The sequence below is a fragment of the Enterobacter sp. RHBSTW-00901 genome (genome assembly GCF_014103115.1).
GTDB lineage: Bacteria > Pseudomonadota > Gammaproteobacteria > Enterobacterales > Enterobacteriaceae > Enterobacter > Enterobacter cloacae_P.
The window spans coordinates 3,161,361-3,274,905 of record NZ_JABXPB010000001.1 but is presented as its reverse complement, the minus strand read 5'-3'; the positions used below and the strand labels follow the sequence as shown (position 1 = coordinate 3,274,905).

Genomic DNA, 113,545 nt, shown 5'->3' with positions numbered 1-113,545 from the left:
AAGCTGATCGGCCTTCTGGCGATACTGCGCCACTTTCACCCGGTCAGTCGCAGCGGTGAGCACCTGTATCTGTGTGTCGGTAATCAGGAGCCTCAGGTCCGTCCTGCCGGACAGTACAGAGGTGGCTACCGCGTCGCTTATCGACAGTGATTCAATGAAATCATCGCCGCCGGCAAGCAGGCGTGCCGTGTCGTACCAGTCCTCATTTTTCTGAGGGTGACACCCTGCGGCATACGCAATACGCGGCACCGGATCGTTGCCCTGCCAGGCACCGGTGGCCGGCATAAGATAAACACCCTCATCCTTTGCCAGGTGAAGCTGGCCTCCCTGCATACGGGCGGTTAGCAGGACGTTAGTCAGGTCTTTATTGTCGAAAAAAAGCATGGGGCTCTCCTGTAAAAACGGGAGAGCCGCTCCGTCCGGAGTCATCTCTCCCGACGGGGTTAAAGTCAGTACTGTTTAAAACGAGTCAGATTTTTCCGCGACCCGCTTCAGTTCGTACAGATGGAATTCCGCCAGCACGAAGGCATTCCAGTCCTCATTGCTCAGCACCCGCTCACCACCGGAGAGCAGCTGCAGCAGCAGGGAATCAAACGCGCCCTCGCCTACCGGTGTTTTCAGTACCGACTGAGGCGCGGTCAGCGTCGGCTGCTCAGGCAGACCGAGATGTTGTTCAATCCAGCGTAACGGTAACGCCCAGCTGCGACCCTCGTCTGAAGAATGTATCCGGAAGCTGTCCGGACACAGGTTATGCAGCAGGACCATCACAATACGTGCAAAGAAATCGCAGGGCTGATGCTGAAAATCCAGCTCCTGGATACTCAGCGTATTGCGGTTGCGCTCCCGCTCTATAGTCATGTTGACCGGCCAGACACTGCCGCCTGTGTCGCCACGAAACGCCATGACATCAGCAACCGGAAACAGGTCAGCCGCGCGATTAAGCGACGGCAGATACGTATTCCCCGGACGCAGACGCACCGGCAGTTGCCAGAAAGTTTCTGTGACGGCCAGAACGAAAGCATGCCAGTGTCGCAACGGAACCGTGCTGACATGCTCGATGGTGTAGACAACCGACATGGAAGCCGGCGAAGAAAACTGGTTTTTCATCGATAAATCCTCCGCGAATAAAAAAGGGGGGATTTATCCCCCGGACGGGAGTAAATCCCCGTCAGGGTGTGTTCTGTCTGCTGATTACATCCGTTCGAGAGCCGCTATAGCCCGATCACACCGGGCATCCTGGATACCTTCATCCACGGCCTTCTCCCAGAAGGGCCGGTTAATTTCTTTTCCCAGCTCGTCCAGCGTGAAGAGCAGATTTTTAGACGTATCAGGCAAAGGCGGAATATCGCCTTCCCCGAGTAAAAAGACAAACCAGCCATAAGCTGTGCCGGTCCCAATGATGGAATCTTCCAGAAACGTCAGTTCATTCGTTTCATCCCGGTCCGTATGAAGATCGAGACGCTGAAATGCCCTGATGCTCAGGAGTTCACTCTCAAGCAGGCAAAGCCAGCTGAGCGTGTCCAGTGGAGTTTTAAGCGTATAAACGTCTGTGTGCATGGGTATATCCTCAGGTAAATAACGGGATATCCCCGTCAGGGTCCACAACATTTCACGGTCACGGCCTTCATCAGCCGATCAGTGCAGTGCATATGAATCAGATTGCTCCTGATACACATATTCAGGATTAAAGCGGAGGCGTTGCAGCACAGCTAACGACAGTGGATCAGCGAAATTTATGCCAGAAACGGCCACACCATCCAGTATGTCGCCGGCCTTAACCCGGGAAGAATATCCGTAATACTGACACCAGACGCAAAGTTCGGGGTCAGCCGGATCACAATCACCGAGCGGTGCGACAAAAACCTGTTCGCCACAGGAGACGTTATCTCTGAGGATTTCGCCCCTGATGAAAACGCCACTTACGGGGCCATACTGAGCGGGACATACATCCCGTCGCGTCTCAGACATCGACAGAATACGAAAAGTGACGTCGTGCAGTGCTTCAGTCATGAGAATGCCCTCCGGAAAGAAAACGGTAGCGCAGGTGTGCCAGATGCTGTGCCTGGCGGCAGGCATGGCGGTATGCGTTTCGACGACCTGTTATTCCCTCAGGAAAGGAAACCGGCAGGCGGTGAAAAACATACTCGGCGCGGTGGCAGCCTGTACGAACGGTAAGAAAGACGTTAACGCCCTGGTCTTTGACAGAAGAGATATGAGCACGGACGGCATAATTGCCCGAGCCGTTGACATACCAGTTGCTGTTGCGATGCAGATAAATGAAAGATTTCAATTTCCGGACAGCTGCGTCAGCAGACTGCTGAAGCTGAGTAAGGATATGTTCAGGGAAAATCGCAGAAGAGATGACAGACATTGTGTTTCTCCATAAAAAAAGGAAACACCTGCCCGAGCGGGAAGTGTTTCCCGTCGGGGAGTCAGAAAAAACAACATTCTGACTGTCTGGTTAGTACAGAAGGAACCTTTATCGTCGCGTCATAGTGCGCTTAAATTGACGATATCTGCTCTCAAAGGTGTGCAGATTTACCAATTTTTTGCCCCTTTTCAGGTTACAGGAGCTTTTGTTGTAGCCACCCGAAGGCGATTCTCACAGGCTACTGAATCATTGGTGGTTGCAAAAGCAACGTATAAGCCTGTTCATTTTCAAAACAAAACGCAGATCTGTCAAGCCGCAGATAACCTTGTGTACTGAATCATACAACAAGTATTGGATGAGACTTATACTGAACCATCCCCCCAACCATCTCAGGAAGATGATCATGGAACTCATTACCCGCCTTGTTTATATCGATACATCTGCCTATGAACGAAAGCATTTTCAGTTTGGCTTATACATTCTTGAAAAACTGGAGAATTTTGCATCACATGATAAAGTGCGTATCCTTGTTACTGACATCACACGCAGAGAAATTGAATTACATATTCGTAAAAACGCTGAGGAAGCCTTAAAAGAACTTAATAAATTTCAGAAAACGTATGCCCCGATACTGAGAACTACTCCGGCGCATGTACCAACAGAGATATTCGTAAAACCAGGTAATGCTGCCAACTTACTGATTTAGTGTATGATGGTGATTTTAAGGTGCTTGCGTGGCTTCCATTTCCATCAGATGTCCTTCCTGCTCCGTTACTGAAGGCGTGGTGCGTAACGGCAAAAGCACTGCCGGACATCAGCGCTATCTCTGCTCTCATTGCCGTAAAACATGGCAACTACAGTTCACTTACACCGCCTCTCAGCCCGGTACGCACCAGAAAATCATTGATATGGCCATGAATGGCGTCGGATGTCGCGCCAGTGCACGCATTATGGGCGTTGGCCTCAACACGGTTTTACGTCACTTAAAAAACTCAGGCCGCAGTCGGTAACCTCGCGCATACAACCGGGCAGTGATGTGATTGTCTGCGCTGAAATGGACGAACAGTGGGGCTACGTCGGTGCTAAATCACGTCAGCGCTGGCTGTTTTACGCGTATGACAGGATACGGAGGACGGTTGTGGCGCACGTCTTCGGTGAACGCACTCTGGCCACACTGGAGCGTCTTCTGAGCCTGCTGTCGGCCTTTGAGGTCGTGGTATGGATGACGGATGGCTGACGGATGGCTGGCCGCTGTATGAATCCCGCCTGAAGGGAAAGCTGCACGTTATCAGCAAGCGTTACACTCAGCGCATTGAGCGACATAACCTGAATCTGAGACAACATCTGGCAAGGCTGGGACGGAAGTCACTGTCGTTCTCAAAATCGGTGGAGCTGCATGACAAGGTCATCGGGCATTATCTGAACATAAAACACTATCAGTAAGTTGGAGTCATTACCCGATGCACGGTGATGCTGCCAACTTACTGATTTAGTGTATGATGGTGTTTTTGAGGTGCTCCAGTGGCTTCTGTTTCTATCAGCTGTCCCTCCTGTTCAGCTACTGACGGGGTGGTGCGTAACGGCAAAAGCACTGCCGGACATCAGCGCTATCTCTGCTCTCACTGCCGTAAAACATGGCAACTGCAGTTCACTTACACCGCTTCTCAACCCGGTACGCACCAGAAAATCATTGATATGGCCATGAATGGTGTTGGATGCCGGGCAACCGCCCGCATTATGGGCGTTGGCCTCAACACGATTTTACGTCACTTAAAAAACTCAGGCCGCAGTCGGTAACCTCGCGCATACAGCCGGGCAGTGACGTCATCGTCTGCGCGGAAATGGACGAACAGTGGGGCTATGTCGGGGCTAAATCGCGCCAGCGCTGGCTGTTTTACGCGTATGACAGGCTCCGGAAGACGGTTTGCGCACGTATTCGGTGAACGCACTATGGCGACGCTGGGGCGTCTTATGAGCCTGCTGTCACCCTTTGACGTGGTGATATGGATGACGGATGGCTGGCCGCTGTATGAATCCCGCCTGAAGGGAAAGCTGCACGTAATCAGCAAGCGATATACGCAGCGAATTGAGCGGCATAACCTGAATCTGAGGCAGCACCTGGCACGGCTGGGACGGAAGTCGCTGTCGCTCTCAAAATCGGTGGAGCTGCATGACAAAGTCATCGGGCATTATCTGAACATAAAACACTATCAATAAGTTGGAGTCATTACCCTTTTTTCAACTTCTGATGGATGCGAGTGATTGAACTCATACATTAATGTTTTCCCACGAAGTCTTTTTTCAGGTAAGCCTTCGCACATATCGGTAAATAGCTTGCCTGCTTTTATTTTTTCTGTCATCGACATGTTCATTTTTAACATTCCGTCCTGATAAGTTGGTCGGATAAGGCGCTCGCGCCGTATCCGACATTAATTTCTTAAGCGACTTCATTCACCTAGCGACGCAGCAGGGAAAGTGGGCCGGGGCCGCTAAGCGTGAACACGGAAATTAAGGTGAAGCCCAGCGCCACCAGACCCAGCACCAGGTAAGCGCCCTGGAAACCGATGCTTTCATACATATTGCCCGCCAGAATAGACATAAAAATCATCGCCAGTTGCTTAAAGAAGCAGAAACAGACCAGATAAATCGTCGCTGAAAAACGCACTTCAAACTGGCTGGTAATATATTTAAAGCTGCCCACCAGCAGGAACGGTACTTCAAACATATGCAGCGTTTTCAGAATAACCACTTCCAGTGCTGAGGTAGCGAACGATGAGCCAATAATACGTACTGACATAATAGTGCCAGCCAGCAGCAGGGCGTTTTTCCCACCGATGCGATTAATGATCAGTGGCGCAAAAAACATAATCGAGGCGTTAAGTAATTCGCCCATTGTCGTTACGTAGCCAAATACCCGCGTACCCTGTTCACCGGTAGCAAAGAACGAAGTAAAGAAATTAGCAAACTGTTGGTCAAAAACATCGTAGGTGCAGGAAACGCCAATAACATACAGTGACAAAAACCACAGTTTTGGCTGTCTGAACAGTTCCAGCGCCAGCTTAAGGCTAAATGCCGAATGGTTGGCACCTACCGCATTGGCAACCGTGGCAGAAGAGGGCGCATCTGTTTTGGCGAAAAAGAGCAAAACGGCGAGGATGAATGCACAGCCAGAACCCAGCCAGAAAACAAACTGATTATTGATGGTGAACATGATGCCGACAATCGAGGCACACAGCGCCCAGCCAACACAGCCAAACATCCGCGCGCGACCAAATTCGAAATTACTGCGACGGCTGACTTTCTCGATAAATGCCTCTACTGCTGGCGCACCGGCGTTAAAACAAAAGCCTAGATAAATACCACCAACAATCGATCCTACTAAAATGTTGTATTGTAACAGTGGCCCGAAGATAAAAATAAAGAACGGCGCAAACATCACTAACATACCGGTAATAATCCACAGCAGGTATTTGCGCAGCCCGAGTTTGTCAGAAAGCAGACCAAACAGCGGTTGGAATAATAGCGAGAACAGAGAAATAGCGGCAAAAATAATACCCGTATCACTTTTGCTGATATGGTTGATGTCATGTAGCCAAATCGGGAAAAACGGGAAGTAGGCTCCCATGATAAAAAAGTAAAAGAAAAAGAATAAACCGAACATCCAAAAGTTTGTGTTTTTTAAATAGTACATAATGGATTTCCTTACGCGAAATACGGGCAGACATGGCCTGCCCGGTTATTATTATTTTTGACACCAGAGCAACTGGTAATGGTAGCTACCGGCGCTAAGCTGGAATTCCGCCGACACTGACGGGCTCCAGGAGTCGTCGCCACCAATCCCCATATGGAAACCGTCGATATTCAGCCATGTGCCTTCTTCCGCGTGCAGCAGATGGCGATGGCTGGTTTCCATCAGTTGCTGTTGACTGTAGCGGCTGATGTTGAACTGGAAGTCGCCGCGCCACTGGTGTGGGCCATAACTCAATTCGCGCGTCCCGCAGCGCAGACCGTTTTCGCTCGGGAAGACGTACGGGGTATACATGTCTGACAATGGCAGATCCCAGCGGTCAAAACAGGCCGCAGTAAGGCGGTCGGGATAGTTTTCTTGCGGCCCTAATCCGAGCCAGTTTACCCGCTCTGCTACCTGCGCCAGCTGGCAGGTCAGGCCAATCCGCGCCGGATGTGGCGTATTGCTCGCCACTTCAACATCAACGGTAATCACCATTTGACCACTTCCATCAATCCGGTAGGTTTTCCGGCTGATAAATAAGGTTTTCCCCTGATGCTGCCACGCGTGGACCGTGGTAATCAGCACCGCGTCGGCAAGCGTATCTGCCGTGCACTGCAACAACGCTGCTTCGGCCTGGTAATGGCCCGCCGCCTTCCAGCGTTCGACCCAGGCGTTAGGGTCAATGCGGGTCGCTTCACTTACGCCAATGTCGTTATCCAGCGGTGCGCGGGTGAACTGATCGCGCAGCGGCGTCAGCAGTTGTTTTTTATCGCCAATCCACATCTGTGAAAGAAAGCCTGACTGGCGGTTAAATTGCCAACGCTTATTATCCAGCTCGATGCAAAAATCCGTTTCGCTGGTGGTCAGTTGCGGGATGGCGTGGGGCGCGGAGGGGAGTGTCACGCTGAGGTTTTCCGCCAGACGCCACTGCTGCCAGGCGCTGATGTGTCCGGCTGCTGACCATGTGGTCGCGTTCGGTTGCACTACGTGAACCGTTAGCCAGAGTTGTCCGGCGCTCTTCGGCTGCGGTAGTCCAGGCAGTTCAATCAACTGTTTACCTTGTGGAGCGACATCCAGAGGCACTTCACCGCTTGCCAGCGGCTTGCCATCCAGCGCTACCATCCAGTGCAGGAGCTCGTTATCGCTATGACGGAACAGGTATTCGCTGGTCACTTCGATGGTTCGCCCGGATAAACTGAACTGGAAAAACTGCTGCTGGTGTTTTGCTTCCGTCAGCGCCGGATGCGGCGTGCGGTCGGCAAAGACCAGACCGTTCATGCAGAACTGGCGATCATTCGGCGTATCGCCAAAATCACCGCCGTAAGCCGACCACGGATTGCCATTTTCATCATATTTAATCAGCGACTGATCCACCCAGTCCCAGACGAAGCCGCCCTGTAAACGGGGGTACTGACGAAACGCCTGCCAGTATTTAGCGAAGCCGCCAAGACTGTTACCCATCGCGTGGGCGTATTCGCAAAGGATCAGCGGGCGCGTCTCTCCAGGCAACGAAAGCCATTTTTTGATGGACCATTTCGGCACAGCCGGGAAGGGCTGGTCTTCATCCACGCGCGCGTACATCGGGCAAATAATATCGGTTGCGAAGGTGTCGGCTCCGCCGCCTTCATACTGTACCGGGCGGGAAGGATCGACAGATTTGATCCAGCGATAGAGTGCGTCGTGATTAGCGCCGTGGCCTGATTCATTCCCCAGCGACCAGATGATCACACTCGGGTGATTACGATCGCGCTGCACCATTCGCGTTACGCGTTCGCTCATCGCGGGTAGCCAGCGCGGATCATCGGTCAGACGATTCATTGGCACCATGCCGTGGGTTTCAATGTTGGCTTCATCCACCACATACAGGCCGTAGTGGTCGCACAGCGTGTACCACAGCGGATGGTTCGGATAATGCGAACAGCGCACGGCGTTAAAGTTGTTCTGCTTCATCAGCAGGATATCCTGCACCATCGTCTGCTCATCCATGACCTGACCATGCAGAGGATGATGCTCGTGACGGTTAACGCCGCGAATCAGCAACGGCTTGCCGTTCAGCAGCAGCAGACCATTTTCAATCCGCACCTCGCGGAAACCGACATCGCAGGCTTCTGCTTCAATCAGCGTGCCGTCGGCGGTGTGCAGTTCAACCACCGCACGATAGAGATTCGGGATTTCGGCGCTCCACAGTTTCGGGTTTTCGACGTTCAGACGTAGGGTGACGTGATCGGCATAACCACCACGCTCATCGATAATTTCACCGCCGAAAGGCGCGGTGCCGCTGGCGACCTGCGTTTCACCCTGCCACAAAGAAACCGTCACCCGCAGCTCATCGCGCAGCTCGCCGTACATCTGAACGTCTGCCTCCAGTACAGCGCGGCTGAAATCATCATTAAAGTGAGTGGCTACATGGAAATCGCTGATTTGCGTGCTCGGTTTATGCAGCAACGAGACGTCACGGAAAATGCCGCTCATCCGCCACATATCCTGATCTTCCAGATAACTGCCGTCACTCCAGCGCAGCACCATCACCGCGAGGCGGTTTTCTCCGGCGCGTAAAAATGTGCTCAGGTCAAATTCAGACGGCAAACGGCTGTCCTGGCCGTAACCGACCCAGCGCCCGTTGCACCACAGATGAAACGCCGAGTTAACGCCATCAAAAATAATTCGCGTCTGGCCTTCCTGTAGCCAGCTTTCATCAACATTAAATGTGAGCGAGTAACAACCAGTCGGATTCTCCGTGGGAACAAATGGCGGATTGACCGTAATGGGATAGGTCACGTTGGTGTAGATGGGCGCGTCGTAACCGTGCATCTGCCAGTTTGAGGGGACGACGACAGTATCGGCGACAGGAAGATCGCACTCCAGCCAGCTTTCCGGAACCGCTTCTGGTGCCGGAAACCAGACAAATTGCCACTCACCATTCAGGCTGCGCAACTGTTGGGAAGGGAGATTGGTGCGGGCCTCTTCGCTATTACGCCAGCTGGCGAAAGGGGGATGTGCTGCAAGGCGATTAAGTTGGGTAACGCCAGGGTTTTCCCAGTCACGACGTTGTAATACGACGGCCAGTGAATCCGTAATCATAGTCATAGCTGTATCCTGTGTGAAATTGTTATCCGCTAACAATTTCACACAACATACGAGTCGGACGCATAAAGTGTAAAGCCTGGGGTGCCTAATGAGTGAGCTGACTCACATTAATTGCGTTGCGCTCACTGCCCGCTTTCCAGTCGGGAAACTTGTCGTGCCAGCTGCATTAATGAATCGGCCAACGCGCGGGGAGAGGCGGTTTGCGTCTTGGGCGCCAGGGTGGTTTTTCTTTTCACCAGAGAGACGGGCAAAAGCTGATTGCCCTTCACCGCCTGGCCCTGAGAGAGTTGCAGCAAGCGGTCCACGCTGGTTTGCCCCAGCAGGCGAAAATCCTGTTTGATGGTGGTTAACGGCGGGATATAACACGAGCTGTCTTCGGTATCGTCGTATCCCACTACCGAGATATCCGCACCAACGCGCAACCCGGACTCGGTAATGGCGCGCATTGCGCCCAGCGCCATCTGATCGTTGGCAACCAGCATCGCAGTGGGAACGATGCCCTCATTTAGCATTTGCATGGTTTGTTGAAAACCGGACATGGCACTCCAGTCGCCTTCCCGTTCCGCTATCGGCTGAATTTGATTGCGAGTGAGATATTTATGCCAGCCCGCCAGACGCAGACGCGCCGAGACAGAACTTAATGGGCCCGCTAACAGCGCGATTTGCTGGTGACCCAATGCGACCAGATGCTCCACGCCCAGTCGCGTACCGTCTTCATGGGAGAAAATAATACTGTTGATGGGAGTCTGGTCAGAGACATCAAGAAATAACGCCGGAACATTAGCGCAGGCAGCTTCCACAGCAATGGCATCCTGGTCATCCAGCGGATAGTTAATGATCAGCCCACTGACGCGTTGCGCGAGAAGATTGTGCACCGCCGCTTTACAGGCTTCGACGCCGCTTCGTTCTACCATCGACACCACCACGCTGGCACCCAGTTGATCGGCGCGAGATTTAATCGCCGCGACAATTTGCGACGGCGCGTGCAGGGCCAGACTGGAGGTAGCAACGCCAATCAGCAACGACTGTTTGCCCGCCAGTTGTTGTGCCACGCGGTTGGGAATGTAGTTCAGCTGCGCCATCGCCGCTTCCACCTTTTCCCGCGTTTTCGCAGAGACGTGGCTGGCCTGGTTCATCACGCGGGAAACGGTCTGATAAGAGACACCGGCATACTCTGCGACATCGTATAGCGTTACTGGTTTCACATTTACCACCCTGAATTGACTCTCTTCGGGTGCTATCATGCCATACCACGAAATGTTTTGCGCCATTCGGAGGGGGCACGCCGAAGTGAGATTCAAAATGCCGACGTCAGTTCACAGGTGGGTAATGATACCAACGTGTTGATTTCGTATTTTCACTGACACCAGGATCATCCTGATGTTACAAGGATTGAATGACTACAGATTAAAATAGTCATCAACAGGTTGACAGCATTACCCAGAATATCGCAGCCTGGCTTAAGTCATCCATTTAATTATTAATCAAGGGATTATCAATGAAAAATATCATGACGTTATTCCTCTCTATAATCCTGCCTTTTTCAGTCTGTGCTCAAACCGTGACGGCAACAGGCGATACACTGGAGCAGACGGAAGAAAAAATTCGCCAGCAGGCTGACAAGCAGGGTGACAGGTATTATAATATTACCGAAGCCCGCATGGGAAATAAAGTACATATCACAGCAGAAATCCTGCCGAAATAAATAGTTCGGGGTAATACTGCCCCCTGATTTTACAGGTATGGATATTGACGCGGTCAAAGATATTAATATCAATATTACATGCTGAAGGTTTTTATTTTTGATTCATTAATAACTTTATAAACTATCATGGGTGGGGAACTGCGAGTTACCCGTACATGTCGGGTAAAACTCACCCATCATCATGTACAGCAACTCCAGACTCCCCACTGGCAGCAGTACTTGCGGATATCTTGTCAAGAAAAATGCGAATGACTCACACACCCGGAATAAAGAAACGATATTTTTTGCATGTCAAAACAATTATCAGATTAAAAATAAATCCAACAAGTAAAAAAGAGACAATCAATCCTTTCAGAAACGGAAAGTCAATAAATGAAACAGTAAGACTTGCTGGCGCATCAAGCATTAAAGCTATTCGAACATGTAAATTTACTGATTGATAATTTAAAGAAGCCACAGCCCTGCATGAGCTGTGGCTGTACATCCTGAAAATTCAGTAGCGATACAATCTATTCTTTTTCCTTACGAAAATAAACTTGTTTAATATAACGCCCCCGACCATCTCCATGGCCCAGGTCCATTGAAACTAATGCCTCGGATTCATCGCGACTCATTCCATTTTTAATATGGTGATTTACAGCATCGCGGGAGTAAGCGTAACGTAAACTGTGCGGCGCATTTTTACCATTCATTCCGGCCTCTCTTACAATATTACGGTAGCGATCAATAGCGGTATGCAGAGAGGGTTTATCAATCAGTTTTCCGTTATGTTCACTGACATAACTAATTGCCTTGTCAAGAATTGATAAAACTTTTTCGCGATTAAAAACTGTCGTTTCCCTTGGACGTCCGCCTTTAGTCCCGAAAACAACACGGACACGCTCATGATTATTAATCAGTGCCTGCCTCCATGTCTTTAAAGACTTTGCAGACTGAACGGTTTCTTCTGTTCTCAATCCAAGATATCGGGAAAGTTGCACAGCAAGAGCAACGCCCTCGTCTTTTCTTTGGGCAAAACTGACCACAGCATTAAGTTTTTCGTCTGTAATGGGAAGTTTAGTTCCATCCCGGTTAGCACCAGAAATCCCGAGCGCCTGATTACTCAGGTTAATGTGACTGGGATCGGCCAGTTTATTTCTTCCTGCTGATAATAAAACAGAACGGATAGCAGACATCTCATTCTGTAACGTCCTGAGAGATAAACTATCTGCCTTCCTGCTCTCAATATACTTTTCAATATGGGAAGTTTTGATATGTTTTACGTCCCTGATCTGAATATTCAGTTCAGACAGTCGTTCAGAAAAACGTTCTGCGATTCTTGAACGGTCAGCCACCGTTTTATAACTTCCCCGCCCCTGACGGGCAAGCGTGACGAGTTGTTTGCACAGCTGTTTACTGAATCTGGACATTTCACTCTCTCCAAAGGCATACACGTCCCTCTGCTTGTAAAGAAGCAGACGGATCTGTAGACCAGCAATTCATTCCCCGACGACACGGTTGCTGTTGCGCTTCCTGCGTCTCGACTGGTATCTGTGCATCGGGGCGGCGAATTGTTGAGTTCTTGCGAGGCACCCCAGATCTCTGATCTGTTTGCTGCTTATGCAGAGCTGACTTACGTCAAGCTGCCTCCAACACTACTGCTCGTAGTGTCGCCATCGATACCGAGTCGATTTCCTCCTTACTGATAGTTGAACGTTCAGACGGCCTCCCGTCGTGCTTACGTTGATGTGAAAGTGATTTTAAAACCGCACTGACACGGGCTACATGTTGGTCAGATGGTAGTAAAACGTTGAAAACCACGTCTTACGTGGGTTGAGACGTTATGCGCTGCGCGCGTCACTTGGTAGTGTCTTCGCCACTTCACAAGTGACGCCGCGCAGCTTCGTGCTCCTAATGCAACTCCGTAAGCGGCCAAATGTACCAAATGGCCTTATCCGTCGATGCAAAAGTCGTACGAAACTCAGGGCGTATCACTGCAAATGAGAAGACGTTGAACTGATGCCGTTCACAGAACGGAAGTGAATTGAAACTGGCAGATTTGCTACACAGTAAACCTTCATCGCCGCGTCATAGTGCGCCTTCATAGACGATATCTGCTTTCAAAGGTGAGCAGATTTGCCACATTTTTCATGTACTCCCTTTCAGGCTTAGAGAGTTTTATTGTGCAGTCACCCGAAGGCGCTCCTCACAGACTGCCGGAACATTGGTGGTCGCAGCTTAAGTGCGACTGTAGCCACCCAAAGGCGCTCATCACAGGCTACAAGAGCATTGGTGGTCGCCAGTGCGACAGTACAACAGTTTGATAGTACCAACAGGGAAATACGACGTCAAATGGATGTAGACATCGTTTTTTGGGTGAGTAATATGTAGTTTTCTCCGATGAAAGTGGTTGATATGGATATTTTAAAACAACGCCTTATGATTCTGATTTTCGGATTATCTAACTTTTTATTCTTTTATTTATTATTAACCTCTATTGATCTAAATATATTCTTAATGACTAAATAGATGCGCGGAATAGTAGATCACTGAAAGGGAACTCAGCCCGGATTGTGCGATCTGATCAATCGCCAAACCAACCAAAACCACCAACCGGACTGAGCGATGCCGATCATAGCACCAATACCCCGTGGCGAACGACGCCTGATGCAGAAAGCTATTCATAAAACGCGCGATAAAAATCATGCCCGCAGACTCACGGCCATGCTGATGCTTCATCGGGGTGAACGGGTCAGCGATGTTGCCAGAACTCTCTGTTGTGCCCGTTCATCCGTTGGTCGCTGGATTAACTGGTTTACGCACTCAGGTATTGAAGGCCTGAAATCCTTACCCGCAGGGCGCTCCCGACGCTGGCCTTTTGAACATATCTGCACCCTGTTACGTGAGCTGATAAAGCATTCTCCCGGCGATTTTGGTTATCAACGTTCACGCTGGAGCACCGAATTACTGGCATTAAAAATCAATGAGATAACCGGTTGCCAGTTACATGCAGGAACCGTTCGCCGCTGGTTGCCATCTGCGGGGCTTGTATGGCGCAGGGCCGCGCCAACTCTGCGTATCCGTGACCCACATAAAGATGAAAAGATGGCGGTAATCCACAAAGCGCTGGATGAATGCAGCGCAGAGCATCCGGTATTTTATGAAGATGAAGTGGATATCCACCTTAATCCTAAAATCGGTGCGGACTGGCAGTTGCGCGGACAGCAGAAACGGGTAGTGACGCCGGGGCAGAACGAAAAATACTATCTGGCCGGCGCACTGCACAGTGGCACGGGTAAAGTCAGGTAGTTATCATTAACACATAATGATAACTACCTTTTCCCGATAAAATATCACTCACCTATAGCCACGGAATGAATTTCCTTCATCAACTTCTGTACGCCAGATCCCGATAGCCTTTCTGCAGATGCCGATGAATATGTTATATAGAGTTTACTTCCACTCCCGTTTTTTTCAATTTCTACATCTAAATGATCGTTATCATTCCAGTCAGAGCCCATTTTATAATAGCTACCAGGTATTGCCTCCCAAACTGGATGTGCATCATCTTCAGCGGCCGCTTTCCATGCCCCGTCATTAGAGCTATTCCGTAAACTATCCAGCTCCTGACTTGACATAAACTTGTAATGTCTTTTTATTCTGGCAGCAGCAGTATCTACATCAACAGCTACAGTATAATTTTTAGACTTGGATTCTTTTTTTAATGACTGAGGTAAATGCATTGGTGTCGTAACATCAGTTGATGGGTTAGAGTTTCCCCTCAAAGAGTTCATTATACCTGAAGCACCATGACTGATTTTATTATTTGTATCTGCTATTTCCTGCATGCTACAGGCTGTGACAAGAGCAGGAATTATTAAAATGGCGGTAAGACTCCTCACGATCCATATCCTCCAAACATATTTACTAAAAAAGCGGTCAATGAAAAGTACGCTTGACTTATTCACCATGTAACAGACTGTAAACCCTGCCGTATAGAGTTTGTAATGTCAATGGTGCGGTTTTGAGCAAATATAAAAAAGATTACCTTACTCTGACAATATCATCCAATCTGTTTGTAAAAGCGGGCGAAAGTCTTTCTATTCGCATCTTTCAGCCTGTGGCATCACTTTTAATGCCCTGCCCTGCAAACCAGACTGAACCCTTACCAGAGCTGTTAATGCTGTCTATGAGTGTCATTAATTCATCGCTATTACGATGAGGCTGAAGGTCATCGAACAGGGTAAGTTGTAATACTGCCGCGCTGCGAAAATCGGTGAGAATTACACCTGCGCGTTGATAACGATGCCCCGGGATGAATATTGTTTCAAGAGCTCTTACAGCCGCCTTGATGATATCCCGGGAATCACGGGCCGGAACAGCAAGCTCCGTTACAGCCTGATTTTAAAGAACGACTCATTCTCTGCAAAGGGACTGGTACTGATGAACACCGCTACTCGTTTACAAAACTGGCGCTCTGCGCGTAACTTTTCCGCTGCACGTTCGGCATGAGCGCAGACGGCCTGATGGATGCTGAATTCATCTGTAGGTTTTTCTCCAAAGGAGCGGGAGCATATGATTTGCTCCTTTGGAGCTGTAAACTCTTCAAGGCCCAGGCAGGGCATGCCGTTGAGTTCTCTTACTGTTCGTTCAACAACCACTGAAAATTGCTTACGAATAAATGAAGGAGACAGCTCAGACAGCTGGAGTGCATTGTTAATCCCCATCAACTGCAATTTTTTACCGAGCCGACGGCCAATACCCCAGACCTCTTCGACTGGCACCAAGGCCATTAACTTTCGCTGTCGCCCTATATTGCTCAGGTCAACTACTCCTCGCGTAGCTGGCCAGCGTTTACTTGCATATTGGGCCAGTTTAACCAGAGTTTTCGTTGGGCCTATCCCCACTGACCCTGACCCAAAATCCTGTTCCATTCAGAAACAGAATTCCGGCATGATAAACACTCCCCTGAACGGAGGTGGTGCCGATGAAAAAGTCACGATTCACCGAAGAGCAGATTGTTTTTGCCCTGAAGCAGGCTGAACTGGGTACGTCAGTGCCGGACGTCTGTCGCAAGCTGGGCATTTCGGATGCCACTTTCTATACGTGGCGTAAAAAATACGGTGGTATTTCTCCTTCGGAGCTGAAGCATATGCGGCAACTGGAAGAGGAAAATCTGCGGCTGAAGAGGCTGGTTGCCGATCTGAGCCTCGACAAGGCGATGCTGCAGGACGTGCTGGCAAAAAAGAGCTGACGCTGGCACACCTGCGCGAATGGGTCAGGGATTTGCAAGCCCGCTACGGGGCCAGTGAGAGACAGGTCTGTTTTGCGCTGCGGGTCAGCCGCAGCTCGTTTCGATATCGTTCTGTGGCCGCCGACGACAGCGCACTGCGGCTACGCATCCGTGAGATAACCGAAACCCGGGTTCATTACGGGTACCGCCGGGTACACGTGATGCTCAGGCGGGAAGGCTGGCGCGATAATCACAAACGGATCTACCGGCTTTACAGCGAACAGGGGCTGTCACTGCGTCTCAAACGGCCACGCCGCAATAAATCGGCCCAGCGCCGACAACCGCAGCCTCAGGGTCTGTATCCGAATCACGTCTGGGGCATGGATTTTGTCTCTGATGCGTTGTTTGACGGGCGACGACTGCGCCTGCTGACGGTTATCGACCTGTACACCCGCGAATGCCTGGGGATCTGCGTGGGGCAGAATTTGCGTTCAACAGAAGTGGCAGAAATGCTGAACAGCATAGCGCTCAGACGTCCTTTACCTCAGTTGCTGAAAACCGATAATGGTTCTGAATTTGCAGGTAAAATGCTGGACAGATGGGTGTACGAAAGAGGCATCAGAATCGACTTCTCACGCCCGGGAACACCGACGGACAATGCGACGGTGGAGTCCTTCAACGGCAGATTACGGCAGGAATGCCTGAACGAAAACTGGTTCATGTCCCTGGAGGATGCACGGTGCAAAATCGAGGCCTGGCGCATACACTATAACCAGAGACGTCCCCATTCTGCGCTGGGCTGGATGACGCCATCTGAATTTGCTGAAAAGTCTGCCGGTTGCCTGAATATGCAGCCAACATGAAGCCGGTTATTCCTGATTATGACTGGAGCATATTCGGGGTCAGGGTCATATGAAGACATTACTAACATCACGGTGTATTAATCAACGGGGAGCAGGTCAGGGCTGCATGGCGAGCGCTACAAAACGGGCTTTCTCTTCGGGAGTATAACGGCGGCGCTTTTGCTCGCCAGTGATCACTTCGATTCTTTGCACAGGACACTCCTTAAACATAGCTCTATGCCTATGTCTTACTGGTGAAGTGTCCGGTTTAAACGGGGGCTATTACAGGATACTAATAGCCCTTGTTAATTGCACAAAAAATCGGCTATGGCTATAGTGGTCTTTAAGGCTTACCTAGTATGGAGGAATGTAATGCCTCAATCTCAAAAAAATCGAGCTTGGAATCGTGGAGCAAGACTTGCAATCCTTTATAAGCAAATGAAAGTTAATCTCCTGAATCTTGATAAAATTTGCGTAACATTGGCAAAGAAAAATAGAATACCTACATGGATTGGCCATATACCCTTGATTCTGGTTTTTGCCGGCACTCTAGCAGGGCTTTTGACAGTGGGTTTTGTGATCTCCGCATGCCTGATCTTTCTTTTATGTATCACCTTCATTGCAAAAAATGTCAGCTCGTCAGCTCCTGACGATGATGATTCAAGCACAGGCCCCGGTTACAGATATGGTAAAGATGGATATGGTTATTATACGGGTTCTGATGACATTACGTCTGAGAAACTAGATTAAGCGAGGCATTCACGCCTCGCTTAATATGCCATTATAAACGAACACTTTTTTTAACTGAATCTACAGCTGCTCCCCCGGTTTCTTGAGGTTTAGCAACCCCAGTTTTAAGTGCCCCAGAGATTACATCGCCTATTCTTACTCCCGCCCAAGATAATGCTCCTAACCAAACGGCAGGCAGTACAATAAACATCGCTCCCATAACCAGATTCATAATAAGGTCATCGGTACTGTTCTGCAGCCCTGCCATATTAAAGCGGCTGTGAGTGTCTGAACTGTACAACGCGGTTAACAACCAGCTGTCGAGCCAGCGCGCCAGTTCCCACCAGAATGTCAGGAAGTTAAGAGCAAATATCACAAAGGTCAGCGTAATAACGGTTTTGAATTCGTAGGCCGCAAATGCCAGGATCAGCGGCAGCATGACATATATTGCCATCAGCAGGATGGCCTGCACCATTGGCAGCGCCTGCCGCATCGCATCGAACGCCGGGAACGCGGCCAGACTGCCGAGGGCCGTACCGCCAATGGAGGCCACGCGCGCCGCGGCATTATCCAGGGTAAAATCGGCGTTGCCGCCATAGCCGGCATACACGTGACCATTCTGTGAGACCGTCAGGCTTTCCGGGCTGACCAGACGACGGATGACGGCTTCCTGATAGTCACTGTCGTTAAAGCCTGACATTTTCATTGCGGCCGAGATACGCAGCCACATATCGGGGTCGGCCTGGTCCTTCACCCGTGCTTTCAGTCCGGTGTCCGTACTGCTCCACCACTCGCTGCAGGTGGGATAGCCTCCTCTTCCTGTATTGGGCCGGCCGCTGTCCCGGCTGTCGGTCCACGGGAACGCAGCCCGGGGCAGTTTGGACTGCAACGAAGGATAATACCGGCTCAGGAATGTACTGCTGCCAATCCATTCGATATCACGCAGCGTGGTTTTGTCCTTTGTCTGGCCCTGATCCTGTTGCTTCCACAGATACAACGCAACCGAATAGCAGTCGTTGGTGAAGTCCTGCAGTTCCTGCGCCAGCGCTTTGTTGTCGATACGCGTATGCTGCACTTCAAAGCGGATCTGGCGCATGTCAGGGCGGCAGGGAATGGTCGCCACGGCTGCCTGGGTTACCCCTTTTGAGAGTTTATGAATCAGCACCCACCATACCGGTGCTGCAGCCGTCTGGCCGTTGAGACTGGTGACCACGCCGGCATAGCCGCTTTCATCCGGCGCTTTTGGCGTCCACACACCACAGCTCTTTGCCCGGGTTGTGTCGTACTGCATCGTACTGAGGCTGACATTAATCAGCGGTACGCAGCAGGCAATCATCACCAGGAAACCGGCATACAGCGCGTTCTCGATACGGGGCAACGACAGCATCCCCTTGTTGCCTTCATCCTCCCCCTCTTCGCGGACCCTGAGCCAAACCCCCACCACCTTAAACGCCAGCGGCAGGACAAAAAGCCCGGTACTCAGCAGGACATTCCACAGGCCGTTATTGATCACCCAGCCGAGCAGCGTGAGAAAATACTCAAGATAGCTGTTTGTCGTCATCTTCAGGCTCCCGGACCGGTAAACATCGCGTACTCACATAACGCGATAAAAAGTACACTGACCACACTGATGCGCAGCAGTGGTCGCCTGTACGACTCTTGCAAACCCGGCGCATGCCGGATTTTCAAGAGGCCCCACGCAACCAGCGCATACAGCGCCAGTCGCCATATCAGCCAGCCGTAGCGCGTCGACTGCATCCAGCTCCGGAATGCAGCAGCTTCAGTCGGATGTTTCATGGCGGTGTCAGCCACCATCAGTGAGACCACCATGAACAGCGCCATGCAGGCGAGGAAAATGCCGGCACGGGTCAGGACTTTCCTGACAGTCGTTTTTTTACGCATCCTTATTCCCTCATTCAGCCGACTGCGGCGCTGCCATCTGGTTGAAGCGACTGTCGGTATTGTCATCAGACTGGGTCTGCGGGTTGGTTTCGACGCGCTGGTTCTCCCTGTCGATAATGGTCAGCACCGAATTACGTGACAGTTCACGCTTCATCTCCATCTCGTTTTTCAGCGCCGCGATTTCCCGATCCAGCGCCTCAATACGCTGGCCGGCGGTATCAATGGCCTTTGGCTGAGCGGCAGCATTCGGCTCCGACATACCGGTAACCATCATGCGACGCATCAGCAGCGCCGTTTCCACCGTGTCAGACATGGCCAGCTCGCCTGCAAGGCGGGCGGTCAGGGCCGCGTTATCCGGATCACGCTGCAGGGCTTTAATCACGCCGGCCGTCACCGGCAGTCCGCCTGTTTTCAGCTTCGCCAGATTCGCGGCCGTGGGCTTTTCCGTACCGTTGACGAGCCTGACCAGCTGCTCAGCGTTGGCTTTGGTTGCCTCTTCCAGCAGTGGGGCAAAGCCGGTGCCGGCAACGGTCGTACCGGGCTGGTCATCCGCATCACCGCTGGTACATTCGCTCGCGTTGGCACAGGTGCGCATCGAACGATCGCCCAGCACCTTCACGGTCATGGCCGCCGCCTCTTCCGCGCTGCCGAATTTAGAGCATGCGCCACCGTTACAGCTGCTTTCGCCGACAGTCGAATTAGCGGTGACAGGCAGACCGTTCATCATGTTGTAGCCGGCAGCAACAAGGTCATGGGTGACACGGATGGCGGGCTGCCCCGCCCCCCCACGTTTCTGACCGCCAATCCAGTTATTGCCCGACGTGCCGGTGACTTTCCGCCCCGCCTCATCTGCACGAACCGCGTCAGTGTCTCCGCTGTTCACAACAGACTTGTATTCATCCATCATGGCCTGCTGCGTCCAGTTACTGCTGTCGCTGAAGTCCATCATCTTTTTCGCCATGTTCTGGCAGTTGAGCTGCGCCTTGTCGAATGACACATTGGCCTGAAGCACGCCGTTTGTGAGCATGTCATACAGACCGGGGTTGGCCCGCTGAATGACCATCGCCGGCAGACTGGCCACCGCGCCGGTGGCCCCCTGAATCACGTCGCCCATCAGGTTTTTAAAGCCTGATGTGACGCCGTTGAGCTGGTTGCCGACGGTGGTTTTCAGGTCAAAATTGCCGCACATCAGGTCACTGCTCCAGCCGGTATTCAGCCCCAGCTTCTGCATATTGCCGCGCGTGGCCGGCTGGGAAATGACCGAGCCGCCGCCGAGGGTGTAGAACAGTTTGTCTGACACCGCCCCATCCACGGACTTGCCGTAACCGATGGCGCTGTTGTTCACCTGCGGCAGGGACATGCCCAGGATGGTATTGTCATCATCGGCTGCGTGCGCGGCCGGGAGGACGTTCAGCAGGGAGCCGGTCAGCAGCAGGCTTACGCGAGCGGCTGAAAATGAAGGTGTTTTTTTCACGGTTTTCCTCATCAGATATCAGTGCTGCCCAGAAATGTCTGCCCGCGTCGTTTGCAGCAGCTGTAGGGCTGCCAGAACGCAAAGGCTTCGTTGTTGTCGCTCGCGGCGGTGTGGCTCCCGTCCGGGAAGACGGCACATGACTGTGTCATGTGGGGGGCCAGCCGCTGCCATTTGTGATTGCGTGTGCCGGTGTTTTCCTTAACCTCGCCCGGTGGCCAGTACCCGTCATGACGGTTGCCTTTGAGCACCTGATACACATGCGGCTGCCCGGCGCGGGTGATAATGTCTGCGACACGCTGTGCCACCACGGCAGAGGCTTTATCATCATCGGTCTGGCTGACAAACCCCGAACGGGGATAGACGTTGCCCCACATATTTGCTGCGGCCTGACTGCCGATTTCCCGCTGGCCGGGCACAAGCGCCTCCGGATAGAGGGACTCCGGCACGCCCGTGCGCCAGGCCGCCGAATCCAGCGTACTCAGGAAGTAAGGCATTAACGGGGTGGCTGCGGTATCACAGGAATAGCCCGGAATACTGCCGCCAATCAGGGAGGTGGCCGGGTGGCCAATCGCATCGGCATATTTGAAACGGACGGCAGACTTGCGCTGGCCGGGATTTTTCATGTCGGCCGGATTGGCTCCTCCGGCAGAAACACCGGAAAGCCCGCTGGTCACAGCACTCTCTAACCCGCCGGCGGTCTGGCTGACAAACGCCATTTCCTGCCACGGGTTGCCGCCCGGAGCGACATAGGTCGAAACGACTGTCTGAGGAATGAAGTGGGTGACTTTGACCGATGTGCGCACCTTGCAGCCAAAGGGGGTGCAGAACAGCCAGTAACAGATGCCACTCACACGCCAGCTGATACAGTTTTGCGACACGGCGCTGGCAATAATCTGCGCGGTGTTAAGTGCTGCAATAGCTGCCGGCGCGGTTGCCGTACCCAGTACCGTGGCAACCGCCAGCGAGCACACCGTGGTTCTGATGCGGGAAGGTTTTGTATTCACTGACCACCTCCCCGGTTACGCAGGGAAGTGGCCACGGCCACATCCGTGGTGCCGTACACCACATCGCGGTCATCAAATACCACAGCCGGCACTTTTTTGATGCCCAGCTCCCAGGCCCGGACCACCTGCCGATAAGAATCGTTTAGTTGCAGCTGTTTTTGTTGCCAGGCAGGAGACGTCATAATCTGCCTGACCTGTGCTTCGGCCTGCTGCGGGTCTGCAGGCAATTCCCCGAACATGTCGGCCTGCAGCCGGTCAGGACCATCAAGAAGGACCACCGGCACGTCCGGCGGCAGATTTGTCGGCAGATGTTGACTGTCGGTGAAGAAGACCGTGCCGGCCAGTGCGAATGCCGGCAGCAGAGCCGGCAGGAAAACAAGAGGGGTCAGTTTCATGAATCGGGACTCCGTCAGACTGAATCGTCTGTCAGCGTGCCCGCGGCCGTTCATAAAAGCCGCAATAAACTCATTTTCAGAACTCAAAAATTAATCTGCAAGTTTAGAATTTTCCTTTCCCACTGCTTTACCTGTTCTGACTGACCGCTGCGTGCCCAAGCCGTGTGAAAACTGTTTTGGTCGCTTAATCTGAGAAAAACGGGGCTGAAAACTACGCTCATACGTAAAATTTGGCTCAGCTAAACAGTCGAGTAATTACAGATTTTGCGTAGGTGCGCGAACTTCAGTTTTGGGTTAGGGCCCATAGCGCAGTCGGACTGACGGCTCGGTCTGAGGAGGATCCGGGGGCGGACTAAACCGGGCAGTGGCTGAAGTTTTGATGATCAGCAGCAGGCACTTTGGAATGCCCCCGCTTCCGCAGACAGTATCTGTCCTCACGGTGAGGCCTTTTCGAAGGCCTCCGGACTGACGCCTTCCAGGTGACTGTTAAACCCGTGGCGATTCATCCTTTTTGACTTACGCAGCATACACCAGATGGCTGATGCAGAGTTCATGGCAGGGATAATATGTTTAACCTGATAGAGGATCGTAATCCCGGTGAAGTAATACCCATCAAATCATTTATGAAATGTCCGCGCCTCGTGCGGGATGAAAATAAAGTTTAATACTAACTAACGGCAAAAGCCGCCTGGATCGGTGTTTTTTTGTTCGAAAAAGGAGGGGTTATCATCCTAAACCAGAGGCCGGGCGCACCTGCCGGTCGGATCCGTAGAAATAAAGTTTCATACTTAGCGATTAGAAAGCCTTAAAGGCATACTGGTACGCCAACGCTTGGAACTACTTAACCTGCTGTTATGGCGCAGTCAAGCTCCTGGCTGCCGACAATGTTAAACGTTTTCAGACCGCCCCTAAATGTAAAATCAACCATCGCTAAATCTGTTAGGAAGAAGCCCTTGAATCAATCACACAAAGGCTGCTGTAACCCCAGCAGCCATGTTTGCGGCAAATAATCTGAGAGCTCCCGCCCTAGAAATCAGGCGGCTCTCGATCTGAATGCCCACGATTTGCACGGCATCCACCACAGCCTTTTCAAAGACAGTGCACGTCCCTACGGGCTGCGGGGCATCGCTTGGTTGTGCAGGATAGGCTAGTGCCACTAGGTTGCATCCAGTAGCCTTGGAGAAGGCCAGGGCTTCGTAGATGTCAGCTTCACTGATGCGAAGCTGTCCCTTCTCCACGTGGCCCTTGTACTTGGCATCCAGCAGCATCCTGGGCCTTGTTCCATCGAGCTCAATTACACAGTCTGGGTACACTGAAAGCTTGCTCACAGCACCGGTAATCATCCTGATCTTAGTGCCTAAGGGATAGCCCTGTTGGGGCACTACGGCACTGCGACCAAAGCCCAATCGTGCGGCCACCGTTAACAGATCTTCCCACACGCGCCAGGTATTCACTAAGTAACCAGGTGCATGGGCCTGTCCCTGCTTGTAGTTAAGCCCCAGGCCTCCGAGCACATCGATAGACAGCTCATGCAGTGGCTTCCACGCTCGGTGCCGTGCAGGAATGGGGTTTCGACGGTTAGCAGCAACGTTCTGAGGCGAAAGGTCCTCAATCAAACGCACCAGCGAACTTGCGGCTGAAGGGTCACTTACTTCAGGGAGTAACTCCCTGGCCGCTGCCACGATATCCCCGTTCCAACCGTTCTTGCGATCAAAGCGAATGAGCTCTTGCTCAAAGCCATCAGGTGAAGGAAAGATGAGATCCACCGGATCAGGATCCCCATCGATGAAGAAGTCTGCTTCACGCACACTACGATAACTGCGCAGTGGCCGACGTTTACGGGCCTCGTACATGCTCGTGATGGAACGAGCTACTAGCGTAGACAAATCCCTTGGGGTACCACCTGATGCCGATAAGCGTTCGGAAGCCAAGAGCCGCCCATGACGTGAAAGCGTGGAGAGGAAAAAGAAATCTTCGCGCCACGCTGCATCTGTGTCGTCGAGTCCCAAAAACTTGGGAGCAACTTCCAGTTCCAGTGAAGGTGCCAGGCGAATGAGGCCCGCAAAATCGATGGCACGTGTGCCCTTGGCATCCACACTGATAGGGTTGTAGCTAAGCCTTAAGCTCGACGCAATCCGGCTCCCAGCCTCCAATAAAAGGCTGTTGGCCTTCGTGCGATCCACCCCAATCGCTTCAGCAATCGCACGGCTCAGGTCAACGGGTGTACCGTACTCAATAAGGGACAGCCGTGTTCGGGGGTTCACCACGTGCTACCCCCTCGGATTGGCAAATGCCCTGAGAGCTGCGTAGATATTGTTCTCAGCAAAATTCGTGGGCCCTTCAAAACGAAAGCGTAAATCATCCGCAAAAGTTGTCTCGGTGAGCTTGAACGGATTAAAGGCTGGCCCATCCAGCGCATTAAGAGCCGCTGCAATTCCTCGTGTGTCCCCGAAGAATACCTCTTCCACGTGTGCCCGCACCTTCGCCCACCCTACACACAGCGTGCCCAAAGCTTCATTAAGGCCCAATGTTTGCGGCTTCACATCCGACATCAGTACACCATGCCCGATCTGAAACTCGGGACCACGGCCCAGAGCAATTTGCGCGTTTACAGCAATCCAGGCACTCACCGAAGCCTCCAAGGCATCGTTCACGCTGGCAGGTACATCAGGCAATGCATTGACACCCTTGGCACCCAAACCGTAAAACGTCCGCAAAGCCGCCTCATCGGGCTCTAGGCGCATAGGTTCCCAACGACGCAAGAACGCGACATCCAAGGGCTCCACAGACGCATCGGCCTGATTCATCGCAGCCAGGATATAGAGGTCATGGGGCAGTGCGTATTCGATCACATCACCAGAGACGGGATCGAGCATTTCAAAGAACTGCGTTTCAGCAAGTTTGGCCCCATCAGAGGCCAAGCGTTTATCGGACTCAATGGCCACAATGGCACCACCGAACACCTGCACCGCAGGACCTCGGTTGATCTCATCAATGATCAACAGTGCAGCCCCATTGGCACCCTTCGCATGCTCACTGGCACGGTACAGAGTCCCCTTCACGATGGTGAAGTCTGGGTCTCCTGCTGTCTTGTTGACCGCAGGCGTGATGCCCGATAAGAAATCGCGGTACTTGGAGTTTTGGTGGAAGACCGTCCGAAAGACTTTGCGGTCCATCTTGGTGGGTGCAGGAATGTCTTTAACAACCCCAGCAGCAGGGGGAATAGGGATGCCGCCCATGGGATTGAGCTGCGGTGGGCCACCTGCAGGAGCAAGACCAAAGGCTGTTTCAAAGGCCAAAGCAACTTCGGCCAAGAGCTTGGACTTGCCCGTGCCAGGTGCACCAGACACCAGCACGTTGCGCGAACGTGCGAGTAGCTTTAACACCTGTTTGCAGTTTTCACTTACCATTACAGAACCTACGCATGTTCGTGAAGTCGATATAGCCAATTACGGCTCGATTAGCAGCCCGCTGTGCATCCAAACAACTCAATAGCTCTTGAGCAACTGAAGGATCCCAAACGCCTTTAACACGAAGAGTTGCTTCTTCCGCGAAGTGCGGCCAAACCGACTGGTCATGAAGCTGAATCAGAAGCAACAAAACGCGATTCCCAATTCCCCCTGATGGCATTCGGTCCGAATCAAAACATGAAAATTTCGGCACCTGAGAAATCCATCCCTCTCTCGGCCGAGACTTTGTGGGTGACATAAACTCAGCTGCTCTTGATACAACCTGTGTTGAGTCCGGCTCGTTCCAAAAGAAGGTACCTTGATGTACTGCCTTTCCACCCCGGAGAATTTTATTGGGAAATATCAACTCAACAGCTGGCAACACCGCCTCGTAGGGAAATCGAAAGTCTCTTGCCCCCCCTCCAGAATCAGAGTCATTAGACTCCGCATCAGCTTTCCGTCGATCTCCCTCAACAATCTCCTTGTACAGAATTCGAGCAACCTGTCCCGCTCCATTAGCCATGAATTTTGGATCCTTCTTCTATTTCTTCGCCCCCCAGAGCGAACTCAGAGGGTACATAAGCAATCGCCCCCAGCGCGCGTGCCTGCATCGCACGGTGCGACCAAACTGTAGACAGACTTCCTGTGCGTTTTGCCATTGCAGCCAAAACATTATCTCGGGTAATTGTGGACTTGGCCTCACCTGGCAAGCCCACTTGGCCCCGATCCAAAAGCGGGAAGTCTTGGAGCACTAACTCCATGTCCTTCAAATCGAGCCCATAGGCCACGGCCACTTCCGCATCAATCTCCCCACGAAGCTGCGCCATGCGCTCGTAGGTTTCACGAGTAGCCCCCGCACTGTCAAGTGTGCGCAATTCGCGTGCAGCACTCACCAGCCTCTTCCATGGCAAACCATCTTTGGCGAGTTTTGGCATGGGCACGCTTTGCAGCAGGAAGTAATTCACCGTCGTAGTGAGCACACGCCGAAGCATCCAGTCAAAGGCAAAACTGTTAGCGATGGACACCCACACCAGCAGCCGTTCTTCTGATGGGTCTTCAGGGAAAAGGATCGTGGGCACCTTATTGCCACAGACCACCCCAGCAGGAATTAACGAGGCCATGAGCGAACGCTCATTGGTCTGACCCGCAATGTCGCAAAAGCCCACACGCAGCACGTCCGCACGGTGCTGGTTAGCACTGGGCATGTCGGAGAGACGAATCCAAAACTGGGGGGCAAGGCGTGAGTCTCCGATGGCATAAGCCTCCCACAACGCACGGCGACCAGTGCCTGACACGTGGCCTTTTACACCAAAGCGATGCGCCTGCACCATTCGACCTTCCACCAGTGGCAAAGCGCCAGGCGTGGCACGCCCCAGGAACTTAGGACGCTCCTTGGTCATATCAACTTCACGGCAAAACTTCGGGGTCCAGCCATAACCAGGCTCTTCCCACGAAACACCTGCTTCTCCGATCTTTGAGAAGAGCTTCCACTCAGACACGTTACGAACCTCGGGCAGGCTCAAATCGCCCCGAACACCCGCAAGTGCTGCACGCCCAATAGTGGCAGTTCCCGTAATCTCCAATCCCGTAGGGGTGCCCCGCTCATGCATGAGAGTGATGGGCTCACGCTTGCTCTTTTCAGAGCCAGCCTTAGTGAGAGCCACGGCCAGGAACTTAAAGCGTGTGTCGATCGTAAAGAACCGTGCACGGTTATCGATGATCGACATGGACACGCTTTGGCTCGCATCAAAGATTTTCTGCCGCATGGCGCGGGTACCTTGCGAGCGAATGAGCCCACCCGGAATTAGTGCAACCACCACACCCTGCTTTTTGCAGAGTTCAAAAAAGAGGTCCGTGAAAGCAATGTATAGGTCTGGCTCTCCATTACCCAAATCGGGATAGCGAGCCAACAGGCGACGAGAGTAGTTCGCTACCTCATTGCGCTGCTGGGCAAACAGATCCTCATCAAGCCCATGAATTTGGGCCCCGTAGTGGCGCTTGGTGCCTGAGGACTTCAAGAATTCGTGCCGTGAGAGCTTGACCTTTTCCCATGGTGGATTGCCGATCACCGCATCAAACCCCTCAGGGACCATGGCAGTCCAAACCTTGCGATCAGCCATCAAGCTATCGCCACAGTACCAACGGGCACGCATAGCCTTAAGAGTCGATACATCATCAGTGAACGAAGCAAGCGCAAGCAGTGCCGCACGCAAAGAGTTGCCAGAAAGATCCGCTGCATACACACCGTGAGCCAACCAATGCGCCGTCTTGGCTCTATCCATACCACACACTGCGTGAGTCAGCGCTGCTAGCAAAATTCCTGCACCGCAGGCAGGATCAATCACCTTGCTCTTGTGTGTGAGCTTGGGGGCTGCGAGCTGCGCCAGTCGTGTAGCCAGGCGAAAATCCGTATGGTAGGCGCCCGTGCTTTTTCGATCCTGCTCATGCAAGACCTCACGCGCCAAGACACTCAGTGCCAAAGCAGGGTGAATAGGTGAACGCTCGATGGCACTTGCTACAGGTACCGCAAGCTCCAAAAGATCTGATGCTGCGCGCTTGCTCTTGACTCCAAAAGCCTCATGAAACGCCGTTAGGTCAAACCCGCCAAAACGCGCTGATGCTGCCTCCAAAACTTGAAGCCGAAGCTCAAAGCTGGTTTCCCCTCCCACAGCCTGAGTGAGTGCCGCTTCTGCTGGGGCCAGGTACTCTGATTCAACAGGCCGAGGAGAACTCATGCATAGCTCCTCACGAGAACGGGTTTGATAGCTTTAACTGTTTTTGACTGGGCTTGGGGAAGCTGTGCCATGGACCGTTTCACGACCACCAAAAACTCATTCACATCGGACGCCGAGCTACTGGCTGCCTTGTTTGGCCGGTATCGACCAATGGCGCCCAAAGGGTACATTGTGGACGAGCCGATCTTAGAAAGCTCAGCCTTCATGTCCTGCATGCAGATGTGCCCTTCACTACTGTACGAGAGCAGTACCCTTTGAGCCTTCAAGCCATGAACCAGACGCGAGAGTGTTTTGAGAGCACGGCTCTTGTAGCAAAAGTCAGAAGCCAAGGCCTTCCATGGACGAAGTCCCGCAACCCCCTCCACCACAGGCTCATCGCCAAGAGCCACCGTTTCAAGGATGTGGTAATAGCTCGCGTATTGACGCTTGGTGTACGGGGGGTCCAAATACACGAGGTCGTGTGCAACATTCGGAACGTCGAACACATCACCCACGCTAGCCTCAACACACACTCCAGTTTCTTTGAGATCACGGCAACGCATGGCAATCTTGTTTTGAGATTGGCTTGTCCATTTGGAGAGGAAGCAGCCAAAAGTGCCCGCAATGTTGGCAACGCGGTTCAGTGCACTAAAGAGATCGGCAATCAATAGCCTCTCCTCAATTTCGTCAATATATCCGGCACCTTTCCACTCAACAATCAAGCAGCGCATAGCGTCTATCTTAGCTGCATTTTCTTCGGTGAAGTACCTACGCTCAATTCCACACGTATCGATCGAAGCGGGGCTATAAGTGCGCCACATAAAATCATGCAATGGCTTAACTGCGTTTAGCTTGCTAACAGCACCAGAGTACCCACCAAGTTTTTTGAAGGTCACCTGATCATGGCTGATAAGACGTGCCCCAGCAGAGATAACAGCTGAGTGCAAGCTATCATTAATCCGCACATTCCAACCATGCTCCGCAGCAGCCTCAGCTACAGCTCCAGTTCCACAAAAAGCATCCACAAAAAACGCGCCCTTTCTAGGCGGCCCAATGTGGGATGCTATCTTGTCGACGAGTCTAGATTTGGAGCCAATATAGCGAAAAGTCATATAGAAACCCCTACGTTTTTTTTACGGCCAGTTACTGCTCGACCCTGACCAAGTTCTTGGCTGGCTTCTGGGCTTTGCAACACAATGCCTTTGTGGTCGCAATAGTCACAAAGGAGTACCTCAAGCATATTCACCATGCTCCGCTGCTCATGCTCCGCTGCCTTCTTTAAGGCCTGTTTGAACTTTCTGGAAACTCTTAGATTTAAGGTCTCACTTTTGAGGTCAGTGAATCGCATGAAAACGCCCCGCATATGTCTGTGCAATTGCGTTATTGTATATGCACACATACTGAATAGATACACTATGACAGCGATTCTTAACCTTACGTACAATGCAGCACTTTTCACTCGCGGACCAGACGGCATCCTTCATGGTTTCTCCTACTCCGAAGGCGAGCTATAGGGAATCCTGACTGCTTAGCAATACATTTATCCAATTTTCGACGTATCTCGAGTCTTAATGTGCCAGCCATAACAAAGCCAACGTCCTAGTTGATATCATCAACATAGCGCACGTTGGCTTAGGGTGAAACTCTATTTTCAAGGAGGAAACTTTATTTTCATCCCACACCTCGCGCGTTACCGTTTTACTAAAACTCGCCAGTCATAAAAAAACCGGCCCCAGCGGCCGGCATCAAAAAAGCATTCTGTTCTTTTTGTTATCATGCTCCTGGTGAAGACAAGTTTTCGTTTTAAACGTCCAGCCCGTTAATCCACAGCATCAGATACGCCAGGTCGGCCGAATCCGGCACCGTGATATACCAGCGCGGATGCGCATACTCCTCTTCCTGCGGCCAGCTCGTCTGTCCCGTCACGGTGATAAGGATGTTCACCGCCTGCTTCAGCTTTCCCTCAAGATAGATGGCCACGCTGCTGCTGAGTCCCACCCGGTGCGGGTGACAGGTCATTCTGACCGGACCGGTCAGGCGCTGCCTGAGCATTGCCCGCAGCCTCACCAGGTGCTGATGGGTCGCCGGGAGCACACCGGGCTCCCCCTGAGGCGACAGGGTGAACAGGGCTGAGCCACTGTGCTCATGAATAGTGGGTTCAGGGTACTTCAGTGTCATCATACCGTGGCAGGCTCCTGTTGTTTTTCCGTCAGACCGCGCAGACGGTCCAGATTCTGCGCGACGCGTTTTGCCGCCTCCAGTTCGCTGCAGTGAAATTCATTCATCAGCGCCCGGCGTTCGGCTTTCTCTTCTTTTTCCGTCATGCCCAGTGCCAGGAAGAGACTGGGCGGCACGGCACGAAACAGCGCTTCGATCCGTTTCGCCAGCACCACGCCTTCCGTATAACACCCCGACAGTTTACTGGCGGAAAGCAGCACCGATTCCTGCTCCGGCGTGAGCGCGCGAAAACGGCTGATATCTTTGACCTCTTCCGGAGGCATGGTCAGACAAATCCACCATTCCGCCATGTTAAGCATCTTTTCGGCAATGTCTGGGTAATCCTTAAGATTCTGGGTGGCCAGCCACAACCAGGCCCCGAGCTTACGCCACATCTTGACCACCTTGGTCATGTACGGCGACAGCAGCGGATTAACCGTCACGATATGCGCCTCATCCACCGTGAAGACAATATCCCGGCCCAGGAACTGGTCACGCTCCGCGATGTTGTTAATCATGTTGGTCATCGAGACCATGGTCAGGGCCATCTGCGCCTCGTAGCCCTCACGCGCCAGATGCCCCAGGTCGACCAGCGTCACGTCCGCTTCCGGCCACAGCTCCCCTTCACGGTTGAACAGCTCCGCTTCAAAGCTCCCGGCCTGAGTGAACATGCCCAGGGATTCCGCCATTTCCGCCGCTTTCGCCTTGCGCTGGGCATTGCGGACATTGATGACGCCCTCATCGTTGTCAGAGGCAATGTCGTACAGCGCCTTCTGCAGGTCAGACGGCAGCATCTGCCGCCCTTCCTTATACGTGGCATGTGCCGCCATCAGCAGCGCCTCACGTATCATCGCCCTGTCGGCACGCTTAAGGTCAGCCTCTTCTTTCGGGTCACCGCCGGTGATCATCATGCGCGCGGAGATTTCCATTTCACCGAGAACGTCACGCTTGTCATCCTCGCCATCGTCGTCCGTGTCGATATCCGGCAGGTCGCTCTCATCAACGGCCTGGGCGGCCAGGCCTTCTTCCACCAGTTTGTGAGCATCAGCAAACGGCGGCAGACTGACGCCGCTCCCGGGTTTGACGCTGATTTTATTCACCGTCAGCCCGAGGCTGTCAAAGAAGTCGGCCAGCAGGCCGAACGAATTCCCGGCCTCCGCAATAAACAGCCGCGGACGATGGACGGCCATCAGCTGGGAGAGCGCGGCACACAGCGTGGCCGACTTGCCCGCCCCGGTCGGGCCGAACAACAGCAGATGCGCGTTCTGGGTGCGGTCGAGCTTGTTGAGCGGATCGAATGTCAGGGTATCCCCGCCGCGGTTGAAAAAGCTGAAGCCGGGGTGCCCCGTGCCGGTTTCCCGCCCGGTTACCGGCAAAAGTCCTGCCAGGTGCTGAACCCATGTCAGACGGGTATACCAGTGTTTTCTGTCGCTGTCCGGGTTAAAGCACATCGGCAGCGCCCGCAGCCAGCTGTTCAGCGGACCTTCTTCAAACTCCGGCCGTACCGGCTGCAGACCGGCCCCGAGCAATACGGTGGACAGCTCCAGCCGCTTGCGCTTCAGGCTGGTCATGTCGTCGCCGCGCAGCAGGAAGGTGATCCCCGCCCGGTACAGCTTGTGCCGGTTGCCCAGATACTCTTTGACCGTCTTCACATCCTGGCGGACGCGGCCCGACTCGGTATTCTCACCGACCGCATTTTTCGACAGCCGGTTAAACTGCTCTTCAAGCCGGTCCTGGGGCTGTACCACCACGGTCATGCACACCATGGTCCCTTCCGGAAACATATCCATCAGGGCATTAATTTTCTTTTCACCCCGGCTTTTCTCGCCGGTCAGGGTGCCCGGCTCCGGCGGTGTACGCAGTTTTTCCACCGCCACCGCGCAGTGCGGCTTGTTGTCAATCCACCACACGCCGTTTTCCGGGTCTGAAACCGGCGGCGTGAACCACAGGGTTTCGGCAAAATCATTGCTGACCGGCACGGTGCCTTCAGGTGTCTCGCGCGGGTCTGCGTAAGCAGCCTGCCGATAGAGCGTGGTTTTCTCCACCCAGTCCGGTGACGGATTGAACAGCCGCAGCAGCCAGCCATGCACCTGCAGGCCGTTCTGCCGGGTGCAGCGGATCCCCGCCCCGCCCAGGGCATTAACGACCCGGTCGCACACCTGATTGAGCATCGCCACCGGCGGCATCGGATCCCGGCTTTTACCAAGCCAGCGATAAACAACCATCCGGGTGCGGCGCTGCTGCCCGCGCCACGGCTGGCCGGTAATCAGCGAGTCAGTAAAAAGTCCCTCAGGCCGGGAGATACTGCGGATATGGCGCTCCATTTCACCCAGCCAGGCGTCGGTAAACGCCGTGCGCTGTGCATGTGGTTTGACATACCCGCGCAGCCTGTCCAGGTACGCGTCAGTGTCGTCCTCGTCCTGGCAGAAGAACTGCACGACCCAGGGATTCACGTCATGTTCATCAAAGCTGTCCTGAAGTGCATCCTCAACCGAGTCCCGGATCTGTTCCAGGCGCTCTTCGGTTCGCCCTTCGGTCGCCACCGGTGTCACATCATAAACGGCCCCCACCGACACGCCGTCATCGAGCAGGAGACACTGCTCTTCATCGAGAAATTCTGCCCAGGGCAAAAAGTCAATGATGGACGGATTGGCGTGATAAACCTTCTCCTCATCCTGGCGCGTCATTTTCCCGGGGCGCTTCAGAGGTTGCCGGCCCTTCACGGCCGCGGTCAGGGTTTCATCTGCCTGAACGGACTGGCCGTCATCAACCGGCGTCTGCCGGTCGGTGGATTTATTACGCGTAAACAGTGAAAGCATTACAGGGCCTCCGTGCGCTCGCCAGGCATGGCATACTGCGTCTGGCTGTAGAACGGGAACACAGTGCTGTAACCCGGCACCGGCGTGTTACCGTCTGCCAGATGGGGATACAGGTACATCACCATGTCGGGGTTGGGCAGCCGGGGAAACTGCTGGGTGATTTCGCTTTCCTGAGTACGGCTGTAGCTGCGGTCGGCCTGCGCGTCCGCCTGCGTTTCGCTGCCAGTCAGCGGGCGTCGCAGCGTGTCGCGGACCGCCGCAGACTGGCGGGAAGTACTGCCGCCACCGTCCGCCCCGTTCCACAGTTCCAGCATGGTGTTATCGCCCGCCGGCAGCATTTCCTCTTTGGAGGTTGAGCAGCCGCTGAGCATCACACAGCTCAGGGCCAGAATGAAAACCGTTCTGTACATTACCGGTATCTCCTTTGTGAGGCGGCCGGATCGTAACCGCCGCAGATAAAAACGAACGCACTGACATTCAGCAGGTGCCCCAGCTCCCGTAATGTCATACGCGGGCAGTAAAGCCGGCGCGGGATTTTCGGGCTGCGCCACGAAACGGCACACTCCCGGGCACTGAGCGGCAGGGAGAACCTGCCGATATCCAGTAAAAGCTGGCCATCGCGCCAGCGCAGTAAAGGTGCGCCGGCAGGCAACAGCGCTACGGGTCGCAGCAACAGAACCGCAGAAGACGCAGGGATCACGTCAATATGCCAGCCTGCCCCGTCGCTGAACGTCCAGCACACGGATGAAAGAGGGAAAAACGTTATCTGTCCCGCCATGGCCGTGTACTCAGTCCAGTCCGCCGTTGTCACTGATGCCACCCGGCAGGGTGAAGTCGTAGCGCACCTTACGGCCCTTATCTTCATAATCAATGGCCAGCTGACGGGTGATATGCACGGCGAGACGGGCACCAGGCGGCACATAAATGGCATCAAACGTCATCCCGTAACGCTGTTTGATCCAGTCGGTGGTTTCAGACATGCCGCCGGAAATGGCTTTCCCCAGCGCCGCCTGTCCGGCGTCGCCGGTCATGGTGGCGGAAATGCCATTCACGTTATTCTGTGTGGTGTACTGCCCCTGGCTCATCGCTTCACCCGCCGCACCGGCAGCCGACAGGCCAAAAATGGTGGGCAGATAGGTGGAGGCATTGGACTTACGTTCGCCGCCAATGCACGGGATCCCGTTTTCATCCGAAATCCAGCCGATACCGCCACTGGTGCCGGTATCCTGTTTAGCCTGAGCGTTATTATTTTGCCCGCTGGCGTTGTTACTGGCGTCGGGTCTGGGGAGGGTGCGTACCGTACCGTCGGAAAAGACAAAGGTGACGCTGTTAACCTGCCCGCGCACACAGGACAGTGTCCAGTCTCCGCTGGCCGTCCCGGAAACAATCGCCCCTTCGACGTCCGGTAACTCGATGCCGTTCGCCGTCAGGTTATCCTTACCGATAAGCACCTTAAACGGATAAGGATCGGTCACGGTGCCGTTGATGGGCACACGGCCAAGCAGTGCCGTCATGGCGCGGCTGCCGACCAGCGTGGAATTTTCCGGCAGCGTGTAAACCGGCTCTGCGCTCTCTTCCGCCCCTTTTTCATTCGTACGTCCCTTCACTTTCTCCTCATAGGCCGCTTTCTGTCGGGTCAGCTCATTTTCACCCAGAAAAGAAGTCGGGAACTGAGGAGATGCCTTGCCGCTGGCCGCGTCCCGCGGGTCCGTCTCTTTCTGGTCCGTCGGCGCGACCCACATCATGCCGTCGCTGCCCTGAGAAGCCGCCCCCCCGGTACTGCTGCCCATGCCGTCCAGGCCCAGCCCCAGCGGGATATCGCTGTCCGCCGTTTTTTTCTCGGTGTCAGGCTTTTTGAGTTTGTCGGTCAGCTCCTGGATTTTCGCCGTCAGGCTCAGTTGTTCGTTCTGAAGCTGCGCCTGCCGCTTGTCGTACTGCTCGCGCAGACCATTAACGGCCTCATTCACCTGTCCTGAAACGTCCTGATTGCGTCGGCGCAACCGCTCGTTTTCTTTCACCAAATCCGCGTTCTGCTTATCCAGCGTTTTCTGGCGGTCACGCACATCGTTCAGCCGGCCGATAAGCGTGCGCAGGGTGTCCTCCGGCGTGTCGCCTTCCACACCCAGCGCCTTCAGTTCATCCGGCGAGAGATTATGCAGGGGGCCGCCGCTTTGTTTTGCCTGAGATTGTTCTGCCGGTTCGTTTTTGCAGCTTTTGAGCCCCACGGCCAGCCCGGCAATCACCACGGCCGGCACGATAATTTTCACCAGGGCATTAGATTTAATCTGCATGGCGGGCCTCCTGTTTTACCGTGCGGGCCGCTTTACGCAGCGCAGACGGCTCAGCAATAAATGCGCTCTCCGGACGACCGGCGGTCACCACATACACCGTGGTGGTGTCTTCCGGCGTGCCGGCAGGACCGACCCAGCGGTGCTGGAAGGTGGCGGACACAAACTGTCCCTGCAGCGAGCGTGGATCCAGAACGACCTTACGGCTGCCGGTGTTCGTGAGCCTGAGTGCCACCACGCTGCGGTTTGCCACACCCCAGCCAGCCAGCGGCGTGACCGTTAATGGTTCAGAGGGATACAGCGTGCTGACACGTCGGGGCAGATGAGGATTGACCGGATGAATACCCGGGACCGCCTCGACCGTACGTGCCGGAGCATAAAGGCTCTGAGCGGCATAGCGGGTCAGCAGCACCGGGATGGGGGCGCTGTAGCGGATTTTTTTACGCTTTGCCTGAGTACCATCATCGCTGCCGGTGGGAGCAGATGAGCCTGATCCGGAAGCAGCCCGGTCTGCACCACCTGGCTGACCGGCCGCATCGCCGGCGTGACTCAGCGTGCTGACATCACCGCTGTAGACCAGCCGCACCGGCTCAGTCGGCCCTTTTTCACCGGCGGCGATATCAAACAGCAGAACCTCGCCGCTTTCCACATCCTGCAGCTGCACCCGCGTCTGCGGAAAGGCGCTGTCGGCTTTCAGGTAGACGGCTCCCCCGGTGCTCTGCACCCGGAGTTTACCGTTAAGCGCCGGCGGAAAACCGACGCGGACGTTTTTGTCCACAAAGACCACCCGCTCCTGCCCCACCTTCAGGGGGATCTGCAGCGGAATACGCTCCCATTTCATCAGCTCATCTGCGCCGGCAGGACGTGATACCAGCATTGCCAGGGGCAGCAGGGCGAAGGACAGCGCCATCAGCCCGGCGCGGTAGTGGGGGTTTTTACTCATCACTGAAACACTCCTGACTTCTCCGGTTTAGGTGCAGGCGGTGCCGCCTCCAGACGCTGGGGCACACCGGCATAACAGTCCAGCGCCAGACCGAACGGGTTGCGCTCCGCATCACCTTCCCAGCGCACCACTTTAAGCGGGTAACGTACCAGGGCGCGTTTGACCGGCTCGGCATGGAAATATTCGTCGGCCACCACGTCCAGGCGGGCAATCCAGTGATCGCGATCCTGTACGGTCACGCTCTGTGACTGGTAACCGCGACCGGGCACTTCATACACCACGCGCACGCGGTCGGTGAGCTCCCCGGCGTCACCGCGTTTCTTTGCATCCGCTTTCAGGAAATCCTGACAGGACGGCGTCAGATACGGCGACAGCGCATTGATTTTGCCGGAATAATCCACCTCGCCGTTTTTCGGCCAGGCATTGAGCTGCTGAAAAATGTAGAACGCAAAGGAGTAGACCGTCGGGGGTGGCACTTCCCACCAGGGCCGCGTGCTGCCGGTACGTAAATCCGGCGGGTTATGCACGGTCAGCTTGCTGGGCGCCAGCATCCAGCCGGCACAGGTGAATAAAAGGAAAAAGGCGAGCACGGCGCAGGCGATGCGCAGCGTCTGAATATGCTGGTCGCGGTCTTTTACCGCATGGCGAAAACGGCTCATGAGGCTCTCCTGTTACGTTTCACTGACCAGCCCCGGGCATCCACTATCAGTTTCGGATTGCCCATCCCCAGCCGGCGTTTTTTCGTCTCCAGTCGCTGCCAGAGCCAGTTCTCAGGCTTACCGCGCTTGAGCCTGGCCATCCAGCGGCCGCCGAACCAGACGAGCAGCAGCGGCATGACCAGCAGGCCGGTGGGAACAACAACCCAGCCGGCAAGCGGGATAAACGGCAGTGACAGGAGCAGACCCGCACCCGCGCCGGCAAGGGCTGCCAGCCCCATCTCATGGGTGGTAAACCCGCGAAACACCACGGGCTCACTGTTGAGACGGTCAGGTAAAAAACGAATGGTCTGCATCGTCGCAGGCTCCTACAACAGAATGTCGGCAGACTTGCCGAGCAGCCAGATAACGGCAACCAGCAGCACCACACCCACCACCACAATGGCCCCGAATTTGGTCCAGGTGGCTTTCTCATTGCGGACTTCGGTGAAGGTGTGCAGGGCGGCAATGGCAACGTTGATAAAGGCAACGGCCGCCACGACCAGCCCCCCGATAACAATGCCGTCCTGCAGGTAGCCCTTGATTTGTCCCGACAGCCCGCTTCCGCCTCCGGACTCAGGCGCTTCAACGCTTGGCAAATCCGCAAAGGCCGGTTTGCAGGTGAGCCAGCCCAGCAGGGCAAGCGTACCGGCGCGGGTCAGCGTACGACTGCCGAAACGGCGCAGGCGGGCAACAACAGACTCAGAATGGTGCATGGGATTCATCTCCTGACTTAACGTTTTGAATGAGTTAACTGGCAAACATCCAGATACACACAAGCAACAGCAGCACGGTGCGGACGGCAAAACGCCCCAGGGCCGCGTCACGCACTTTGGTGTTACTCCAGCCGGTCCAGACATCCGACAGCGCCCACGCGGCCCATAAAAAAAGAAACGCCAGCAGTGCCCCGATGCAGAGCAGATGAAGGATGTTCACATCAAGACTGCCGGAGCCGGCTTTAAACGCGTTCGTTTGTTCGGATGTCATGGGCATCAGGGCCGCTCCCGCCGGTAATTACCGGCCACAAAAGACGGGTCACGCGGTTGCGCGCGGGAGGGCTCCAGATAGCGGTCAATGCCGCTGCGGATGGTGTTGAGATCGGATGTGGCCTGACGGTAATCAAAGAAAAAGCGGCCACGGTCAGCCGGGTCGGCCTGTGCAACCGCCACGCGGGCCCGTTCAAGCGACGCCTGAACCTGGTCCAGCTGACGCTGAACAGACGCAAGCTCGTCTTTCTCGGATGCCTGTGCAGCAGCTGATGCCAGAAAGGTCAGCAATACCAGGCCAGTGATGCCCGGGACACGACGGTTGCGCCGCATGGCCGGACGATGTGAGTTCATACGCACCTCCAGAAGGATTAAGGGGTGCGGACAGGATGCGGAAGAGGGAGCGTCGGGTCAGCGATAAACCCTAAACAGGAATTTCAAAATTAATTGCAGGTCTGTGCCGGTGGCAGGTTTAGCTGTAAATAAAGGTTCATTGTGATATTAAGAAAACTCAACGGTAAACAGAGGGAAAATGAAAATGATGAAGACTGTTCTGAAGGCCACGTTAATCACTGCACTGATTACCGGCCCTGTTCTTGCGGCCGACGGTACTGGCAAAGTCCAACTTTCAGACCTGCATTTCGCCACAGCAGCAAATGGTTTGCAGCAAATTGAAGGCACGGGAACAAACGTGTCAGGTGGGCCTGTGAAGACTGTAATTGTCAAATTCAACTTGCTTCAGAATGGGGCAGTAATAGGAAATACGGCAGCGATGGCTGAAAATCTGGAGCCGGGTCAGCAATGGAAGCTACAGGCCCCCTACGACAGCATAACCAACAAGCCAGACAGCTTCAAAGTGACAGAACTGACGGTATTTAATAACTGACACTGACGCGCCAGTAACGGTCGTTTCATGGCTTGTCTGCTGACGGCAGGCGCGCAAAACAAGTTTTGCACGCCTCCGTCCAGCCCTGATTTAAAGATACTTCTTGAACGACGCAGTGGTCACCGTTACGGCGATCCCCAGCAGAACAGCCGCCGGCAACAACAGCAGATTGGGGTAGACTGCCGTGGGCCAGGAAAGGTACAGCATGGCGGGCACCACAGCGGCCGGTTTGACCAGCTTCTTGGCATGATGATAGACAAACGAACTTTCATACCCCGCGCCGTACCGCCGCAGATCACGCCGCCCCAGCCCCTCAACCAGCGCCACCACCACGACCAGCACAAACAACGGCACGGACAGCACCAGGATGGTGACGCGTACCAGGGTGATAATGCTGATCCATACCGTGGCCAGCAGGTATTCACGCAGGTAGCCGGCAAGCCAGCCGCTCCAGCTGTTGATTTCCCGGGTGACGGCATTGTCACTGTGCATCTGGTGTGCATACTGCTGCCGGACCCAGTCCAGGAAGCCACTGTCCACAAAGGCCCACTGATAGGCGGTGCTCACCCAGCGCACAACCGTCACCGATGGTTCAGACAGCAGCAGGCTGCGGGTGAACTCTGTGGACAGCCACCCCAGCTCGGTGTTCATGACCGCTTCACTGTGCGCCGCCCCGGCTTCCGGCCAGAAGAAGGCGATGCCGATATATTCAATCAGCAGGCTCAGCAGCAGCGAGGACAGCACCACGCCCACCAGGGCCCATGGCCAGCCCCAGAGCAGATTATACAGAATGCCGTGCTTGCGTTCCGGCAGCGTCTGCTGCTGTGGGGGACGTTTTACCTCAGCCATTCGCCCCTCCTGTGACCGGCACGTTCAGGGCCGGACCGTCCCGCCACCAGGATTCGCCGCTGTGATAGCTGCGCCGCATCTCCTCCGCTATTTTCTCAATACTTTCCGGCATCAGCACATCATCAGCATCCCCGGCAGGCAGCGGCATGCGGATTTTCCACAGTTGCCCGCCTTCCAGCAGGGCAAACGCCTGCCCTTTTGGCAGCGTCACGATATCGGCCGGCTCCAGCAGCGGGACTTTTACCGTCCCGACGCGGTCCTGGGTGCTTGAGGTGAAGTCCTGGTCTGCATTGACATCCGCCGTGTCCTGGTGCCCGGAGACCAGCGTTTTGGTGTAAATCTCCACCTGCGGCAGCTGCGTGGTCAGCAGCTCGGCGGTGCGGTTCTCCCTGACGCGCAGCATAATCAGGTTGTTAAAGTTACCCTGTACCTGGGCCGTCTTGGCCGCATTCCCGATGCGTGCCTCAATATCAGAAGACGTCTGGGTATAGGCTGTCACCTGCATGCCGGCACCGCCCCCTTTGTTGATGAGAGGAATAAACTCATCCCCCATCAGCTCGTTAAACTCATCGCAGTGCAGGTTAATCAGGGACTTCCCTTCTTTCCCGCCCGGCAGGCCAGCATTGATACCGTGTTTATAAATGTGCCCGGCCACACTCACCAGATCGGCGAACATGGAGTTACCGACCGCGCTCGCCACTTCACTGTCACTGAGCGCATCGAGCCCCACATACACCACGGCTTTTTTACGGATGATCTGTTCCCAGTCAAAAATCGGCCGCGTGTCGTCAATGTCCTGATAATCCGGCGACAGCAGCTCGGCGGTCTTGCCGGTGGTCAGTTTTTCCAGCAGCGGCAGCAGCGACGCCACGATTTTGTCAAAGTAAGTACGGTCATAACGTACCGCTGACCGCAGCCCGTCAAGGATGGGATCATAGAGTTTTTTACCCTCTTCTGAACTCAGGGCAACCTCAATGGCCCAGATACGTAAGGCATCCGGCTGACCCTGCATGTTACGGGGCACGTCGTCCTCTCCCAGCACCTGCTGATTATTCTCAATCTGCGTCTGCAGAGCCGGCAGCTGCGCCTGGATGATTTTTTCCGCATAGCGGATATAGAGATCGGCGATATTGTTCACGTAGCGCATGATCAGCGTGTAGTCAGGGCGCTCACCCAGGGCGACCAGCGCACGGGCGATGATGTTGACGAACCGCCAGGCAAATTCGCGGAATGCCGCGCTGTTCCCCTCACCCGACAGCTGACCGGCCACGCGGGACGCCACCTCTGACACGCGACCAAAACGCCCGACGGCATTATAACGGGCTGAAATTTCAGGCCAGCCAAGATGAAAAATATACAGCTCGTCCCCGCGTCCGGCCCGGTGGGCCTCTGCCCAGACGCGTTTCATCAGGTCTGCGTCGCCTTTCGGATCAAACACGATGGTGACTTCACCCCGCCGGATATCCTGGGTGACTAGCAGCTCTGCCAGCCGGGTCTTCCCGACGCGCGTGGTGCCGTACACCACCGTATGGCCAACGCGCTCCCCCAGAGCCAGGGTGACGTCTTTTTCGTCGGGCTCGATGCCGTGCAGCGCCGGATTGCCGCCCACCGGTGGTAACGGCCGCACCGGGTTCAGCGGCGTATCGGCACTCAGCAGCTTACCCAGCCAGGGCAGACGGTGCTCTGTCATCATTTCGAGCTGACGCGCCCCCAGGTAAAAGCGGTTTGGCTGCAGGTAACGGGCCACTTCAGGGCGCAGCGTATCCTGCAGCCGCTGGGTGTGTTTTTGCGTCCAGCGGAACCCCCGGCCTAGAAACAGGCGACGATGACTGACGGGGATCTGTTTAGTACTCATGACATAGCGCGTCAGGCGGCGGAGATTCCGGCGGTAGCGAATAATCTTCATCCCCTGATGCGTGCGGGTGACGGCCAGCGCCGCAAACCCGGCTGCGGTGACATAGCTGACAGTCGGAGCCAGAGCGACAGCCCAGGGTGCCTGCACACAGACATACGCCGCCATGCCCGATACCACGGCGGTATTCAGCTCAACGGCCGGACGCAGCAGGGCCTCAATGACGTAACGGTTACTCATCGTCTGCCTCCTTTATAATTTTACCGTCGGCCATACGGATATACGTTCCCCTCCCGGCACCGGCTTCCCTGCAGGAAAGGGAGTGGTAACGCAGGGCATCCGCCAGTAAGCGCCAGAGCACATACAGAACATTCGACAGGATGAAAAAAATGATCCATACGGCCCGCAATGACAGCAGGTAATTGTTCGCCGCGGTTTCTGTGGAGACGGCAGTGACGGTACAGGCTGCCGGCTTTGCCTCAGGCGGAGCCGCATTATCAGGCACCGGGCATTCCTCCCACATGTAATGTCCGGGCGGCGCGGTGCGCCATGCCGTTGCCTCCTTCTGCAACTGGTCGTTCAGGTCACTGACCGGATGGCCGAAAACAAGCCAGGCGAGCAGGCAGACACCGCCGAAAGCGGCAGGCACGAAAACGGCATGACGGAATAAACAGAACACAAGCCACAAAGCGTAGCGCAGGCTGTTCAGGATGATGTGCATAAAAGATTCCTCAGAGATACTGCCGGACGTCCTGCCCGGCGAGAATGGCCAGCAGGCGTTGCCCGCTGATGATGCGCAGGCGCGGTGACGCCATATGAAGGGTGCGGCTCATTTTTCCGGTACGGCCCGTGTGGATAAAGAGCCCCCGGCGGCCGGAGTGCAGGAGAAGTCGGTCGAAGTCCTCAACATGTGCGGGGGAAACAGCACGACTGTACCGTTTGGCCTGGATAAGCCAGTGCTCGCCGTCGATGATGACCTGGCCATCAAGGCCGCCGTCACCGCTGTAGGAGGCATTGCGCACCACGGTTAGCCCCTGACGTTCAAAGGCAGACAGCAACAGCTCTTCAAAGACATAGGGGCTGATTTTGCGCAGATAGGTCAGACGCTGCCCGTCTCCCGGCAGGAGGGTCAGTTTATTCAGTACCCGCCCCGCCGTTGCCCGGTATCGCCGGTGACGGCGGGTGCTGGCTTTCTCACGCCAGCGCAGGTTCAGAAAGGCCATCACCACCAGGAAAAGGACTATCAGTATGACCGCCCCATAAGGGTGTGCCATCAGCAGACCGTTGATATCTGGCGTGCTCATTACGGCTTAAACTGCTGCGTCAGGCCGGTATCGGTGATGAGTACCGGATAATGCTCAATCTGCAGGCGACGGGCCAGCTCGCTGCCGGAAGCCGGGGCCAGGCTGACACCGGGTGCCAGTTCGCGCAGCTCGCGCACGGTATCCATGTCTGTGACGTTGACTATCATCCCGGCCGCATGCTGTTCAGCCAGCGCGCCGGCATTGGCTTTCAGCCATTCACGGGACAGAGCATCATCCCCGATCAGAAACAACGCCCCGATGCCGGGCAACTGCAGCGGCCGGTCTGCTGTATTCCCCGGGCTCAGTTCAGGTGTGTTAACGGGTAACATACCCGCCATCCCGTCAGCCAGCGGAACACCGTGGTCCGGCTGGCGTGAAGGCTGTACGTCACTGACGCCGGGCATGCCGGGCTGTTTATTAACGGCCTCAAAATACGGCGCAGCATCTTCACCGCCCAGATCAGCAATCACATTCAGTTCAGCATGGCCGGTCAGGGGAAGGAGGGTAAACAGCAGTAAGGACAGCGTTTTCATCAGGGTTATCTCCCGGGTTCAGTCCAGACGAAGCCTGGATCGGGGGTGAGCGCAGCAACCGAGCGGGGCGCTTCAGCTGCCGGCGCAGAAATGCGGGGTGCAGGGCTGATTTTTGCCAGATGCCCTCTCACAATGGCGCGGTAACGTGCAGCAGGCTGACCACCTGCGGGATGGTGGTAGCAGCCGGCCGCATCCAGCCAGCTGCCTGGCTTACGCGCCCAGCACTCACGCAGAATGGTGGCGGCGGCGTTCAGGTTGGTGTAAGGGTCAAACGCATCCCACGTCGAGGCAAAATGATGACCGTTCCAGCCCAGATTGACCTGGGCAATACCGACATCGATGCGCTTAAGCGGGTGACTCTTCATAAAGACCTGCAGCGCCTGCCAGGCCTGCAGGCGCGTCTCATAGCGATACCCTTTGCCTGCCACATTGATGGTCCAGGGCCATGGCCGTATTCCGCGGGGAAGTTTGCGCGAAGACTCGCTCAGTGATACCGAGTAAAGCGCTTCGGGGGGCACGCCGTGCGCCATGGCCACGCGGACGTAACCCTCCGGCACCGTCTGGTCAGCATGGCCGTCAGGGACGGCCGCCATCAGTAAGCCCAGCGCCAGTGCGCCGGTCAGAATGCTGCGATTGCCCATTTACCGTCTCCCGCCTGCTGCAGTAAAACCGGCATCAGGCCGTTACCAAAGCGCATCCACCGGCCGCCGTCGTGGTTAAGCGTGATCTGGCGCTTGCGGACCTTTTCCACGGGAATGTGATGGTCCCGCGCCCAGCTGCGAAGCGCATCATCACTGCCCTGGCTGTCGACCAGATAGATGTCCACCGGCCGGTTGTCAGCCAGCACGGCAGACAGTTTCGCGTCGCAGGTTGCGCAGTCTTTTGACCTGACGAACAGCGCCAGCCGGCCGCCACTGTCGTGCGCCACGCCGGAGGCGTTCCCCATATTGACCGGCAGTGTGCCCGGATACAGGCGCTGCCAGGCCGCGTTCACCTCACGCTGGAAATCAAGCTCTTTCTGGGTGCGGGCAAACTCTTCCTTCACCCACTTTTCAGCAAACTTACGGCGCTCTGCCGGCGTCTGCGCCTCGATACCGAGGGTGGAAAGCGGATCGAGACCCGGCGACTGGGTACCCCGGGGTCCCTTCATCAGCTGCTGATAACGCTGATAATCGTCGGCACTGAGTCCCCACTGACCGGCCTGCTGCTGCAGGTTTTGCTGTGCGGAGTCCGCCCGTTGTGTTGATTCCTGTCGGCTGACATCCATCTGTCCTGATGTGGTCGCGGCCAGGGTCAGGGGACTCAGCAGCATGGCGGCTAAAAAGGTATGTTTCAGTTTCATCATTCGCTCCGTTATTCTGCTCTGAGCACGGTCTGGCGGCCGTTAACCCGAAACGTCGCCTCACCATAACCGGCACTGACCAGCGTCCAGCCGGACACGGTTTCACCCTCTCCGACCAGGGCCACCTGCGACAGGTTGCTGTAGCCCCGGGGCGCGATGGCAGCCCAGGACTCTGCCCCCCGCTTCTCCACTCCCGTCAGCACAAAAGGCGCAGTGCGGGCCACGCGAAGGGATGGAGCAGAACGACGTGTGTCAGCGGGACGGGGCTTTTTTGCAGCAGGCTCGTTTTTTTTTACCGGTGAGGCGACAGGTGCGGCGGGTGCGGGTGCCGGCTGTGATTTCAGCGCTGTCAGCTGCTCAGTCAGCGCACTCAGGCGGGTTTCCAGCCCCTGCTGGGCGTCCTGAAGGGTTCGCAATGACTGACGCACGGCGTCGTCGCTGCCGGCCTGTTTCGCTGCTGCGCTCAGCTCCTGCTGCATCTCGCCAAGTTTTTTCCGGGTATCCTGCAGGCCGGTTTTGAGCGTGGTCACATCTGACTGCAGGGCCGCGACTGTCTCAACAGTGGCCGCTGTACTGCCCTGAGATTCAAGGCGTGCAAGGCGTTCATCAAGGTTCGATATGCCCAGACTGAAGGCGGTGTAGCCCAGCGCCAGAATGCCGGCCAGCGCCACACCGCTGGCAGCGCCCCAGATGAGGCGGCGGCGGGGACGCCAGCTGAATCTTTTACGGGCCGGAGCGGGGTCAGTATGGAATGGTTGCTGTTCGCTCATTTTCTCAGAAACCCTCCGCTGACAGGTTTAACGGGTACTGACTGAGGGGCGCTGATGGCCGGTTGTGACACGGCGGACGGCGCAGGCGTGGACCAGGTGCTGACCGGCGGCGGAAGCTGGGAGACCGGCAGCTGGTAGCCGTCGCGCAGGCTGTGGCAGACCACACGCTGTACATCATCCACCTCAAGCTGCCAGGCCGGACCGGCCAGGACCTGCAGGGCAGTACGCAGGCGCATCGGGCCCAGCTGGTACTGGACGGCCGGCAATGCCTGGCGGTAAAGCACGCCGTTGGCGGAGCCGGTCGCGCACAGGGAATAACCGGACTGGCGCAGGGCGTAACGCAGCGCATCCGCCACAGTAGGATGCAGGGATGACGGGATGCGAATATCAATAATTTGCGAGAGAGGGTCACGCTGGGCCGCCTGCGGATCGGTACTGACCAGCAGATAACGATCGTAGCGCACCACTTCCGGCGTCCGCGCATACTCGTCCGGAGAGACCGGCTGAACGTTGCGGGTGACGGTGGTGCCGGGTGTCGGGTCCGCAGGCTCACGTTGCTGCAACTTTTGCGGCTGGGAAACACAGCCCGCAAGGAGCAGCAGGGGAAGAACAGTGGCAAGCCTGCCTGGTGAAAATATGTTGTGAGAGGTGTTACGTTTCATCCGGAATTTTCCTGTACAGTGATAAAACAGCCCTCACTGTGCGGAATCAGTCCGGTTTCACTCAATTAACAACTGATTTTCCGTTGATGAAAAAAAACGCCGGCAAAAGCCAGCGTTTTTCACTAATAGCGCGCTGTCAGGCTACTTTATGGGGACGATGGGTCACATCGCCGCGGCCTTCAAGCAACCCCGCAATAGAAATGTCTTCGTCCAGCGCGTCCCAGTGGATACCACGGGGACTCAGTTCATAGCTGTTAAGCTGTTCAGTTGAAGCATGCAACAGGCGTGGAAACCATGCCAGCGGCACACCGATGGTACGGGCGTCGTTGAGTTCAACCCACATCGTGGCCTCATCGAAGCTGACCCGTTTAGCTGAAATAGTCATTCCAGGCCTCCAGAAACAATGCTTGGTTATCTTCAACGATCCCCGTCAGTTCTTTTAATACCCGTGAATTAAACCCATCGTTACTGGCCAGAGCCACTGATGGCGTTAACCAGAATTTGGCTTCACTACCTGCTTTCATTACGTGAATGTGTGCAGGTTCGAGCGGGTTACCTTCATTAGAATAAAAAAAGAACCGGAAACCGTTGATCCTCAGTATAACAGGCATGTCAGTTATCCTTAAATGCTGACCGGATTATGTGTAAGTTCAGAGCAACTGCCATAAAGGCTGTTCAGAGTGCATGGATTGCCGATTTTGGTACTCCATACCCGAATCCAATGAACGGTATATCGTCATCGAAGTCCATCGGTGGCGCACCGGCACTGCTGCCGGAAGCCTGGCCACTGTGAGTCGGTCCGGAAGGTTGCTGAGGCTGGCCCCAGTCATTCCGGGAAGACGTATTCTGACCGCTGCCGGACTGGCGACCGCCAAGCATCTGCATGGTGCCACCAATGTTTACCACCACCTCTGTGATGTATTTCTCCTGGCCAGACTGATCGGTCCATTTGCGTGTGCGCAGCTGGCCCTCGATGTAAACCTGGGAGCCTTTGCGCAGATATTCACCCGCAATTTCTGCCAGCTTGCCGAAAATAACCACCCGGTGCCATTCGGTCACTTCTTTCTGTTCACCGGACTGCTTATCACGCCAGCTCTCAGACGTGGCCAGAGAAAGGGTGGCAACTGCACTGCCATTGGGAATATAACGCACTTCAGGATCCTGGCCGAGATTACCGACAAGAATCACCTTGTTAACGCCGCGTGAGGACATAATCATTTCTCCTGTAAAGAATAAAGAAACACCCCGCGAACGGGGTGTGTCAGGTGCGCATCAGAATGAGTTTTCTGCGTAGTTTTGTTGTGCGGCAGAGCCATTCTGCGGCGGCACGGAGTCAGATTTTTCAGTCTTGTAGACCATGTCCTGGCCTATTTTGATCCAGTCCACCTTTATCAGGCGGGCTTTCAGACTGACACGCTGTTCGCCGGCATGCTCGCCCTTGTTCAGCGTAAATATGTCCGTGGACGGATTACTCAGGTTAAAGCCCAGCAGGACTTTTTTGTCTTCATCGACGGCTTTCTGGCAGCGGGCGATAAGGCTGGTAGCCTCTTTACCTGCGACAGAAATGTCAAAACGGACGTAGGCCGGATTGTCAGTCGGACCGCTCAGTGCATTGATTACGCAGCTGAGGAACGAGCCATTCTGATGGTTAACCTGGCGGATGTTGCTGAGATACCCGATGCCTTTAATAGTCAGGTTGAAGTACTCAGATTTTGCAGATGCAGAAGTATTGTTTGCAGACATGATGTTTTCTCCATGGAGGTAAAAATAGGTACGACGGAGAAACCATCTGCCCTGACGGGAGTGGTTTCCCGTCGGGGGTCAGGATCGGTTGAATCCTGAGAGTCTGGTATGTTGAAGGAACCTTCATCGCCGCGTCGTAATGCGCTTGTACAGGCGATATCTGCTTTCAAAGGTGCGCAGATGTACCAAAGTTTGCTCCCTTTCAGGTTACAGGAGCTTTCGCTGTAGCCACCCGAAGGCGATTCTCACAGGCTACTGAATCATTGGTGGTCGTATGAACGACGGTTTAGCACTTTTATAATTAAACCGTCCTCCCTGAATGTCAACGGTCAAAATGGAAAACGTGATCCGTAAAAATAAAAGGGCACCGTTTCCGGTGCCCTGGGGTCAGTGCCTTAACCTGCGGTCGTCTCATCTGTCTCCGGGGAATAATCCCGACGCGGTTTTCACGGAGTGCATGCGTCTTACAGGTCAGTTAGTGTGCAATAACTTCCTGCCAGGCCTGCTGGGGGTAAATCCCGTTAAAGTTTACCTTACAGCACCGTGGCCAGCGGGGCACCTATGCATCAAAGCCTGGCAACAATAGCAGAACCCGGCCCGGGGTTGTACAGTGAAATAGTTCAATACTGCGCGGATTATTCTGTTTTAGCCTTAACCGATGTTTTTTTACGCTTCGCTGCTTTCTTCTTACCTGTACTGATAATTCCCTCACAGTCCGGATAGCGTATGCACCCCCCAAAATCACCATTTTTACCTTTACGTTTACGCGGGGGTCCTTTGCATAACGGGCAGGGAGGCGTGACGGGAGCAGTAATTTTCACACTGTCCTGGCGGCCTTTTTCGACAAGGTGACGGGTCCACTGCAGCTGCTTTTGCATAAAGACCGCAAGCGACATTTTCCCCTGCGAAATATCATCCAGTGCCTGCTCCCATAATGCGGTCATGCCCGGGCTCGTCAGCGTTTCCGGCAGGGCCGCAATCAGCTCCCGGGCCATCTGCGTTGAGTGGATGTGCTTCCCTTTTTTCTCCAGATAGTGTCGTTTGAAGAGGGTTTCAAGCACGGCCGCACGCGTCGCCTCTGTGCCCAGACCGGCGTTATCACGCAGCACTTTCTTCAGCTTCGGGTCACTGACGAAACTGGCCGCGTTCTTCATGGCAGCAATCAGCGTCCCCTCCGTGAACGGTTTGGGCGGACTGGTTTTCATATCCTTAACCTCAGAACCGGTGACAGCGCAAATATCCCCTTTTGCCAGCGCCGGCAGCGCCATACTGTCACCGTCGACGTCCTCTTCATCGTCATCTTTTTCAGCCAGGAACAATGACTTCCAGCCCGTCACCACACCGACTTTCCCGCGTGTACGGAACAGCTGTCCACCGATATTGAAAGAGGCCTCCGTCACGTCAGATTCCTGCAGCGGAAGGAACTGGGCGAAATAATGCTGGCGAATCAGCTGGTAGACCTTCAGCTCATCGGCGCTGAGGCGTGACAAATCAAATGCCTGTCGGGTGGGAATGATGGCATGGTGCGCGGTGATTTTTTTGTCATTCCAGACACGCGAGACAAACTGCCTGTCCAGCTGATTCAGTACCGGGGCCACAGCCGGATCGGATTTCGCCACTGCCGCCAGCACGTCGGATATTTCCTGCTGCATGGAAGTTGGCAGAAAACCGCAGTCTGTACGGGGGTAGGTGGTCGCTTTGTGGGTTTCGTAAAGTGACTGAGCAATGGCGAGCACATCATTTGCGCCCATGCCGAATTTTCGGGAACAGACCTGCTGAAGGGTGCCCAGGTCAAAACAGAGGGGTGCCGCCGTTTTCTCCCGCTTCTGTGTCACCTCCAGTACCGCAGCCCTGCCCTGCTGCTGACACAGCTGTCCCACCGCCCGGGCAGCCTGAGGATTGATGCAACGCTTTTCCTCATCACAGTACTGCTCAACGGGCACCCAGCCAGCCCGGAACCGGACGCCCTCTTTTTCAATAAGCGCATGTACCTGCCACCAGGGCTTTGGCACGAAGGACGTAATTTCATTATCCCGGTTAACCACCATGGCAAGCGTCGGCGTCTGTACCCGCCCGACGGACAGCACTTCTGACACCCCTGAGTCACGGGCCTTGAGAGTATAAAGGCGGGTCAGGTTCATACCGATGAGCCAGTCAGCCTGGCTCCGGCCCTTGCCGGCATCGTACAGCAGGGCTGTTTTTTCTCCGGGAAGAATATTGCCCAGTGCTTCCTTCACACTGGCCTCATCCAGGGCTGACAACCAGAGCCGGCGTACCGCGCCACTGTAGCGGCAGTATTCCAGCAGCTCACGCGCGATCACCTCGCCCTCGCGGTCGGCATCGGTGGCGATGACCACCTCAGAGGCCTTTTTGAGCAGCTTACTGATAACAGTGAACTGCGATTTTGTCTGCTCCTTGACGACCATTTTCCAGGCCTCAGGCAGCACAGGCAGAACATCGGCACGCCACGGCCTGCCATACTGCTCGCCATAGGCTTCAGGGCTGGCAGTTTCGAGTAAATGGCCGACCGCCCAGGTCACAACGATGTTACCGCCGCTGATAAATCCCTGCTCACGCTTGCTGATGCCCAGCACGCGGGCAATATCCTTTGCCTGGGAGGGTTTTTCACACAGAAAGAGTTGCATGTGTTGCCTCCCGCATCAGCTTTTTTCACCCGCCGCAACAGCGCGGACATCATTCATCAGTTTCGTGACGCCGGACCGGGCCAGGCGCTGTGATGATGATGAGCGATAGACAACATAGAGCCTGCTGCCGGACCCGTTTTTTTCGATTTCGATATCCAGGTGATCACGTCCGTTCCAGTCGGAGCCCATTTTGTAGTAGCTGCCCGGCATGGCGTCCCAGACGGGATGCGCATCATCTTCAGCCGCCGCTTTCCAGTCCCCGTCATTTGCTGCCTGGCGCATGGACTCAAGCTCCTGCGTGGAAATGAATTTATAGTGCCGCTTTAAGCGGGCCGCTGCCGTATCCACATCGACCGGCACGGAGAACGTTTTATCGACGGACTGCATGGCCTGTTGCCCTGCCGGGCTCATCAGCGGCATCCCGCCACTTTCTCCGCTGCTGTTGCCGCCCAACGTTTTTGTCAGGTTTGCGGCTGTGTCACTGACCTGTTTATTAATCGCAGCCCAGTCCGTTGTTGCGCATCCGCTCAGTAAAAAGAAGGAGGTGAGGAGGAACACAGGACGAATCATATTATTCCTCCTCTGCTATGTTGTTTTTAAGCGGAGGTGAGAACGAAGAGCGTTTTTTACCGCTTAACACATCCGGATCAGGTTCGCCATTTCGCTCAATGGCAACAAGCCCTTGCGTGGTTTTTTCTGCAATATCACGGCGAGTCACTGCAAGTGTTCGGTAAGGCTGAATCACGCCATAGACCTGACGAACAGCATGGCCACCATTGTCCAGGATAGTGTCACGTTGCGAACGCGAAATCAGCCCGTAATGAAAAGCCTGGAAAGCTTTCATTGCTAACTGATCATATCCAACCAGAAGCCATACGCACCGGTATCCTAACGGTGAACGGCTGAAAACGCTGACATTTAACGGATCGGCTGATTCAACTTCCGAGAGCGTTACCCCTTTGGGTACGGCTGACAATATGGCATCCAGTGAACTGAAGTTTTCATTAATTTTAAGTGTTGCTCGTTGCAGGGCTTCTTCGAGCCGTACCAGAGCCATATCGGCATAGGGATTATCTGCCGCTGAGTCTCGGGAAGCATTACCAGCTCGCGCAATGGCTTGCGGCATGCTGATTATTTCAGGCCTCTTTTTTTTCACCCCTGTATCGTCCGGAGCATCACGTTTCCTGCCCTCCCAAAGCCGGATTGCATAATGTGTATGGAGCAGGATATTAACAGAGGACTGTAGGGCCCCCGCTCGTGAAGCGGTCGTTCCGCCCTTTGTTTTACCATCAGACATGTCTAACGCCTCTCTTTAGTGGGTAATGAGTTTTGACACGCTTGAGATAGTCCGGGCGAGAGGGGTATATGAACAACTTAAAATCAGATCGTCACCATTACAAATTTGCAGGACCTTCATCTCTTTTATGGCGAAGAAATATTGCCTGGCTTTTAAGCACTGTTGCCACTGGCAACAGTGCTTACTTTTTAGTCAGTGTTGCCACTGGCAACAGCGCTCACTTTTTAGCCAGCATTTTTGCTGACAAAAGTGCAAGACTTCATGCGCCGCTGCCTGTAAAAATCTGCAATCTCATGAATTTATGATTTTTTCCCGAATTTTCTTCACCAGATCCCTGATATTTTCCTCCGATACCGGGCGGGCAGAGGCGCGTGGTTCGGGTTTCCATTGTTGCTGTTCGGGACGCTGAACTGTTTTTTGCCCGACACTGTCAGATATATCGCCACCCTGACGGGGCGCGTATAACCTGCCCTCACGCGCTTTCTTCATCACGGCCAGCAACCAGCCTACCGGGTTGCTGAGCTGCTGGCGTGCCATCACCTTTTGCAGGCTGAGCAGCACAAGTTGTGCCTGCTCCTCAGGCAACGCCTGCAGCTGTGCGGTCAGCATGGCAATATCTTCTGCCGGAACAAGTTCATGCAGACTGTCGGGAAGCACAGGTTTACCCGGTACGTACGTATTTTTATTCACACTGTGTGTGATACTACGTACGTAATGGTTCGGTTTCCGAACCCGGCCATAACTGACTGTTTTTACTGGCAGTACGGATTCCGAACTTAGTGAGTTGTTATGCCTTTCTGGACTGAGTTCGGTATCCGAACCCTGTTTTTTAGCGGCGATTCCTGGCCGTTTATGACTGAGTTCGGTTTCCGAACCCGGTGCGGGACAGGGTATTCGGTGATGATGTTTCGCCATCTGGCTGGGCGTCTGTGGGCGGTCCAGACGCGATTCGATCAGCGCAAGATGGCTGCGATAATGGCGCATGGTGGGGTCGTTTTTTATATCGTCGAGCACTTCGCGGGCGGTCTGGCTGATAGTCCGGTTTTTACTCAGGCAGGCATCCGCCACCGTATCAAGGAAGCGGGGGTCGAGCATTTCCGCATCGCTGAACGTCAGGGGCTCATCGTGCTGAGCATAGATATTCCCCCGCACCCGCCCTTTATCATCCCGCACGCGTTTACAGAGGCTGAGCCAGCCGGTTATTCGCAGCATAAGCAGGACGCGGCTTACCGTTTCCCTTGAGGCTTTCCCCTTTCCGGGTGAGGCAAGCTGCAGCTGCAGTTCGTCATAGCTGGGGAAAACCGCCCCCTCATTATTTTGTGCATACAGCCGGATCATCATCCAGCCCATCTTGTCCAGTGGTGACAACCGCGTGTCGAGCAACAGCCGGCGGGGAATGGAATCATGCACATTTCCAGTAAACAGCAGGCCGTTACGTATCCTGCCATCATCCCGCCGGGGACTGGCCGCAAGGCGGGCATTCATTTTATCCAGCGTATAAGCAATCAGGCTTTCTGCAGGCAGACTCATTATTTTTCCTTTTCGGCCGCCATCACGGCCGTTCTGAACTGTCAGTATGCTTAGTACTGCACCCGCGTACGGGTGCAGGGTAAACAGGCTGTCATGCTGCTATTTCCGTATGGCGCTGTTATAGCGTTCGTGGCTGAGAAGAAGCCATGTCCGGCCTTCGTTGCGACTCAGCAGACGCCAGAACGGGCCGAGATCGATTTTGTAGTAACCGCAGCCTTTCTCATCGAGCCGGGTGTAATTACGCGCCCCCTGCCGGAAACGGCGAACCTGACGTAACGCCTTTTGACAGCATTGCGGCGGCGTACCATGGGGAGCCCGCAGGCCCGGCGCAACCATTCTGTATTTCATGCCGTCTTCCTTACCGGCGTTCGGGCCGGAGAAGGCTGCCGGGTCTTGTGCCAGCCGCGGACGGCATGCCAGACCGACGTCAGCGAGACGTTCATCTGTTCTGCAGCCAGCATCATTACGTCCAGCCCGTCAGCACTTTCCGCGTCTTCAACGCCGGACTTTTGCCACTGACGCCACAGGGCGGCGTTTTCCTCATCACCCAGTGCGTTACCGCGCCCCGGCCGGACATCGATACCGGCAATGCGACGGCGGGCCGCCACGTCCGTACTGGAGAGCCCGAAGTAATTGGCCATCAGTTCAATGGAGCCGCCCAGCGCCAGCGCCCGATCGATACGCTGGAGTCGTTTCTGTTCCGTCCGGGCCTGCTGTAGCATGCGCACCAGATTGCCGTGATTGATGCCCACACTGATGATCGACACCTCACTGCCGGAAAGGTAGTGAAGCTCTTCGAGCGAGAGCCCCTGCAGCATCTGCATTTCCTCGCGGTTCAGTCCCAGCGATTCGCAGCGGCGGAGATAGCCACTTCTGAGATCCATAACCAGCTGCATCAATAATCCGTTTGCAGCCTGAGATAAACTGTTCATCATTCCCCCTTAATCCTGACGGTAACCAATGGCTGCCGGACCCCGGCCGCTGACACCCTGATGAAGACGGGCATTTTGTCCGGCTTCATACCCCTGATAACGTGCTGTATCCGCCCCGCGGCAGGCTTTCAGTTCACGGGTTGTGACTGTTTTCATACTGCGGCTTTCCAGCCAGTGACTCATCACCTGCTGCTCCTCGCTGCTGATGTCAGTTGCCGATATCACCTCACGCACCCCACATACCCAGCCGTCACGGAACTGCTCCGCTCTCGCCCGGCGTGTGGCCAGTTTCAGCCGCTTACTCTGGGTTTTGAGATAAGAATTTGTGGCATCTTTCAGCTGGCGCGTCAGCACATCAAAGGCATAGGCTGCTATCTCAGGTTTTTCACTGAATCCGTAAAAGGTTACCGAACGGCGATACCCGGCAGAGGTCTGACGCCATGAGTAATAAGCCTGGCAGCCAAAGGCATGACAGACGCCCCGGACAAGGGTCACCATCCATTCCGGAACTTTTTCAGCATCCGAAGGGGCCGTGCGGGAAGACGCTTCGCGCACGGATGTAAGGCCGGCATCAAGCTCGCTGATACCGTATCTGGCCATCAGCTTCTGGGCACGCTGCAGGGCCAGTCCTGCCTCATGGGCATTACTGTTGCTGCGGCCCAGCTTCAGCAGTTTCCTGACAAGATTCAGCAGTCGCAACTGTCGCTGTGAGTTATTCATCACTGTTATCCTCCCCGTACTTCAGACCGCGTTGCAGCTCCCGGAGACGGCGCATAACGCGCATCAGGCGGAGCAGTTTCAGAGCATCTTCATCTGTCAGGGCAGGTGCTTCCCCCTCACCCGGGCCGCCGGTGAAAAGCTCCGGCAGACCACACACCCCTGCCGCCGGATGCAGCACAGGCGCTTCGCCGGTCAGGCCCAGCAGAAATGCGGCGGCTTCAGAACACACCTCACCTGCCCCGACGTAACCGGCAGACATGTCCTTGTCGCGTTGAGGAAGAATTTCATCTTCGCAGCCAAGGACCTCACCCAGCTCCCATGCCAGACGAAAAGCGGTATTCTGCAGGTGTTCGATATCGTCCTGATGGGCCGGCACATGCCAGATGCTGTCATTACTCACCGGCGCGTCATCCTGCAGGACAACTTCAGGTTCTGGTGTTAAAAGAGAAAGCAGGCCATCCTCCCCATTGTCCTCTTCTCCACCATTCTCTTCTCCGTACCCATCGGAGAGGGTAACCAGCCCGCTAACATCCCCACTCTCACCTGAAATAACCGGCGCGGCACCGTACATATCTGGCTGAACCTCATGCCGAGGGGGCTCATTAATCGGTGTTTCAGAAGGAGAAGACGCATTACCCGGAACGGGCGTTACAGCCCCTCCTGAGACCTCAGGACGTGAACTGGAGACAGGTAGCGGGACGCCTTCACTCTCATCTGAGCCTGTGGTATGCAGGGCGTGATCAGCATTAACAGACTTGTTTGCGGCGGGAAAGGCAACCGTCTCCGGCTCGCCAAAGTGATGTCTGCGGTTGCGTTCTTTAGGATCGAGTTCCATCATCCAGCGGTCATAGTCCAGTTCCGGATGGGGTAACGCCTGCAGTAAATCACCAATAAATTCATCGCGAAACATCTCCAGAGACCACAGTTCCGGGGAGTTGAAACGGCCACAACACTGGCCAAAAACGTCGCTGAAGGATTTATCGCCTGTGTCTGAAATCAGGCAAAACTCATCCCACACGCGTTCCGCATCATGCCGGAGCGCCAGCAGTGACGTTATTTGTGGCCTGCCAAGCCCGGACTCAAGCAGGTCTGGGATCCACGGATAAAGATATTTCAGCGCATCTTCCATACGGCTGACTGTTGAGTAATGGACTGGCAAACCTTCACGGGTCAGTAGCTCTGACAACTGACGCAACGAAACCGTCTTTCCCATCTGCTCTTCATATATAGAGCGGGCTTTGTGGATCCCCTGCGCTTTTTCAATAAAACTCAGCTCCCCGCGCACTTCATTCTCTGCCAGATGGCCAATAACACACTGCAGCCGTCCCGGCCACGGCTTGAACAACACATGGACGCGGAAAAACCGGTCTTCTCCGGTTTCCTGCCACAGTTCTGACAGGATCTGATAACGTGTATTACCCCCGTCGCTGAAGATGTACATATCGGGCTCACCATCCGGGTCACGGGTGACTTTGGGCACGGTGTCCAGCCCGCGCGAACGGATGGAAGCCTTGATATCGTCATAACGCGGATTGCGTGATGTTCGCGGATTATCAGGATTCGGGCTTAACTGGTCGAGCGTCAGGACCATGGGCATTTCAGCCGCCGGCATGACGCTGATATTGCCGGCCGCCTGCGACTGGCGTCCGGGCTGCAGCATGGCAGCCCCCACATTAGAACTTTTACGGCTCATGCCTGTTTCCTCCCGCTGCGGTAACCGAAGTCATAGCTGCCTTCCTGAAACTCCGAAAAGAGGGTGTAACGCCCGTCAAATTTGACTTTTACCGTGCCGGTTGGCCCCTGCCGCTGCTTGCCGACAATGATCTCAGCCACCCCGGCATCAGGGGTGCCGGGGTTATAAACCTCATCCCGGTAAATAAACATGATGAGGTCCGCATCCTGCTCCAGCGCACCGGAGTCACGCAGGTCACCATTATTGGGGCGTTTATCGGCCCGCTGCTCCACCAGGCGGTTGAGCTGGGAAAGCGCCAGTACCGGACAGCCCAGCTCTTTACCGAGCGCCTTAAGCGAGCGGGAAATTTCCGCTATTTCCTGCGTGCGGTTTTCCTGCTCGGGGGAGCGGACAAGCTGCAGATAGTCCAGCATGATGAGAGAGGGTCTGCCGTATTTGCGGACATAGCGACGGGCGCGGGCGCGCAGTGTGGCCGGGGTCTGGTAACTGGTATCATCAATGATCAGACGGTTTTTCCACTCAATAATGCGACCGGTTGCCTCGGACACGCGAGCCCAGTCTTCATCATCCATGTTGCCGCTGCGAAGCCGGGACAGTTCCACCCGGCCTTCCATCGCCAGCAGGCGCATCATCAGCTGCTCTGAGGGCATTTCAAGACTGAACACAAAGACGTGATCGTCAGGTTTTGCGCTCACGGCCGCTGTGCAGGCGGCCATGGCCAGCGACGTTTTCCCCATGGAAGGACGGGCGGCCAGCAGGGCCAGATCGCCGGGCTGGAGACCACAGGTCATCGCGTCCAGTTCACTGAACCCTGTCGGTGTCCCGGTGAGGCCGTCACTGGCGGACATGCTTTCCAGCTGCGTCAGCAGTTTATCCAGCGCCTCGTTAACACCGGTCTCACTGTTGAGCTGCATGGCTCCCTGTTCGGCAATGTTAAACAACTTACCTTCGGCCGACTCAAGAATGCCCGCCGAGCTGGCTTTCGGGGCTTGCACATCGGAAAGAAGACTGTTACCCACAGTCATCAGCTGCCGCAGGCGGCTTTTCTCCGCCACCACCCCGGCGTATGCCAGGATATTGGCTGCAGACGGCGTGTTTTTACTCATTTCAGCCAGATAAGCAAAGCCGCCACACTGTTCAAGGTCGCCTCTGTTCTCCAGCCGTTCCGTAATAGTGATGAGATCGAGCGGTAGCCCTTCTCCGGCCAGCTCGGCCATCACGCGAAAGACCATACGGTGCGGCCGGGAAAACAAATCTTCCGGGGAGATTTGCAGTATCACCGTAAGCGTAAAGCCAGCACCGTATGTAGCCATTAAGCCAGTGCTGGTAACTTAGACGCCCACCTGTTACAGACGGACATCTAAGTATGGAATCCCAATCCTGGCGAAAAGAACCCCGTAAAAATTATCCCAATGACTTCAAGCTTCGTATGGTCGAACTGGCCTCCCGCCCCGGTGCCTGCGTTGCTCAGATTGCCCGTGAAAACGGCGTCAATGATAACGTCATCTTCAAATGGCTTCGGCTCTGGCAGGATGAAGGCCGCATATCACGTCGCCTCCCGGCAACGGTCGAAGCTTCACCATCACCGATGATGCTGCCTGTCGAAGTGATACCTAACCCAGCGCCAACAGGTGAGACGAACACAGCTCCGGATCAGCTCTCAACGTTGAATGCCACCTCCTGTTGTGTTGAGTTCCGTCACAGCAAAATGACGCTTGAGAACCCGTCACCAGAGTTGCTTGCCGTGCTGCTTCGTGAGCTGACCGGGAGAAGCCAGTGATATCCCTTCCGTCAGGCACCCGTATCTGGCTGGTTGCCGGGGTCACCGATATGCGAAAATCGTTCAATGGTCTGGGCGAGTTAGTACAGCATGCCCTTGAGGAAAACCCCTTCTCCGGTCACCTGTTTATCTTCCGTGGCCGCAAAGGCGATACCGTGAAGATCCTCTGGGCTGATGCTGACGGCCTGTGCCTGTTTACCAAACGGCTGGAAGAAGGCCAGTTCATCTGGCCTGCTGTACGCGATGGCAAAATCGCCATCACCCGCTCACAACTCGCCATGCTCCTCGATAAGCTGGACTGGCGTCAGCCAAAAACAGCCCGCCTTAACTCACTGACAATGTTGTAAAAAGAGCATGACCGCATTATAAATGGGGTCATGAGTCAGGACTATCTCGCCCGTATCGCCGCGCTGGAAGACGCGCTTCGCCAGAAAGACAGTCAGCTCAGCCTCGTTGCAGAGACTGAGTCGTTCCTGCGTTCGGCGCTGGCGCGCGCCGAAGAGAAAATCGAGAACGAAGAACGCGAAATAGAGCATCTGCGCGCACAGATAGAAAAACTGCGGCGGATGCTGTTCGGTACCCGCTCCGAAAAACTTCGCCGACAGGTTGAAGATGCAGAAGCCCTGCTGAAACAGCAGGAACAGCAAAGCGATCTCTACAACGGACGGGAAGACGATCCGCAGGTTCCGCGTCAGCTTCGCCAGTCTCGTCACCGCCGACCTCTCCCTGAACATCTTCCTCGCGAGATCCATCGTCTGGAGCCAGCAGAAACCTGCTGTCCGGGTTGCGGTAGTGATATGGCCTGGCTCAGTGAAGTCAGCGCGGAACAGCTGGAGCTGGTATCCAGCGCCCTGAAAGTGATCCGCACGGTCAGGGTGAAAAAGGCCTGCACCCGATGCGACTGTATCGTTGAAGCCTCAGCACCATCACGCCCCATCGATCGGGGTATCGCCGGGCCGGGTCTGCTGGCCCGCGTGTTAACGGCCAAATACTGCGAACACCTGCCGCTCTATCGCCAGTGCGAAATCTTTGCCCGCCAGGGCGTGGATCTGAGCCGGGCTCTGCTCTCCAACTGGGTGGATACGTGTTGCCGGTTGATGGCACCGCTGGATGAAGCCCTTTATCGCTACGTGATGGACTGCCGCAAACTGCATACGGATGACACCCCGGTGCCGGTGCTGGCACCGGGCAGAAAGAAGACGAAAACCGGGCGCATCTGGACGTATGTGCGTGATGATCGGAACGCTGGATCGTCAGACCCGCCAGCGGCGTGGTTCGCCTTCTCCCCGGACCGACAGGGGAAACATCCTCAGCAACATCTTCGCCATTATCATGGTGTGCTGCAGGCGGATGCCTTCGCAGGCTACGATCGGTTGTTCAGCGCAGAGCGTGATGGTGGTCCGTTAACAGAAGCCGCATGTTGGGCCCACGCGCGCCGCAAAATCCACGACGTCTATATAAGTACTCAGACGGCCACAGCAGAAGAAGCCCTGAAACGTATCGGCGAGCTGTACGCGGTGGAAGAGGAAATACGCGGCCTCCCGACAGCAAAGCGACTGGCAGCCAGGCAATCCCAAAGCAAGCCACTGCTGGCATCCCTGCATGACTGGTTGGTGGAAAAAAGCGCAACGCTGTCGAAAAAATCCCGGCTGGGTGAGGCGTTCGCATATGCCCTGAACCAGTGGGATGCGCTGTGCTACTACTGTGATGATGGCCTGGCAGAAGCTGATAACAACGCCGCTGAGCGGGCATTACGTGCAGTATGTCTGGGAAAGAAAAACTATATCTTCTTCGGCAGCGATCATGGCGGCGAGCGCGGAGCCCTGCTGTATGGTCTCATCGGAACATGCAGGCTCAATGGTATCGATCCGGAAGCCTACCTTCGTCATATCCTGAGCGTACTGCCGGAGTGGCCCAGCAACAAAGTGGCGGAACTGCTGCCATGGAACGTAGATCTCACCAATAAATAATCGTCAATACGGCGCTCACTTAACGCTTACGTATCACCTCATCCCACCGGTCGTTATCAAGCATCAGTCCGCCCAGTACGGCCTGCTCAGCCTCATAAGAGCAGGGCATCATCATCTCAGACATGACGCACCTCCCGGGTCAGAACGTCACTGAAATGGCTCTGCCACTCGGGGAACAGTTCAGACGCGAGGTCGTGCATGGTGACGGCTGCGGCCGGACCTTTGCGGCGTGTTTTGTATTCCAGACGATGCACGGGCTGCTGCTTGACGTGCCCCAGTTTGAAAATATCCAGCGCCTCGATACGGGTATCGAGTAAACGATAAACGTCACGGTTGCCCAGCGCAGAGGCGTCGTAATGTTTTTCGTTAATGATGGCGGCAAGACCGTCCATTGCTTCACGGTCAAGCAGAGTGTTTTCGATACAGTTGACGAGAATGGAAATATCAGGAAGGCGGATACCGTAATTTTCATAGGTTTTCAGGCGGGTAAGCATATGAAGGGAGCCGCGGATAAATTCACGGACATCCGGAAGGATGGGTTTAACAACGCCCATCACATTACCGGTAGAGGAAAGGAGGGAAAGCTCGGTCATGACGCCTGTTGCGCCTTTCGAATCCACAATAATGACGTCATAACGGTTAAAGAAAGGATGCTGAAGTATGTTACGCAGGCGCAGACGGCCGTCTGCAGCGTGGAGCATCGCGGTCGGCAACAGTTCGTCCGGGTCGTTAGAGTAGATGACATCGAGATTTTTTATGGCGGTCTGCGAAATGCATTGCGTATGGTCACTGACCATCTGCATCAGCAATTCATAGAGACCGAAAGGGGATTCATGCTCCAGCGCGAAGATACTGCTGGCTGTGGGCTGGGAATAGTCTGCATCCACAAGAAGGGTGTTCAGGCCGGCATCGGCAAGAAAACCGGCAAGGTAAGCAGCAAACGTGGATTTGCCTTCTCCACCTTTGGGAGAGATAACGGGAAGTATTTTCATTTTGCACACTCTTTACAGTATGCAAATACGCCTGTTTACAAACTATTAACTTTGACTCAGGGATTGAAAATCCCCGTGTCCTTGGTTCGATTCCGAGTCCGGGCACCACTCATTTATAACCCTCGCTTCGGCGGGGGTTTTTGCTTTCTGAGTCAACAACTTGTTGGTTTATCGGCAGTTACCTCTTTTTAATTTCCTCCGGCCCCGCTTCCCGGTGGTACAGAAAGGTGGTACAAAATGGGCATTATGATAAAGCCTACCAAAGACCGAAACGGCACCTACTACATCCGCAAAGCGGTTCCTCTGGAGCTGCGTTCAGCCATCGGCAAAGGCGAACTAAAACGTTCCCTTGAGACGAAAGACCTCGGACAAGCCAAGCTCAAAGCCCCTGTCGCTCTGGCAAAAATTAACGCTATCATCCAGAACGCCAAAGCAGAGCGCTCCGTAACGCAGGACGATACAGAGGTGATCGCTTCGGTATGGATGACCAGAATCCTCCAGCAGCCAGAAACCATCAAAGCACGTTATGTACGGCAAGACGATTATGGTTATGGCCTGACCGCAGATAACGTGCAATTAAGCGAATGTCTGCGTAAGGGAGAGCAGGCAGACGAGGCAGATTTGCAGCTTGTCACCCAACTTATGCAGCCTGAACTCGAAGAGGCTCTTCGGTGGACGCCAGCAGTACTGACGCCCGCATGGAGACAAAAGCTCGCATGGCGTCTGGCGGAGTACAGGCTCAGTACGGCAGAAATGTATATTATTGATGAACTACCTGTCTACACCGCCATCAACGCCACGCAACAAAAGAAAAGCATGACTTTCGCCAGTCTTTTCGAGCATTACAAAGCACATATCCGGCTAACCGACAAGGACAGAGCTGAGTCACGTATACGGGATTACACACCATCGGCTAACCGATTCATCAAATTCATCGGTGATAAACCCATCCGGGACATCTCGAAGAGTGACCTCGCGGCGTTCCGTACGCTCCTGGAGCTGACCCCGGCTAACCGCAGTAAGGCCGTCAACTTGCTGTCGCTGGAGAATCAGGCCAAAGCTCAGGGCAAGAAACTCAGCGCCAACACCGTGCGAAACAACTTCATGCACCTCTCGGCCATGTTCACTGTTGCACTCCAAGACGACCTCGTGGATGAACATCCCTTCGATAGTTTCAAAATGCGTAAAAAAGTGCAGACGATCAATGAGGATATCCCGTTCACCGACGACGAAATCAGGGTGATGTTCCGGCTACCACTGTTCCACGGGGAGCAATCTCTCTATGGCGAAATGGCCTACTGGATGCCGATAATCCTTTACTACACCGGGGCTCGCGTTGAGGAAATCGGACAGCTACGCAGGGCCGATATCGTGGATGCTTTCGGTGTTCCCTGCTTCAAAATCCAGATGGGGAAAGAGCAATCAGTCAAAACGGCTGGCTCCGTGCGTTACGTCCCGATACACAGCCATATACTGGAGCTGGGTTTTATGGATTTCGTCAATACCAGAGAAGGCCAGCTCTTTGCTGAGAAATCTGTCGTTAACGATAAATACGCCTACAACTATGGCCGCTGGTGGGGCCGGTTGATCCGTAAGCACGGCATCCGTAAGGAAGTTAAACCCTCCCACAGCTTCCGTCACTATTTCATTACGCAATGCCGTGCTCTGGACGTCCGCGAAGACACGCAGAACAACATTCTCGGACATGTTCCCGGCTCCGTTCCACGGCGTTATGGCAGCTATCTGATTGAAACAAGCCGGGTGCTCATTGAGAGGATCCCCAGACTGGAGCTAAAGCGGCTGGAAAACTGACTTTCAGCGGTATAAGGCACAGTAACTTACTGGAGATTATCAAAATGTTAAGAATTCCTGACTCAGACTGGCAGACCGTTGACGGGGTCCCCCAGCTTTCCGTTGCTTTCTTGCGGAAAATGACGCCTCAGGCAACAAGATTTACTCAATGGGCACAGCGGACACATGCCAAATTGCTCAAGGCTCCCGAAAATGTCCTGTCGTGCTGCACATCCGGCCTGATTGACGGTGAAATTCCCGACAAAAACGGCTGGATTCCCGCTGGCGATGCCCTTGCCCTGCTGACTTACAGCATCCACTCCAGCCAGAACGGACTTCTCATTGATGCAATTGAGCTTAAATCTGGTTTGAAACTGCCAGTTAGGTCCGGTGAAAGCCGTCTTGAAGGGCAATTTGGCGTCAAATTACACGATTTGATCGTCGAACTAAGGCAACAACCACGATTCACAAGCTATGAACTCGAACGGCAAAAGCAGATCGGTCCCTACAGAGTAGATTTCTTCCTCACTGAGCAGTGGTACACCGATATGGCAAAAGGAAAAACCGCTAAACGCCAGTTCATCATTGAATTTGATGAGGAGGCTCATAGAACGACACGTTATCAGTTCAACGATAAACGACGGGATCGGTGGTTACGGAAAAATCTGCACGGTACAAAGCTAATCAGGGTCAGACATGCAGAACAGGAAGTATGGCTGGAAGCGGTCCGCCAGCTAAAGCGGTTCGTCAGTCTGGAGGATTGCTATTCCCACTGCCTGCGAATGGCCTGTATCAGCCTTTCAGACTCCACGCTAAAGATAAGCAGCGAGTCAGCCCGAAAAGCCTATGATGCAGCCCATAACGAATGCATTTTCCTGCTAAAAAGCCCACGGCAGCCTCTAAGTGAGATGGGTAAACTGCTGGACAGGCTGACAATCCCCTTTGATAAACGCAGGGACATATACTTCCAACGTGCGAAATTGAGGTCATACGGCATATAAACCGAAAAGTTGCATCAAAAGTTACAACAAAAGCCTAAGGGATTAGGCTTTTCTACCTGTCCAAACGTTGCAACCTTTGAAACCTAACCCCAAGACACTTATATAGATTTATAGGGTTCTATCAATTTTTATTACTCAAATTCATCTTACTCATAGCATCCTACAGATAATAATCCTTAAGCTATCAACGCTAACTCGCATTTACCAAAAGTGCAAAGTTCCCGCCGTATCAATACGTCGAACTGAGCGACAGCTTAATGATTTTGTAGCCTCAACTCCCCAAAAGTTCTTTTCACGTCAGAAGTCACCAGACGCCGTGTAGGCCTCTCACGGCCTTTCTGCATTCTAGGTATGAATCACTCCTGAACGCAGCTCACAGGCCCGTACAGATCGTCAGGCAGGCATCTAAAGCCACTCGCCCAAACCTCCTTTCCAAGATTCCCCGCTCCGCAGGTACAAGAAATATGCAGATCACCACAGGAGGATGAATCATGCATGATGAAATCATCAATCAGGCCCGCGAAATTCTCACTCAACGGCTCTACCGTACCGACACACTGGCATCACCGAAGGACACTGCGAGTTATCTGGCTTTACAGCTTGGCGATCGGGAGCAGGAAGTGTTCAGCGTGATATTCCTCGACAACCGGAATCACGTCCTGAACTATCAGGAAATGTTCCACGGCAGTATAGCAACAACGCCAGTCTACCCCCGCGAGATTGCCCGGCAGGCGCTTAAGCTCAACGCCGCAGCTGTTATCTGTTCCCATAATCATCCATCTGGCAACGCCGAGCCATCCGTTCAGGATAAAGCGATAACGCTCAACATTCAGAAAGTTATGGAGCTAATCGAAGTCCGACTGGTAGATCACATCGTCGTGGGCGGCGGTCAAACAGTTTCATTCGCAGAAAGGGGCTGGCTATGAACTGGAAATCCTTACTTGTTGAAGCCCTGATAATGGCTCTGACAACCTTTGCAACCGTCTTCTTCCGGGGAATGGCAGCACGCTACGCCTCAGAAGAAGATTTCCTCTAATCCCCTACTACCGCTAGACCCATACCAATAGCCCATGTCCTAAAGATCTGCCATCAATGCAACGCTGGAATGCCCGCTAAGGCCATGCCAAAGAGTTGTTTTGGCGTTTTGGCAGGTTTAACAAGGGCGATGAGTCTATTGGCAGGGTAAGGAGTTCACATGGCTACAGTCGGCTACGCTCGCGTCTCAACTTCCGGGCAAAGTCTGGATGCACAACTCGCTACCCTCGCCGGATGCGAGAAGATATTCAGGGAAAAAGTCAGTGGGGCAAAAGACGACCGTCCAGAACTGCTGGCGATGCTCGAATTCGTCCGTGAAGGCGACACCGTGCAGGTCACGAAACTGGACAGGCTGGCTCGCAACACCCGCCACCTGCTAGAAGTGTCTGAATATCTACAGAATAAAGGTGTAGCATTGAATATACTCAACATCGGCATCAATACGGCAACCCCAACGGGAAAGCTCATGCTCACCATGATTGGGGCTATCGCCACGTTCGAACGTGAAATGATGCTGGAACGTCAGGCCGAAGGGATAGCACTGGCAAAGCTCAAGGGTAAGTATAAAGGCCGGAAAGCGACTGCCAGAAGCAAATCTCAAGAAGTTATCGACATGCTGGCCCAAGGACTGAGTAAACCGGAGATTTCCCGGCAGTTAGGTATTGGGATCACAAGTATTTACCGGATTGTTCGGAACGAACGTCCTGAGCTGTTAGATAAGTGATATGAAAACACTAATGTGAGGAAATGTTAATGGATGAGACTGGCAAGATCGAGATTGAGGACTTTAGCGAAGACGGTTTTTGGTCAAAAACTAAAAAATATTGCAAGGCTATCGGGAAAGATTCCCTTGAGCAGGTATTCCGTCTGTATTACGGCTTAGAAAGTGACAACTGCACAACTAAAAACAGAGCAACCATTTACGGGGCGCTGGCTTACTTAGTGTCACCGATAGATATTATCCCCGATTTAACGCCGATCCTTGGGTATACAGATGACATGGCTGTAATAGCGGCTGCCCTTGTAGCAGTGGCAAATTGCATAGACGATGCGGTTAAAGGCAAAGCAAAGGAGAAGGTCGATGAGCTTTTTGACTAGGGTAGCGAATAAGCTACTGCCTGATACTGCAAAAGAAAAAATCATCAAGCATGAAGCAAAGAAACTGGTTAACGACAATCTTAAGCTTGATGGTGAGTTAGACAAGCATGTTGATGCCTTAGCCGAAAAGGTTATGGGTAAGGTGGATGCCTCGACCATATTCGATGCCAAGGATATCTACGACAAGCTCAAAGCTGCTAAATCCAGTAAGGATTAATTGCCAGCTCGTCAACATCCATGCCGTTGAATATGGTACAAAACAGTGGTACATTCGGAATCGAAGCGTAAAGGTAACTTACTGTTATTCGGTGATTTCGTTGCTATGACAACGAATCCTTGGTTCGATTCCGAGTCCGGGCACCACTATTTAAAGAACCCGCCCAAAAGGCGGGTTTTTGCTTTCTGAGCCAACAACTTGTTGGCTTACCAGTAGTTACCGCCCTTATCTCTCCTCCAGGTCCGCTTCCCGTTGTACAAAATGAGCAGCCTACCAAAGACCGAAACGGAACCGACTACATCCGTAAAGCAGTTCATCAGAAGCGACGTTCACAGAAGAGACAGCGTAACTCAGGCCTGAAATTGATCGATTAAATAAAAACCCTGAGTTATCAGCTCAGGGTTTTTGCGTTTCAGCAGAAAGTGTAGCTCAGCAATATTTATCAATTTGTTTTGTGTGACTGCTGGAAACCCGCGACATCATACTGAGATACGCTATTGGAATTTTTAGAATTCTGCGGCTGAGTACCCGCATAATGGGACCCCGCATTTCCATCGGGGTTGAATGCAGAACCCGGAGCATTGATGGCGTTTCCGGGTGTAACACTGCCGGTCACAGACGTGCCAATTGTCTGGTTGGGTTGCCCCTTTGTTCCTGTCACTGTATGGACGTTGGCGGCTAAAGTCGTTGTAACAGGAACCATTGCGAGAACAACACCTGTGATGAGTTGGTAGATGCGGGACATTGTCACCCCCCTTTGTTCGTAGCTGATGAGTCCCCACCTCAGAAATTATAGTTCTACAGGATTACTTTGTATGTAAGCCAATTTTAGTTTCACACTTTTATGTGGGGGTATCCTGTCGGCTGGGTCAGGTGCAACCGCCGCCGGGCATTTTAAAACACGCAAAGCAAAAAACCCCGCACCTTCCGGTACGGGGTTCTTCTTAATTGATGCCTGGCAGTTGTATGCCGGGCTTCCTGCCCGGCACCCTGCGGGCAGCACTCCGTGCTGTGCAAATCCGCTCCCGGCGGATTTGTCCTACTCTGGAGAGCGCTCACCGACAAACAACACATAAAACAAAAGGCCCAGTCTTTCGACTGGGCCTTTTGTTTTAATTGATGCCTGGCAGTTCCCTACTCTCACATGGGGAGACCCCACACTACCATCGGCGCTACGGCGTTTCACTTCTGAGTTCGGCATGGGGTCAGGTGGGACCACCGCGCTAAAGCCGCCAGGCAAATTCTGTTAAATCTGTATCAAAGCTGAAAATATTCTGTCTCTTCGCCGAAACAGCTTCGGCGTTGTAAGGTTAAGCCTCACGGTTCATTAGTATCGGTTAGCTCAACGTATCGCTACGCTTACACACCCGACCTATCAACGTCGTCGTCTTCAACGTTCCTTCAGGAGACTTAAAGTCTCAGGGAGAACTCATCTCGGGGCAAGTTTCGTGCTTAGATGCTTTCAGCACTTATCTCTTCCGCATTTAGCTACCGGGCAATGCCATTGGCATGACAACCCGAACACCAGTGATGCGTCCACTCCGGTCCTCTCGTACTAGGAGCAGCCCCCCTCAATTCTCCAGCGCCCACGGCAGATAGGGACCGAACTGTCTCACGACGTTCTAAACCCAGCTCGCGTACCACTTTAAATGGCGAACAGCCATACCCTTGGGACCTACTTCAGCCCCAGGATGTGATGAGCCGACATCGAGGTGCCAAACACCGCCGTCGATATGAACTCTTGGGCGGTATCAGCCTGTTATCCCCGGAGTACCTTTTATCCGTTGAGCGATGGCCCTTCCATTCAGAACCACCGGATCACTATGACCTGCTTTCGCACCTGCTCGAGCCGTCACTCTCGCAGTCAAGCTAGCTTATGCCATTGCACTAACCTCCTGATGTCCGACCAGGATTAGCTAACCTTCGTGCTCCTCCGTTACTCTTTGGGAGGAGACCGCCCCAGTCAAACTACCCACCAGACACTGTCCGCAACCCGGATTACGGGTCTACGTTAGAACACCAGCCATTAAAGGGTGGTATTTCAAGGTCGGCTCCACGCAGACTGGCGTCCACGCTTCAAAGCCTCCCACCTATCCTACACATCAAGGACCAGTGTTCAGTGTCAAGCTATAGTAAAGGTTCACGGGGTCTTTCCGTCTTGCCGCGGGTACACTGCATCTTCACAGCGAGTTCAATTTCACTGAGTCTCGGGTGGAGACAGCCTGGCCATCATTACGCCATTCGTGCAGGTCGGAACTTACCCGACAAGGAATTTCGCTACCTTAGGACCGTTATAGTTACGGCCGCCGTTTACCGGGGCTTCGATCAAGAGCTTCGCGTTGCCGCTAACCCCATCAATTAACCTTCCGGCACCGGGCAGGCGTCACACCGTATACGTCCACTTTCGTGTTTGCACAGTGCTGTGTTTTTAATAAACAGTTGCAGCCAGCTGGTATCTTCGACTGATTTCAGCTCCACCCGCAGGGGCTTCACCTACATATCAGCGTGCCTTCTCCCGAAGTTACGGCACCATTTTGCCTAGTTCCTTCACCCGAGTTCTCTCAAGCGCCTTGGTATTCTCTACCTGACCACCTGTGTCGGTTTGGGGTACGATTTGATGTTACCTGATGCTTAGAGGCTTTTCCTGGAAGCAGGGCATTTGTTACTTCAGCACCGTAGTGCCTCGTCATCACACCTCAGCGTTAAAAAACGACCGGATTTACCTAATCGTTCCGCCTACATGCTTAAACCGGGACAACCGTCGCCCGGCTAACATAGCCTTCTCCGTCCCCCCTTCGCAGTAACACCAAGTACAGGAATATTAACCTGTTTCCCATCGACTACGCCTTTCGGCCTCGCCTTAGGGGTCGACTCACCCTGCCCCGATTAACGTTGGACAGGAACCCTTGGTCTTCCGGCGAGCGGGCTTTTCACCCGCTTTATCGTTACTTATGTCAGCATTCGCACTTCTGATACCTCCAGCATGCCTCACAGCACACCTTCAACGGCTTACAGAACGCTCCCCTACCCAACAACGCATAAGCGTCGCTGCCGCAGCTTCGGTGCATGGTTTAGCCCCGTTACATCTTCCGCGCAGGCCGACTCGACCAGTGAGCTATTACGCTTTCTTTAAATGATGGCTGCTTCTAAGCCAACATCCTGGCTGTCTGTGCCTTCCCACATCGTTTCCCACTTAACCATGACTTTGGGACCTTAGCTGGCGGTCTGGGTTGTTTCCCTCTTCACGACGGACGTTAGCACCCGCCGTGTGTCTCCCGTGATAACATTCTTCGGTATTCGTAGTTTGCATCGGGTTGGTAAGCCGGGATGGCCCCCTAGCCGAAACAGTGCTCTACCCCCGAAGATGAGTTCACGAGGCGCTACCTAAATAGCTTTCGGGGAGAACCAGCTATCTCCCGGTTTGATTGGCCTTTCACCCCCAGCCACAAGTCATCCGCTAATTTTTCAACATTAGTCGGTTCGGTCCTCCAGTTAGTGTTACCCAACCTTCAACCTGCCCATGGCTAGATCACCGGGTTTCGGGTCTATACCCTGCAACTTAACGCCCAGTTAAGACTCGGTTTCCCTTCGGCTCCCCTATACGGTTAACCTTGCTACAGAATATAAGTCGCTGACCCATTATACAAAAGGTACGCAGTCACACCACGAAGGTGCTCCCACTGCTTGTACGTACACGGTTTCAGGTTCTTTTTCACTCCCCTCGCCGGGGTTCTTTTCGCCTTTCCCTCACGGTACTGGTTCACTATCGGTCAGTCAGGAGTATTTAGCCTTGGAGGATGGTCCCCCCATATTCAGACAGGATACCACGTGTCCCGCCCTACTCTTCGAGTTCACAACCTGTGCATTTTCGTGTACGGGGCTGTCACCCTGTATCGCCGGACTTTCCAGACCGTTCCACTAACACACAAGCTGATTCAGACTCTGGGCTGCTCCCCGTTCGCTCGCCGCTACTGGGGGAATCTCGGTTGATTTCTTTTCCTCGGGGTACTTAGATGTTTCAGTTCCCCCGGTTCGCCTCGTTAACCTATGTATTCAGTTAACGATAGTGTGACGAATCACACTGGGTTTCCCCATTCGGACATCGCCGGGTCAAAGGTTCATATCACCTCGCCGGCGCTTTTCGCAGATTAGCACGTCCTTCATCGCCTCTGACTGCCAGGGCATCCACCGTGTACGCTTAGTCGCTTAACCTCACAACCCGAAGATGTTTCTTTCGATTCATCACCGACTTGCGAAAATTTGAGAGACTCGAACACACCATTTAAGATGTGTCGTTTCAATTTTCAGCTTGATCCAGATTTTTAAAGAGCAAAATTTCACAATGCACTTAACAGTACATTTTGAAATTATTTATTTATCAAACAATCTGTGTGAGCACTGCAAAGGCAGGTTCTTTAAGGTAAGGAGGTGATCCAACCGCAGGTTCCCCTACGGTTACCTTGTTACGACTTCACCCCAGTCATGAATCACAAAGTGGTAAGCGCCCTCCCGAAGGTTAAGCTACCTACTTCTTTTGCAACCCACTCCCATGGTGTGACGGGCGGTGTGTACAAGGCCCGGGAACGTATTCACCGTAGCATTCTGATCTACGATTACTAGCGATTCCGACTTCATGGAGTCGAGTTGCAGACTCCAATCCGGACTACGACGCACTTTATGAGGTCCGCTTGCTCTCGCGAGGTCGCTTCTCTTTGTATGCGCCATTGTAGCACGTGTGTAGCCCTACTCGTAAGGGCCATGATGACTTGACGTCATCCCCACCTTCCTCCAGTTTATCACTGGCAGTCTCCTTTGAGTTCCCGGCCGGACCGCTGGCAACAAAGGATAAGGGTTGCGCTCGTTGCGGGACTTAACCCAACATTTCACAACACGAGCTGACGACAGCCATGCAGCACCTGTCTCAGAGTTCCCGAAGGCACCAAAGCATCTCTGCTAAGTTCTCTGGATGTCAAGAGTAGGTAAGGTTCTTCGCGTTGCATCGAATTAAACCACATGCTCCACCGCTTGTGCGGGCCCCCGTCAATTCATTTGAGTTTTAACCTTGCGGCCGTACTCCCCAGGCGGTCGACTTAACGCGTTAGCTCCGGAAGCCACGCCTCAAGGGCACAACCTCCAAGTCGACATCGTTTACGGCGTGGACTACCAGGGTATCTAATCCTGTTTGCTCCCCACGCTTTCGCACCTGAGCGTCAGTCTTTGTCCAGGGGGCCGCCTTCGCCACCGGTATTCCTCCAGATCTCTACGCATTTCACCGCTACACCTGGAATTCTACCCCCCTCTACAAGACTCTAGCCTGCCAGTTTCGAATGCAGTTCCCAGGTTGAGCCCGGGGATTTCACATCCGACTTGACAGACCGCCTGCGTGCGCTTTACGCCCAGTAATTCCGATTAACGCTTGCACCCTCCGTATTACCGCGGCTGCTGGCACGGAGTTAGCCGGTGCTTCTTCTGCGGGTAACGTCAATTGCTGTGGTTATTAACCACAACACCTTCCTCCCCGCTGAAAGTACTTTACAACCCGAAGGCCTTCTTCATACACGCGGCATGGCTGCATCAGGCTTGCGCCCATTGTGCAATATTCCCCACTGCTGCCTCCCGTAGGAGTCTGGACCGTGTCTCAGTTCCAGTGTGGCTGGTCATCCTCTCAGACCAGCTAGGGATCGTCGCCTAGGTGAGCCGTTACCCCACCTACTAGCTAATCCCATCTGGGCACATCTGATGGCAAGAGGCCCGAAGGTCCCCCTCTTTGGTCTTGCGACGTTATGCGGTATTAGCTACCGTTTCCAGTAGTTATCCCCCTCCATCAGGCAGTTTCCCAGACATTACTCACCCGTCCGCCGCTCGTCACCCGGGAGCAAGCTCCCCGTGTTACCGCCCGACTTGCATGTGTTAGGCCTGCCGCCAGCGTTCAATCTGAGCCATGATCAAACTCTTCAATTTAAAAGTTTGATGCTCAATGAATTAAACTTCGTAATGAATTACGTGTTCACTCGTTGAGACTTGGTATTCATTTATCGTCCGAGGACGTTAAGAATCCATGTCACTTTGAGTGCCCACACAGATTGTCTGATAAATTGTTAAAGAGCAGTTGCAACGCGGCTTTCAGCTCACCGTTGCGAGGTGGCGTATATTACGCTTTCCTCTTTCAGAGTCAACCCGTTATTTCAGAATTTTTCTCTTCAACCGACCGGGTTGTTTGTGAAGTGATTCACATCCGCCGTGTCGATGGAGGCGCATTATAGGGAGTTCTCGTGCCGCTGCAACTGCTAAATGACAGAAAAATGACTGACTGCTGCATTCCCCAGCAAAACCCCGCCTTATACCATTTTACACACAGACTTATCCACAGACAGCTCAGAGATCCCTGAGCGAACCGACGAACTGAGGGGGAAAATCAACTATAATGGCGGAAAACATTCCCCCCAGCAGGCCACCATATGATCACACAACGTCTCGTCCGTGACTGGCGCATCCCAACCGCTGGACTAATGGTTCTGACGCTCCTCTTTGCCGGTTTTACGCTACATACGCACTGGAGCGCCTTTATCCAGTGGTGCCTTGCCACACAAATCACCCTGCACCGCTATCTGGTGATGTACCTGCTACAGCTGAACAACCACCAGTACAGCGGAGGATTATGGCTATTAACCGGAGCCTTCCTTTATGGCGTCCTTCACGCCGTCGGGCCGGGGCATGGCAAATTCATTGTCACCACGTATCTGAGTACAAATAAAGAAAGCGAAATTGCCGCTCGTGTCGTGCCCTTTCTTGGCAGCCTGATGCAGGGAGTCAGCGCCATTCTCTTTGTCTTTATTCTGGCAGTGGGTTTTAACCTCGCATCAGGAGATATCAGCGTGAGTCGCTGGTATGTAGAGAAGATAAGCGCAGTGCTAATTGGTGCCTTCGGTGCATTTATCATTTATCAGACGCTGAAAAGCTTAAAACCGCGCAAGAGGGCTATCCGTTCACTCTCCCCTCTGCATCAGCATGATGAACACTGTGGTTGCGGACATCACGGTGTAGGAACAGACCTGACAACCGGCGACTGGAAAACTCGTCTGGGGGTGATTCTGGCAATTGGCGCGCGCCCGTGCAGCGGGGCAATCATGATCCTGATGTTCTCGAACGCACTGGGCATCGTCACCTGGGGAATTGCCGCAGTAATGACCATGTCACTGGGAACGGCACTCTCTATTATGGGGTTATCGCTGGCAGTACGTTACGCCCGTGAACGCACCGTAGCCTGGTTTGGGGGAAGATCGTCTCTGAGCTGGCTAGTACCGGCGTGCAAAATAGCTGGCGGGATTGTGTTGATCCTGTTCGCCACTCTTTTGTTCCTGACGGTGATCCCCATCAGCGCCAACGGTGACTATATCGCCGCCGGATGCTAATAAAAGAAAACCCGCCAGCGGCGGGTTTTCTTTTATTACTCACTAATTCGCGGATGCTGATCCACCAGTCGCGAACGCTTTTTCTGCAGCTCTTCAATCTCTGCGTCAATATTTTCAATCTTCTGCTCTACATTATCGTAGTGCTCGCGCAGGATCTCCTTCGCTTCCTGGATATCAGATGCCGCAGGCGTTGCCCCCTTCAGAGGACGGTTCGCAGTCTCCTTCATGGTAACGCCAGTAATCAAACCAATCACCGCAATCACCATCAGGTAATAAGCGGGCATCATCAGGTTCTGCGTGCTTTCCACCAGTGAGGCGGCAAGCGTCGGCGTCAGACCGGCAATCAGAACAGAGATATTAAAGGCAGCCGCCAGTGCGCTATAGCGAATGTGTGTCGGGAACATCGCGGGCAACGTAGACGCCATTACCCCGATAAAACAGTTGAGGATCACCGCCAGCATCAGCAGGCCGGCAAAAATCAGGCTCAACATATCACTGTTAATCAGCATAAACGCCGGGATCGCCAGCGCAAACAGCGCAACACTCCCCAGAATGATGAATGGTCGACGGCCAAAGCGGTCACTCAGCAACCCCATTATTGGCTGTACAAACAACATGCCCACCATAATGGCGATAATAATCAACACACCGTGATCTTCCGGGTAGTGCAAGTTATGCGACAAATAGCTTGGCATATAGGTCAACAGCATGTAGTAGGTCACGTTGGTGGAAATCACCAGACCAGTACAGGTCAACAGGCTACGCCAGTGTTTGGTTGCGATCTCCCTGAACGACACTTTTGGGCCATCCTGCAGTCCTTCACGGTCGCCCTGCTCCATCTTATCAACGTGCTGCTGGAACGCCGGAGTCTCTTCCAGCGCATGGCGCAGGTAAAGACCAATGATGCCCAGCGGAAGCGCTATGAAGAACGGAATACGCCAGCCCCATTCAAGGAAGTTCTCTTCACCGACTACAGTCGAAATCAGAACCACAACGCCCGCGCCCATGACAAACCCGGCAATCGAGCCGAAGTCCAGCCAGCTTCCCATAAAGCCGCGCTTACGGTCCGGGGAATACTCCGCGACGAAGATCGACGCACCGGTATACTCACCCCCGACGGAAAAGCCCTGCGCCATCTTACAGAGCAGCAGCAGAATCGGTGCCCAGATGCCGATGGAGGCATAGGACGGTATCAGGCCGATACAGAACGTACTGATCGACATAATGACAATGGTGATGGCAAGGATCTTCTGACGACCGTATTTATCGCCGAGCATGCCGAAGAAAAGACCACCTAACGGGCGGATCAGGAAGGGAACAGAGAAGGTCCCCAGCGCTGCAATCATCTGCAGGCTTGGGTCGGCACCAGGGAAGAACACTTTACCAAGTGCGTAGGCAACAAATCCGTAGACACCAAAATCGAACCATTCCATCGCATTACCGAGCGAGGCGGCGGTGATCGCTTTACGCAATTTAGCGTCATCGATAATGGTGACATCGCGAAGCGTGATGGGTTTTATCTTTTTCCTTTTAAGCATTGCTATCCTCGTAGATTGAGCCCAGTCTGCACCACAGACAACGTGCGATCTGCAAGGGCAGGGCTTCACCTCTTTCAAGCGTAGCAGGTTTACTTACATTGACGTTTCACGCCTATACAACCGAACCTGTTGACGCCTGCCTGGGCAGTTAATGACCTTTATTACCCTACCAGCGTTTATATTTGTGATCAACTTCACACATATTTTCCCGGTTTGTCATCTGATTTCAGCATTTGTCAATTACGACGAATACGCACTTTCTCAAACACCTCTATTATCCTTTGCATAGCAAAAAACAAACTGCGTACCCTCCCGCCATATCAGCATCAATTTTAATTATCACATACCGGTTACTTTGCTTTCGGCGGATATTCAAAAGCAATAATAAAAATTATGTTTCATTTTAATTAAATTAAAATTCCAATAAAAAAAACAGGCACAACACCCCTGATGTTTTGCACACATTTCAGGATGCCTGCTTATTTACTTTTATTGTATAGAGAGCAAATACATCGGCTTTGATACCGTGTAACACATTGGATTAATTGATTAATCCACTTGTTCTCACAGAAGAAGGGTCACCCACCAAAAATCTCTTCGACCATTGCATCCACCAGCCGTTTTGCCGAACAGAGTCTTGGCATTCCCAGAGCCACTGTTTGCCAGTTCTGTGTCACCGACCAGCTCACCGGATGTTTATCTGCCTGGCACCAGTCACCCAACCAGCCCAGCATATCTTTATGATCCATTAATCCCGGTGCAGTTGGTGTCGCCAGCCATTGATGATAGAAATGTCGGGTAGCGGGAGAGGCGTTAATTCCCTGAGCAAGATAGTTTGCCGCCATGCTACGCAGATTATCCTTGAGCATAGCCGCCACATCGTCATTCGCCAGGCGGCATGCATCGCCAAACGCGCCCCAGCGTAACTCCTCCAGCGCAATATAACAGCGCCCGGCCAGCGACCAGCCATCATAATTCCCGGCTCGCCAGCGGGTAAAAATCTGTTCACTGTGTTCGCCCGCCTGCACCGTCAACCCGCGTTGGGTAAGTGCCTTTTCTTTATACGTCGCACGCTGTCTGAAATGCGAAGAAAGCTCGGCATACTGATGAAGCAGCCCTGGCGATTGCTGCACACGCTGGTTAGCCTGCTGACGCAGCGCAATCAGTTTATCGGCCATGCGGGTCAGCGCGAGGTGGCCCGGGTCAAGCATACTGGCCAGTTTTTCCGCCAGCCCCAGACGCAATGCCGCATTTTCGTTGAGCATTCCCGCCATTGACCAGGGCCGCAGCCGGGTGTGCGTCATGATCTCCTGAGTCAAACGCTCACGAAACTGTAACTGTTGCGGCCCCAGGTGGGTATGACGCACCGCGTCCACCCCCTGAACCAGATCGACCATAAATTTAGGATAAATGCACTCCAGCGTCCGCCCGGGACCATCCAGTAGCTGTGTTGTCATGGTTGCTCTGCCGCGAATAGAGTTTGAATGTCATCGCGTAACAGTCGGGTATCTTCCTGAATCCACGTCGCAGTCGTGAGACTTTGCTTCAACAGTTGGCTGAGCGCTCGGGTCGAATGCTCATTCTGCTGGCGCACTGCGAGGCTATCACGCAAACTTTCCTGTAACCCCGTCAGGCATAACGAAAATTCCGCAAAGAACGTTGCCATGCCCGCCGTAACAGAGACATCGACCTGCGCAGCCAAAGCTTTACAGATTTGTTCACAAAACTGATCAATATGCTGCGTAAATTTGTCATGTAGCTGTGCAACATCGATAACGTATCGTGTGCGCGTTTCCACATAATCTTCCCAGCCCCAGCCAGGATTATTCAGCCAACGAGAAACCGTTTCACGCATACTTCCCGCACCCGATGGCTGGCCCGTCGGGCGGTTGTCCATCGCGATGGCATCATTAAACAGCCCACGCGTGTTGAAGTTAAGCTGGTTAGCCTGAAACGCCGGGAAGCTGATACGCGCCCGAAAACCAGCGTGACTAAGCTGTTCTTTGATACTCGCCTCAATCGGTCGCATGGCCTCATTCAGCGAACGCGCCAGCGTAGACTCCAGTTGATCGAAACGTAACGCCAGCTCCCGGCTGATTTTGCTCTGTGCATCCAGCATGATCAGCTCGCAGGAAGAGCGGATTTTACTCAGCGCAATCTGTGCCTGCCCCTCATCCTCCAGAACCAGTTGGTTCATCTCTTCCGGCTCGTCGCGGCGAAGATTCAGCGGATCGATACCGGCTAAATCAAGGATATTGTGACGGCTAAAGACATGGCCGATCGCCTGCTTAAGCGCACTTTTCTGCAGCGCCATAAAGTCATCCGTGGCACTCAGCGCCTGCCCGACCTCGTGCTTCACTTCATCGCTGGCCACACGCTGACGCATCTGCAGCAGCGCCATATCCTCTTCAATCCGCGTGATATTAAGCTCCAGCTCCTCAAAGGCCACCGTCAGCCCCTGATAGCGAAAATCGAGATACTCCCTGGCATTTTGCGCATAGTTAAGGAGCTTATGCGACGCCGAACGCAGAGCAAATAACGACGCATTGGCATAGGCGGCATAAATCAGTTTGCGGATAGGTTGCTCAAATAGCGAATCTTCCCAGAGCAGATCGGCGGCATGACGAATATGGTCGATATTGTCCAAATCTGCTGAACGCCAGCGTCGTCCCAGTGCCGCTTCGGCAAAATCCTGTACCCAGCGCTGTTCCTGGTGATCCGGCAGCCGCCCATTGTTGACCATCTCATAGCGGGCACGGTTCGCCAGATACGCCCACATCGACGAAACAGGGTAAATCTGCCCCGGCGAAATATTCCCTTTCATTAAGGTGCCGGAAATCATCGCCCTGACCTGTTCCTCATCGTCGCTGTTGCGATCTTTCTGGTCGAACTTATTCACCAGGGCATACAACGGCACCGATTTTCCCGCTGCCGAAATCGCCTGGCGGACTTCCTCATCAGAAATGGATTTCAGTTGGGTGTAATCCATCACCGCCAGCACCGCCGATGCGCGAGCCAGCTGCTCACTGAGCATTTTTTGCAGATGCGGCTGTCCGGCTTCATTTGGCCCCGGCGTATCGAGCAACGTCAGTTGTCCAAGATGGGCATCCAGACCCGCGAGATGCACAAACTCCACCTCAATCACCGGGATGTGTTCGATAGCCGCATACTCTGAGAACGGGAACTCGACGCCCAATGCCAGGGAAAGCCGCACCAGGTCATTCAGACTTTTCAGACAATGAAATATCGGCTGCGCACCCAGGTGATGCTTTTCAAAAGCCTCACCTTTTTCAATGCTCTCCAGCAACGTATTCATGTCTTTATCAATTTCCAGGCGCAGCGCCAGCTTGCCGCGATCGTAATCGCAGAGCTTTTGCTGTAACCGCTGGATTAACTCATCAATCGGCGAGACATGAGAGAAATGTAGCACCGGCTCCTTCTGGCCCGGCGTATGGCGGATCAGCGTAGGGAGTGCCGTCATCGGGCGATTGCGGTTCGGCAACACTTCCGTACCCACAATCGCATTAATGGTGGTCGATTTTCCCGCTTTCATCGTGCCAACAATCGCCAGCACCATTTCCAGACGGGTTATTTTCCGTAATTCATTATTCAGCATCGCCTGCTGTGCTTCGACACCACGCGCGCTAAAATGCAAAGGCAAGACGTTGTTCTTTTCACCCGTCATAGCGGCTGCCGTGTTGTCCAGCATCGCAATCGGCATTGATTTCAACGTATCAAGATTCTGCAAGGCAAGCTGTAGCAAACGCTCAGCTTCCTGGCTTAATTCAAAAATAGTCTGTGTGTGCATGATAAAAGCCTTTCCTTAACGCAAATTTATTACTTTTATTAAGCCACCTGGTTTTAATTATGCTGTTTCGGCTTATATGATCACGTGTGGAAAACATGTTTGCTGAAATATAACTAATTGATGGCAATCAGAAATAATTCATCATCCTTGCATGGTGTGTAAAACTCTCCTTCTGACAGATAGCCAAAAGATAAAAAGCGTAGCCCATTTTTAGGAAACTTCAGGATATATCGTCATTATTTACCCACCTAAAAAGAGAGGTAATTCACCACCGTCATAAGATATGTATGACGATGAAGACCGTGGATAAATAACAACGTGGTGCTTCACCTTATCCGAAATGGAGGAACGTAGCAATTTGCTGCAATAAAATATTCAATATATTTAGCGCCAATTCTTTCCACCGTGTTAATGACGTAAGCATCGCTTAACTGACTGACAGAAAGTGTCACTCCCAACACGCTTTCCACACTTTTTTATTAAACAATATCACCGACAACACTGTGGATTTGCGTTATACTTGCCACCTTTTTCGGCACTCTGCCGCCATTTAGCTGGCACTTTCCAGCGTGTTAAGCACTTTTTGAGGATACCCCTATGTCACTCCCACACTGCCCGAAATGCAATTCTGAATACACCTATGAAGATAATGGCATGTTCATCTGCCCGGAATGCGCTCACGAATGGAATGATGCAGAACCGTCTCAGGATAGTCAGGATAGTGATGCACTTGTCGTTAAAGATGCTAACGGTAATCTGCTGGCTGATGGCGACAGCGTTACCGTGATTAAAGACCTGAAGGTTAAAGGCAGCTCTTCTATGCTGAAAATCGGCACCAGGGTGAAAAATATCCGTCTGGTTGAAGGCGATCATAATATCGATTGCAAAATTGACGGTTTTGGCCCGATGAAACTGAAATCTGAGTTCGTGAAAAAGAACTGATTTTTTAAGTCTCCAGGCTGGATAAACACAGTTTATCCGGCAAAAACGCCCGGTGGTGCTTCGCTTACCGGGCGTATGAGCACTACACTTAACGGGCTTCTCTTACCTGAGGTAATGATTATGCCGTTAAGTCCCTATATCTCTTTCGCCGGCAACTGTGCAGAGGCAAGCGCCTTCTATCAGCACGCTGTCGGCGCAGAGCTTCTTTATAAAATCACCTTCGGCGAAATGCCAAAAAGCGATAACAGTGCAGAAGGCTGTCCCTCTGGCATGCAGTTCCCGGATTCCGCTATCGCTCACTCCAATGTCCGCATCGCTGGCAGCGATATCATGATGAGCGATGGGCTGCCCCCCGGCAGCAAAGCACAGTATGCCGGGTTCACCCTGGTACTCGACACCGAGGATGTCGCTGAGGGTAAGCGCTGGTTCGATAACCTTGCCGCTGGCGGTATCATCGAAATGGCCTGGCAGGAGACCTTCTGGGCACACGGTTTCGGTAAAGTTATCGATAAATACGGCGTGCCGTGGATGATTAATGTCCTTAAACCGCACTAACCTGCTGGCGGTGGGCAGTCTGCCTCCGCCTGTCATCAAATTCCGCTCAACTCTTCAAATTCCCGCAACCGGGACTTAACCAAAATGTCATATTGATGCGCCAGCATGAGGCCACATTTATCGTGAGGCCCAGCACATGCAAACCGTCATTCGCGTCGAGAAACTGAGCAAGACCTTCCACCACAATAAGGCTCTGCACACCGTTGATCTGACTGTCCAGCAGGGTGAAATGGTCGCTCTGCTGGGGCCATCCGGTTCCGGTAAATCCACCCTTCTGCGTCATTTAAGCGGCCTTCTCACCTGCGATAAAACACCGGAAAGCCACGTCGAGTTGCTGGGTAACACCGTACAGCGTGCTGGCCGTCTGGCGAGTAATATCCGCAAAAGCCGCGCCCAGACGGGCTATATCTTCCAGCAGTTCAACCTGGTGAATCGCCTGACAGTACTGGAAAACGTGCTGATCGGCGCGCTCGGCAGCACCCCGTTCTGGCGCACCTGCCTGCGCTGGTTCTCTCCTTCCCAGAAGCAAGAAGCCTTGCAGGCGCTAACCCGCGTAGGTATGGCGCACTTTGCCCATCAGCGTGTCTCCACCCTGTCCGGTGGACAACAGCAACGCGTGGCCATTGCTCGCGCGCTAATGCAGAAAGCGAAAATCATTCTGGCTGACGAACCTATCGCCTCACTGGATCCGGAATCGGCCCGCATCGTGATGGAAACCCTGCGTGACATTAACCAGAACGATGGCATCACCGTGGTGGTGACGCTGCATCAGGTGGATTACGCCCTGCGCTACTGCGAACGTATCGTCGCGCTGCGTCAGGGACATGTGTTCTTTGATGGTGCAAGCCATCAGTTTGATAACGAACGTTTTGACCATCTCTACCGCAGCATTAACCGCGTCGAAGAGAACGCGCAGGCTGCTTAACGTCCCCACTACGAGGAATGGAAATGAGCTATAAAACGGTTGCCGCGCTGGCCTTTACCAGCATGTTCAGCATCAGCACCCTGTTAAGCCCTGCACACGCAGAGGAGCAGGAAAAAGCGTTGAACTATGGCATTATTTCGACGGAATCACAGCAGAACCTGAAGCCTCAGTGGGAACCCTTCCTGAAAGATATGGAAACCAAACTGGGGATCAAAGCGAACGCCTTCTTCGCCCCGGACTATGCGGGCATTATCCAGGGGATGCGCTTTAACAAAGTGGACATCGCCTGGTACGGCAACCTCTCCGCAATGGAAGCGGTGGATCGCGCGAACGGCCAGGTCTTTGCACAGACCGTTGCAGCGGATGGCTCCCCGGGTTACTGGAGCGTGCTGATCGTCAACAAAGACAGCCCGATCAACAACCTCAACGATATGCTCGCCAAACGCAAAGATCTGACCTTTGGTAACGGCGACCCAAACTCCACTTCTGGCTTCCTCGTCCCTGGCTACTACGTCTTCGCGAAGAACAACGCCTCCGCCAGCGACTTCAAACGCACCGTTAACGCCAGCCACGAAACCAACGCTCTGGCCGTGGCGAACAAGCAGGTGGATGTTGCCACCAACAACACTGAAAACCTCGACAAGCTGAAGACTTCAGCGCCGGACAAGCTGAAAGAGCTGAAGGTTATCTGGAAATCTCCGCTAATCCCGGGCGACCCGATTGTGTGGCGTAAAAACCTCTCCGAAAGCACCAAGGACAAGGTGTACGACTTCTTCATGAACTACGGCAAAACGCCGGAAGAGAAGGCGGTTCTGGCGAAGCTGGGCTGGGCTCCATTCCGCGCATCCAGCGACCTGCAGCTGGTGCCAATTCGCCAGCTGGCGCTGTTTAAAGAGATGCAGGGCGTGAAGGACAACAAAGGTCTGAAGGACGAAGAGAAGACCAGCAAAGTGTCTGAGATTCAGGCGAAGCTGGAAGATCTTGACCGTCTGACCGCCGCGCTCGGTGCGATGACCAGCGTGAATAAAGCAGTGCAGTAACTCAGGTTCCCTCTCCCACAGGGAGAGGGAGAACAGATAAAGGAACACACATGCAAACCATCACTGTCCCACCGCCGAAGCGCAGCTGGTTCTCGCTATTAAGCTGGGCCATCCTGCTGGCGGTACTTGTTATCTCCTGGAAGGGTGCAGAAATGGATCCACTGCTGCTCTTCAAAGATTCCGGCAACATGGCGACCTTCGCCGCCGATTTCTTCCCGCCAGACTTCAGCCAGTGGCAGGACTACCTTGGCGAAATGGCAACCACCCTGCAAATTGCCGTCTGGGGCACCGCCCTTGCCGTCATTCTCTCCATTCCGTTTGGTCTGATGAGCGCCGAAAACATCGTGCCGTGGTGGATTTACCAGCCGATGCGCCGCCTGATGGACGCCTGCCGGGCCATCAACGAAATGGTGTTTGCGATGCTGTTTGTGGTCGCCGTTGGCCTTGGTCCCTTCGCGGGCGTAATGGCACTGTTCATTCACACCACCGGCGTGCTCTCCAAGCTGCTTTCTGAGGCGGTCGAAGCCATCGAGCCCGGACCGGTCGAAGGTATTCGCGCCACCGGTGCCAACAAAATCGAAGAGATCCTCTACGGCGTACTGCCGCAGGTGATGCCACTGCTGATCTCCTACTCACTGTACCGCTTTGAGTCCAACGTCCGCTCCGCCACCGTTGTTGGCATGGTCGGCGCAGGCGGTATTGGCGTCACCCTGTGGGAAGCCATTCGCGGTTTCCAGTTCCAGCAAACCTGCGCCCTGATGGTGCTCATCATCATTACCGTCAGCCTGCTGGATTTCCTCTCTCAACGTTTGCGTAAGCACTTCATCTGAGATAGCGAGGCTTTGATTGATATGCACTTATCCAGACATCCGACCAGTTACCCAACCCGCTGGCAAGAGATTGCAGCCAGGCTCGAGGTGGAACTGCGCACGCATTACCGTTGCGGAGATTACCTGCCTGCCGAACAACAGCTTGCCGACCGCTATGAAGTGAACCGCCACACCCTGCGTCGCGCCATTGATCAGCTGGTCGAACGCGGCTGGGTGCAGCGCCGTCAGGGTGTTGGCGTGCTGGTGCTGATGCGCCCGTTCGATTATCCGCTCAACGCGCAGGCACGCTTTAGCCAGAATCTGCTTGATCAGGGCAGCCACCCCACCAGCGAAAAACTGCTGTCGGTGCTGCGCCCGGCCTCCAGTCACGTGGCAGATGCAATGGGTATTCAGAAGGGTGACAACGTCATCCACCTGCGTACCCTGCGCCGGGTCAACGGTGTGGCAGTGTGTCAGATAGACCACTACTTCGCCGACCTGACGCTCTGGCCGGTGCTGCAAAACTTCTCCAGCGGTTCGCTGCATGACTTCCTGCGTGACGCCACGGGCATTGCGCTCAAACGCACCCAGACGCGCATCAGCGCCCGCCGCGCGCAGGCCAAAGAGAGCAACGTGCTGGAGATCCCCAACATGGCTCCGCTGCTCTGCGTGCGCACCCTTAACCACCGTGACGGTGAGATCAACGCGACGGAATACTCCGTCAGCCTGACCCGCGCCGACATGATTGAATTCACTATGGAGCACTGAATGCACTTCGACACCTCCACACGTCAGCGCTGGATGCGCGTGCTCGCTCACAGCCAGCCAGCCGCACTCTCTGGCCGTATGAACGCACTCAGCCTGATACCCGATTACGAAACCCTCCGCGCACCGGAAATTGGCCTGGTACAAATCCAGGCACGCATGGGCGGCACGGGCGAGCGCTTCTTCGCCGGTGACGCCACATTAACACGCGCCGTGATCCGCCTGAGTAGCGGCACGCTGGGTTACAGCTACGTGCTAGGGCGCGATAAACAACACGCCGAGCGCTGTGCTGTGGTCGACGCCCTGTTGCAGGAACAACCCCATTTCCAGACCCTGATGGAAACCCTCATTGCCCCGCTGGAAGCTGACCGCGTTGCCCGTATTGCCGCACGTCAGGCCGAAGTGAACACCAGCCGGGTCGACTTCTTTACGCTCGTTCGCGGAGACAACGCATGACGCTTCAACCTGCTTTTACCCTGGCCGTCCAGGATGCCCAACAGAGTTTCCGTCGCCTGCTGAAAGCCATGAGCGAGCCAGGTGTGATCGTCTCGCTGCATCAGCTCTCCCAGGGCTGGCTGCCGCTGAACCTCGCCACCACCAGCGTGCTGCTGACTCTGGCCGACAACGACACCCCAGTGTGGCTCTCAGGCGCGCTGTCGAATGATATCGCCAGCCAGAACCTGCGTTTTCATACCAACGCCCCACTGGTTGAACAGCCCCGGCAGGCGGTATTTGCCGTGGCCGACGAACAAATCAGCCACGAGCAGCTCAACGCCCTGAGCGAAGGCACGGCTGTCGCCCCGGAAACCAGCGCCACGCTGATTTTGCAGGTATCCAGCCTGAGCGGTGGTCGCATGCTGCGCCTGACGGGTGCGGGTATCGCCGACGAGCGCATGGTCGCACCACAGCTACCGGAGTGCATCATTCATGAACTGACTGAACGCCCGCACCCGTTCCCGCTCGGTATCGACCTGATCCTGACCTGCGGCGAACGCCTGCTGGCTATTCCGCGAACCACCCATGTGGAGGTGTGCTGATGTACGTTGCCGTCAAAGGGGGCGAGAAGGCGATTGCCGCCGCCCACAGGTTGCAGGAGCACAGACGACGGGGCGATGACCAGCTTCCCGAGCTGAGCGTCGCCCAGATTGAGCAGCAATTAAATCTGGCCGTCGACCGGGTGATGACCGAAGGAGGCATCGCCGATCGCGAGCTGGCGGCGCTGGCGCTGAAGCAGGCCAGCGGCGATAACGTCGAAGCTATCTTCCTGCTGCGTGCCTACCGCACGACGCTTGCCAGACTGGCAGTGAGCGAGCCGGTGAACACGGCTGAAATGCGTCTGGAACGCCGCATCTCCGCGGTGTACAAAGATCTCCCCGGCGGCCAGCTGCTTGGCCCCACCTACGACTATACCCATCGTCTGCTGGACTTCACCCTGCTGGCAAACGGTGAAACGTCGTCACTCACCGCCTCCGACGCCGCCCAGGAACCGTCCCCGCACGTCTTTAGCCTGCTGGCGAAACAGGGGCTGGCGAAAGCGGAAGAGGACTCAGGTGCTCAGCCTGATGACATCACCCGCACCCCACCGGTCTATCCGTGCTCACGCTCTTCACGCCTGCAACAGCTGATGCGTGGCGATGAGGGCTACCTGCTGGCGCTGGCCTACTCCACCCAGCGTGGCTACGGGCGCAATCACCCGTTTGCGGCAGAAATTCGCAGCGGCTCTATCGATGTCGAAATTGTGCCGGAAGAGCTAGGTTTTGCGGTAAACGTCGGCGAACTGCTGATGACCGAGTGCGAAATGGTCAACGGTTTTGTCGCACCCGAAGAGAGCGATCCGCACTTCACCCGCGGCTACGGGCTGGTGTTCGGCCTTGGCGAACGCAAAGCGATGGCGATGGCGCTGGTTGACCGCGCCCTGCAGGCACCGGACTACGGCGAGCATATCTCCGGCCCGGCGCAGGACGAAGAGTTTGTGCTGGCTCATGCGGATAACGTTGAAGCCGCAGGTTTTGTCTCGCACCTCAAACTGCCGCACTACGTCGATTTCCAGGCCGAACTGGAACTGCTGAAACGCCTGCAACGGGAGCGCACCCATGGCTAACTTAAGCGGCTACAACTTTGCTTATCTGGATGAGCAAACCAAACGCATGATCCGTCGCGCCATCCTGAAGGCGGTCGCCATTCCGGGCTACCAGGTACCGTTCGGTGGCCGTGAAATGCCGATGCCTTACGGCTGGGGTACGGGTGGTATTCAGCTCACCGCCAGCGTGATTGGCGAAGCAGACGTGCTGAAGGTCATCGACCAGGGCGCTGATGACACCACCAACGCGGTGTCGATCCGCAACTTCTTTACGCGCGTGACGGGCGTCAACACCACTGAAAAAACCGAAGACGCAACGCTGATCCAGACCCGCCACCGCATTCCGGAAACGCCGCTCACCGAAGATCAGATTTTGATTTTCCAGGTGCCGATCCCGGAGCCACTGCGCTTTATCGAGCCACGCGAAACCGAAACCCGCACCATGCACGCGCTGGAAGAGTACGGCGTGATGCAGGTGAAACTGTACGAGGATATCGCCCGCTTCGGCCATATCGCCACCACTTACGCCTACCCGGTGAAGGTCAACGGTCGCTACGTGATGGACCCATCGCCGATCCCAAAATTCGATAACCCGAAGATGGACATGATGCCCGCCCTGCAGCTGTTTGGGGCCGGGCGCGAAAAGCGCATCTATGCCGTACCGCCTTACACCCGCGTGGAGAGTCTCGATTTCGATGACCATCCGTTTACGGTGCAGGAGTGGGACGAACCGTGTGCCATCTGCGGCTCGAAGCACAGCTATCTGGATGAAGTGGTGCTGGATGACACGGGCAAACGGATGTTTGTCTGCTCCGACACCGATTACTGCCGCCAACAGAGCGAGGCGAACGGCCAATGAAACCGCTGCTTTCGGTCAACAATCTGACCCATCTTTATGCGCCTGGCAAAGGCTTCAGCGACGTCTCGTTCGAGCTGTGGCCCGGCGAAGTGCTCGGGATTGTCGGCGAGTCCGGTTCCGGCAAAACCACCCTGCTGAAGTCTATCTCCGCGCGCCTGACGCCGCACAACGGTGACATTTTATATGAAGGCCAGTCGCTGTATGGCATGAGTGAAGCCGAGCGCCGCCGCCTGCTGCGCACCGAGTGGGGCGTGGTACATCAGCACCCAATGGACGGCCTGCGCCGCCAGGTTTCTGCGGGGGGCAACATCGGCGAGCGGCTGATGGCGACCGGCGCACGTCACTACGGCAATATTCGCGCCACCGCGCAGCACTGGCTTGAAGAGGTGGAGATCCCCGCCTCACGCATCGACGACCTGCCAACCACCTTTTCCGGTGGCATGCAGCAGCGCCTGCAGATCGCCCGCAACCTGGTCACCCATCCGAAGCTGGTGTTTATGGATGAACCCACCGGAGGGCTGGATGTGTCCGTTCAGGCGCGCCTGCTCGATCTCCTGCGTGGCCTGGTGGTAGAGCTGAACCTCGCGGTGGTGATTGTCACCCACGATCTGGGCGTTGCGCGCCTGCTGGCAGACCGCCTGCTGGTCATGAAGCAGGGTCAGGTGGTGGAAAGTGGGCTAACCGACCGCGTGCTCGACGACCCGCACCATCCGTACACCCAACTGCTGGTGTCATCGGTATTGCAGAACTAAGAGGCCAACATGATCCGCGTAGAAAACGTGAGTAAAACCTTTGTGCTCCACCAGCAAAACGGTGTGCGCCTGCCGGTACTGCAAAATGCCTCTCTGGAGGTCAGCAATGGCGAATGTGTGGTGCTACACGGCCACTCCGGCAGCGGAAAATCAACATTGTTGCGCTCCCTGTACGCCAACTATCTGCCGGATGAAGGCCATATTCATATTCGCCACAGCGATGAGTGGGTGGATCTGGTGCAAGCCCCGGCACGCAAGGTGCTGGAAGTCCGCCGTTCAACGATCGGCTGGGTGAGCCAGTTTCTGCGGGTGATCCCCAGGATCTCCGCGCTGGACGTTGTGATGCAGCCGCTACTGGATCTGGGAGTGCCGCGTGAAACCTGCGCCGCCAAAGCTGCGGGCCTGCTGACGCGCCTCAACGTGCCGGAACGCCTGTGGCATCTCGCCCCTTCTACTTTTTCCGGTGGTGAACAGCAGCGCGTGAACATTGCACGCGGGTTTATCGTCGATTACCCGATTTTACTGCTCGATGAACCTACCGCCTCGCTGGACAGCAAGAACAGTGCAGCAGTGGTTGAACTGATCGAACAGGCCAAAGCACGCGGCGCGGCGATCGTGGGGATCTTCCACGACGAAACCGTGCGTTCGCGCGTGGCAGACAGACTGCACCCGATGGGGACCAACGCATGATTATCAATAACGTAAAACTGGTGCTGGAAAATGAGGTGGTGGACGGCTCGATTGAGATCCAGGATGGCGTGATCCGTGCGTTTGCCGAAACCCAGAGCCGCTCACCCGAAGCGATGGACGGCGAAGGCGGCTGGCTACTGCCAGGGCTTATCGAGCTGCATACCGATAATCTGGATAAATTTTTCACCCCGCGCCCGAAGGTAGACTGGCCCGCCCATTCGGCAATGAGCAGCCACGACGCGCTGATGGTTGCCAGCGGCATCACCACCGTACTGGACGCGGTGGCGATTGGTGATGTACGCGACGGTGGCGATCGTCTGGAAAACCTGGAAAAGATGATCAACGCCGTGGAAGAGACGCAAAAGCGCGGCCTCAACCGCGCCGAGCACCGCCTGCATCTGCGCTGCGAACTGCCGCACCACACTACCCTGCCGCTGTTTGAAAAACTGGTTGGCCGCGAGCCGGTCTCACTGGTGTCGCTGATGGATCACTCTCCGGGGCAGCGCCAGTTCGCCAATATTGAGAAGTATCGTGAATACTATCAGGGCAAATATTCCCTTTCTGATGAAGAGATGGCCCGTTATGAAGAAGAGCAACTCGCACTGGCAGCGCAGTGGTCGCAACCAAACCGCCTCTCCATTGCCGCTCTGTGCCGGGATCGCAATATTGCGCTAGCCAGCCATGACGACGCCACACACGATCATGTGCTCGAATCTCATCAGCTTGGCAGCGTGATCGCCGAATTTCCCACCACATTCGAAGCAGCGGAAGCCTCACGCAAACACGGCATGAACGTGCTGATGGGCGCACCGAATATCGTGCGCGGCGGCTCGCACTCCGGCAACGTGGCGGCAAGCCAGCTCGCATCACTCGGCCTGCTGGATATTCTCTCCTCCGACTACTACCCCGCCAGCCTGCTGGACGCGGCCTTCCGGGTAGCAGATGACGAACACAACCCCTTCACGCTACCGCAGGCGATCCGTCTGGTGACGAAAAACCCGGCAACGGCGCTCAATCTTCACGATCGCGGTGAAATTGCCGAAGGTAAACGGGCGGATCTGGTGCTGGCCCACCGTAAAGGCGAGCACATCCATATCGACCACGTCTGGCGTCAGGGAAAAAGGGTGTTTTGATGGGAAGACTCATCTGGTTAATGGGGCCATCAGGTTCCGGCAAGGACAGCCTGCTGTCGGCATTACGCCAGCGGGAACATCCACAGCTACTGGTAGCGCACCGCTACATTACCCGCGCGGCGAACGCCGGGAGTGAAAACCATATTGCCCTGAGCGAGCAGGAGTTTTTTACCCGCGCCGGGCAAAATCTGCTGGCGCTGAGCTGGCACGCCAACGGTTATTACTACGGCATCGGCATTGAGATCGACCTGTGGCTGCACGCGGGTTTTGATGTGCTGGTCAACGGCTCACGGGCGCACCTTCAACAGGCTCGCGCCCGCTATGAAGCGGCGCTGCTGCCGGTCTGTCTGCAGGTGTCACCGGATATCCTGCGTAGCCGGTTGCAAAGCCGGGGACGCGAATCGGCTCGCGAGATAGACCAGCGGCTGGAACGTGCGGCGCGCTATACCCCATCGCAATGCCATATCCTCAATAACGACGGAAGTTTGCTACAGTCAGTCGATAACTTTTTATCGCTTATCCGTCAGAAGGAGAAACAACATGCCTGACTGCCAGCTTCGCCCCGCCACCGCCGTTGACGCGCAGATCGTCTATGCCCTGATCTGCGAGCTTAAGCAGGCTAAGTTCGATAACCAGGCATTTCACGCCGGGTTTCTTGCCAATCTTCAGGATCACAGCATGCACTATCAGCTGGCTGAACTGGACGGGCAGGTCGTCGGCATGATTGGCCTGCATATGCAGTTTCATCTGCACCATGCCCGATGGATCGGTGAGATCCAGGAGCTGGTGGTGATGCCACAGGCGCGCGGGTTAAAAGTGGGGAGCCAGTTGCTGTCCTGGGCGGAAGACGTGGCACGCCAGGCGGGGGCAGAGCTGACGGAGCTATCCACCAGCGTCAGGCGTGTAGACGCCCACCGTTTCTATGTTCGTGAAGGGTATACGCAGAGCCATTTTCGATTCACCAAACCGCTGTAGAGGTGTGCGATGAGTCTGACTATCACATTAACCGGCACCGGTGGTGCCCAACTGGTGCCGGTATTTGGCTGCGATTGCGCGGCGTGTCGCCGGGCACGTTTGCAGGAAGCATATCGCCGCCGTCCCTGCAGTGCGGTGGTCAAATTCAACGATGCGGTCACGTTGCTGGACGCGGGCATTCCGCACCTGATGGACGACTGGCCAGCGGGCAGTTTCCGGCAGTTTTTGCTCACCCACTATCATATGGATCACGTTCAGGGGCTATTCCCCCTGCGCTGGGGTGTGGGGGCAACCATTCCGGTATACGGCCCGCCGGACGAAGCGGGCTGTGATGACTTATTCAAACATCCGGGGCTTCTGGATTTTAGCCACACGCCAGAGCCATTTGTGGTGTTTGAGCTACAGGGGCTACGGGTCACACCGCTGCCGCTGAACCATTCGAAACCCACGTTCGGCTATCTGCTGGAATCTTCCCACAGCCGTGTGGCGTGGCTTTCTGATACCGCTGGCCTGCCGGAGAAAACGATGAAGTTTCTGCTCAACAACCCACCACAGGCAATGATTATTGACTGCAGCCATGAGCCACGAGCGGAGACACCGCGTAATCATTGTGATTTAAATACGGTCATTGCGTTAAACGAGGTGATTGGCTGCCCGCAGGTGATCCTGACCCATATCAGCCATCAGTTTGACGTGTGGATGATGGATAATTCACTGCCGGACGGGTTTGAAGCAGGGTATGACGGCATGGTGTTAGTGCTGGATTAGGTTTTCTCCCTCTCCTGTGGGAGAGGGCTGGAGGACAACAGGCCGCACTTATCCCCGATCGTAATCATCTTCCAGGCGCCGCTCATCCTCTTCTAACCGACGCCGATCGTCATCCAGCTGGCGCTGGCGCTCATCTAAACGCTGACGTCGGTCTTCAAGCTGTCTGCGACGGTCATCGTACCGTCGATTGTCGGACTGACTACTGCGACTGTAACCGTCATTGCCATCATCGTTGCTGCGACTGCTGCTGGGGTTATAGGCATCGTTGATCGCCTGCTGAATGTTACCAATAGCATCATCAACAATATCGGCATGAGCCAGCTGGCTGGTTAATGACAGCAGACCAAATAACAGGGCGGTAGAGCAACGTTTCATAAGGCCAGACTCGCAGGTGGACTGGCTTTAAGGTAATAAACGGCAGGCGACAGAGGTAGCAGAGGAATCTCAAATTATCATCACTTTTCGCAGCGCCTGCGCCAGCTGTACACGGGTAAAAGGTTTACGCAGTAATGCCACGTCCGGCAGCTGTGGGTTATGCGCTGGCCGTAAATCCTGGCCGCTGATCAACAATACCGGTAACTGAGGGAAGTGGCTGCGCACATGGTTAATCACCTCGGCACCGCTCAGGTTGCCGGGCAGCATCAGGTCACTGATAAATATGCCGATATCCGGCGACGCCTCCAGCATCCTCAGCGCCTGTTCACCGTTGTCCGTTTCAAGCGTCAGATAGCCCAGGTGATGCAGCTGCTCGCACAGGGTCTGACGAACATCGGCTTCATCCTCCAGCACCAGAACCAGCCGTTCGCTTTCACCGGATGTCGTGGCATCGGGTATTTCATCGTCAGAAATGGCAGGCAGTGTCGAGCGCGGAAGCTGGAGGCGCACGGTCGTCCCCTGCCCCGGTGCGCTTTCAATTTCGACACGACCGCCGGACTGACGCACAAAACCGTAGACCATCGACAAGCCTAATCCACTGCCGCTGCCGGTCTGCTTGGTCGTAAAGAACGGCTCAAAGACCTGTGATTTCACCTCCTGCGACATCCCGCTGCCGCGGTCAATGACCTCCAGTGCCACCATATCCTGTCTGCGCCCGTCGCTACGGGTCACACGCTGATTCCAGGTACGGATCTTAATCACCCCGCTTTGCCCTTCCATCGCGTCGCGGGCGTTCATCACCAGGTTAATAATGGCGTTCTCCAGCTGGCTCACATCTATCCACGCGGGCCACGCCGGGGATTGTGCCTCAATCTCCAGCGTGAGAGTGGCAGGCAACGAGTGGCACATCAGTTCGCTGAGATTTTCCAGTAGCGGTTTCATCTCCACCGCATGTGGGGTCAGGGATTGTTTGCGGGAAAAGGCCAGCAGACGCTGGGTCAGCAGTGCGCCACGTTCCGCCGCCTTAAGCGCGCGGGTAATGCGTGGGGCGTCATGTGAGGTGGGATCGGTCAGCTCCAGGCTGCCGATAATCACCGCCAGCAGGTTGTTAAAGTCATGTGCCAGTCCTCCCGTCAGTTGCCCGACGGCCTTCATCTTCTGGCTATGCAGGAGTGCTTCTTCCAGCCCCTGACGCTCGATGCGGTCAATCTCCATCTGTGAGGTTTTTTCTTTCAGCAACCGCGTGGTGTGCTCAAGCGAGGCAGTATTGCGGGCAAAAACGTTAAACGCGCGCGCCAGTTCCCCCAGCTCGTCACGCCGCTGCAGCGCAGGCACCGAAACATCCTGCTCTCCGTGGGCAAGACGCGACATCGCCCGGGAAATAGCGGTCAGGTTGGAGCCCAGGTTGCGGTAAATATACCAGCAGGCGCACCCGGTAATGATCAGCGCCAGTACGGCAAACACGCTGATAAACACGCTAATGGAGCGCAACTCCTGATGACTCTGGGCGGTACGCAGCGTGGAGGCCTGCGCCACCTGCTCCACGTACTGATTGATATCGCTGTTTAATATCGCCACCAGCGCCTTGATGTGGAACATATACCAGCTGATCGACAGATCGCTCTCTTCCAGTTGCTTTGACAACGGAGCCAGTTTACGTAATTCGTCGTTAAAATCAGGCAGCACCAGGTTCACCACCGGCAGGCTCGCGCTGCGGGGCAACGTCGCCGTCACGGTATCCAGTTGCTGTACCGTGGCGCGTGGGGCAGGGGTTTCAATGGCGGCGATGAGTAGCCTGTCCATTTCCGCGAGCTGTTGCGCATCCGGTACGTTGCTGCCGTAACGACGGTTAATATCCTGCAAATGGCGCAGATAACTCTGGCTCTGATAAAGCGCGCTGAGCAGCGCGTTACGCTCCAGATGACGGCGCTGCCCGCGCTCCAGCATACCTGTCACACTTTGCTGTAATTCATTACTACGTTGAATGATTCGCGCCACCAGTACCGGCTCCTGCTGCGCCAGTGGTGCATCGGCGAGCTGTTCCAGCGAGTGGCGCAGTGCCGTTTGTGTTTGTTTCAGCCTGTCGGCTTCACTTTTGTATTCCAGCGCCCCCACCACCTGCGAGAGCCGCACCGCCGCGGTCGCCACGTTGGCGGTGTCACGCGCGAGGTTCATGCTGCCGGTCATGTCATTCAGCGTTTGCTGCTGCACCTGCTCCTGGATCTGGCTGGCATGACGAAAGCCGAGCACTGCCACACCGCTGACCATCAGCGTCACTGCCACCACCAGCAGATTAAAAATCAGCAGGCGGCCACGGGCGCTGGCGAAGAACGGGGGTCGGCGTGATGACATGTTGGCTCCGTAACTGTGATCCACATTAACTATTTATAACTATGACAAATATGAACGGCTTCTGACATTTTGCATTTACTCACCTGTGATGAAGTGCAGATATCGACATTCACAGGAGATCCGCCATGAGCAGAACCCCGGTACTCGAGATGCGCAATATTGCCAAGACGTTTGGCAATTTCCACGCGCTCAAGGGTGTGGATTTGACGGTCTTTCCCGGTGAGATCCACGCGCTGATGGGGGAAAACGGCGCGGGGAAAAGCACGCTGATGAAAATCCTCGCGGGGGCATACACCGCCACCCGCGGCGAGATCCTGATCGACGGTCAGCCGTTTCACATTAAAGGGCCAAAAGATGCCCTGGCCGCAGGCATTACCCTGATTTATCAGGAGATGCAGCTTGCACCCAACCTGACCGTTGCTGAAAACATCTTCCTCGGTAGCGAACTGTCGCGCGGTGGAATGGTGCAGCGTAAAGAGATGGCGACTCAGGCCCAGGCGGTGATTGACCGTCTTGGCGCACACTTCAAAGCCACCGACCTGGTGATGAAACTGACTATCGCCGAGCAACAGCAGGTGGAAATTGCCCGCGCACTGCACCGCAACAGCCGCATTCTGGTGATGGATGAACCGACCGCTGCCCTCTCTTCGCGTGAAACCCATCGCCTGTTTGAACTGATTTTGCGCCTGCGTGATGAAGGAATGGCGATCATTTATATCAGCCACCGTATGGCAGAAGTGTACGAACTCTCTGACCGCGTCAGCGTCCTGCGCGACGGGCAATATGTTGGCAGCCTGACGCGCGACAAGCTGAATGCGTCTGAGCTGGTGAAGATGATGGTTGGCCGTCCGTTAAGCGACCTGTTCAACAAAGAGCGCGATATCCCGCTCGGTAGCCCGCGTCTCAACGTCCATCACCTCACCGACGGCAAAAAAGTGCAGCCCTGCAGTCTGCAGGTGCGTTCCGGCGAAATTGTTGGCCTCGCGGGGCTGGTCGGTGCCGGACGTTCCGAACTGGCGCAGCTGATTTTCGGCGCACGTAAGGCCACCGGGGGAATGATTGAAGTGGACGGTGAACCGGTGGTGATCCACTCCCCACGCGCAGCAATCGAAAACGGCATCGGTTTTCTGACTGAGAACCGCAAAGAACAGGGGCTGTTCCTGGAGCTGGCGGCACAGGAGAACATCACGATGGCAACGCTGGAACGTGATGCCACCTTTGGCATGCTTAACCGTAAAAAAGCACAGTCCATTTCTGATGAGGCCATCGCCCTGCTCAACATCCGCGTCCCCCATTCACTGGTGCGCGCGGGCGGGTTATCCGGCGGCAACCAGCAAAAATTACTCATCTCCCGCTGGGTGGCGATTGGCCCGCGCATCCTGATTCTGGACGAACCGACGCGCGGCGTGGACGTCGGCGCAAAAAGCGAGATCTACCGCATCATGAATCAGATGGCGCATAAAGGGGTGGCGATTTTAATGATCTCCAGCGAGCTGCCAGAAGTGGTGGGCATGAGCGACCGGGTCTACGTGATGCAGGAAGGTAGCATCGCGGGTGAACTGCACGGGCGCGACATCTCCCAGGAAAACATTATGACGCTGGCAACCGGCGTGAACGACTCTCATCATCAGGCGGTGTAATTATGACAAACCCAACCCATCCGCAGCAGGTAGCGAAATCGACCTCCGCCAAAAAAGTGCTGATGAGCGATCTGATGCAAACGGTCGGTATTTTGCCAATTCTTATCCTGATCGTGGCGGTATTTGGCTTTATTGCCCCCAACTTTTTTACCGAGAGCAACCTGCTCAACATCACCCGTCAGGCGTCGATCAACATCGTGCTGGCGGCAGGGATGACCTTCATCATTCTGACCGGTGGGATTGACCTCTCCGTCGGCTCGATTCTGGGTACCACGGCGGTGGCGGCAATGGTCGTATCGCTGATACCCGAATTCGCCATGCTCTCCATTCCGGCGGCGCTGATGCTCGGCCTGGTACTGGGGCTGTTCAACGGCGCGCTGGTGGCCTTTGCCGGACTGCCGCCGTTTATCGTCACGCTCGGTACCTATACCGCCCTGCGCGGTGCGGCGTACCTGCTGGCAGACGGCACAACGGTGATTAACTCGAACATCAACTTCGAGTGGATAGGCAATAACTATCTCGGCCCGGTTCCGTGGCTGGTGGTCATTGCTCTGGCGGTCATTGCGCTGTGCTGGTTCATCCTGCGCCGCACCACGCTGGGTGTGCACATCTACGCGGTGGGCGGCAACATGCAGGCGGCACGCTTAACAGGTATCAAGGTCTGGCTGGTACTGCTGTTCGTGTACGGCATGAGCGGCCTGCTCTCGGGCTTAGGCGGGGTGATGAGCGCGTCACGACTCTACAGTGCCAACGGCAACCTGGGCATGGGCTACGAACTGGATGCCATTGCGGCGGTGATCCTCGGCGGTACCAGCTTTGTCGGCGGGATCGGCACGATCACCGGCACGCTGGTAGGCGCATTGATCATCGCCACCCTTAACAACGGCATGACGCTGATGGGCGTCTCTTACTTCTGGCAACTGGTGATCAAAGGGGCGGTGATCATCATTGCGGTGCTGATCGACAAATACCGTACCCGACACCATCAAAGTGCATAACAGCAACATCTTACTTCGAGGAATACAGCATGAGATTGAAGCCATTAGTGACCGCGCTCTGTGCTGGCGCGCTGCTTGCCGCAACGCCATTTGCGCAGGCGAAAGATCTGAAGTCCATCGGCGTCACGGTGGGTGACCTTGCCAACCCGTTCTTCGTGCAGATCACCAAAGGTGCCGAGCTGGAAGCGCGCAAACTGGCGGGCGATAACGTCAAAGTGACGCTGGTTTCCAGTGGTTACGATCTGGGCCAGCAGGTGGCGCAGATCGACAACTTTATTGCCGCCAAAGTGGACATGATCATTCTCAATGCCGCAGATTCAAAAGGGATCGGCCCGGCAGTTAAGCGCGCAAAAGACGCCGGGATCGTGGTGGTGGCGGTTGACGTGGCAGCAGAAGGGGCAGACGCCACCATCACCTCCGATAACACCCAGGCAGGGGAAATGGCCTGTAAATACATTACCGACCGCCTGAACGGTAAAGGCAACGTCGTGATCATCAACGGACCACCGGTGTCTGCGGTGCAAAACCGCGTAGAAGGCTGTCAGACAGAATTCAAAAAGCATCCTGGTATCAAAGTGCTTTCTGACAATCAGAACGCCAAAGGCAGCCGTGAAGGTGGTCTGGAGGTGATGACTTCACTGCTGGCGGCCAATCCGAAGATCGACGGCGTGTTCGCGATTAACGATCCCACGGCGATCGGGGCCGATCTGGCGGCCAAACAGGCACAGCGTAGCGAATTCTTTATCGTCGGTGTGGATGGTTCACCGGATGGTGAAGAGGCGCTGAAGCGGGAAAATTCCCTGTTTGTGGCAACTCCGGCACAAGATCCGCAGGTAATGGCGGCAAAAGCGGTAGAGATCGGCTATGACATTCTACAGGGCAAACCTGCCCCGAAAGCGCCAGTGCTGATCCCGGTGACGATGATCGATAAAAAGAACGTCGGCTCTTATAAGGGATGGACGGTGAAGTAATCCTTTTCCCTCTCCCTCCGGGAGAGGGCGTTTACGAGGAGTCCCCATGAAACGCTCCGACATCAACGAAATCCTCGGCCATACACGGCAATTTTTTTCCATGCACGACGTGCATCTCCCGTCGTTTGCCAGCTTCCCACCAACGAAATGGCAGCAGCTCGACCAAAGTGCCTGGCGGGAAGTGTTCGACCTCAAACTCGGCTGGGACGTAACCGCCTTTGGTGGCAACAACTTTGTCGCGCAGGGGTTAACGTTGTTTACCCTGCGAAACGGTTCTCCCAACGGCATACCTTATGAAAAATGCTATGCCGAAAAAATCATGCACGTACGCGATGGTCAGGTGACACCCATGCATTTTCACTGGCGTAAGCGGGAAGACATCATCAACCGTGGCGGCGGGAATCTGATTATTGAGTTATGGAATGCCGGGGTGCATGAAGAGACCGAAAACACCGACGTCACGGTCGTGATCGACGGCTGCCGTCAGACCCATACGCCCGGCAGCCAGCTGCGCCTCACACCAGGGGAAAGTATCTGCCTGACGCCCGGCCTGTACCACAGTTTCTGGGGCGAACGCGGCTTTGGTGACGTCCTGGTGGGAGAAGTGTCGTCAGTAAATGACGACGATCACGACAACCACTTTTTACAGGCCATTGACCGCTATAACACTATTGAAGAAGACGAACCGGCGGTGCTGGTGTTGTGCAACGAGTACAACCTGTTTCGGATATAAGGAGTGAATGATGCCATTGATTTCTCTTGCCGACGGTCTTGAGCACGCCAGAGAACATCGCTACGCGCTGGGGGCGTTTAACGTTCTTGACTCTCATTTTCTGCGCGCGCTGTTTGCCGCGGCGAAGCAGGAACGCTCGCCTTTTATCATCAACATTGCAGAGGTGCATTTTAAGTACGTCTCCCTGGATTCACTGGTCGAAACCATCAAATTTGAAGCCGCCCGACACGATATTCCCGTGGTCCTTAATCTCGACCACGGGCTGCATTTTGAGGCCGTGGTGCGCGCACTGCGTTTAGGGTTTAGCTCTGTGATGTTCGATGGCTCTGCATTAAGCTACGAGGAAAATATTCGTCAGACGCGCGAAGTGGTGAAGATGTGCCATGCGGTTGGCGTGTCGGTGGAAGCGGAGCTGGGTGCCGTGGGTGGCGATGAAGGCGGTGCGCTCTATGGTCATGCCGATGAAGCGTTTTTCACTGACCCTCAGCTGGCGCGAGAGTTTGTCGATTTGACCGGCATCGATGCACTGGCGGTCGCCATCGGCAATGCGCACGGTAAATACAAAGGTGAGCCGAAACTCGATTTCCCACGCCTGGATGCCATTCGCCAGCAGACCGGCCTGCCGCTGGTGCTGCACGGCGGCTCCGGCATTAGCGATGAGGATTTCCACCGCGCCATTGAGCTGGGTATTCATAAAATCAATTTCTATACCGGTATGTCACAGGCCGCGCTGTCTGCCGTTGAGCAACGCATGGCAAAACGTCAGCCGTTGTATGATGAGTTTGCCGAGCTGTTGCTGGGTATTGAGGAGGCGATTGCCGATACGGTGGCCGGGCAGATGCGCATCTTCGGCAGCGCGGGGCAGGCATAATGGAACGTAAAGGGATTATCGCCGCAGGTAATATGCTGGTGGATCATGTCCACCAGATCGTGCAGTGGCCGGAGCGCGGCTGGCTGGCGGAGATTACCCACAGCGAACGCTCAACCGGCGGTGCGCCGTTGAATGTCCTGCTGACGCTGGCAAAAATGCATGTCGGCCTGCCATTACAGGCGGTAGGATTGATTGGCGTTGATGGCGACGGGGATTACATTCTGGCGATGCTTGACCAGTATCACGTTAACCGCCAGCGCGTGCAGCGTACCGACTTCGCGCCAACCTCCATGTCGCAGGTGATGACCGACCCCAGCGGACAGCGTACCTTTTTCCACTCGCCAGGAGCCAACCGTCTGCTGGATCTTCCCGCATTTGACCACCTTGACGGCTCAATGAAAATCTTCCACCTGGGGTATTTGCTGCTGCTCGACAGTCTGGATATGCCGGATGCCGAATTCGGCACTCGCAGTGCGCGACTGCTGGCGCAGATGCGTGACCAGGGATATGAAACCTCGCTCGATTTGGTCTCCCGCAAGGGTGATCCGCGCTATCAACCGCTGGTATTCCCTGCCCTGCGCCATCTCGATTATCTGGTGATTAACGAGCTTGAAGCCGGAGAGTTCAGCGGGCTGGAGATGCGCGATAGCAACGATATGCCGCACATTGCCCATATTGCTGAAGCCGCCTCGCAGCTTCTGGCTGCGGGTGTACGCCAGCGCGTGGTGATCCACTGTCCGGAAGGGGCATGGGGCGAAGCGCCGGGTGAAGCCGGACGCTGGATACCGTCCTGGATGCTGGAGCAGGAGGAAATTATCGGCAGCGTCGGAGCGGGCGATGCGTTTTGCGCAGGCTTTTTATACGGCTGCCATGGATCCCTGCCGCTGGCAGACAGTATTTATCTGGCACATGCCTGCGCACGAGCAAGCCTGCTGGCCGCCAATGCAATTGACGGCGCGAAAACACTGGCAGAACTGCAGGCGTATATCAAAGAGAATACTTAAGCGGCTTTCTCGCTGTGAGAGACATCAGTAGCAAAGACGTAGCCCAGCCCACGGATGGTTTTAATGAAGGCGGGTTGATGCGGGTTGGCCTCAATTTTCCGGCGCAGACGCATAATTAACACATCGATGGTGCGGTCGAAGACCTCGGCACTTTCACTGTGGGTCAATTCAAGCAACTGCTCGCGGCTGAGCACCCGACGGGCGTTTTGGGTCAGTGCCAGAAGCAGGCCATACTCGCCCTGGGTTAATGAGACGGTGTTACGCTGCGGATCGCTGAGCTCACAGCGGGTGGTATCCAGCGTCCAGCCGTTGAAGGCAATCCCCGCCACGCGCGGTGTCGCGGTTTCTGCCGCCAGCGCCCCGGTGCGACGCAGCACAGCCTTAACGCGGGCAACAACCACGCGCGGGTTGAACGGTTTACCGATGTAATCGTCGGCCCCCATCTCCAGCCCCACGACCACGTCCGATTCACTGCCCAGACCTGTCAGCATCACCACCGGTAGTTCCGGGCGTTGCTTTTGCAACTGTAGCAAGACCTGCAGACCGTTGATGTCCGGCAGCATCATGTCCAGTAACACGAGGGCAATCCCTGGCTCCTGTTGCACCAGACTCAGTGCGTCCCGGCCATTATGGCAGACAAGCACGGTAAAGACGTGCTCGCTGAGCACATCCTGCAGCAGTTCGCAGACTGCCGTATCGTCATCAACCACCAGAATCGCCGGTTTCATCGCATGCTTCCGTCAGGGAACTATATTAAGTCTGAACCATTCTGCCGCTCGCTCCAGCCAAATTGTTTTTTACGTGATGGAATTTCAACCCAGGTCACATCCACTGCCCTTTCGACACGTCAATTTTGACGATTGCCTGTTTTTCGTCAGCGTTTTGACCCGAAATTGGCCGTAAAGTCTGATGATACCCACACTAAAAACATGGCATAGAAGCTGCATAATGGGTGCGAAAGAGTTTATTAACTGGAGCAGACTGATGAAAAAAGTCGTCACGGTTTGCCCTTATTGTGCCTCAGGTTGCAAGATCCACCTGGTGGTCGATAACGGCAAAATCGTCCGGGCGGAGGCCGCACAGGGGAAAACCAATCAGGGCACGCTGTGCCTGAAAGGTTACTACGGCTGGGATTTTATTAACGATACCCAAATCCTCACCCCGCGCCTGAAAACCCCTATGATCCGCCGCGAGCGCGGTGGCAAGCTGGAAGCCGTCTCCTGGAGTGAGGCGCTGGACTACGTCGCCGCGCGCCTGAGCGCCATCAAAGCCAAGTATGGCCCGGATGCGATTCAAACCACCGGCTCCTCACGCGGTACGGGTAATGAAACCAACTATGTAATGCAAAAATTCGCGCGCGCCGTTATTGGTACCAATAACGTCGACTGCTGCGCTCGCGTCTGACACGGCCCATCGGTTGCAGGTCTGCACCAGTCGGTCGGTAACGGCGCAATGAGCAATGCAATCAACGAGATAGATAACACCGATCTCGTGTTTGTTTTCGGTTATAACCCGGCGGATTCTCACCCTATCGTCGCGAATCACGTTATTCGCGCCAAACAAAATGGGGCGAAAATCATCGTCTGCGATCCGCGTAAAATTGAAACTGCGCGCATTGCGGATATGCACATCGCATTGAAAAACGGTTCGAATATCGCGCTGTTGAATGCAATGGGGCACGTCATTATTGAGGAAAACCTGTACGACCAGGCGTTCGTCGCCACCCGTACGGAAGGGTTTGAAGAGTATCGGAAAATTGTTGAAGGCTACACGCCAGAATCGGTTGAAGCGATTACTGGGGTCAGCGCCCAGGAGATCCGCCAGGCAGCACGGATGTACGCGGGGGCGAAAACCGCCGCTATTCTGTGGGGCATGGGCGTAACCCAGTTCTATCAGGGTGTGGAAACCGTGCGTTCACTGACCAGCCTCGCCATGCTGACCGGTAATCTTGGTAAGGCACATGTCGGTGTTAACCCGGTTCGCGGTCAGAACAACGTGCAAGGTGCGTGTGATATGGGTGCGCTGCCGGATACCTATCCGGGCTATCAGTACGTCAAGTTCCCGGAGAATCGCGAGAAATTTGCGAAGGCCTGGGGCGTGGAGAGCCTGCCGGAACATACCGGATATCGCATCAGCGAGCTGCCGCACCGTGCGGCACATGGCGAGGTGCGTGCTGCCTACATTATGGGTGAAGATCCGCTGCAAACCGATGCCGAGCTGTCCGCAGTGCGCAAAGGGTTTGAGGATCTGGAGCTGGTGATTGTGCAGGATATCTTTATGACCAAAACGGCGGCAGCGGCGGATGTGATTTTACCGTCGACGTCCTGGGGTGAGCATGAAGGTGTCTATACGGCAGCAGACCGTGGCTTCCAGCGCTTCTTTAAAGCGGTCGAGCCGAAGTGGGATCTGAAAACGGACTGGCAGATCATCAGCGAAATCGCTACCCGCATGGGTTACCCGATGCACTACAACAACACCCAGGAGATCTGGGACGAGTTGCGAAATCTGTGTCCTGATTTCTTTGGTGCCACCTATGAAAAAATGGGTGAACTGGGGTACATCCAGTGGCCGTGCCGGGATGAGTCAGAAGCCGATCAGGGCACGTCGTATCTCTTCAAAGAGAAGTTCGACACGCCAAACGGGCTGGCGCAGTTCTTCACCTGCGACTGGGTCGCCCCCATCGATAAGCTCACCGACGAGTATCCGATGGTGCTCTCCACCGTACGTGAAGTAGGTCACTATTCCTGTCGTTCGATGACCGGCAACTGTGCCGCGCTGGCAGCGCTGGCGGATGAACCGGGCTACGCGCAGATCAACACCGCCGACGCGGAACGCCTCGGCATTGAAGATGAAGCGCTGGTGTGGGTAAACTCGCGTAAGGGCCGGATTATTACCCGTGCGCAGGTCAGCGATCGTCCAAACAAAGGGGCGGTCTATATGACCTACCAGTGGTGGATTGGTGCCTGTAACGAACTGGTGACGGAGAACTTAAGCCCGATAACCAAAACGCCGGAGTATAAATACTGTGCCGTACGCATAGAGCCGATTGTCGATCAACATGCTGCCGAGCAATATGTGATTGATGAATATAACAAGCTGAAAGCCCGACTGCGTGAAAGCGCAATGGGCTGAAGCCGTTAATTAATCGGTGAATAAATGGGGTGGCATATTCACCCCATTTTTATATCTGAATTAAATATAAATACTGTATATTTTTATTCCGGAAGGCATCTCGCAGAAATAATGTAATTTACGCAGAAAAGAATTACATCTTTGCATTTTAATTCAGAGAGATAAGATATGCGGCGGGTGCTTAAGACTTTCTGTCTTAAGCATTGTTGAGGGACAGAAAGTGGAAAGCCCCGGGAAATTTGCATTTACCCGAGGCTACCCCTCAACCCCAACAAGTTGAGAGTAGCCTCTTATTCTTTTTTTGACAAGGAGTAAAAGGCATGACGCCATTAAAAATTGCGTTAGGCATCGTCTCTATTATATGCCTGACCATCGTGATATTTTCCTTTATTAATCGCGGTAAGTTATGCGAACTCACAATAAAGGGTGAACATCAGGAGGTGGCGGCGAAATTAGCCTGCAATGCAGGCTAACCTCATCGGGCGGAACGACAGTTCCGCCCGGCTTGTAGGAGGCTGAGGTCTTAATGCACCCATTTTTTTCTTCCGCGACCGCGATTATACTGCGCGACATGTACTCAGATGATAAGTGTCCATGAAACATATTTTGGTGTTGTTGTTACTTTTTACGTCGCTTGCCCGTGCTGATGAGATCGGCAGCCAGTACAAGGAACAGGCCGAAGCGGGCGATGCCCGCGCCCAGTATTACCTGGCCGATACATACTTTAGCTCTGGAGACAGTAAACAGGCGTCACTGTGGGCGGAGAAAGCGGCAAAAGGGGGTGATGTCGATGCAATGGCATTACTGTCACAAATCCAGTTCACGCAGGGCGATTACCTGCATGCCAAAGCGCTGGCGCAACAGGCAACGATTGCGGGCAGCAAACGTGGTGCGATTATGTTGGCACGCGTGCTGGTAAACACTCAGGCGGGCAAAACTGACTATCCTCAGGCCATTAAACTGCTGCAAACCGCGACTGAAGATATTGATAACGACTCTGCGGTAGATGCGCAAATGCTGCTGGGGCTTATCTATGCCAACGGTGTTGAAGTCGCTCAGGACGACGTAAAGGCAGCCTCCTGGTTCCAGCGCAGTTCTTCCCTGTCACGTACGGGTTATGCGGAATACTGGGCGGGGATGCTGTTCCAGCAGGGTGAGAAAGGCTTTATTACGCCGAATAAACAGAAAGCGTTGTACTGGCTGAACCTGAGTTGTACCGAAGGGTTTGATACAGGGTGTGAGGAATTCGACACCCTGAGCGGTCAGTAAAAAAAGCCCGGTGGCGCTACCGGGCTTTTTTACATTACTGGTCAGCCGTCTTATCGAAACGCCCCAGCACGTCACGTTCATACGCCAGTGCTTTTTTGCGGTCGAATTTGTGTTCCCACTTGGCAATCACCAGCACCGCCAGCGCGTTACCCACCACGTTCAGCGCCGTACGCGCCATGTCGAGGATACGGTCGACACCGGCGATAAACGCCAGCCCTTCCAGCGGAATACCGACGCTGCCCAGCGTCGCCAGCAGCACCACGAAGGAGACCCCCGGCACACCTGCAATACCTTTAGAGGTCACCATCAGGGTCAGTACCAGCACGATTTCCTGCCACAGTGACAGATCAATGCCGTACAGCTGGGCAATAAAGATGGCCGCAATACTCTGGTACAGCGTCGAACCATCGAGGTTAAAGGAGTAGCCGGTCGGCACCACGAAGCTGGTGATCGACGCGGGCGCACCGTAGGCCTCCATTTTCTCGATGATACGCGGCAGCACGCTTTCCGAACTGGCCGTGGAGTACGCCAGAATCAGTTCATCTTTCAGGATGCGGATCAGGATCCAGATGCTCAGCCCGCACAGGCGCGCCACAATCCCCAGCACCACCAGCGCAAAGAACAGGATGGCGAAGTGTACCAGGATAACCAGCTTCGCCAGCGGCCACAGGGAGGCGAAGCCGAAGTTCGCCACGGTCACCGCGATCAGTGCGAACACCCCTACCGGCGCGTAACGCATTACCATGTGGGTGACTTTGAACATGGTTTCAGAGATAGAACGGAATACAGTTACCAGCGGCTCACGGTGGCTCGCGGGCAGCGATGACAGTCCCAGACCAAACAGCACGGAGAAGAAGATAATCGGCAGCATCTCACCCTTCGCCATTGATGCCACGATGTTAGTCGGCACCAGCGACAGAATGGTGCCCATCAGGCCATGCGCGTGGCTCTGCACATCTGCGGTTGTGCTTTGGTATTTTGATATATCCACCGTCGCCAGCTGCGACATATCAATCCCGGAACCTGGCTGGAACACGTTTGCCATCGTGATGCCCAGGATGATGGCAATTGTCGTGATCACTTCGAAATAGAGGATCGTTTTCGCGCCGATACGGCCTAGCTGCTTCGCATCACCAACGCCGGCAATACCTACCACCAGCGTAGAGATAACAATCGGCACTACAATCATCTTAATCAGATGAATAAAAATATCGCCTGCCGGAGAGAGCAGGTTCGCAATCAGCCACTCGCGGCTGTCGCTATGATAATGAAGATAACTGCCCAACAAGATACCCAGCACAAGGGCTAGCAAGATTTGCCAGGCCAGGCTGACTTTCAAATTTTTCATAGAAACTGACTTCCTCAATGAAATCTCCACGTCACTAAACTGCATGAATATGGAGACATACTGAAAGGGTATGAATTGTGTTGCGTTGGTTTATGGGGTTTTTTAACGCGGCGTATGAGTATCATCTGCACGGCATGCTGTGCAAGCCTTAAAGAACAAGGCGGTTCACTACCAAAAGAGTCTGTGACATTAATTTATAATAATTCTTATAAATAACCTTTTGTTATAAAAACGCTTTTTTTCAACACAAATGTGAATAATCAGTAGGCTGAATTATTTCCCTTCAAAGTTTCATTCGCTCATTTTTCAGCCTGTTCAGACAATGCGTGATCTGTAGCCCAAATAATAAACAAAGCTTGTAAAGCCCCTACAATTAACGTTTTAGAGACATATTATTAACATCTTACAAGGAGAAAAAAAGCCATGAGCCAAATACACAAACATGATATTCCCGCAAATATTGCGGAACGTTGCCTGATCAACCCGGAGCAGTACCACGAGAAGTATCAGCAATCTATCTCCAGCCCTGACCTCTTCTGGGGTGAGCAGGGCCACATCCTCGACTGGATCAAACCTTATCAGAAGGTGAAAAACACCTCCTTTGCGCCAGGTAACGTCTCCATTAAATGGTACGAAGACGGCACGCTAAACCTGGCGGCGAACTGTCTGGATCGCCATCTTGCCGAGCGTGGCAACGAAACAGCCATCATCTGGGAGGGCGACGATGCCTCCCAAAGCAAGCACATCACCTATAAAGAACTGCACCGCGACGTGTGTCGCTTCGCCAACGTGCTGCTGGAGCGCGGCATTAAAAAAGGCGACGTGGTGGCTATCTATATGCCAATGGTGCCGGAAGCAGCGGTTGCCATGCTGGCCTGCGCGCGCATCGGTGCGATCCACTCCGTTATCTTCGGCGGCTTCTCACCAGAAGCGGTTGCTGGTCGCATCGTCGATTCAAACTCAAAACTGGTGATCACGTCAGATGAAGGCGTGCGTGCCGGGCGCAATATCCCACTGAAGAAAAACGTCGATGAAGCGCTGAAAAACCCAAATGTGAAGAGCGTCAGCAATGTTATCGTGCTCAAACGTACCGGCGGCAAGATCGACTGGAACGAGAGTCGTGACCTGTGGTGGAGCGACCTGATTGAGAAAGCGAGCGACCAGCACCAGCCAGAAGAGATGAACGCGGAAGATCCGCTGTTTATTCTGTATACCTCCGGCTCGACCGGCAAACCAAAAGGCGTGTTGCATACCACCGGAGGCTATCTGGTCTATGCGGCAACCACTTTCAAATATGTCTTCGACTACCACCCGGGCGACATCTACTGGTGTACCGCCGATGTGGGCTGGGTCACCGGTCACAGCTACCTGCTGTATGGTCCGCTGGCCTGTGGCGCAACCACGCTGATGTTTGAGGGCGTACCTAACTGGCCAACCCCGGCGCGTATGTGCCAGGTGGTAGACAAACATAAGGTCAATATTCTCTACACCGCGCCAACGGCTATCCGCGCGCTGATGGCCGAAGGTGATAAAGCCATCGAAGGTACTGACCGCTCGTCCCTGCGCATCCTCGGCTCCGTGGGTGAGCCAATCAACCCGGAAGCCTGGGAGTGGTACTGGAAAAAAATCGGTAACGAGAAATGCCCGGTAATGGACACCTGGTGGCAGACCGAAACCGGTGGCTTCATGATTACCCCTATCCCGGGCGCGACGCCATTAAAAGCGGGTTCTGCCACCCATCCATTCTTCGGTGTACAGCCTGCGCTGGTGGATAACGAAGGAACCCCACTGGAGGGAGCCACCGAAGGCAACCTGGTGATCACCGATTCCTGGCCAGGCCAGGCGCGCACCCTGTTTGGTGACCACGAGCGCTTTGAGCAAACCTACTTCTCGACCTTTAAAAATATGTACTTCAGCGGCGACGGCGCGCGTCGTGATGAAGAGGGTTATTACTGGATCACCGGACGCGTGGACGATGTGCTGAACGTCTCCGGCCACCGTCTGGGGACGGCGGAGATTGAATCCGCTCTGGTGTCGCATCCGAAGATTGCTGAAGCTGCAGTAGTCGGCATTCCACACAACATTAAGGGCCAGGCAATTTACGCTTACGTCACCCTGAACCACGGTGAAGAGCCGTCGCCAGAGCTGTATGCCGAGGTGCGTAACTGGGTACGTAAAGAGATAGGCCCGCTTGCCACGCCGGATGTGCTGCACTGGACGGACTCGCTGCCAAAAACCCGCTCCGGCAAAATTATGCGCCGTATCCTGCGCAAAATTGCGGCAGGGGACACCAGTAACCTCGGTGATACCTCAACGCTTGCCGATCCGGGCGTGGTGGAAAAACTGCTCGAAGAGAAGCAGGCCATCGCAATGCCATCGTAATGCTGTTTTCTCCCTCTCCCTGTGGGAGAGGGCCGGGGTGAGGGCATCAGACCGCACCTTACCCCCTCACCCTAACCCTCTCCCTCAAGGGAGAGGGAATAACTACAAACACCTACCCTACAAAACTCTGGAGACTCTGTGATGAATAACGATATTTGTCAGCAGATAGAGAATAGTGCGCACTACAGGGAGCTCGTCGATAAACGGCAACGGTTTGCCTTCTTTCTTTCTATCATCATGCTGATTATCTACGTCGGCTTTATTTTGCTGATTGCCTTTGCCCCACACTGGCTCGGTACGCCGCTGCATGCAGGTACCAGCGTCACGCGCGGTATTCCCATTGGTATTGGCATCATTGTGGTGTCGTTTGTGCTGACCGGCGTCTACGTCTGGCGCGCGAACGGTGAATTTGATCGTCTTAATAAAGCGGTACTGCGTGAGGTAAAAGCATCATGAAGAGAGTTCTGACGGCGCTTGCCGCCACACTTCCCTTTGCCGCCAACGCAGCGGATGCCATTACCGGTGAGGTACAACGCCAGCCAACCAACTGGCAGGCGATCGTGATGTTCCTGATTTTCGTGTTGCTGACGCTGTACATCACTTACTGGGCGTCAAAACGCGTGCGCTCACGTAGCGATTACTACACCGCAGGCGGCAACATTACTGGTTTTCAGAACGGCCTGGCGATCGCCGGAGACTTTATGTCGGCGGCCTCTTTCCTGGGGATTTCCGCGCTGGTGTATACCTCCGGGTACGACGGCCTTATTTACTCCCTCGGCTTCCTCGTCGGCTGGCCAATTATTCTGTTCCTGATTGCCGAACGCTTACGCAACCTGGGACGTTTTACCTTTGCTGACGTGGCCTCGTATCGTCTGAAACAGGGGCCAATTCGCACCCTCTCCGCCTGCGGATCGCTGGTGGTTGTGGCGCTGTATTTGATCGCGCAGATGGTTGGTGCGGGCAAGTTAATCGAGCTGCTGTTTGGCCTGAACTACCACGTCGCGGTCGTGCTGGTCGGCGTGCTGATGGTGATGTATGTCCTGTTCGGCGGCATGCTCGCCACCACCTGGGTACAAATTATCAAAGCCGTACTGCTGCTGTTCGGCGCAAGTTTTATGGCCTTTATGGTGATGAAACACGTCGGCTTTAGCTTCAATAACCTGTTTGCCGAAGCGATGGCGGTTCACCCGAAGGGGGACGCGATCATGAGCCCTGGCGGGCTGGTGAAAGACCCGATCTCTGCGCTCTCGCTCGGTCTGGGCCTGATGTTTGGTACCGCCGGGTTACCGCATATCCTGATGCGTTTCTTCACCGTGAGCGATGCGCGTGAGGCACGTAAAAGCGTCTTCTATGCCACCGGTTTTATGGGCTACTTCTACATTCTGACCTTTATCATTGGTTTTGGGGCCATCATGCTGGTCGGCGCGAATCCGGTGTTTAAAGATGCCGCAGGCGCGCTGATTGGCGGGAATAACATGGCGGCAGTGCATCTGGCCGACGCGGTGGGCGGCAACCTGTTCCTCGGCTTTATCTCGGCCGTGGCCTTCGCCACCATTCTCGCGGTAGTTGCCGGTCTGACGCTGGCCGGGGCATCTGCGGTATCGCATGACCTGTATGCCAACGTGTTCCGCAAAGGGGCAACCGAACGCCAGGAGCTGAAAGTCTCGAAAATCACCGTGCTGGTGCTGGGCGTGGTGGCAATCCTGCTGGGGATCCTGTTCGAGAAACAGAACATAGCCTTTATGGTGGGGCTGGCCTTCTCGATTGCAGCGAGCTGTAACTTCCCCATCATTCTGCTCTCTATGTACTGGTCAAAACTGACCACCCGTGGGGCAATGATTGGCGGCTGGCTGGGGCTGCTGACAGCAGTGATCCTGATGGTTCTCGGCCCGACCATTTGGGTGCAGATCCTCGGCCATGAAAAAGCCCTCTTCCCATATGAATACCCGGCGCTGTTCTCCATTGCCGTGGCGTTCATCGGTATCTGGGTCTTCTCCGCGACCGATAACTCACCGGAGGGTAACCTGGAACGTGAGAAATTCCGCGCCCAGTTTATCCGTTCACAAACCGGCCTGGGCGTCGAACAAGGCCGCGCGCACTAACCCGCACATCCTCCCCGGTCATCTGGCCGGGGAATTCAGAACATCATCCATGCCACCAGCGGCGCAACCAACACCATCATCACGCCCGAAAGCATCATCACCAGGCTTGCAACCACGCCCTCCTGCTGACCCAGCTCATAAGATCGCGCCGTTCCAGCGCCGTGCGACGCCGCACCAAATCCCGCCCCTTTCGCCATGCCTTCACGGATGGAGAGCCGCAGGAACAGCATGTCGCCAACCGCCATTCCGAATACCCCGGTCACAACGACAAATAACGCCACCAGATCCGGCTGACCGCCTAGCGGTTTGGCAGCGGCCAGCGCAAACGGCGTAGTGACCGAACGCACGGCCAGGCTACGCTGGATCTCATCGGACAGGGTAAACAGCCGCGCCAGCCAGACGGAGCTGCACACCGCCACCACCGTAGCGGTAATCACACCTGCGCTCAGTGACATCCAGTGGCGTTTAATAATCGCAAGGTTATCGTACACCGGCACAGCAAAAGCGATGGTCGCCGGGCCGAGCAGCCACAGCAGCCAGTGGGATTCACCAATGTAGTTCTGCCAGGAGATATGTCCAAACACCAGCATCAACACCAGCAGGATCGGTGTGAAAACCAGCGGCATCAGTGGCAGCGCGTGAAAACGACGATACAACCGCTTGTTGGCAAAATAGATCGCCAGCGTGGCAATCAGGCATAGCACGCTTATCTGAAAGTTAGTCATGCTTCTGCCTGCTGATTTCAAACCGATATACTTTATCCACCACCCAGGCGGTAGATCCCAGCACCATCAGCGTACTCAGCGCGATGACCGCAAAGATGCGCCAGCCATCCACCATCAGCAGTTGAGCATAATTCACCACCGCCACCACCGCAGGGACAAAGAACAACAGCATTTCAGCCAGCAACCAGCGCGCACCGGCTCGTACCCAGTTCTGTGGAATAACACGACAGAGGATCAGCGTCAGCATCAGCATCATCCCCACCAGGTTGGCAGGCAGCGGCAGATGCAGCCAGCTGACAAGATATTCGGCAAAAACAAACAAACCCGCATAAAGCAGTACCTGAACCGGTACCTGAAGTCGTTGTACAACGGCAGGCGTAACACGGCTTAACGCCACGGCCATGAGTAAATTCCTCAAAAATGAGATAGAGCGTCAGTATAGTGAGCGCACGTAGTGGACTGAAATGAATTAAAATCATCAAAGGTATAGTTTCGAGGAATAATCATGGACATAAGAACGCTGCGCTATTTTGTCGAAGTGGTTCGTCAGCAAAGTTTTACCCGCGCAGCAGAAAAGCTATTTGTTACCCAGCCGACTATCAGCAAGATGCTGAAAAACCTCGAAGATGAACTGAACTGTACCCTGCTTATTCGCGACGGGCGCAAGCTGTTGCTGACCGATACCGGGCGCGTGGTATTCGAGCGCGGGCTGGCGATCCTGGCGGAGTTCCGCCAGCTCGAAGCCGAGCTTGACGATATTAACCACCTGACAAAAGGGTTGCTGCGTCTGGGTATTCCGCCGATGGTGGGCATGATGATGGCCGGGCCGATTAGCCTGTTTCGCCAGCGCTACCCCGGCGTCGAACTGAAGATTTCCGAGTTTGGTGGCTTAACCGTCCAGCAGGCCGTCACCAACGGCGAGCTGGACGTGGCGATGACCGCACTGCCCGTCGAAGAAGAGAGTGGTCTGGCAACGCTGTCGCTGTTCAGCCACCCGCTGTGTGTACTGGTACCGCGGTCCGGCGACTGGATGAAGATCGACTCGGTGAAGCCGGAGGTGCTAGGCGAGCATCCTCTGCTGATCTACAACGAAGATTTTGCCCTCAGCCGTCAGTTAATGGCGTTGTTTAGTCAACACAACGTGAAGCCACGCATTGCGGTGCGTAGCGGCCAGTGGGATTTTCTGGCCGCGATGGTGCAGGCAGGCGTGGGGATTGCCATCCTGCCACAACCCATTTGTGAGCGGCTGGATAAAAATACGCTGCGCTGGATCCCACTGGAGAGCGATTTGCACTGGCAGCTCGGGATGATTTGGCGTGAAGGAGTGTATCTGTCGCACAGCGCGCAGGCGTGGCTGAAGTGCTGTGAGGGGTTTTGGGTCCAGTCTG

Annotated in this window: 114 protein-coding genes, 3 rRNA genes and 5 pseudogenes (2 of these 122 only partly in view); 50 read left to right on the top strand and 72 right to left on the bottom strand. The window is 54.7% G+C overall.

The window, feature by feature from the left end:
* The 5 genes from HV318_RS15785 to HV318_RS15765 all read right to left on the bottom strand — a co-directional run.
* On the bottom strand, positions 1-384 hold the 5' portion of the coding sequence (locus tag HV318_RS15785) for a DUF3085 domain-containing protein (RefSeq protein WP_016807931.1). It extends 219 nt beyond the left edge of the window; only the first 384 of its 603 coding nucleotides appear in the window; the start codon lies at positions 382-384; the stop codon falls past the left edge of the window.
* Positions 385-459: 75 nt separating this feature from the next.
* Positions 460-1,107: a hypothetical protein gene (locus HV318_RS15780; protein ID WP_016807932.1), complete on the bottom strand. Its 648-nt coding sequence runs from the start codon at positions 1,105-1,107 to the stop codon at positions 460-462.
* 84 nt (positions 1,108-1,191) lie between these two features.
* The gene (locus HV318_RS15775; protein ID WP_016807933.1) at positions 1,192-1,557 is read right to left on the bottom strand and encodes a hypothetical protein; all 366 of its coding nucleotides are present in this window, start codon (positions 1,555-1,557) and stop codon (positions 1,192-1,194) included.
* A gap of 78 nt (positions 1,558-1,635) precedes the next feature.
* Entirely contained in the window at positions 1,636-2,010 is a 375-nt protein-coding gene (locus tag HV318_RS15770; RefSeq protein WP_016807934.1) for a hypothetical protein, read from the bottom strand.
* Positions 2,003-2,371: a hypothetical protein gene (locus HV318_RS15765; RefSeq protein ID WP_045282254.1), complete on the bottom strand. Its 369-nt coding sequence runs from the start codon at positions 2,369-2,371 to the stop codon at positions 2,003-2,005. Before HV318_RS15765 ends, HV318_RS15770 begins: the two co-directional genes overlap by 8 nt.
* Before the next feature lie 403 nt (positions 2,372-2,774).
* On the opposite strand from HV318_RS15765, the gene HV318_RS15760 reads away from it, so the two are divergent.
* The 4 genes and pseudogenes from HV318_RS15760 to HV318_RS24335 all read left to right on the top strand — a co-directional run bounded on the left by HV318_RS15760 (position 2,775) and on the right by HV318_RS24335 (position 4,588).
* Positions 2,775-3,077 carry a PIN domain-containing protein gene (locus HV318_RS15760; protein WP_016807936.1) on the top strand — a complete coding sequence of 101 codons (303 nt, stop codon included), beginning with the start codon at positions 2,775-2,777 and terminating at the stop codon, positions 3,075-3,077.
* Positions 3,078-3,105: 28 nt separating this feature from the next.
* Positions 3,106-3,814, top strand: a pseudogene (locus tag HV318_RS15755) (IS1 family transposase).
* Positions 3,815-3,892: 78 nt separating this feature from the next.
* Positions 3,893-4,168, top strand: coding sequence for an IS1-like element transposase (locus HV318_RS24340; RefSeq protein WP_000179213.1), 276 nt, complete (start codon positions 3,893-3,895; stop codon positions 4,166-4,168).
* Positions 4,087-4,588, top strand: a pseudogene (locus tag HV318_RS24335) (IS1 family transposase). The gene HV318_RS24340 and the pseudogene HV318_RS24335 overlap by 82 nt, the downstream one beginning before the upstream one ends.
* A gap of 14 nt (positions 4,589-4,602) precedes the next feature.
* Here the strand turns inward: HV318_RS24335 and HV318_RS15745 are convergent.
* The 4 genes and pseudogenes from HV318_RS15745 to lacI all read right to left on the bottom strand — a co-directional run.
* Positions 4,603-4,743, bottom strand: a pseudogene (locus tag HV318_RS15745) (maltose acetyltransferase domain-containing protein); the annotation flags it as partial.
* A gap of 83 nt (positions 4,744-4,826) precedes the next feature.
* Positions 4,827-6,062, bottom strand: a complete 1,236-nt coding sequence (gene lacY, locus HV318_RS15740) for a lactose permease (RefSeq protein WP_064146656.1) — start codon at positions 6,060-6,062, stop codon at positions 4,827-4,829.
* Between the two features lie 51 nt (positions 6,063-6,113).
* The gene (lacZ, locus tag HV318_RS15735) at positions 6,114-9,188 is read right to left on the bottom strand and encodes a beta-galactosidase (RefSeq protein ID WP_181250253.1); all 3,075 of its coding nucleotides are present in this window, start codon (positions 9,186-9,188) and stop codon (positions 6,114-6,116) included.
* Positions 9,189-9,310: 122 nt separating this feature from the next.
* Positions 9,311-10,393, bottom strand: coding sequence for a DNA-binding transcriptional repressor LacI (lacI, locus tag HV318_RS15730; protein ID WP_024193489.1), 1,083 nt, complete (start codon positions 10,391-10,393; stop codon positions 9,311-9,313).
* 293 nt (positions 10,394-10,686) lie between these two features.
* Here lacI and HV318_RS15725 point away from each other — a divergent pair, with 293 nt between their 5' ends.
* Together HV318_RS15725 and HV318_RS15720 are read left to right on the top strand one after the other, a co-directional pair.
* A complete protein-coding gene (locus tag HV318_RS15725; protein WP_016809494.1) occupies positions 10,687-10,893 on the top strand; it encodes a YdgH/BhsA/McbA family protein in 207 nt (68 codons plus the stop codon).
* Positions 10,894-11,048: 155 nt separating this feature from the next.
* Positions 11,049-11,333: a hypothetical protein gene (locus HV318_RS15720; protein WP_129008949.1), complete on the top strand. Its 285-nt coding sequence runs from the start codon at positions 11,049-11,051 to the stop codon at positions 11,331-11,333.
* Positions 11,334-11,402: 69 nt separating this feature from the next.
* On the opposite strand, the gene HV318_RS15715 is transcribed toward HV318_RS15720, so the two are convergent.
* Positions 11,403-12,302, bottom strand: coding sequence for an integrase domain-containing protein (locus tag HV318_RS15715; RefSeq protein WP_026056053.1), 900 nt, complete (start codon positions 12,300-12,302; stop codon positions 11,403-11,405).
* A gap of 1,195 nt (positions 12,303-13,497) precedes the next feature.
* Between HV318_RS15715 and HV318_RS15710 the strand changes: the two are divergent.
* Positions 13,498-14,175 (top strand): annotated as a pseudogene (locus tag HV318_RS15710) (IS630-like element ISEc33 family transposase); the annotation flags it as partial.
* A 50-nt stretch (positions 14,176-14,225) separates the two neighbouring features.
* On the opposite strand, the gene HV318_RS15705 reads toward HV318_RS15710, so the two are convergent.
* The 3 genes from HV318_RS15705 to HV318_RS24210 form a co-directional block, all read right to left on the bottom strand.
* Positions 14,226-14,774 carry a hypothetical protein gene (locus tag HV318_RS15705; protein WP_221891797.1) on the bottom strand — a complete coding sequence of 183 codons (549 nt, stop codon included), beginning with the start codon at positions 14,772-14,774 and terminating at the stop codon, positions 14,226-14,228.
* Between the two features lie 211 nt (positions 14,775-14,985).
* Entirely contained in the window at positions 14,986-15,225 is a 240-nt protein-coding gene (locus tag HV318_RS24380; RefSeq protein WP_326928816.1) for a DUF4113 domain-containing protein, read from the bottom strand.
* A gap of 38 nt (positions 15,226-15,263) precedes the next feature.
* Positions 15,264-15,806: a DinB/UmuC family translesion DNA polymerase gene (locus HV318_RS24210; RefSeq protein WP_050547113.1), complete on the bottom strand. Its 543-nt coding sequence runs from the start codon at positions 15,804-15,806 to the stop codon at positions 15,264-15,266.
* A 53-nt stretch (positions 15,807-15,859) separates the two neighbouring features.
* On the opposite strand from HV318_RS24210, the gene HV318_RS15695 reads away from it, so the two are divergent.
* Both HV318_RS15695 and HV318_RS15690 read left to right on the top strand, forming a co-directional pair.
* Positions 15,860-16,968, top strand: a protein-coding gene (locus tag HV318_RS15695; protein ID WP_100214960.1) for an IS3 family transposase whose coding sequence is annotated in 2 segments (ribosomal slippage) — positions 15,860-16,121 and positions 16,121-16,968 — 1,110 coding nt in all. Because the reading frame shifts where the segments join, the coding sequence is not laid out codon by codon here.
* Between the two features lie 351 nt (positions 16,969-17,319).
* Entirely contained in the window at positions 17,320-17,697 is a 378-nt protein-coding gene (locus HV318_RS15690; RefSeq protein WP_016808242.1) for a hypothetical protein, read from the top strand.
* A 31-nt stretch (positions 17,698-17,728) separates the two neighbouring features.
* Here the strand turns inward: HV318_RS15690 and HV318_RS15685 are convergent, their stop codons facing one another.
* The 22 genes from HV318_RS15685 to HV318_RS15580 all read right to left on the bottom strand — a co-directional run bounded on the left by HV318_RS15685 (position 17,729) and on the right by HV318_RS15580 (position 38,916).
* Positions 17,729-19,237: a conjugal transfer protein TraG N-terminal domain-containing protein gene (locus tag HV318_RS15685; protein ID WP_016808243.1), complete on the bottom strand. Its 1,509-nt coding sequence runs from the start codon at positions 19,235-19,237 to the stop codon at positions 17,729-17,731.
* A 2-nt stretch (positions 19,238-19,239) separates the two neighbouring features.
* On the bottom strand, positions 19,240-19,578 hold the full coding sequence (locus HV318_RS15680) for a hypothetical protein (RefSeq protein ID WP_016808244.1): 339 nt from the start codon (positions 19,576-19,578) through the stop codon (positions 19,240-19,242).
* A 10-nt stretch (positions 19,579-19,588) separates the two neighbouring features.
* Positions 19,589-21,064, bottom strand: coding sequence for an integrating conjugative element protein (locus tag HV318_RS15675; protein ID WP_016808245.1), 1,476 nt, complete (start codon positions 21,062-21,064; stop codon positions 19,589-19,591).
* Complete coding sequence (locus HV318_RS15670) at positions 21,064-22,056, bottom strand: TIGR03756 family integrating conjugative element protein (RefSeq protein ID WP_016808246.1); 993 nt, start codon at positions 22,054-22,056, stop codon at positions 21,064-21,066. Before HV318_RS15670 ends, HV318_RS15675 begins: the two co-directional genes overlap by 1 nt.
* Complete coding sequence (locus tag HV318_RS15665) at positions 22,053-22,451, bottom strand: TIGR03757 family integrating conjugative element protein (protein WP_016808247.1); 399 nt, start codon at positions 22,449-22,451, stop codon at positions 22,053-22,055. The genes HV318_RS15670 and HV318_RS15665 overlap by 4 nt, the downstream gene beginning before the upstream one ends.
* A gap of 962 nt (positions 22,452-23,413) precedes the next feature.
* Positions 23,414-24,718 carry a 5-methylcytosine restriction system specificity protein McrC gene (locus HV318_RS15660; protein ID WP_016808248.1) on the bottom strand — a complete coding sequence of 435 codons (1,305 nt, stop codon included), beginning with the start codon at positions 24,716-24,718 and terminating at the stop codon, positions 23,414-23,416.
* 3 nt (positions 24,719-24,721) lie between these two features.
* The gene (locus HV318_RS15655; RefSeq protein WP_016808249.1) at positions 24,722-25,861 is read right to left on the bottom strand and encodes an AAA family ATPase; all 1,140 of its coding nucleotides are present in this window, start codon (positions 25,859-25,861) and stop codon (positions 24,722-24,724) included.
* Entirely contained in the window at positions 25,851-26,423 is a 573-nt protein-coding gene (locus HV318_RS15650) for a hypothetical protein (protein ID WP_016808250.1), read from the bottom strand. The genes HV318_RS15655 and HV318_RS15650 overlap by 11 nt, the downstream gene beginning before the upstream one ends.
* The gene (locus HV318_RS15645; protein ID WP_016808251.1) at positions 26,416-28,635 is read right to left on the bottom strand and encodes an Eco57I restriction-modification methylase domain-containing protein; all 2,220 of its coding nucleotides are present in this window, start codon (positions 28,633-28,635) and stop codon (positions 26,416-26,418) included. The genes HV318_RS15650 and HV318_RS15645 overlap by 8 nt, the downstream gene beginning before the upstream one ends.
* On the bottom strand, positions 28,632-29,726 hold the full coding sequence (locus HV318_RS15640) for a DNA adenine methylase (protein ID WP_016808252.1): 1,095 nt from the start codon (positions 29,724-29,726) through the stop codon (positions 28,632-28,634). Before HV318_RS15640 ends, HV318_RS15645 begins: the two co-directional genes overlap by 4 nt.
* Positions 29,723-29,962, bottom strand: coding sequence for a hypothetical protein (locus HV318_RS15635; protein WP_016808253.1), 240 nt, complete (start codon positions 29,960-29,962; stop codon positions 29,723-29,725). The genes HV318_RS15640 and HV318_RS15635 overlap by 4 nt, the downstream gene beginning before the upstream one ends.
* A 455-nt stretch (positions 29,963-30,417) precedes the next feature.
* The gene (locus HV318_RS15630; protein WP_016808254.1) at positions 30,418-30,795 is read right to left on the bottom strand and encodes a hypothetical protein; all 378 of its coding nucleotides are present in this window, start codon (positions 30,793-30,795) and stop codon (positions 30,418-30,420) included.
* Positions 30,792-33,650 carry a conjugative transfer ATPase gene (locus HV318_RS15625; protein ID WP_016808255.1) on the bottom strand — a complete coding sequence of 953 codons (2,859 nt, stop codon included), beginning with the start codon at positions 33,648-33,650 and terminating at the stop codon, positions 30,792-30,794. The genes HV318_RS15630 and HV318_RS15625 overlap by 4 nt, the downstream gene beginning before the upstream one ends.
* Complete coding sequence (locus tag HV318_RS15620) at positions 33,650-34,060, bottom strand: TIGR03751 family conjugal transfer lipoprotein (protein WP_016808256.1); 411 nt, start codon at positions 34,058-34,060, stop codon at positions 33,650-33,652. The genes HV318_RS15625 and HV318_RS15620 overlap by 1 nt, the downstream gene beginning before the upstream one ends.
* On the bottom strand, positions 34,060-34,428 hold the full coding sequence (locus HV318_RS15615; RefSeq protein ID WP_016151320.1) for a hypothetical protein: 369 nt from the start codon (positions 34,426-34,428) through the stop codon (positions 34,060-34,062). Before HV318_RS15615 ends, HV318_RS15620 begins: the two co-directional genes overlap by 1 nt.
* 10 nt (positions 34,429-34,438) lie before the next feature.
* Positions 34,439-35,941 (bottom strand): TIGR03752 family integrating conjugative element protein, encoded by a 1,503-nt coding sequence (locus HV318_RS15610; protein ID WP_016808257.1) that lies wholly within the window; start codon positions 35,939-35,941, stop codon positions 34,439-34,441.
* Positions 35,931-36,881, bottom strand: coding sequence for a TIGR03749 family integrating conjugative element protein (locus tag HV318_RS15605; RefSeq protein WP_016808258.1), 951 nt, complete (start codon positions 36,879-36,881; stop codon positions 35,931-35,933). The genes HV318_RS15610 and HV318_RS15605 overlap by 11 nt, the downstream gene beginning before the upstream one ends.
* A complete protein-coding gene (locus HV318_RS15600) occupies positions 36,881-37,540 on the bottom strand; it encodes a PFL_4703 family integrating conjugative element protein (protein WP_016808259.1) in 660 nt (219 codons plus the stop codon). Before HV318_RS15600 ends, HV318_RS15605 begins: the two co-directional genes overlap by 1 nt.
* Positions 37,537-37,893: a TIGR03750 family conjugal transfer protein gene (locus HV318_RS15595; protein WP_004115534.1), complete on the bottom strand. Its 357-nt coding sequence runs from the start codon at positions 37,891-37,893 to the stop codon at positions 37,537-37,539. Before HV318_RS15595 ends, HV318_RS15600 begins: the two co-directional genes overlap by 4 nt.
* Positions 37,894-37,905: 12 nt before the next feature.
* Entirely contained in the window at positions 37,906-38,292 is a 387-nt protein-coding gene (locus HV318_RS15590; RefSeq protein ID WP_016808260.1) for a TIGR03745 family integrating conjugative element membrane protein, read from the bottom strand.
* A gap of 34 nt (positions 38,293-38,326) precedes the next feature.
* On the bottom strand, positions 38,327-38,569 hold the full coding sequence (locus HV318_RS15585) for a TIGR03758 family integrating conjugative element protein (protein ID WP_003029734.1): 243 nt from the start codon (positions 38,567-38,569) through the stop codon (positions 38,327-38,329).
* Positions 38,569-38,916 carry an integrative conjugative element protein, RAQPRD family gene (locus HV318_RS15580; protein ID WP_016808261.1) on the bottom strand — a complete coding sequence of 116 codons (348 nt, stop codon included), beginning with the start codon at positions 38,914-38,916 and terminating at the stop codon, positions 38,569-38,571. The genes HV318_RS15585 and HV318_RS15580 overlap by 1 nt, the downstream gene beginning before the upstream one ends.
* A 184-nt stretch (positions 38,917-39,100) precedes the next feature.
* Between HV318_RS15580 and HV318_RS15575 the strand changes: the two genes are divergently transcribed.
* Positions 39,101-39,448 carry an FxLYD domain-containing protein gene (locus HV318_RS15575; protein WP_016808262.1) on the top strand — a complete coding sequence of 116 codons (348 nt, stop codon included), beginning with the start codon at positions 39,101-39,103 and terminating at the stop codon, positions 39,446-39,448.
* 90 nt (positions 39,449-39,538) lie between these two features.
* Here the strand turns inward: HV318_RS15575 and HV318_RS15570 are convergent, their stop codons facing one another.
* From HV318_RS15570 to HV318_RS15495, 16 genes are all read right to left on the bottom strand, one after another.
* On the bottom strand, positions 39,539-40,297 hold the full coding sequence (locus HV318_RS15570) for a TIGR03747 family integrating conjugative element membrane protein (RefSeq protein ID WP_006785966.1): 759 nt from the start codon (positions 40,295-40,297) through the stop codon (positions 39,539-39,541).
* A complete protein-coding gene (gene traD, locus HV318_RS15565) occupies positions 40,290-42,389 on the bottom strand; it encodes a type IV conjugative transfer system coupling protein TraD (protein ID WP_016808263.1) in 2,100 nt (699 codons plus the stop codon). The genes HV318_RS15570 and traD overlap by 8 nt, the downstream gene beginning before the upstream one ends.
* Positions 42,382-42,870, bottom strand: coding sequence for a hypothetical protein (locus HV318_RS15560; RefSeq protein ID WP_016808264.1), 489 nt, complete (start codon positions 42,868-42,870; stop codon positions 42,382-42,384). The genes traD and HV318_RS15560 overlap by 8 nt, the downstream gene beginning before the upstream one ends.
* 10 nt (positions 42,871-42,880) lie before the next feature.
* Entirely contained in the window at positions 42,881-43,453 is a 573-nt protein-coding gene (locus HV318_RS15555; protein WP_017145109.1) for a restriction endonuclease, read from the bottom strand.
* Complete coding sequence (locus tag HV318_RS15550) at positions 43,453-43,986, bottom strand: integrating conjugative element protein (protein WP_016807967.1); 534 nt, start codon at positions 43,984-43,986, stop codon at positions 43,453-43,455. Before HV318_RS15550 ends, HV318_RS15555 begins: the two co-directional genes overlap by 1 nt.
* Positions 43,987-43,991: 5 nt before the next feature.
* Complete coding sequence (locus tag HV318_RS15545) at positions 43,992-44,627, bottom strand: lysozyme family protein (RefSeq protein WP_088221852.1); 636 nt, start codon at positions 44,625-44,627, stop codon at positions 43,992-43,994.
* The gene (locus HV318_RS15540; protein ID WP_016807969.1) at positions 44,606-45,328 is read right to left on the bottom strand and encodes a TIGR03759 family integrating conjugative element protein; all 723 of its coding nucleotides are present in this window, start codon (positions 45,326-45,328) and stop codon (positions 44,606-44,608) included. Before HV318_RS15540 ends, HV318_RS15545 begins: the two co-directional genes overlap by 22 nt.
* A gap of 11 nt (positions 45,329-45,339) precedes the next feature.
* On the bottom strand, positions 45,340-46,098 hold the full coding sequence (locus HV318_RS15535; RefSeq protein ID WP_016807970.1) for a hypothetical protein: 759 nt from the start codon (positions 46,096-46,098) through the stop codon (positions 45,340-45,342).
* Positions 46,095-46,760, bottom strand: a complete 666-nt coding sequence (gene pilL2, locus HV318_RS15530; RefSeq protein ID WP_016807971.1) for a PFGI-1 class ICE element type IV pilus protein PilL2 — start codon at positions 46,758-46,760, stop codon at positions 46,095-46,097. Before pilL2 ends, HV318_RS15535 begins: the two co-directional genes overlap by 4 nt.
* Before the next feature lie 136 nt (positions 46,761-46,896).
* Positions 46,897-47,145, bottom strand: a complete 249-nt coding sequence (locus HV318_RS15525) for a DUF2442 domain-containing protein (protein ID WP_004115558.1) — start codon at positions 47,143-47,145, stop codon at positions 46,897-46,899.
* On the bottom strand, positions 47,129-47,371 hold the full coding sequence (locus HV318_RS15520; RefSeq protein ID WP_016807972.1) for a DUF4160 domain-containing protein: 243 nt from the start codon (positions 47,369-47,371) through the stop codon (positions 47,129-47,131). The genes HV318_RS15525 and HV318_RS15520 overlap by 17 nt, the downstream gene beginning before the upstream one ends.
* A gap of 64 nt (positions 47,372-47,435) precedes the next feature.
* On the bottom strand, positions 47,436-47,972 hold the full coding sequence (locus tag HV318_RS15515; RefSeq protein WP_016807973.1) for a single-stranded DNA-binding protein: 537 nt from the start codon (positions 47,970-47,972) through the stop codon (positions 47,436-47,438).
* 60 nt (positions 47,973-48,032) lie between these two features.
* A complete protein-coding gene (locus tag HV318_RS15510) occupies positions 48,033-48,503 on the bottom strand; it encodes an STY4534 family ICE replication protein (RefSeq protein WP_016807974.1) in 471 nt (156 codons plus the stop codon).
* Between the two features lie 635 nt (positions 48,504-49,138).
* Complete coding sequence (locus tag HV318_RS15505; RefSeq protein WP_016807975.1) at positions 49,139-51,148, bottom strand: DNA topoisomerase III; 2,010 nt, start codon at positions 51,146-51,148, stop codon at positions 49,139-49,141.
* 15 nt (positions 51,149-51,163) lie between these two features.
* Positions 51,164-51,718, bottom strand: a complete 555-nt coding sequence (locus HV318_RS15500) for a hypothetical protein (protein ID WP_016807976.1) — start codon at positions 51,716-51,718, stop codon at positions 51,164-51,166.
* Between the two features lies 1 nt (position 51,719).
* On the bottom strand, positions 51,720-52,445 hold the full coding sequence (locus HV318_RS15495) for a PFL_4669 family integrating conjugative element protein (RefSeq protein ID WP_016807977.1): 726 nt from the start codon (positions 52,443-52,445) through the stop codon (positions 51,720-51,722).
* Positions 52,446-52,513: 68 nt separating this feature from the next.
* Here HV318_RS15495 and HV318_RS15490 point away from each other — a divergent pair, with 68 nt between their 5' ends.
* Positions 52,514-52,750: a hypothetical protein gene (locus HV318_RS15490; protein ID WP_134892789.1), complete on the top strand. Its 237-nt coding sequence runs from the start codon at positions 52,514-52,516 to the stop codon at positions 52,748-52,750.
* Here the strand turns inward: HV318_RS15490 and HV318_RS15485 are convergent.
* From HV318_RS15485 to dnaB-PI, 6 genes are all read right to left on the bottom strand, one after another.
* The gene (locus HV318_RS15485) at positions 52,737-53,975 is read right to left on the bottom strand and encodes an STY4528 family pathogenicity island replication protein (RefSeq protein ID WP_016807978.1); all 1,239 of its coding nucleotides are present in this window, start codon (positions 53,973-53,975) and stop codon (positions 52,737-52,739) included. The genes HV318_RS15490 and HV318_RS15485 overlap by 14 nt on opposite strands.
* 99 nt (positions 53,976-54,074) lie before the next feature.
* On the bottom strand, positions 54,075-54,323 hold the full coding sequence (locus HV318_RS15480) for a ParE family toxin-like protein (RefSeq protein WP_004115572.1): 249 nt from the start codon (positions 54,321-54,323) through the stop codon (positions 54,075-54,077).
* On the bottom strand, positions 54,320-54,910 hold the full coding sequence (locus tag HV318_RS15475) for a DUF2857 domain-containing protein (RefSeq protein ID WP_006777722.1): 591 nt from the start codon (positions 54,908-54,910) through the stop codon (positions 54,320-54,322). The genes HV318_RS15480 and HV318_RS15475 overlap by 4 nt, the downstream gene beginning before the upstream one ends.
* 6 nt (positions 54,911-54,916) lie before the next feature.
* Complete coding sequence (locus tag HV318_RS15470) at positions 54,917-55,627, bottom strand: DUF2786 domain-containing protein (RefSeq protein WP_016807979.1); 711 nt, start codon at positions 55,625-55,627, stop codon at positions 54,917-54,919.
* Positions 55,620-57,320 carry a ParB family protein gene (locus tag HV318_RS15465; protein WP_016807980.1) on the bottom strand — a complete coding sequence of 567 codons (1,701 nt, stop codon included), beginning with the start codon at positions 57,318-57,320 and terminating at the stop codon, positions 55,620-55,622. The genes HV318_RS15470 and HV318_RS15465 overlap by 8 nt, the downstream gene beginning before the upstream one ends.
* The gene (gene dnaB-PI, locus HV318_RS15460; RefSeq protein WP_249421807.1) at positions 57,317-58,633 is read right to left on the bottom strand and encodes an SPI-7-type island replicative DNA helicase; all 1,317 of its coding nucleotides are present in this window, start codon (positions 58,631-58,633) and stop codon (positions 57,317-57,319) included. The genes HV318_RS15465 and dnaB-PI overlap by 4 nt, the downstream gene beginning before the upstream one ends.
* Positions 58,634-58,686: 53 nt before the next feature.
* Here dnaB-PI and tnpA point away from each other — a divergent pair, with 53 nt between their 5' ends.
* Genes tnpA through tnpC form a run of 3 tightly spaced genes read left to right on the top strand, consistent with a single transcriptional unit; the run spans position 58,687 to position 61,070 of the window.
* On the top strand, positions 58,687-59,100 hold the full coding sequence (gene tnpA / locus HV318_RS15455; RefSeq protein WP_182271313.1) for an IS66-like element accessory protein TnpA: 414 nt from the start codon (positions 58,687-58,689) through the stop codon (positions 59,098-59,100).
* The gene (gene tnpB, locus HV318_RS15450; protein WP_135699773.1) at positions 59,097-59,447 is read left to right on the top strand and encodes an IS66 family insertion sequence element accessory protein TnpB; all 351 of its coding nucleotides are present in this window, start codon (positions 59,097-59,099) and stop codon (positions 59,445-59,447) included. Before tnpA ends, tnpB begins: the two co-directional genes overlap by 4 nt.
* A 30-nt stretch (positions 59,448-59,477) precedes the next feature.
* Positions 59,478-61,070: an IS66 family transposase gene (gene tnpC / locus HV318_RS15445; protein ID WP_182271314.1), complete on the top strand. Its 1,593-nt coding sequence runs from the start codon at positions 59,478-59,480 to the stop codon at positions 61,068-61,070.
* A 31-nt stretch (positions 61,071-61,101) separates the two neighbouring features.
* On the opposite strand, the pseudogene HV318_RS15440 reads toward tnpC, so the two are convergent.
* Positions 61,102-61,194 (bottom strand): annotated as a pseudogene (locus HV318_RS15440) (DnaB-like helicase N-terminal domain-containing protein); the annotation flags it as partial.
* Entirely contained in the window at positions 61,187-62,062 is an 876-nt protein-coding gene (locus tag HV318_RS15435) for a ParA family protein (protein ID WP_016807981.1), read from the bottom strand. The gene HV318_RS15435 and the pseudogene HV318_RS15440, both read right to left, overlap by 8 nt.
* A 237-nt stretch (positions 62,063-62,299) precedes the next feature.
* Between HV318_RS15435 and HV318_RS15430 the strand changes: the two genes are divergently transcribed.
* The 6 genes from HV318_RS15430 (at position 62,300) to HV318_RS15405 (ending at position 67,204) form a co-directional block, all read left to right on the top strand.
* Complete coding sequence (locus HV318_RS15430) at positions 62,300-63,874, top strand: site-specific integrase (RefSeq protein WP_063448579.1); 1,575 nt, start codon at positions 62,300-62,302, stop codon at positions 63,872-63,874.
* A 44-nt stretch (positions 63,875-63,918) separates the two neighbouring features.
* Complete coding sequence (locus HV318_RS15425) at positions 63,919-64,854, top strand: putative endonuclease domain-containing protein (RefSeq protein ID WP_057060400.1); 936 nt, start codon at positions 63,919-63,921, stop codon at positions 64,852-64,854.
* A gap of 491 nt (positions 64,855-65,345) precedes the next feature.
* The gene (locus tag HV318_RS15420; protein ID WP_063448577.1) at positions 65,346-65,780 is read left to right on the top strand and encodes a RadC family protein; all 435 of its coding nucleotides are present in this window, start codon (positions 65,346-65,348) and stop codon (positions 65,778-65,780) included.
* Positions 65,781-66,049: 269 nt separating this feature from the next.
* Entirely contained in the window at positions 66,050-66,613 is a 564-nt protein-coding gene (locus HV318_RS15415) for a recombinase family protein (RefSeq protein ID WP_046275187.1), read from the top strand.
* A gap of 29 nt (positions 66,614-66,642) precedes the next feature.
* Positions 66,643-66,987 carry a YkvA family protein gene (locus tag HV318_RS15410; RefSeq protein ID WP_052733170.1) on the top strand — a complete coding sequence of 115 codons (345 nt, stop codon included), beginning with the start codon at positions 66,643-66,645 and terminating at the stop codon, positions 66,985-66,987.
* Positions 66,971-67,204 carry a hypothetical protein gene (locus HV318_RS15405; protein WP_182272609.1) on the top strand — a complete coding sequence of 78 codons (234 nt, stop codon included), beginning with the start codon at positions 66,971-66,973 and terminating at the stop codon, positions 67,202-67,204. Before HV318_RS15410 ends, HV318_RS15405 begins: the two co-directional genes overlap by 17 nt.
* 442 nt (positions 67,205-67,646) lie before the next feature.
* Here HV318_RS15405 and HV318_RS15400 read toward each other — a convergent pair whose 3' ends face one another.
* The 4 genes from HV318_RS15400 to HV318_RS15385 form a co-directional block, all read right to left on the bottom strand.
* On the bottom strand, positions 67,647-67,949 hold the full coding sequence (locus HV318_RS15400) for an adenylate cyclase (protein ID WP_182273454.1): 303 nt from the start codon (positions 67,947-67,949) through the stop codon (positions 67,647-67,649).
* Between the two features lie 376 nt (positions 67,950-68,325).
* A 5S ribosomal RNA gene (gene rrf, locus HV318_RS15395) occupies positions 68,326-68,441 on the bottom strand.
* Positions 68,442-68,510: 69 nt separating this feature from the next.
* Positions 68,511-71,416, bottom strand: a 23S ribosomal RNA gene (locus HV318_RS15390).
* Between the two features lie 209 nt (positions 71,417-71,625).
* Positions 71,626-73,165, bottom strand: a 16S ribosomal RNA gene (locus tag HV318_RS15385).
* The 16S, 23S and 5S rRNA genes sit together here, the layout of an rRNA operon.
* A 497-nt stretch (positions 73,166-73,662) precedes the next feature.
* On the opposite strand from HV318_RS15385, the gene HV318_RS15380 reads away from it, so the two are divergent.
* Positions 73,663-74,616, top strand: a complete 954-nt coding sequence (locus HV318_RS15380) for a nickel/cobalt transporter (RefSeq protein ID WP_182273453.1) — start codon at positions 73,663-73,665, stop codon at positions 74,614-74,616.
* A gap of 35 nt (positions 74,617-74,651) precedes the next feature.
* Here the strand turns inward: HV318_RS15380 and proP are convergent, their stop codons facing one another.
* The 3 genes from proP to crfC all read right to left on the bottom strand — a co-directional run bounded on the left by proP (position 74,652) and on the right by crfC (position 79,962).
* Positions 74,652-76,154 carry a glycine betaine/L-proline transporter ProP gene (proP, locus tag HV318_RS15375; RefSeq protein WP_182273452.1) on the bottom strand — a complete coding sequence of 501 codons (1,503 nt, stop codon included), beginning with the start codon at positions 76,152-76,154 and terminating at the stop codon, positions 74,652-74,654.
* A gap of 578 nt (positions 76,155-76,732) precedes the next feature.
* Positions 76,733-77,611 (bottom strand): diguanylate cyclase regulator RdcB family protein, encoded by an 879-nt coding sequence (locus HV318_RS15370; protein WP_182273451.1) that lies wholly within the window; start codon positions 77,609-77,611, stop codon positions 76,733-76,735.
* On the bottom strand, positions 77,608-79,962 hold the full coding sequence (crfC, locus tag HV318_RS15365; RefSeq protein WP_182273450.1) for a clamp-binding protein CrfC: 2,355 nt from the start codon (positions 79,960-79,962) through the stop codon (positions 77,608-77,610). Before crfC ends, HV318_RS15370 begins: the two co-directional genes overlap by 4 nt.
* Positions 79,963-80,559: 597 nt before the next feature.
* Between crfC and HV318_RS15360 the strand changes: the two genes are divergently transcribed.
* From HV318_RS15360 to phnP, 16 genes are all read left to right on the top strand, one after another.
* Positions 80,560-80,904, top strand: coding sequence for a zinc ribbon domain-containing protein YjdM (locus tag HV318_RS15360; protein WP_182273449.1), 345 nt, complete (start codon positions 80,560-80,562; stop codon positions 80,902-80,904).
* 120 nt (positions 80,905-81,024) lie between these two features.
* Positions 81,025-81,459 (top strand): VOC family metalloprotein YjdN, encoded by a 435-nt coding sequence (yjdN, locus tag HV318_RS15355; protein ID WP_182273448.1) that lies wholly within the window; start codon positions 81,025-81,027, stop codon positions 81,457-81,459.
* A 136-nt stretch (positions 81,460-81,595) separates the two neighbouring features.
* Positions 81,596-82,384, top strand: coding sequence for a phosphonate ABC transporter ATP-binding protein (phnC, locus tag HV318_RS15350; RefSeq protein ID WP_182273447.1), 789 nt, complete (start codon positions 81,596-81,598; stop codon positions 82,382-82,384).
* Between the two features lie 23 nt (positions 82,385-82,407).
* Entirely contained in the window at positions 82,408-83,424 is a 1,017-nt protein-coding gene (gene phnD / locus HV318_RS15345; RefSeq protein ID WP_182273446.1) for a phosphonate ABC transporter substrate-binding protein, read from the top strand.
* A gap of 50 nt (positions 83,425-83,474) precedes the next feature.
* Entirely contained in the window at positions 83,475-84,254 is a 780-nt protein-coding gene (gene phnE, locus HV318_RS15340) for a phosphonate ABC transporter, permease protein PhnE (protein WP_182273445.1), read from the top strand.
* Between the two features lie 21 nt (positions 84,255-84,275).
* A complete protein-coding gene (gene phnF, locus HV318_RS15335) occupies positions 84,276-85,001 on the top strand; it encodes a phosphonate metabolism transcriptional regulator PhnF (protein ID WP_182273444.1) in 726 nt (241 codons plus the stop codon).
* Positions 85,002-85,454 (top strand): phosphonate C-P lyase system protein PhnG, encoded by a 453-nt coding sequence (phnG, locus tag HV318_RS15330; protein ID WP_182273443.1) that lies wholly within the window; start codon positions 85,002-85,004, stop codon positions 85,452-85,454.
* Positions 85,451-86,035, top strand: coding sequence for a phosphonate C-P lyase system protein PhnH (gene phnH / locus HV318_RS15325; RefSeq protein ID WP_182273442.1), 585 nt, complete (start codon positions 85,451-85,453; stop codon positions 86,033-86,035). The genes phnG and phnH overlap by 4 nt, the downstream gene beginning before the upstream one ends.
* Positions 86,035-87,099: a carbon-phosphorus lyase complex subunit gene (locus HV318_RS15320; RefSeq protein WP_182273441.1), complete on the top strand. Its 1,065-nt coding sequence runs from the start codon at positions 86,035-86,037 to the stop codon at positions 87,097-87,099. Before phnH ends, HV318_RS15320 begins: the two co-directional genes overlap by 1 nt.
* Positions 87,092-87,937, top strand: coding sequence for an alpha-D-ribose 1-methylphosphonate 5-phosphate C-P-lyase PhnJ (gene phnJ / locus HV318_RS15315; protein WP_182273440.1), 846 nt, complete (start codon positions 87,092-87,094; stop codon positions 87,935-87,937). The genes HV318_RS15320 and phnJ overlap by 8 nt, the downstream gene beginning before the upstream one ends.
* Positions 87,934-88,689 (top strand): phosphonate C-P lyase system protein PhnK, encoded by a 756-nt coding sequence (gene phnK / locus HV318_RS15310; protein WP_182273439.1) that lies wholly within the window; start codon positions 87,934-87,936, stop codon positions 88,687-88,689. Before phnJ ends, phnK begins: the two co-directional genes overlap by 4 nt.
* 9 nt (positions 88,690-88,698) lie before the next feature.
* Positions 88,699-89,379: a phosphonate C-P lyase system protein PhnL gene (gene phnL / locus HV318_RS15305; RefSeq protein ID WP_182273438.1), complete on the top strand. Its 681-nt coding sequence runs from the start codon at positions 88,699-88,701 to the stop codon at positions 89,377-89,379.
* Entirely contained in the window at positions 89,376-90,512 is a 1,137-nt protein-coding gene (phnM, locus tag HV318_RS15300; protein ID WP_182273437.1) for an alpha-D-ribose 1-methylphosphonate 5-triphosphate diphosphatase, read from the top strand. The genes phnL and phnM overlap by 4 nt, the downstream gene beginning before the upstream one ends.
* A complete protein-coding gene (gene phnN / locus HV318_RS15295) occupies positions 90,509-91,060 on the top strand; it encodes a ribose 1,5-bisphosphokinase (RefSeq protein ID WP_182273436.1) in 552 nt (183 codons plus the stop codon). The genes phnM and phnN overlap by 4 nt, the downstream gene beginning before the upstream one ends.
* Positions 91,053-91,487, top strand: a complete 435-nt coding sequence (gene phnO / locus HV318_RS15290; RefSeq protein WP_182273435.1) for an aminoalkylphosphonate N-acetyltransferase — start codon at positions 91,053-91,055, stop codon at positions 91,485-91,487. Before phnN ends, phnO begins: the two co-directional genes overlap by 8 nt.
* 9 nt (positions 91,488-91,496) lie before the next feature.
* On the top strand, positions 91,497-92,255 hold the full coding sequence (phnP, locus tag HV318_RS15285; RefSeq protein ID WP_182273434.1) for a phosphonate metabolism protein PhnP: 759 nt from the start codon (positions 91,497-91,499) through the stop codon (positions 92,253-92,255).
* Between the two features lie 48 nt (positions 92,256-92,303).
* Here the strand turns inward: phnP and yjdP are convergent, their stop codons facing one another.
* Together yjdP and HV318_RS15275 are read right to left on the bottom strand one after the other, a co-directional pair.
* Positions 92,304-92,630: a DDRRRQL repeat protein YjdP gene (gene yjdP / locus HV318_RS15280; RefSeq protein WP_182273433.1), complete on the bottom strand. Its 327-nt coding sequence runs from the start codon at positions 92,628-92,630 to the stop codon at positions 92,304-92,306.
* Between the two features lie 69 nt (positions 92,631-92,699).
* On the bottom strand, positions 92,700-94,982 hold the full coding sequence (locus HV318_RS15275; protein WP_182273432.1) for an ATP-binding protein: 2,283 nt from the start codon (positions 94,980-94,982) through the stop codon (positions 92,700-92,702).
* A 125-nt stretch (positions 94,983-95,107) separates the two neighbouring features.
* On the opposite strand from HV318_RS15275, the gene HV318_RS15270 reads away from it, so the two are divergent.
* The 6 genes from HV318_RS15270 to HV318_RS15245 are packed head-to-tail and all read left to right on the top strand — an operon-like array spanning position 95,108 to position 101,199.
* Positions 95,108-96,622, top strand: coding sequence for a sugar ABC transporter ATP-binding protein (locus HV318_RS15270; RefSeq protein WP_182273431.1), 1,515 nt, complete (start codon positions 95,108-95,110; stop codon positions 96,620-96,622).
* 2 nt (positions 96,623-96,624) lie between these two features.
* Positions 96,625-97,620 (top strand): ABC transporter permease subunit, encoded by a 996-nt coding sequence (locus tag HV318_RS15265; protein WP_182273430.1) that lies wholly within the window; start codon positions 96,625-96,627, stop codon positions 97,618-97,620.
* 29 nt (positions 97,621-97,649) lie between these two features.
* Positions 97,650-98,591 (top strand): ABC transporter substrate-binding protein, encoded by a 942-nt coding sequence (locus HV318_RS15260; protein WP_182273429.1) that lies wholly within the window; start codon positions 97,650-97,652, stop codon positions 98,589-98,591.
* A 46-nt stretch (positions 98,592-98,637) separates the two neighbouring features.
* Positions 98,638-99,324, top strand: coding sequence for a D-lyxose/D-mannose isomerase (locus tag HV318_RS15255; protein ID WP_182273428.1), 687 nt, complete (start codon positions 98,638-98,640; stop codon positions 99,322-99,324).
* A gap of 10 nt (positions 99,325-99,334) precedes the next feature.
* Positions 99,335-100,195: a ketose 1,6-bisphosphate aldolase gene (locus tag HV318_RS15250; protein WP_182274608.1), complete on the top strand. Its 861-nt coding sequence runs from the start codon at positions 99,335-99,337 to the stop codon at positions 100,193-100,195.
* Positions 100,195-101,199 carry a carbohydrate kinase family protein gene (locus HV318_RS15245; protein WP_182273427.1) on the top strand — a complete coding sequence of 335 codons (1,005 nt, stop codon included), beginning with the start codon at positions 100,195-100,197 and terminating at the stop codon, positions 101,197-101,199. Before HV318_RS15250 ends, HV318_RS15245 begins: the two co-directional genes overlap by 1 nt.
* Here the strand turns inward: HV318_RS15245 and HV318_RS15240 are convergent.
* Positions 101,196-101,927, bottom strand: coding sequence for a response regulator (locus tag HV318_RS15240; protein WP_182273426.1), 732 nt, complete (start codon positions 101,925-101,927; stop codon positions 101,196-101,198). The two genes, HV318_RS15245 and HV318_RS15240, sit on opposite strands and share 4 nt — an antisense overlap.
* 256 nt (positions 101,928-102,183) lie before the next feature.
* On the opposite strand from HV318_RS15240, the gene fdhF reads away from it, so the two are divergent.
* The 3 genes from fdhF to HV318_RS15225 all read left to right on the top strand — a co-directional run bounded on the left by fdhF (position 102,184) and on the right by HV318_RS15225 (position 105,600).
* Positions 102,184-104,331, top strand: coding sequence for a formate dehydrogenase subunit alpha (fdhF, locus tag HV318_RS15235; RefSeq protein ID WP_182273425.1), 2,148 nt, complete (start codon positions 102,184-102,186; stop codon positions 104,329-104,331).
* Positions 104,332-104,651: 320 nt separating this feature from the next.
* Positions 104,652-104,804 (top strand): Hok/Gef family protein, encoded by a 153-nt coding sequence (locus HV318_RS15230; RefSeq protein ID WP_182273424.1) that lies wholly within the window; start codon positions 104,652-104,654, stop codon positions 104,802-104,804.
* Between the two features lie 121 nt (positions 104,805-104,925).
* Positions 104,926-105,600, top strand: a complete 675-nt coding sequence (locus HV318_RS15225) for a tetratricopeptide repeat protein (RefSeq protein WP_182273423.1) — start codon at positions 104,926-104,928, stop codon at positions 105,598-105,600.
* Between the two features lie 34 nt (positions 105,601-105,634).
* On the opposite strand, the gene gltP is transcribed toward HV318_RS15225, so the two are convergent.
* Positions 105,635-106,948, bottom strand: coding sequence for a glutamate/aspartate:proton symporter GltP (gene gltP, locus HV318_RS15220; RefSeq protein WP_182273422.1), 1,314 nt, complete (start codon positions 106,946-106,948; stop codon positions 105,635-105,637).
* Between the two features lie 423 nt (positions 106,949-107,371).
* Here gltP and acs point away from each other — a divergent pair, with 423 nt between their 5' ends.
* The 3 genes from acs to actP all read left to right on the top strand — a co-directional run bounded on the left by acs (position 107,372) and on the right by actP (position 111,432).
* A complete protein-coding gene (gene acs, locus HV318_RS15215) occupies positions 107,372-109,330 on the top strand; it encodes an acetate--CoA ligase (protein WP_182273421.1) in 1,959 nt (652 codons plus the stop codon).
* A 141-nt stretch (positions 109,331-109,471) separates the two neighbouring features.
* Positions 109,472-109,786, top strand: a complete 315-nt coding sequence (locus HV318_RS15210) for a DUF485 domain-containing protein (RefSeq protein WP_182273420.1) — start codon at positions 109,472-109,474, stop codon at positions 109,784-109,786.
* Positions 109,783-111,432, top strand: a complete 1,650-nt coding sequence (gene actP / locus HV318_RS15205) for a cation/acetate symporter ActP (RefSeq protein WP_182273419.1) — start codon at positions 109,783-109,785, stop codon at positions 111,430-111,432. The genes HV318_RS15210 and actP overlap by 4 nt, the downstream gene beginning before the upstream one ends.
* Before the next feature lie 35 nt (positions 111,433-111,467).
* Here actP and HV318_RS15200 read toward each other — a convergent pair whose 3' ends face one another.
* Positions 111,468-112,157, bottom strand: coding sequence for an LrgB family protein (locus tag HV318_RS15200; RefSeq protein ID WP_182273418.1), 690 nt, complete (start codon positions 112,155-112,157; stop codon positions 111,468-111,470).
* Positions 112,150-112,560: a CidA/LrgA family protein gene (locus HV318_RS15195; protein ID WP_182273417.1), complete on the bottom strand. Its 411-nt coding sequence runs from the start codon at positions 112,558-112,560 to the stop codon at positions 112,150-112,152. The genes HV318_RS15200 and HV318_RS15195 overlap by 8 nt, the downstream gene beginning before the upstream one ends.
* Positions 112,561-112,662: 102 nt before the next feature.
* Here HV318_RS15195 and HV318_RS15190 point away from each other — a divergent pair, with 102 nt between their 5' ends.
* Positions 112,663-113,545: the 5' portion of a LysR family transcriptional regulator gene (locus HV318_RS15190; protein ID WP_182273416.1), read on the top strand. It continues 5 nt past the right edge of the window; only the first 883 of its 888 coding nucleotides appear in the window; its start codon is at positions 112,663-112,665; its stop codon lies off the right edge, out of view.

Bases quoted from the DNA above. Each gene is read 5' to 3' on its own strand.
- HV318_RS15780 (WP_016807932.1), bottom strand. From the start codon at position 1,107: ATGAAAAACCAGTTTTCTTCGCCGGCTTCCATGTCGGTTGTCTACACC.
- HV318_RS15775 (WP_016807933.1), bottom strand. From the start codon at position 1,557: ATGCACACAGACGTTTATACGCTTAAAACTCCACTGGACACGCTCAGC.
- HV318_RS15770 (WP_016807934.1), bottom strand. From the start codon at position 2,010: ATGACTGAAGCACTGCACGACGTCACTTTTCGTATTCTGTCGATGTCT.
- HV318_RS15765 (WP_045282254.1), bottom strand. From the start codon at position 2,371: ATGTCTGTCATCTCTTCTGCGATTTTCCCTGAACATATCCTTACTCAG.
- HV318_RS15760 (WP_016807936.1), top strand. From the start codon at position 2,775: ATGGAACTCATTACCCGCCTTGTTTATATCGATACATCTGCCTATGAA.
- lacY (WP_064146656.1), bottom strand. From the start codon at position 6,062: ATGTACTATTTAAAAAACACAAACTTTTGGATGTTCGGTTTATTCTTT.
- lacZ (WP_181250253.1), bottom strand. From the start codon at position 9,188: ATGACTATGATTACGGATTCACTGGCCGTCGTATTACAACGTCGTGAC.
- HV318_RS15725 (WP_016809494.1), top strand. From the start codon at position 10,687: ATGAAAAATATCATGACGTTATTCCTCTCTATAATCCTGCCTTTTTCA.
- HV318_RS15720 (WP_129008949.1), top strand. From the start codon at position 11,049: ATGTCGGGTAAAACTCACCCATCATCATGTACAGCAACTCCAGACTCC.
- HV318_RS15715 (WP_026056053.1), bottom strand. From the start codon at position 12,302: ATGTCCAGATTCAGTAAACAGCTGTGCAAACAACTCGTCACGCTTGCC.
- HV318_RS24210 (WP_050547113.1), bottom strand. From the start codon at position 15,806: ATGGAACAGGATTTTGGGTCAGGGTCAGTGGGGATAGGCCCAACGAAA.
- HV318_RS15690 (WP_016808242.1), top strand. From the start codon at position 17,320: ATGCCTCAATCTCAAAAAAATCGAGCTTGGAATCGTGGAGCAAGACTT.
- HV318_RS15685 (WP_016808243.1), bottom strand. From the start codon at position 19,237: ATGACGACAAACAGCTATCTTGAGTATTTTCTCACGCTGCTCGGCTGG.
- HV318_RS15680 (WP_016808244.1), bottom strand. From the start codon at position 19,578: ATGCGTAAAAAAACGACTGTCAGGAAAGTCCTGACCCGTGCCGGCATT.
- HV318_RS15675 (WP_016808245.1), bottom strand. From the start codon at position 21,064: ATGAGGAAAACCGTGAAAAAAACACCTTCATTTTCAGCCGCTCGCGTA.
- HV318_RS15665 (WP_016808247.1), bottom strand. From the start codon at position 22,451: ATGAAACTGACCCCTCTTGTTTTCCTGCCGGCTCTGCTGCCGGCATTC.
- HV318_RS15655 (WP_016808249.1), bottom strand. From the start codon at position 25,861: ATGGTAAGTGAAAACTGCAAACAGGTGTTAAAGCTACTCGCACGTTCG.
- HV318_RS15650 (WP_016808250.1), bottom strand. From the start codon at position 26,423: ATGGCTAATGGAGCGGGACAGGTTGCTCGAATTCTGTACAAGGAGATT.
- HV318_RS15645 (WP_016808251.1), bottom strand. From the start codon at position 28,635: ATGAGTTCTCCTCGGCCTGTTGAATCAGAGTACCTGGCCCCAGCAGAA.
- HV318_RS15640 (WP_016808252.1), bottom strand. From the start codon at position 29,726: ATGACTTTTCGCTATATTGGCTCCAAATCTAGACTCGTCGACAAGATA.
- HV318_RS15635 (WP_016808253.1), bottom strand. From the start codon at position 29,962: ATGCGATTCACTGACCTCAAAAGTGAGACCTTAAATCTAAGAGTTTCC.
- HV318_RS15630 (WP_016808254.1), bottom strand. From the start codon at position 30,795: ATGATGACACTGAAGTACCCTGAACCCACTATTCATGAGCACAGTGGC.
- HV318_RS15625 (WP_016808255.1), bottom strand. From the start codon at position 33,650: ATGCTTTCACTGTTTACGCGTAATAAATCCACCGACCGGCAGACGCCG.
- HV318_RS15620 (WP_016808256.1), bottom strand. From the start codon at position 34,060: ATGTACAGAACGGTTTTCATTCTGGCCCTGAGCTGTGTGATGCTCAGC.
- HV318_RS15615 (WP_016151320.1), bottom strand. From the start codon at position 34,428: ATGGCGGGACAGATAACGTTTTTCCCTCTTTCATCCGTGTGCTGGACG.
- HV318_RS15610 (WP_016808257.1), bottom strand. From the start codon at position 35,941: ATGCAGATTAAATCTAATGCCCTGGTGAAAATTATCGTGCCGGCCGTG.
- HV318_RS15605 (WP_016808258.1), bottom strand. From the start codon at position 36,881: ATGAGTAAAAACCCCCACTACCGCGCCGGGCTGATGGCGCTGTCCTTC.
- HV318_RS15600 (WP_016808259.1), bottom strand. From the start codon at position 37,540: ATGAGCCGTTTTCGCCATGCGGTAAAAGACCGCGACCAGCATATTCAG.
- HV318_RS15595 (WP_004115534.1), bottom strand. From the start codon at position 37,893: ATGCAGACCATTCGTTTTTTACCTGACCGTCTCAACAGTGAGCCCGTG.
- HV318_RS15590 (WP_016808260.1), bottom strand. From the start codon at position 38,292: ATGCACCATTCTGAGTCTGTTGTTGCCCGCCTGCGCCGTTTCGGCAGT.
- HV318_RS15585 (WP_003029734.1), bottom strand. From the start codon at position 38,569: ATGCCCATGACATCCGAACAAACGAACGCGTTTAAAGCCGGCTCCGGC.
- HV318_RS15580 (WP_016808261.1), bottom strand. From the start codon at position 38,916: ATGAACTCACATCGTCCGGCCATGCGGCGCAACCGTCGTGTCCCGGGC.
- HV318_RS15575 (WP_016808262.1), top strand. From the start codon at position 39,101: ATGATGAAGACTGTTCTGAAGGCCACGTTAATCACTGCACTGATTACC.
- HV318_RS15570 (WP_006785966.1), bottom strand. From the start codon at position 40,297: ATGGCTGAGGTAAAACGTCCCCCACAGCAGCAGACGCTGCCGGAACGC.
- traD (WP_016808263.1), bottom strand. From the start codon at position 42,389: ATGAGTAACCGTTACGTCATTGAGGCCCTGCTGCGTCCGGCCGTTGAG.
- HV318_RS15560 (WP_016808264.1), bottom strand. From the start codon at position 42,870: ATGCACATCATCCTGAACAGCCTGCGCTACGCTTTGTGGCTTGTGTTC.
- HV318_RS15555 (WP_017145109.1), bottom strand. From the start codon at position 43,453: ATGAGCACGCCAGATATCAACGGTCTGCTGATGGCACACCCTTATGGG.
- HV318_RS15550 (WP_016807967.1), bottom strand. From the start codon at position 43,986: ATGAAAACGCTGTCCTTACTGCTGTTTACCCTCCTTCCCCTGACCGGC.
- HV318_RS15545 (WP_088221852.1), bottom strand. From the start codon at position 44,627: ATGGGCAATCGCAGCATTCTGACCGGCGCACTGGCGCTGGGCTTACTG.
- HV318_RS15540 (WP_016807969.1), bottom strand. From the start codon at position 45,328: ATGAAACTGAAACATACCTTTTTAGCCGCCATGCTGCTGAGTCCCCTG.
- HV318_RS15535 (WP_016807970.1), bottom strand. From the start codon at position 46,098: ATGAGCGAACAGCAACCATTCCATACTGACCCCGCTCCGGCCCGTAAA.
- pilL2 (WP_016807971.1), bottom strand. From the start codon at position 46,760: ATGAAACGTAACACCTCTCACAACATATTTTCACCAGGCAGGCTTGCC.
- HV318_RS15525 (WP_004115558.1), bottom strand. From the start codon at position 47,145: ATGACTATTTCAGCTAAACGGGTCAGCTTCGATGAGGCCACGATGTGG.
- HV318_RS15520 (WP_016807972.1), bottom strand. From the start codon at position 47,371: ATGCCTGTTATACTGAGGATCAACGGTTTCCGGTTCTTTTTTTATTCT.
- HV318_RS15515 (WP_016807973.1), bottom strand. From the start codon at position 47,972: ATGTCCTCACGCGGCGTTAACAAGGTGATTCTTGTCGGTAATCTCGGC.
- HV318_RS15510 (WP_016807974.1), bottom strand. From the start codon at position 48,503: ATGTCTGCAAACAATACTTCTGCATCTGCAAAATCTGAGTACTTCAAC.
- HV318_RS15505 (WP_016807975.1), bottom strand. From the start codon at position 51,148: ATGCAACTCTTTCTGTGTGAAAAACCCTCCCAGGCAAAGGATATTGCC.
- HV318_RS15500 (WP_016807976.1), bottom strand. From the start codon at position 51,718: ATGATTCGTCCTGTGTTCCTCCTCACCTCCTTCTTTTTACTGAGCGGA.
- HV318_RS15495 (WP_016807977.1), bottom strand. From the start codon at position 52,445: ATGTCTGATGGTAAAACAAAGGGCGGAACGACCGCTTCACGAGCGGGG.
- HV318_RS15490 (WP_134892789.1), top strand. From the start codon at position 52,514: ATGAACAACTTAAAATCAGATCGTCACCATTACAAATTTGCAGGACCT.
- HV318_RS15485 (WP_016807978.1), bottom strand. From the start codon at position 53,975: ATGAGTCTGCCTGCAGAAAGCCTGATTGCTTATACGCTGGATAAAATG.
- HV318_RS15480 (WP_004115572.1), bottom strand. From the start codon at position 54,323: ATGAAATACAGAATGGTTGCGCCGGGCCTGCGGGCTCCCCATGGTACG.
- HV318_RS15475 (WP_006777722.1), bottom strand. From the start codon at position 54,910: ATGATGAACAGTTTATCTCAGGCTGCAAACGGATTATTGATGCAGCTG.
- HV318_RS15470 (WP_016807979.1), bottom strand. From the start codon at position 55,627: ATGAATAACTCACAGCGACAGTTGCGACTGCTGAATCTTGTCAGGAAA.
- HV318_RS15465 (WP_016807980.1), bottom strand. From the start codon at position 57,320: ATGAGCCGTAAAAGTTCTAATGTGGGGGCTGCCATGCTGCAGCCCGGA.
- dnaB-PI (WP_249421807.1), bottom strand. From the start codon at position 58,633: ATGGCTACATACGGTGCTGGCTTTACGCTTACGGTGATACTGCAAATC.
- tnpA (WP_182271313.1), top strand. From the start codon at position 58,687: ATGGAATCCCAATCCTGGCGAAAAGAACCCCGTAAAAATTATCCCAAT.
- tnpC (WP_182271314.1), top strand. From the start codon at position 59,478: ATGAGTCAGGACTATCTCGCCCGTATCGCCGCGCTGGAAGACGCGCTT.
- HV318_RS15435 (WP_016807981.1), bottom strand. From the start codon at position 62,062: ATGAAAATACTTCCCGTTATCTCTCCCAAAGGTGGAGAAGGCAAATCC.
- HV318_RS15430 (WP_063448579.1), top strand. From the start codon at position 62,300: ATGGGCATTATGATAAAGCCTACCAAAGACCGAAACGGCACCTACTAC.
- HV318_RS15425 (WP_057060400.1), top strand. From the start codon at position 63,919: ATGTTAAGAATTCCTGACTCAGACTGGCAGACCGTTGACGGGGTCCCC.
- HV318_RS15420 (WP_063448577.1), top strand. From the start codon at position 65,346: ATGCATGATGAAATCATCAATCAGGCCCGCGAAATTCTCACTCAACGG.
- HV318_RS15415 (WP_046275187.1), top strand. From the start codon at position 66,050: ATGGCTACAGTCGGCTACGCTCGCGTCTCAACTTCCGGGCAAAGTCTG.
- HV318_RS15410 (WP_052733170.1), top strand. From the start codon at position 66,643: ATGGATGAGACTGGCAAGATCGAGATTGAGGACTTTAGCGAAGACGGT.
- HV318_RS15405 (WP_182272609.1), top strand. From the start codon at position 66,971: ATGAGCTTTTTGACTAGGGTAGCGAATAAGCTACTGCCTGATACTGCA.
- HV318_RS15400 (WP_182273454.1), bottom strand. From the start codon at position 67,949: ATGTCCCGCATCTACCAACTCATCACAGGTGTTGTTCTCGCAATGGTT.
- HV318_RS15380 (WP_182273453.1), top strand. From the start codon at position 73,663: ATGATCACACAACGTCTCGTCCGTGACTGGCGCATCCCAACCGCTGGA.
- proP (WP_182273452.1), bottom strand. From the start codon at position 76,154: ATGCTTAAAAGGAAAAAGATAAAACCCATCACGCTTCGCGATGTCACC.
- HV318_RS15370 (WP_182273451.1), bottom strand. From the start codon at position 77,611: ATGACAACACAGCTACTGGATGGTCCCGGGCGGACGCTGGAGTGCATT.
- crfC (WP_182273450.1), bottom strand. From the start codon at position 79,962: ATGCACACACAGACTATTTTTGAATTAAGCCAGGAAGCTGAGCGTTTG.
- HV318_RS15360 (WP_182273449.1), top strand. From the start codon at position 80,560: ATGTCACTCCCACACTGCCCGAAATGCAATTCTGAATACACCTATGAA.
- yjdN (WP_182273448.1), top strand. From the start codon at position 81,025: ATGCCGTTAAGTCCCTATATCTCTTTCGCCGGCAACTGTGCAGAGGCA.
- phnC (WP_182273447.1), top strand. From the start codon at position 81,596: ATGCAAACCGTCATTCGCGTCGAGAAACTGAGCAAGACCTTCCACCAC.
- phnD (WP_182273446.1), top strand. From the start codon at position 82,408: ATGAGCTATAAAACGGTTGCCGCGCTGGCCTTTACCAGCATGTTCAGC.
- phnE (WP_182273445.1), top strand. From the start codon at position 83,475: ATGCAAACCATCACTGTCCCACCGCCGAAGCGCAGCTGGTTCTCGCTA.
- phnF (WP_182273444.1), top strand. From the start codon at position 84,276: ATGCACTTATCCAGACATCCGACCAGTTACCCAACCCGCTGGCAAGAG.
- phnG (WP_182273443.1), top strand. From the start codon at position 85,002: ATGCACTTCGACACCTCCACACGTCAGCGCTGGATGCGCGTGCTCGCT.
- phnH (WP_182273442.1), top strand. From the start codon at position 85,451: ATGACGCTTCAACCTGCTTTTACCCTGGCCGTCCAGGATGCCCAACAG.
- HV318_RS15320 (WP_182273441.1), top strand. From the start codon at position 86,035: ATGTACGTTGCCGTCAAAGGGGGCGAGAAGGCGATTGCCGCCGCCCAC.
- phnJ (WP_182273440.1), top strand. From the start codon at position 87,092: ATGGCTAACTTAAGCGGCTACAACTTTGCTTATCTGGATGAGCAAACC.
- phnK (WP_182273439.1), top strand. From the start codon at position 87,934: ATGAAACCGCTGCTTTCGGTCAACAATCTGACCCATCTTTATGCGCCT.
- phnL (WP_182273438.1), top strand. From the start codon at position 88,699: ATGATCCGCGTAGAAAACGTGAGTAAAACCTTTGTGCTCCACCAGCAA.
- phnM (WP_182273437.1), top strand. From the start codon at position 89,376: ATGATTATCAATAACGTAAAACTGGTGCTGGAAAATGAGGTGGTGGAC.
- phnO (WP_182273435.1), top strand. From the start codon at position 91,053: ATGCCTGACTGCCAGCTTCGCCCCGCCACCGCCGTTGACGCGCAGATC.
- phnP (WP_182273434.1), top strand. From the start codon at position 91,497: ATGAGTCTGACTATCACATTAACCGGCACCGGTGGTGCCCAACTGGTG.
- yjdP (WP_182273433.1), bottom strand. From the start codon at position 92,630: ATGAAACGTTGCTCTACCGCCCTGTTATTTGGTCTGCTGTCATTAACC.
- HV318_RS15275 (WP_182273432.1), bottom strand. From the start codon at position 94,982: ATGTCATCACGCCGACCCCCGTTCTTCGCCAGCGCCCGTGGCCGCCTG.
- HV318_RS15270 (WP_182273431.1), top strand. From the start codon at position 95,108: ATGAGCAGAACCCCGGTACTCGAGATGCGCAATATTGCCAAGACGTTT.
- HV318_RS15265 (WP_182273430.1), top strand. From the start codon at position 96,625: ATGACAAACCCAACCCATCCGCAGCAGGTAGCGAAATCGACCTCCGCC.
- HV318_RS15260 (WP_182273429.1), top strand. From the start codon at position 97,650: ATGAGATTGAAGCCATTAGTGACCGCGCTCTGTGCTGGCGCGCTGCTT.
- HV318_RS15255 (WP_182273428.1), top strand. From the start codon at position 98,638: ATGAAACGCTCCGACATCAACGAAATCCTCGGCCATACACGGCAATTT.
- HV318_RS15250 (WP_182274608.1), top strand. From the start codon at position 99,335: ATGCCATTGATTTCTCTTGCCGACGGTCTTGAGCACGCCAGAGAACAT.
- HV318_RS15245 (WP_182273427.1), top strand. From the start codon at position 100,195: ATGGAACGTAAAGGGATTATCGCCGCAGGTAATATGCTGGTGGATCAT.
- HV318_RS15240 (WP_182273426.1), bottom strand. From the start codon at position 101,927: ATGAAACCGGCGATTCTGGTGGTTGATGACGATACGGCAGTCTGCGAA.
- HV318_RS15230 (WP_182273424.1), top strand. From the start codon at position 104,652: ATGACGCCATTAAAAATTGCGTTAGGCATCGTCTCTATTATATGCCTG.
- HV318_RS15225 (WP_182273423.1), top strand. From the start codon at position 104,926: ATGAAACATATTTTGGTGTTGTTGTTACTTTTTACGTCGCTTGCCCGT.
- gltP (WP_182273422.1), bottom strand. From the start codon at position 106,948: ATGAAAAATTTGAAAGTCAGCCTGGCCTGGCAAATCTTGCTAGCCCTT.
- acs (WP_182273421.1), top strand. From the start codon at position 107,372: ATGAGCCAAATACACAAACATGATATTCCCGCAAATATTGCGGAACGT.
- HV318_RS15210 (WP_182273420.1), top strand. From the start codon at position 109,472: ATGAATAACGATATTTGTCAGCAGATAGAGAATAGTGCGCACTACAGG.
- actP (WP_182273419.1), top strand. From the start codon at position 109,783: ATGAAGAGAGTTCTGACGGCGCTTGCCGCCACACTTCCCTTTGCCGCC.
- HV318_RS15200 (WP_182273418.1), bottom strand. From the start codon at position 112,157: ATGACTAACTTTCAGATAAGCGTGCTATGCCTGATTGCCACGCTGGCG.
- HV318_RS15195 (WP_182273417.1), bottom strand. From the start codon at position 112,560: ATGGCCGTGGCGTTAAGCCGTGTTACGCCTGCCGTTGTACAACGACTT.